Below are 115,343 nucleotides of genomic sequence, written 5' to 3'. Positions count from 1 at the left end.
TCCAGCAGCGTCTGCGGCAAAAGAAGTTAACGTTCCAGATATCGGCGGCGACGAAGTTGAAGTAACTGAAATCATGGTTGCTGTTGGTGACACAGTGGAAGAAGAGCAATCTCTGATCACTGTAGAAGGCGACAAAGCTTCTATGGAAGTTCCTGCACCATTTGCTGGTACAGTTAAAGAAATCAAGATTGCAGCTGGCGACAAAGTGTCTACTGGCTCACTAATCATGGTATTCGAAGTGGCGGGCGCAGCACCTGCTCCGGTAGCGGCTCCAGCTCAAGCAGCAGCACCTGCAGCGGCAACTCCTAAAGCAGAAGCTCCAGCGGCAGCAGCTCCAGCAGCGACTGGCGATTTCAAAGAGAACGATGAGTACGCTCACGCGTCTCCAGTTGTTCGTCGTCTAGCTCGTGAGTTTGGCGTAAACCTTTCTAAGGTTAAAGGTTCTGGTCGTAAGAGCCGTATCCTGAAAGAAGACGTTCAGAACTACGTGAAAGAAGCGCTTAAGCGTCTTGAGTCTGGTGCAGCAGCATCTGGCAAAGGCGACGGTGCAGCTCTTGGTCTACTACCATGGCCAAAAGTGGACTTCAGCAAGTTCGGTGAGACAGAAGTACAACCGCTATCTCGCATTAAGAAGATCTCTGGTGCTAACCTACACCGTAACTGGGTAATGATCCCGCACGTTACACAGTGGGATAACGCAGACATCACGGCTCTTGAAGCATTCCGTAAAGAGCAAAACGCGATTGAAGCGAAGAAAGACACTGGCATGAAGATCACTCCACTAGTGTTCATCATGAAAGCGGCTGCTAAAGCACTTGAAGCGTTCCCAGCGTTCAACTCTTCTCTATCAGAAGACGGTGAGAGCCTAATTCTGAAGAAATACGTGAACATCGGTATCGCAGTAGATACGCCAAACGGTCTAGTTGTTCCTGTATTTAAAGACGTGAACAAGAAAGGCATCTACGAGCTATCTGAAGAGCTAATGGCTGTTTCTAAGAAAGCACGTGCAGGCAAGCTAACTGCTGCTGACATGCAAGGTGGCTGTTTCACTATCTCTAGCCTAGGCGGTATCGGCGGTACGGCGTTTACTCCAATCGTAAACGCGCCAGAAGTTGGTATCCTAGGTGTGTCTAAGTCAGAAATGAAACCTGTATGGAACGGTAAAGAGTTCGAACCGCGTCTACAACTTCCACTGTCTCTATCATACGACCACCGTGTGATCGATGGTGCTGAAGGTGCGCGCTTCATCACTTACCTAAATTCATGTCTATCTGACATTCGTCGTCTAGTTCTTTAATAGAAATTAGATGAATGAGAGGCGGCAATTTAGCCGCCTCTGCTAATAATAATTACCGGACAATTTGGTTATCTCCCTTATTCTCTACAGGGTTTTCACAATCGAATTGTTGTCTAGCTCACAGGCTAAATTGATTTACTTTTCACACCATTAACATCTCTGTAAACTGTTGGCGGTCTGAAAATAATTGTTTAAAACGAATAACTCTTAAACAGAAAAAATCGATACCCACTCAGCCTGTTAGGGATAATGACTACAAGAGGTCAAAATGAGCAAAGAAATTAAAGCCCAAGTTGTTGTACTTGGTTCTGGTCCTGCTGGTTACTCCGCTGCCTTCCGTTGTGCAGACTTAGGTCTTGAAACTGTACTTGTTGAACGTTACAGCACTCTAGGTGGTGTGTGTCTGAACGTGGGTTGTATCCCATCTAAAGCACTTCTACACGTTTCTAAAGTAATTGAAGAAGCGAAAGCGATGGCTGATCACGGCGTTGTGTTCGGCGAACCGCAAACAGACATCAACAAGATCCGTATCTGGAAAGAAAAAGTTGTTAACCAACTAACTGGCGGCCTAAGCGGCATGGCTAAGATGCGTAACGTAACAGTGGTAAACGGTTACGGTAAGTTCACTGGCCCTAACTCTATCCTTGTAGAAGGTGAAGGCGAGTCAACAGTGGTTAACTTTGACAACGCAATCGTTGCGGCTGGTTCTCGTCCAATCAAACTGCCATTTATCCCGCATGAAGACCCACGTATTTGGGACTCTACTGACGCTCTTGAACTGAAAGAAGTGCCAGAAAAACTGCTTATCATGGGCGGTGGTATCATCGGTCTAGAAATGGGTACGGTTTACCACTCTCTAGGTTCTAAAGTTGAAGTCGTTGAGATGTTTGACCAGGTAATCCCTGCAGCAGACAAAGATATCGTTAAGGTTTACACCAAGCGTATCAAAGACAAGTTCAAGCTAATGCTAGAAACGAAAGTAACAGCAGTTGAAGCGAAAGAAGACGGTATCTACGTTTCAATGGAAGGCAAAAAAGCACCTGCTGAAGCAGAGCGCTACGATGCGGTTCTAGTTGCTATCGGTCGTGTACCAAACGGCAAACTTATCGACGGTGAAAAAGCGGGTCTAGAAATCGACGAGCGCGGCTTTATCAATGTTGATAAGCAAATGCGTACTAACGTTCCTCACATCTTCGCGATCGGTGATATCGTTGGTCAGCCAATGCTTGCTCACAAAGGTGTGCATGAAGGCCACGTAGCGGCTGAAGTTATCTCTGGTAAGAAGCACTACTTTGACCCTAAAGTTATCCCTTCAATCGCGTACACTGAGCCAGAAGTGGCTTGGGTTGGTAAGACAGAGAAAGAAGCGAAAGCAGAAGGCATCAAGTACGAAGTGGCGACATTCCCATGGGCTGCATCAGGTCGTGCAATCGCATCTGACTGTTCAGATGGTATGACTAAGCTAATCTTCGACAAAGAAACTCATCGCGTAATTGGTGGTGCTATCGTTGGTACTAACGGTGGTGAACTACTAGGCGAAATCGGTCTGGCGATCGAGATGGGCTGTGATGCAGAAGATATCGCTCTGACTATTCACGCTCACCCAACTCTACACGAGTCTGTAGGTCTAGCTGCTGAAGTATTTGAAGGTTCAATCACTGACCTGCCAAACAAAAAAGCAGTTAAGAAGAAGTAAGTTCTCTTACTGAAAGAATAATAAAAACCGCTGAATATCAGCGGTTTTTTTGTATTTGAATGTTCGAAGCGGCCAAACATAAAAAAGCCCACCATGTGGTGGGCTTGTTCGTGTTCAAATCTGAGCTTTAGTGTTCGCGATTGTAGATGCAAAGCATATCTAGGTAAGCGCTCACGAGCTCTTTCAACTCGGCTTCACCTTTGAAGCGGTTTGCTTGTACGAACAGCGAGTAACAAATACCGTGGAATAGATTTGCCAAGTGTTCTGAATCGTGTTGATCACACACTTCACCGCGTTCAATCGCTTTAATGAACATGTTTTGAACCAGTAATTGGTTAGTGCGGTTGGTAGACACAAATAGAGGCCAAACTTCATCACGAGTTGATGCGCTCCACTCGAACCAAACTTTCAGCCAGTGACAATCTTGGCTTACAAGCTCGATCATCGCATTGGTGATGTTTGCGATGTTTTCACGAGCGTGTATGTCTAGGTCGATATTGTCCGAAAGGAAATTCGAGAACTGACGGACAACATGGTTGAGAACTTCATCAACCAAATCCTCGCGAGTTGGGAAGTAGTTAAAAACGGTTGCAACAGACACTTGCGCAATTTCAGCAATATCTGCGTGACCACCACGGCCAATACCACGGCGTGCAAATACTTCTAACGCGATTTCCATGAGTTGTTGCTTACGTTTAAGAGGAGAAAGCCTAGTTCTAGGTCTCTTTGCAATTGAGTCCATATCCATTTTCCTTGCCATTTGAGTTGTTGTTGGGGGTAACCCCCTAATTGATTATTTTAATAATTGCTTTAAGCAGTGATGAGTGTAATGGTGCATATGCACAAGGTCAACATCTGATGGATAATTTATAGACAGTAATGTCATTATTATTGATAAGTTTTGCTGTAAACTTTCGAAAATTTGGCAGCGCTCCCAAGAATTTTCCGCAAAAGGATGTGACTTTCAACCCACTCTTCGTGGTGATACACTACACGCCGTAAGATTAGGTGATCGTTTGCGTGCGACCTACCTCAACCCACAAACTAAATTGAGCACAGTATGAAACATACAATAGAAGTCATGATTTCTGAGCAAGAAGTTCAGGAACGAATTCGTGAATTAGGCAAACAAATTACAGAGCGTTACCAAGGCAGTGAAGACCTAGTTTTGGTTGGCTTGTTGCGTGGTTCTTTTGTATTTATGGCCGACCTAGCGCGTGCTATTGAACTGACTCATCAAGTTGATTTTATGACGGCATCAAGCTACGGCAACACGATGGAAAGCTCACGCGATGTACGCATCTTGAAAGATTTGGATGATGACATTAAAGGCAAAGACGTTTTGCTTGTTGAAGACATCATTGATACAGGTAACACGCTAAATAAAATTCGCGAAATCCTATCGCTACGTGAACCTAAATCTATCGCGATTTGTACGCTACTAGACAAGCCATCTCGCCGTGAAGTAAATGTGCCAGTTGATTGGATTGGTTTCGAGATCCCTGACGAGTTCGTTGTTGGTGTTGGTATCGATTACGCTCAAAAATACCGTCACCTACCATTCATCGGTAAAGTGGTTCCTCAAGAATAATTGAGTTCACTATTCGAAATACAAAAAAACGCCCATATAAATGGGCGTTTTTTATTTATTCAGATTTTATGGCTTAGCGACACAGAAGCTTATTGTCAGGGTTTAAAATCGTCGACAGTGCTTTCTGGTACGATGCTTCAACGGTCTCTTTAGAATTAGAGCGAATACCTAAATATTCAAGGCGACCATCTTCAATTCCGTATACGACACCATGAATTTCGACATCTTGCCCGCGCTCCCACGCGTTTTGCATGATGGTTGAATTGCCTAGGTTATAAACTTGTTCTGCAACGTTAATTTCACCAAGCTTATCGGCACGATCTTCAACAGGCATTTGATCTAAGTAAGAACGATGCTTGAAGTAAAGATCTCTGATGTGCAGTAGCCAGTTATTGATAAGCCCGAGTTGAGGGTTATCTATCGCTGCGTTAACACCGCCGCAACCGTAGTGACCACACACAATAATGTGCTTCACCTTGAGTACATCAACGGCGTATTGAACAACGGAAAGGCAATTGAGGTCTGTGTGAATGACTTGGTTTGCAACATTGCGGTGAACAAATAATTCACCGGAGTAAAGGCCGGTTAATCGTTCTGCGGGTACTCGACTATCGGAGCAGCCAATCCAAAGAAAATCAGGCTTTTGGCCTTCGGCGAGCTTAGCGAAATATTCAGGACGATCAGATTTGATTTCTTCCGACCATTTTGAATTATTCTCAAATAACTGTTTAATTTCCGGCATCTTGCAAACTACTTCCCTTAAATGACAAAAGCACTCATCGCAATTGAAACATATCAAGCGATCAGCGTTGTAACTATACACAATGTTACAATTTCGATCCCGTTAAATATGCGTCAGACAGGACTCATCTGACGTGTTCTTGGAAATAAATTCGTACAATTCAGACCGCTTATTAGATAACGAATTAAGCCATAATTTATTTATGGTTTAATTTTTCACATTCCTCGTTAAAGTAATGACATTTTACTTATTTAATTTTGAAATTAATGCAGGGAGCTAAACGGTGTTCGGTAGTCGTTTTAAAGATATCAATTTCAAAGGGGATATATTTGGCGGGGTGACCACGGCCATTATTTCTCTCCCTTTGGCGTTGGCGTTCGGGGTTGCTTCGGGGGCGGGCGCAGAAGCTGGCCTTTGGGGCGCCATAATGGTGGGCTTGTTTGCCTCCTTGTTTGGTGGCTCAAATACACTTATCTCAGAACCCACGGGTCCGATGACGGTGATCATGACAGCCGTATTGACCAGTATGATGGCGAAGTACCCTGAAACAGGTATGGCGATGACGTTTACTGTTGTCATGATGGCGGGTGCATTTCAGATCTTGCTTGGAACGCTGAAGATGGGTAAATACGTTACCTTAATGCCTTACAGCGTGATCTCCGGCTTTATGTCGGGTATTGGTGTCATACTTATCATTCTTCAATTGTCGCCACTCCTGGGGCACGCTGCGCCTACGGGAGGAGTGCTAGGAACATTATCTGCGCTGCCTGAAACCATTTCTAATCTAAAATTTAACGAGCTTTTCCTTGGCTTGCTGACATTAGGCATTCTGTTCTTTTTCCCAAAGAAGTATCGCAAATATGTACCCGCCCAGTTGGTGGCACTGGTCGCAGTGACCTTATTGTCGGTGATGTTGTTTGATACGGAAGATATCCGCCGTATCGGGGAAATTCCGGCTGGCCTGCCATCTTTGGTCGCGCCACATATCGACCCCGATATGTTCGTTGAAATGGTCATCGATGCATTGGTGTTAGGTACGCTCGGTTGTATTGATACCTTGTTAACGGCGGTTATCGGTGACTCACTTACCCGTAAAGAGCACGATTCCGACAAAGAGCTTCGTGGTCAGGGCTTAGCGAATATGATTTCAGGTTTATTCGGTGCACTTCCAGGAGCGGGTGCGACGATGGGCACGGTGACAAACATCCAAGTTGGCGCTCGCTCTCCATTATCTGGTGTGGTACGAGCCTTAGTACTGGCTCTGGTTGTTTTGGTGGCTGGTGGATTAACCGAACCTATCCCAATGGCTGTGCTAGCAGGCATCGCGGTGTACGTTGGCTTTAACATCTTAGACTGGAGCTTTATTCAGCGCGCGCATAAGGTCAGTTTTTCTGGCATGGCGATCATGTATGGCGTGATGCTACTGACGGTGTTTGTTGATCTCATTGTGGCCGTTGGTTTGGGTGTGTTTGTTTCAAACATCATGATTATTGAGCGCTTGAGTCGCGAACAAGCTCGTCAGGTAAAAGCCATCAGTGATGCCGACGAAGACGATGTGCCACTGACGGACAGTGAACGAGGATTGTTAGATCTCGCCAATGGGCGAGTGTTGTTCTTCTATCTCTCTGGCCCAATGATTTTCAGTGTGTCTAAGGCCATTTCTCGTCAACACACCAGTATTTCTGATTACGACGTGATGATCTTGGATTTGACCGATGTTCCTATGCTGGATGTTACGGTGGGCCTAGCACTCGAAAACGCCATTAAAGACGCGTTAGATGCTCGCTGTGAAGTGTACTTGTTGTGTCCGAATCAGCGTACTCGCGAGCAACTCGAGAAGTTTCATGTCATCGACCTAGTGCCGGACAACAATATGTATCAGTTCCGCTACGAAGCCTTGAATGCGGCTGTCGCGCATGTTGAATCGGATCAATACCAGCGAATGACAGCTTAATTTTTACGTTCTGTATGAAAGCGCTGCTCAGTCTGTTTAGCAGCGCTTTTTTTGTTTCCCCTTAACCCCCTCAATTGAAAACCTTGAAAATTACAAGGTTGATATTTCCAATATTGTCGAAAGGTTTAATTGTAATCATCGTTATTCGACGATAAACTAATGAAACTTTCTCCAGCTTCCTACTAAGCTTCAGGTGATGCTTATCTTGGAACTGGTCATCCCAATTCACTAACAGATGGCAATCATTACGCTATGTACGCATTAGAAATTGAACAATTACGTAAAACGTATGCGGGCGGCTTTGAAGCGTTAAAAGGCATCAGTCTACAAGTTAAAAAAGGTGACTTTTACGCGCTTCTTGGACCTAACGGTGCAGGAAAATCAACCACGATCGGCATCATCTCTTCTTTGGTTAATAAGACTTCTGGAGTAGCAAAAGTTTTTGGTTATGACATTGATACTGATTTAGAACTTGCCAAGCAAAACCTTGGTTTAGTGCCTCAAGAATTCAACTTCAACCAATTTGAAACGGTTGAGCAGATCGTCATTCAACAAGCGGGTTACTATGGTGTTTCTAAAATTCTGGCAAAAGATCGAGCCGAAAAATACCTGAAGAAGCTCGATTTATGGGAGAAGCGCAAAGAGCGTGCCCGTAACTTATCGGGTGGTATGAAGCGTCGTTTGATGATTGCTCGCGCGCTCATGCACGAACCAAAACTGCTGATTTTGGATGAGCCGACGGCTGGGGTGGACATTGAGCTGCGTCGTTCAATGTGGGATTTCCTCAAAGAAATCAATCAGCAGCAAGGGATCACTATCATTCTTACTACGCACTATTTAGAAGAAGCGGAAATGCTGTGTCGCAACATAGGCATTATCAATCGCGGCGAGTTGATTGAAAACACCACCATGAAAGCGTTGCTCAGCAAACTCAGCGTAGAAACCTTTATTCTAGATATCGAGACTGACGGCGAAGTGCCTGAGTTGAATGGTGTCAATCGTCAAAGCTTAATCGATGGCTCATTAGAAATTGAGTTAGATAAAAGCCAAGGTCTCAATGCGGTGTTTGCTCAATTAACGGAACATGGCGTGAAAGTGCTGTCGATGCGCAATAAAGCCAACCGATTAGAAGAACTGTTTGTCAGCATTGTCAGAGAGGGGAGCAAGTAAATGTACCAACTGTATTGGACGGCATTTCGTAGTTTGCTGGGTAAAGAGGTGACGCGCTTCTCGCGTATTTGGGTACAAACTTTGGTGCCTCCAGCGATTACGATGACGCTGTACTTCATCATCTTCGGTAATCTGATCGGTTCTCGAATTGGTGAAATGAGCGGATTTAGCTACATGGAATACATCGTGCCGGGTTTGATCATGATGTCGGTGATCACCAACTCATATTCAAATGTCGCATCTTCATTCTTTAGTGCAAAACTGCAAAAGAACATCGAAGAGTTGTTGGTTGCACCTGTGCCAAACTACGTCATCATCGCAGGTTATGTCATGGGTGGTGTAACCCGTGGCTTGCTGGTTGGTGCTATTGTGACGTGCGTGTCGCTGCTGTTTGTGGATCTACAGGTTGAGCACTGGGGCATTATTGTGGCGACGGTATTTATGACGTCGGTGGTGTTTGCTCTTGGTGGATTGATCAATGCGGTTTACGCAAAGACGTTTGATGACATCTCAATCATTCCTACGTTTGTATTAACGCCGCTTACCTATCTTGGCGGTGTGTTTTATTCGATTAGCCTGTTGCCTGAGTTTTGGCAAGGTGTATCGAAAATCAACCCAATTGTTTACATGGTGAATGCATTCCGTTACGGATTTTTAGGCGTATCGGATGTTGGTATCGTGACTTCATTTAGTGTACTTGGTGTGTTTGTTGTGGTGCTGTACGCCATTGCCCACTACTTGGTAACAAAAGGGATTGGGCTACGAAGCTAAGCCATGCTCATAAAGAAAAGAGCAGCGATTTACGCTGCTCTTTTGCATGCACAACAATACATACCCATACAATCTTCCGGTTTTTATCATGATAGGTTTCAATCATTTGTAATAAATGAGTGATCCTATGAATATTGTCCCGCCGCCGATTTTTTCCTATCAGTTACTCAAGCCCAAATATTGGTCTGTTTGGCTGGCATTTGGAGCTCTAGCAATCATTGTTAATGTACTGCCGTATGTGGTTTTACGAATCTTAGGTAGAAGCATCGGTTGCGTTGCGATGCAGTTAATGAAGCGCCGATACAAGATCGCTTTGCGTAATCTTCAGCTATGTTTTCCTGACTATACAGATTGGCAATGCAAGGATGTGGTACGAAAAAACTTTCAATACACGGGAATGGCGCTCATCGAAACTGGTATCGCTTGGTTTTGGCCTGACTGGCGAATTAATCGCATAACTTCTATTGTTGGCAAAGATCGTCTGCTCACAGAGGAAAAGAACGGTCGCGGTGTATTAGTGGTGTGTAGTCACCATTTGAACTTGGAAATAACCGCTCGTATCTTTAGCCAATTTGCCAAAGGCTATGGTGTTTATCGACCAAACTCAAACCCTGCTTATGAATTTATTCAACATCGAGGCCGAACTCGTTTTGGGCATCAAATGATCGATCGAAAAGACGTGAAATCAATGCTCAAAGTTTTGAAAAATGGCCATCGACTTTGGTATTTACCTGATCATGATTATGGTGCCAGCCATTCTGTTTTTGCACCGTTTTTTGCCGTTGAACAAGCTGCGAGCACAGTGGGGTCTAGTGTGCTTATTGACGCAACAAAGTGCGCGGTCATATCAGGTGTCACAGTGAGCAGGAATCATCACTACACGTTGTATATTGGGAAGGATCTCAGTGAGTATTTTGAAAAGCGTAATGCGATGAAAGCGGCAAGTATCTTGAACCAAGAACTCGAAAAAATGATAAGACGCGATATTCCTGCGTGGATGTGGTTGCACAAACGGTTTAAAACACGTCCTGAAGGATTTGATTGCGTCTATTCGTAGAACATAAAAAAGGTCGACACAAGGTCGACCTTTTTCTTTTGAGCGTTTGGCTTATTCAGCGTTTGCTGTGGTGCCATCATTAGATTCTGCTTCATCTTTCGATTCTACAACCATATCAACGGTTTGGTTGTCGATAAGACGAGCTTGACCTAAGAATGCCGACATCAGAATGACAGCTTGCGTCGTTTCTGGTGTGATCACTTGCAGAGTACGAGCATCACGAATGAAGATCTCATCAGGATGAAGACCGGCAGCGCGTAGCTGATCATTTGCATCTTCAATGATGGATGCGTAATCATCGCGGCCACCACGAATGGCACTGCTGATCCAACGCATTGTACGAGCAAGTACTGGAGCACGTTGACGTTCATCCAATGTCAGCAGGCCATTACGTGAACTCATTGCTAAGCCGTCCATCTCTCGTACGGTTGGTACACCAATGATTTCAATATCCATTGCTAGGTCATCAACCATCTTGCGGATAACAGCAAGTTGTTGGAAGTCCTTCTCGCCGAAGCATGCTACATCCGGTTGTACGATGTTAAATAGCTTATTCACAATGGTCGTCACGCCACGGAAGTGACCTGGGCGAGACGCGCCTTCTAGAATTGTTGAGAGGCCAGGAACATCGACGAAGGTTTGCTTATCCAGACCTTCTGGGTAGATGATTTCTGGAGTTGGCGTGAATACCACATCGACGCCTTCTGCCGTCAACTTGCTTAAGTCTTCTTCAAGCGTACGCGGGTAGTTATTTAAATCGTCTGCACGATCAAATTGCATCGGGTTTACAAAGATGCTTACGACAACGATATCAGCGTATTCGCGCGCTTTACGCACTAAAGTTAAGTGACCTTCGTGAAGGTTGCCCATTGTAGGGACGAAGGCAATTTTACGACCTTCACGTTTAAAGGTTTTAAGGTGTTCACGAACTGCTGAGATTTCCGCAAAAGTTTGCATGCTTTTATCCTCTAGGCAATGGTATGAGCGTCGTCTGGGAATACACCGTTTGCTACATCTTCAATGTATTTTGCAACGGCTTTGCGCATATCACCTGTTTCAGCAAGGAAGTTTTTGGAGAATTTAGGCATGTAGTTGGCAGAGATGCCGAACATATCATGCATTACAAGAATCTGACCATCCGTTACGTTACCCGCACCGATACCGATAACTGGTACGTCGAGTACTTTAGTAATGCGTTCTGCCAGTTCAGCAGGCACACATTCTAGTAGGACGATTTGAGCGCCTGCTTCTTGTAGCGCTAACGCATCTTTTACCATGCGATCCGCTTTTTCTTGATCGCGACCTTGGATTTTGTAACCACCAAAAATGTTAACAGACTGAGGGGTTAAACCAAGGTGAGCACAGACTGGCACTGCGCGTTCAGTAAGCATCTTAACGGTATCAACTAGCCAGTCGCCGCCTTCGATTTTTACCATGTTTGCGCCTGCGCGCATCAATTTTGCCGCGTTCTCACACGCTTGCTCTGGTGTTGCGTAGCTCATGAATGGCATATCGGCCATTAGCAAGCAATTCGGGCTGCCAGCACGCACACAGCGAGTGTGGTACACGATGTCGTCTACCGTTACTGGTAGCGTATCGTTTTCACCTTGCAATACCATACCAAGTGAATCACCAACTAAAAGAACGGGCATTTCTTGGCTTTCAAAAAGTTGTGCAAAGCTCGCATCGTAAGCGGTTGAAGTAGCAAATTTACGACCTTCTTGCTTCCACTTGATAAGGTCGTTGATGGTCATCTTTTTCATTGTTTTATCCTTACTAGGAGCTGGCTATGACTGCCAAATTCTGAGGCCGTTTCTATCTACTTGTTCCAGTAGTTCAGAGACCTCGGTCCCATCAGGGAGTTGTAAACTTGGTGCAATTTCCGCAAGAGGGTAGAGTACGAATTCGCGCTCTCGCATTCCGTAATGAGGAACAATAAGTCTTTCGGAATTAATCACCTCATTGCCGTAAAGAACGATATCAAGATCCAAGGTTCTTGGTCCCCAACGTTCGTCTTTTCGGACACGCCCTTGCTCTTGCTCAATTGCTTGAGTGCAATCAAGTAGCTCAAGAGGCGTCAAATTTGTTTTGATCGCCACAACCGCATTGATGTAATCCGGCTGATTTTGTGGCCCCATAGGCGTGCTGCTGTATAGCGAAGACGCTTGTACAAACTCAGAGTTTGGTAACGTTTTTAGAGCCTCAATCGCTTGCTGAGCTTGGCTGACAGGATCAGCCAAGTTACTGCCTACCGCAATGTACGCTGTGATCATGATTTCGGCTTACTCTTTTTCTTGCGAAAGGTTTTGCGGCGACGTTGGCCCGATTTTGGTGCTTGACCATCTAGGTCTGCGGCCATCGCTTGGCGCATTTCTCGGCCTGCATTTTGGAAAGTTTCCCACCACTTAGCAAGCTTCAGAGTGTCGCCACCCTCAATTTCACCGCGCATTTCAAGAAAATCAAAGCCAGCTCTAAATTTGTTGAGTTCCATTAGGCGGAACGCACGTTTGCCATTGCGTCGTGGAAGGCGCAATTGCAGCTGCCAAATCTCACGGATGGTCGCAGTATGGCGACGTGGAATTGCGATGGTGCGAACTTGATCATCAAGAATGATGTTGCTCGCTTCCATGATCGCGTCGTAATGACACAAGTTATGCTGATCCATGAGTTTGTCTGCTAGTGCACACAGCGGGTACCACAGCATCGCAGCAAACATAAATGCTGGGTTAATGCGCTTGCCATCTTCAATACGCATGTCTGTGGAATCCAACACAAGATCGAGCATTTGTTCAGTATGCGACGAGTAGTCTTCTGTGAAGTGCTCCGAAATGGCTGGGAACAGCTGTTGGAATAAGTTGTATTCACGTAGCAGGTGGTATGTCTCTAGACCATGGCCTGACTGCAAGAGTTTGAGTGACTCTTCGAAAAGACGAGCGGAAGGAATTTCACGCAGTAGCGGCGCCATCTCTTCGATTGGTGCTGCGGTGTCTTCTTCAATATCAAAGTCCAGTTTCACGGCAAAGCGAACCGCACGCAGCATGCGCACTGGGTCTTCACGGTAGCGTGTTTCTGGATCGCCAATCAGACGAATCAGACGATCTTCTAAATCTTCGATACCGCGCGCGTAGTCGTGGATCGAGTAATCAGCGATGTTGTAGTACATCGAGTTGATCGTAAAGTCACGGCGCTCAGCGTCTTCATCAATGGTGCCGTACACGTTATCGCGTAGCAGCATACCTTCTTTGGATTGCTGAGAGATGTTTTTGTTCTTTTGCTCTTGATGGTGACCGCGGAATGTCGCCACTTCGATGATGTCTCGGCCAAACATAATGTGTGCCAGACGGAAGCGTCGGCCAATCAAGCGGCAGTTTCTAAATAGCTGCTTGATCTGTTCTGGCGTTGCGTTGGTCGCAATATCAAAGTCTTTCGGTTTTTGTCCAAGCAGTAAGTCTCGAACCCCGCCACCCACAAGAAAAGCATCGAAACCAGCACCGTTTAGTCGGTACAGCACTTTCAGTGCGTTGTCACTGATCTGCTTACGCGAAATGTTGTGCTCTTCACGAGTTATTACATTGAGAGCGAGCTCTGGAACTGTGGCAGGTTCGCTTGGTGTATAGTCGTTTGTATTCATGTGCATCTGGCAATAACTGGGTTTAATCCAATCTTGCTTTGGTTAGTTATCTGCGCCTCTAGGGCTGATTTTGCGGCTAATGATAGCCTACACAGTGCCATTTGAGAATCGCGGTGTGATCTCGATCTCTGATGGCAGTTGTTCTAAGCGCCAATTTTCGCAGCCCCAACGAAGAATTTCGTTCATGCTGGCGGCTTTTATTTCTTCAGGCACATCAAAGCCTAAAAACGTCATGGCATGCAATAAAGCTGGCTTAGGGTTTTCGATATCAATAGCTGTCGCGTGATTTTGTTTCGACAATTTGTTGCCGTTGTCATCCATCGCCAATGGTAAATGCAAGTAGCTAACTTCAGGTTGTCCAAGGATTTGGTACAAACTGATTTGGCGTCCTGTTGGTTCAATCAGGTCTGCACCTCGAACCACTTCAGTAACCCCTTGGTCGATGTCGTCCAATACTACCGCAAGATTATAAGCAAATAATCCATCTCGACGTTTAATAATGAAATCTTCATTAACCAATTGCTCTGGAATCTCAATCATTCCATGTTTCTGATCGAGGAAGCGGGCGACGGGTTTGGTCATTTTTAGGCGAATCGCGCCTTCTTTCAAGTTTTTATCTCGGCAAGTTCCCGGATAAAAGCCACCGTGCTCTTTAATTTGCTTGCGAGTGCATTGGCAATAATAGGCGTCACCGTTGTCGAGCCAAGCGTCGATCTGTGCTTGGTAAAGGTCATGACGCTCGCTTTGATACACCACTTCTCCATCCCAATGCAACTGGTAAGCTTTAAGCGCTTCTAGAATCAGTTGCGAAGCGCCGGGCATTTCTCTTGGTGGATCAAGATCTTCAATGCGTACTAACCAAATTCCGTTGTTTGCTTTGGCTTGAAAATAACTGCCAAGCGCAGCAATCAATGAGCCAAAGTGTAATGGGCCAGAAGGGGATGGGGCAAATCGACCTACGTAGCGTGCCATGGGTGTATCTCGAATTTATTAGATGTACAGTTTAGTCATCGTAAGTAACGCTTCAGCTAGGTTTTGTAAACACGAAGTGGCAATAGCGTTTTGCCTGTGGTGAGTGTTTGTGGTTCTGAGCGCTTACGGGACTGATATTAGCCAAAACAAAAAGGGAGCCTTAGCTCCCTTCAGTAATCAAATGCGTGGTGATTAACCTTGCATCTGCTTCTCTTTGATTTCTGCAAGTGTTTTACAGTCAATACAAAGGTCTGCAGTTGGACGTGCTTCAAGGCGACGAACGCCAATCTCAACGCCACAAGACTCACAGAAACCAAAATCATCTTCTTTGATTTTGTCTAATGTTTTTTCAATCTTCTTGATCAAACGGCGCTCACGGTCACGATTACGCAGTTCTAGGCTGAACTCTTCCTCTTGAGAGGCGCGGTCAACTGGATCTGGGAAGTTTGCTGCTTCGTCCTGCATGTGGTGAACGGTACGATCTACTTCAGCTCGTAGTTGGTCACGCCAAGCTGTTAAGATTTTCGTAAAGTGTTCAACCTGCGCTGGTGACATGTATTCTTCACCAGGCTTCTCCTGATATGGCTCCACGCCGGCAATGGCTAGGATGCCGATCGTTTTCTTCTTTGCTTCTGGCATACAGCATCTCCTACTTACACCTAGTCAACTGCTACGCAGTCAATTTAAGGCGGGTATCTATAGCAAAAAGAGGCGGTGCAAGCAAACACTGAATCGCAAAGTTGTCGTCAATGTGAAGACGACATCATTTTTTCTCTTAATTGATAAAATCAATAGCGGAAATTAGCTTCATTTCAGTATTGCTCAGTTCGGCTTTATAGCAGAGAACTTCTACTCCGGCGTCTTGTGCTTGTTTGAGTAATAGTGAATATTTCGCGTCTATATGGTGTGCCGCGGATACTTTTTCAATACCTGAATGTAAAACAGTGAATAAAAGTATGGCTCTACTTCCATTTTGTGCCATTTCTGTGAGCTCTCTCAGGTGCTTTTGACCACGAGTCGTGACGGCATCTGGGAAGTATCCTTGTCCAGCAGAGCCTGTCTCATCAAGAAGAGTGACGCTTTTCACTTCTATATAGCACTTTGGCTTGTCGCTTGCGCTGAGCAAGATATCAATTCGACTATTTTCATTGCCATATTTCACTTCAGTTTGAAGTGTGTCATATCCGCAAAGCTCTGAAATGACATTATTTTCAATAGCCTCAACGGCTAATTGGTTGGCGCGGGCAGTATTGATACAAATACGATGCCCTTGCGCGGTTTCACTTAGCTCCCAGCTGTTGGGGTATTTGCGTTTTGGGTTGTCGGACGTTGAAAACCAAACTTTATTACCGGGTGTCGCGCAACCTGTCATCGCACCGGTGTTCGCACAGTGGATGGTGCGCAGCTCACCATTATCAAATTCGATATCAGCAAGGAAGCGTTTGTAGCGTTTAAGTAGAGTGGCTGACTCTAAAGCGGGTTTGAATTGCATTTGCTTATTTAGACGGGAATGTTTTTATGTACAATGTTGCCACCATTACACCACAAGGTATTTCCTTTGTCACAATTGCCGATTGAAGCCGTGATGCCCCAGCTACTTACGGCGGTCAAACATCAACATCAGGTTATTTTAAAAGCCGCGCCTGGTGCGGGTAAATCGACGTACTTCCCTTTACAACTTATCCAGAACCAAGTGGTGACTGGGAAAGTCATCATGCTTGAACCAAGACGATTAGCTGCGCGCAATATCGCGAGATATTTGGCCGATCAACTGGGCGAGCAAGTTGGCCAGCGAGTGGGATATCGCGTTCGTGGCGAGACAAAGGTAAGTGCTTCTACTCAGTTAGAAATTGTGACTGAAGGAGTCATGACTCGCATGATCCAAAATGACCCTGAGCTAGATGGTGTCGATTTGCTGATTTTTGATGAGTTCCATGAACGCAGTATTCATGCCGATACGGCTTTGGCGCTTAGCTTGGAAGTTCAAGAAGCATTGCGAGACGATCTTAAGCTGGTGGTGATGTCGGCAACGTTGGATCAAGAAGCGTTGCAATCTTTACTGCCGGAAGCTTGTTATATTGAATCAGAAGGGCGCAGCTTTGCTGTGGAAACTCGCTATGTTCCGCTTACTGCCAACGATCATCTTTCAACGGTAATGGCAAAAAATATAGAGAGTTTGATGAATAAAGAGTCAGGCTCTCTGCTTGCGTTTCTTCCCGGTGTGGCGGCCATTAAGCAAGTGCAAGAGCGTTTATCGCACTTACCGGACGATGTTGAAGTATGCCCGTTGTATGGTCAGTTGAGCTTTACTGAGCAACAGAAAGCCATCTCTCCTGCAGAAAAAGGTAAGCGCAAAGTCGTATTGGCAACCAACATTGCGGAAACCTCTCTGACAATTGAAGGCATTCGCCTTGTGGTGGATTCTGGTTTGGAGCGCGTTGCGCGTTTTGACTTGAAAAATGGCCTTACACGATTGGAGCAAACGCGTATTGCTCAATCGTCAGCCATCCAGCGAGCTGGTCGTGCTGGGCGAATTGAAGAGGGGATTTGCGTTCGCCTCTATTCAGAAAGCCAACTCAAGCAACAGCCACAAGTGCCACAACCTGAGATTTTGCATTCCGATCTTGCGAGCTTGGTAATGGAGCTGGCGTTTTGGGGGACGACCGATATTCATGAGCTAAAATGGCTCGATATTCCTTCTGCTGCCGCGCTGCAACAAGCTAAGCAGTTGTTGTTTTCATTAGGGCTTATTACCGAGCAAGGACAACTGACTGCGGAAGGAAAGCAGGCTCATGACTTGGGCGTAGAACCTCGCGCGGCAGCGATGTTAATTAAATCGCAATCCCACAGCGATAAGATGGTAAATGTCGCTTTGGCGGCGGTCGCCCTAATTGAAGAGCCAGAGCGTAATGTAACGAATATCGCACATAGCTTGCATCGTTGGTTGTCCGGTTCTCATCCGAAAAAATCGTTGTTATTGAAGCGCGCACAATCTCTTGCGCATAAACTCGATACCACGTTTAGCCTTCGAGAAGTGGGTGAAGATGCATTGCCGTTGGTGTTGAGCTTGGCGTTTCCCGACAGGATCGCTCAGCAACGCGCCAATCAATTTGGTCGCTTTGCACTAGCGAATGGTCATGGTGCAGAATGTCGTCCTGACGATATGTTAGGCGGCTGTGAGTACTTGGTCGCGATTGATCTGATGCGGTCTCATTCCAATTCGAGCCAAATACATTTAGCGTGTGAATTGGACGTCAATATATTGCAAACGACTTTTGATTCGCTATTTTCTACTGAAGAAGTAGTGGATTGGGATGAAAAGAAAGGGCGTTTAGTGGCCGAGAAACAACGAAAACTCGGTCAATTGGTGATTGAAAGGGTGTCATTACCTAATCCGGGTAAAGAAAAAATGACACAAGCTTTACTCACTTATGTCCGCCGTCAGGGCTTAAGCAGTCTAAACTGGACGCCGGCAGCGGAAAGCCTGCTTGAACGTATTCGCTGTGCGGTGGATTGGTTACCTGAGCAAGCATGGCCAATGTTTGATGAAGCCAGTTTGTTGGATTCATTAGACGAATGGTTAGAACCGTACATGACGTCGGTCGCTTCGGTGAAAGATCTGAGCAAGATAAACTTGGTCGAAGCGCTTAATGCTCGATTAGGCTGGCCACTCAATCAACACTTGGATGAATGGTTGCCAGAACATTATCAGTTACCGACTGGGACTAAAAAGCGCATTCGTTATCAACATGGGCATGAGCCCGTATTGTCAGTGCGAATGCAAGAAGTGTTTGGGGAAAGTACGTCGCCAACGGTGGCCATTGGCCGCAAGCGTTTGGTGCTTGAACTACTTTCTCCCGCACAACGTCCATTGCAAGTGACGTCAGACTTGGCGGCTTTCTGGAATGGAAGCTACAAAGACGTTCAAAAAGAGATGAAAGGGCGCTACCCAAAACACGTTTGGCCAGATGACCCGGCAAACCACGTAGCGACAACGAAAACGAAAAGACAATTGAATAATGACTGACAGTAAGAAGCCAAGCGCTAAGAAAGCGCCTGCGAAGAAAAGTACAGCCAGCAAAGGCACCACAAAACGCCCTCGTCGCACGCCGAGTAAAAAGCCAACCAACGAGAAACGTTCTTGGCTCAAAGTGTTGTGGTCTTTTAGCTGGAAAGCCGGCGTTGCTCTTGCCGCGGTGTTGCTGTTTGTTGGTATTTACCTAGATAGTGTGGTTAAAGAACGCTTTGATGGGCAGCTATTCGAATTGCCTACCGTTGTGTACGCGCGCATTTTGAACCTCAATCCAGGTGAAAACATCACCATTCAAGAACTTCGCAACGAATTAGATGTACTGAACTACCGCAAGGTAAGCCAGCCTCGTTACCCTGGTGAGTATTCTTCTTCTTCGACTCGCGTTGAACTGATTCGCCGTCCTTTTGAATTTGCTGATGGCCCAGAACCGGATCGCCACGTCATGCTGCACTTCTCAGACAGTGGTTTACAGCGTATTCAATCTTTAGAGTCAAAAGGCGATCTAGGCTACTTGCGCCTTGAGCCAAAGATGCTGGGGATGCTTGAAAAAGATCGTGATGAGCAACGTCTGTTCTTACGTCGTGACCAATTCCCTGAAATTTTAGTTGATGCCTTGTTGGCGACAGAAGACCGAGACTTCTATCAGCATGATGGTGTTTCACCATTGGCTATTGCCCGTGCTTTAGTGGCGAATATCAAAGCGGGTCGCACCGTTCAAGGTGGCAGTACCTTAACGCAGCAGCTAGCGAAAAACTTATTTCTAACCCGTGATAAAACGCTGTGGCGTAAGGTGCGCGAAGCTTATATTGCGCTTATTCTTGATTACCGTTACAGCAAAGACCGCATTTTAGAAGCCTACCTCAATGAAGTGTATTTGGGTCAAAGCGGCGGCGAAGCGATCCACGGTTTTGGCTTAGCATCACGCTACTACTTTGGGCAGCCAATCCAAGAGTTGCGAATTGATCAACTTGCGATGCTGGTGGGCATGGTGAAAGGACCGTCGTACTACAATCCTGTTCGCTATCCTGAGCGCACTAAAGAGCGTCGAGACTTGGTGCTTCGATTGCTGATGCAACAAAACATGCTCACATCGCAGCAATATGAACAAGCTGTGAGTCGACCTCTGGATACACAAAGCAAACCACGTATTGCGAGCCGTCAGCCTGCATACTTCCAGCAATTGAATATCGAGCTGAAAGAGAAGGTCGGTGATCGCTTCAAGGCTGAAACTGGTCTGCGCGTGTTTACGTCTCTCGATCCTGTCTCTCAAAGTAAAATGGAGCAGGCGATCGCGAAGAAAATACCGGATTTAGCGAAGCGAGGCGGTAAAGAACTCGAAGCTGCTGCCGTGGCTGTTGATCGCCACAGTGGTGAAATTCGTGCCATGGTTGGTGGTAAACGCGTGGGTTATGAAGGCTTTAACCGTGCGCTTAATGCTAGTCGTCCAATTGGTTCGTTGGTCAAGCCGGCAATTTACCTGACCGCGCTTGAACAGCCAGACAAATACAATTTGGGGACGACGCTGCACGACACGCCTCTAAGTTTGAAAGGTAGCAAAGGCTCGGTATGGACTCCGCGTAACTACGACCGTAAATATCGTGGTGATGTGCCACTTTACCTTGCGCTTGCGAAGTCATTGAATGTACCAACGGTAAGGTTGGGGATGGAGCTTGGTATTCCTGAAGTATCTGGCACACTTGAACGCTTAGGCGTCAACAAAGATGAGATTCGTCCTGTGCCTTCTATGTTCTTGGGCTCGTTTTCATTGACGCCATTTGAAGTGGCGCAAATGTACCAAACACTGACTAACTCGGGTAAACGCGCTAAGCTGACCGCGCTTCGTTCCGTCATCGATATGGACGGTAACGTGCTTTATCAATCGTTGCCTCGTTCCTCTCGCGCGGTTGATGAACAAGCGGCTTGGCTAACGACTTACGCGATGAAACAAGGTGTCGCACAAGGTACAGGTCGCTATCTTCAAAGCCAATTCGCTTGGGCTGCATTGGCGGGCAAAACGGGCACCAGTAACGATACTCGTGATAGCTGGTTTGTTGGGATTGATGGCCGTGAAGTGACGACCATTTGGCTAGGCCGTGATGATAACAAGCCAATCAACCTTACGGGGTCAAGCGGTGCATTGCGTGTTTACGCGGAATACTTGGCGCAGCGAATTCCTGAGCGTTTGGAGTTGCCTTGGCCTAAAGAAGTGACGACGCTTGGCTTTAAACCGACCTCCAACGGTGGTTTAGAGATGAATTGCCGCAGCGATTACAAACTTCCAGTATGGGATAAAACGGGTCAAATCAAACAACAGTGTGAGAAAAAATCTAACTGGTTGAATAGTTTGTTTGATTGGTAGGATCTCCAAATCAACAACATGGACTTGTTTCACTGGTCAATTCTTAGTACATATTAGTGATCAAGTATTCAGTAAAGGAAGAAGTGGATGTTCAAAACGCTGTCATCAAGCCCGATGTCGCGCTATTTCGCGTTGTGGGTAAGTTTGTTTTTGATAGCCACTCCTTCTGTTGCTCAAGTCAAAAATGAGGATACTCCGACTCGTCCTAAAGTCGCGGTTGTTCTCGCTGGTGGCGGCGCAAAAGGCGCTGCCCACATTGGTGTACTCAAGGCGCTAGAAGAAATGCACATTCCTGTCGATATCATCACAGGGACAAGCATGGGAGCTTATGTTGGCGGTTTGTACGCGACAGGCATGAGCGCCGATGAAATCGAAAGTTTTATCTATTCTGTTGATTGGAACAGTGGTTATCGTGATCGCGTCGATCGCAGTCAGCGTCGTGTTCGTGACAAAGAATATGAAGACCGCTATCAAATCACGACCGACCTTGGTTTGCGGTTCGGCGAGGTTCGTGCTCCAACTGGTGTGGTTCAAGGGCAAAACATGTTGCGTGTCTTGCGCGAGACCACAGGCAACCTCGGACGTTTTGAGTCCTTTGATGAGCTTGCCATTCCTTACCGTTCCGTCGCGACAGATATTTTAGAACTGGACGAAGTGGTGATCGGCAACGGTTATTTAGTTGATGCCATGATGGCCAGTATGTCTGTACCCGGCGCACTCCCTCCGTATAAGTTAAATGGCCACATGCTTGTTGACGGTGGCGTGGTCAACAACATGCCAGTGGATGTTGCGCGTGCGATGGGCGCGGATGTGGTTATCGCGGTAGACATCAGTACCGACTACAAAACCGAAGATGATTTTACTGGGCTGTTTACCGTTGCAGACCAACTCTCCAACTATCTGGTGCGTCGCAGTACCCAGCAGCAAGTCGAAACCCTGCAAGAACACGATGTTTATATTCGTCCCAATGTCGGCCAAATGGAAACCGTCGAGTTCGACAAAATGCCTTGGGCTTTTCAATCTGGTTATGACATCACCAAAGAAATGGAGTCGAAGCTAGCGGGACTGCGTTTATCAAACGCGGAGTATCAAAAGTACATCGACCATAAGCAGGAAGTTCGCAAAAAGCTCGTTTATGGTGACGATCGCGTAGTGGATGAGATTGTGATTGTAAACAATACCCACTATAGCGATGTTTTGTTGACCAACCGTTTGGAACTGGAAACTGGCCGTAAAATCGAAACGGCTGAAATCGAAAAAGCGGTAGAAAACCTCTATGCATTGGACCGATTTGAGTTAATTACTTATCACTTTGAAGAAGTCGATGGTTCGAATTTATTGGTGTTTGACGTTAACGAAAAATCTTGGGGCCCAAACTACCTCAACTTCCGTTTCTTCCTTGAAGATGACTTTGATACCGACAGCCAATACGGCATAGGGATGTCGACTAACTTTACCAACTTAAACTCGCACGGTGCTGAAATGGCACTCAACGTTGAGATGGGCACAGATAAGCTCATTGAGGCGGAGCTGTATTCTCCGGTTCTGTCGAGCCAAGAGTTTTTTGTGGCTGGTAAGGTGGCGTACAGCAGTGAAGGGCGAAACTTGCCGGTCAGTGATGATGACTCGAGTTTAAGTTCGGTGAACGATTTTTTGCCAGTGTCTTATACCGAGTTTGTTTCCGAGATAGCGATTGGCATTCAGCCTACGTTGTGGCAAGAGTTGAGATTGGGCGGTCGATACTCTTCGGGTAGCATCGAGTTATCGACATTGGCGTCTGTAGGCAATCTAGATTTTGAGCGAAGAGGCTTGTTTGCCAATTACCGCTTAGACACCCTCGATGATTTTGCTTTTCCTACGCGAGGTTTGTTGGTCGACCTAGAATATTTGGTTTCTCACGATACCAGCCCTGAAGAGATAGGTCAGTCCAAGCCTAAAGATATTGTGGAAGATACAGTGTATGAAATTGACGCTCGATTTAAGGGGGCAATGAGCTATCAGCGTCATACTTTAGTCGGACAAGCAGAATACAGCTTTGTGCAAAGTAAAAACTCGTCGATAACGCTGGACCCTCGTGAGTTAGGGGGCTTTTTGCATTTGTCAGGCATACCGAGAAACAGCTTGATTGGGCAAAACTTATTCTTCAGCAGTTTGGTATATCGCTACAAATGGTTCGACAATGATTTTGGATTGTTTGAAGCGCCAGTTTATGTAGGCGCGTCGCTAGAACATGGCGGTACATGGTCAGACAACGATCTGAAATTGAATGAAGCACCATTGTATAACGCCGCATCAATTTTCTTTGGTGTGGACTCGCCAATTGGACCTATTATGTTGGCATACGGTCGTACGGAGCAGGATATGGAAGCTGTGTATTTGATCGTAGGAACGTCGTTTAAATAATCGGGTTGTAGAAAGCAAAACCTTGGCATATTTGGTCAAAATTAGCAGGACTTTAGTCGTAAGTTGCTATGTTGGTCAAAATGATAAGATTTTAATTTAAGGTTAAATTTGCTATTCTTTTGCCCACAGTTTGGCCTCTACGGCGCTGTTTCTCAATCAGAATTGAATGAAAACAAGGGCAATGGAGAGCCAAGTTTCCAAGGATGTTCACTCCTTTACTTTAACAATAGTAATAATAGAGGAGGAACCGCAATGAGAGGAAAAAGTCGTGCTTGAAGCCTACCGTAAACACGTCGAAGAGCGTGCTGCCGAAGGAGTTGTTCCTAAACCGCTAGACGCAGAGCAAGTTGCTGGACTTGTAGAACTTCTGAAAAATCCCCCGCAAGGTGAAGAAGAGTTCATTCTTGACCTACTAGAAAACCGTATTCCACCAGGTGTAGATGAAGCCGCTTATGTTAAAGCTGGTTTCCTGACTGCAGTAGCAAAAGGTGAAGTGTCTTCACCGCTTGTAAGCCGAGAAAAAGCGGCTGAGCTACTGGGTACAATGCAAGGCGGTTACAACATTGCACCGTTAGTTGAGCTACTAGACGATGAAGCCTTGGCTGAAATCGCTGTGAAAGCTCTGTCTCATACGCTACTGATGTTTGATGCTTTCTATGATGTAGAAGAGAAAGCAAAAGCAGGCAATGCTCATGCACAAAAAGTGCTTCAATCTTGGGCGGATGCTGAATGGTTCCTATCTAAGCCTAAGCTTGAAGAAAAAATCACGCTGACTGTCTTTAAAGTGACAGGTGAAACGAACACGGATGATCTTTCTCCAGCTCCTGATGCATGGTCTCGCCCTGATATTCCAGTACACGCGCTTGCGATGCTGAAAAACGAACGTGAGGGTATTAACCCTGACCAGCCAGGCACCATCGGTCCAATCAAACAAATCGAAGAGCTAAAATCAAAAGGTCACCAGCTAGTGTATGTTGGTGATGTTGTTGGTACTGGTTCTTCTCGTAAATCTGCAACTAACTCAGTGCTATGGTTCATGGGCGATGATATCCCTTACGTACCTAACAAACGCGCTGGTGGTTACGTGCTTGGCGGTAAAATTGCACCTATCTTCTTCAACACAATGGAAGATGCGGGCGCGCTGCCTATCGAAGTTGATGTAACGAAGTTGAATATGGGCGACGTTATCGACGTTTACCCATACGAAGGCAAAGTATGTAACCACGAAACAGGTGAAGTACTTGCTGAGTTTTCTCTAAAAACAGACGTGCTGATTGATGAAGTACGTGCAGGCGGTCGTATCCCACTGATCATCGGTCGTGGTTTAACAGATAAAGCGCGCCAAGCTCTAGGTCTTGAGTCTTCTGATGTATTCCGTAAACCTGGTGAAGTCGCTGATTCTGGCAAGGGTTACACGCTTGCACAGAAAATGGTTGGTAAAGCATGTGGTGTAGCAGGTGTTCGTCCGGGCACTTACTGTGAGCCTAAGATGACAACCGTAGGTTCTCAAGATACAACGGGTCCTATGACACGTGATGAGCTTAAAGACCTTGCGTGTCTTGGCTTCTCAGCAGACCTAGTTATGCAGTCGTTCTGTCACACATCTGCGTACCCTAAACCAGTTGACGTGAATACTCACCATACACTTCCTGATTTCATCATGAACCGTGGCGGTGTTTCTCTACGTCCAGGCGATGGCATTATCCACTCGTGGCTAAACCGTATGCTACTGCCAGATACTGTCGGTACTGGTGGCGACTCGCATACTCGTTTCCCGTTAGGTATTTCATTCCCAGCAGGTTCTGGTCTGGTTGCATTCGCAGCGGCAACAGGCGTCATGCCATTGGATATGCCTGAATCAATTTTGGTTCGCTTTAAAGGCAAGATGCAACCGGGCATCACACTTCGTGACCTAGTTCACGCCATCCCTTACTACGCGATTCAACAAGGTCTACTGACTGTTGAAAAAGCCGGTAAAGTGAATGAATTCTCTGGTCGTATCCTTGAGATTGAAGGTCTAGAAACATTAACGGTTGAGCAAGCATTCGAACTGTCTGATGCGTCAGCTGAGCGTTCTGCTGCGGGTTGTACCGTTAAGTTATCTCAAGAATCAATCGAAGAGTACTTAAACTCGAACATCGTGATGCTTAAGTGGATGATCTCGGAAGGCTACGGTGACCGCCGTACAATCGAGCGTCGTATCACTGCGATGGAAGAGTGGTTGGCGAAACCTGAATTGATGTCAGCGGACTCAGATGCGGAATACGCGCATGTGATTGAAATCGACATGGCCGAAATCCACGAGCCAGTACTGTGTGCACCAAACGATCCAGATGATGCTCGTTTGCTATCTGAAGTACAAGGCACTGCGATTGATGAAGTGTTCATCGGTTCTTGTATGACGAACATTGGTCACTTCCGTGCTGCAGGTAAATTGCTTGATAAGTTCAATGGTCAGTTAGCGACGCGCCTTTGGGTAGCGCCTCCAACGAAGATGGATAAAGACCAACTGACAGAAGAAGGCTACTACGGCATCTTCGGACGTGCAGGGGTTCGTATTGAAACTCCAGGATGTTCACTATGTATGGGTAACCAAGCTCGCGTTGCTGACAAATCGACAGTCATGTCTACGTCTACGCGTAACTTCCCGAACCGTCTAGGTACTGGCGCGAATGTTTACCTATCTTCTGCGGAGTTAGCGGCAGTAGGTGCAATCCTAGGTAAGATTCCAACCAAAGAAGAATACCTAGAATACGCGAAGCAAATCGACGCAACGGCAACAGATACTTACCGCTACTTGAACTTCCATAAAATGGAACTGTACACCAAGAAAGCTGATGAAGTTATCTTCCAAGAGCCAGCATAAGCAAAGCTAAACGACGAAAAGCACCTCACTTGAGGTGCTTTTTTTATGGACGTAATTCGTTATACTCCGCACCAAATTGATACGAAAAGGCAACCTCGATGGAATTTGAATTCATCCGTAATACGTTGATGGGCGAGTACTACGTAAAATGCAGCATGGGGCATGAGATCGTAGGGCGCTGGTTACAAGAAGAAATCGGGAAAGATCCAGCGAAGATTGCTCAAGTAGAAGCTTTAATTGATAAGGCGTTTTCTCTTCCTTCTCAAGAGCATACTTTAACAGGCACTGAGATCAGCTTGATGATTCAAGGGGATGAAGTTCTGGTGCAGGAGAACGCTCTATCGCACGATTACGATGTAGAGATGGACAGTGAGTTCGATTTCTATGATGCAGAGAGTACAGCAAGCTGCGGCATTGAAGACTTTGTTGCACTGATTGATCAATGGAAAGACTTTTTGAACATTTAATGCACAGTTTTGGGTAATCCCATCGGGATTGCTTTATATTTGTGAAAAAGGCGCACCATATCGGTGCGCCTTTTTTGTTTATAAACCTGTAAATTACTATAAGTGCATTTAATTCAATAACTTAAAAACTTGGCACGTAGATTGGATTATTAGAAGTGTTTCAGGATGAAAGCTTCGGAGAGAATTGCATGAAAATAATCAACGCCATTATTAAGCCGTTTAAGTTAGACGATGTTCGCGAAGCATTGGCTGATGTCGGTATCGAAGGGATGACAGTATCAGAGGTGAAAGGCTTTGGTCGCCAGAAGGGCCACACTGAGTTGTACCGCGGCGCGGAATACCAAGTGGACTTTCTACCGAAGGTCAAAATAGAAATTGCGACACATGCAGACAATGTTGATCGCGTTGTAGAGGCGATCACAAAAGCGGCGCAGACCGGAAAAATTGGCGACGGTAAGATTTTTGTGTACGACCTGAACCAAGCGGTGCGCATCCGTACGGGTGAAATGGACGCAGAAGCACTTTAAGTATTCAAGGGATTGGAGACACTATTATGGAATTAGCAACAACAGTAACCGAGTTACGTTACGCACTCGACACCTTTTTCTTCCTCATTTCCGGTGCGTTGGTAATGTGGATGGCAGCAGGTTTTGCCATGTTAGAAGCGGGTCTAGTGCGTTCTAAGAACACAACTGAGATTCTAACCAAAAACTTTTGTTTGTACGCGATAGCGTGTACCACTTACCTTGTTATTGGTTACAACATTATGTACGTCGATAACGGAGAAGGCGGTTGGTTACCATCGTTCGGTGGGTTGATTGGAACCCAGGGTGAAGGCGCAGACCATTCTCTTGAATCCGACTTTTTCTTCCAAGTGGTATTTGTTGCAACAGCAATGTCTGTTGTTTCGGGGGCCGTTGCAGAGCGCATGAAGCTTTGGTCATTCTTGCTGTTCTCAGCTGTTTTGACCGCGTTTATTTACCCAATGGAAGGCTACTGGACATGGGGCGGTGGCTTCCTATCTGAAGCTGGCTTTAGCGACTTCGCGGGTTCAGGTATTGTTCATATGGCAGGTGCGTCTGCGGCGCTAGCTGGCGTGTTACTGCTTGGTGCTCGTAAAGGTAAATACGGTAAAAACGGTGAAATCTACCCAATTCCTGGCTCGAACATGCCATTAGCAACACTGGGTACGTTTATTCTTTGGTTCGGCTGGTTTGGCTTTAATGGCGGTTCTCAATTGATGGTTTCAGACTTTGAAAACGCAACGGCGGTTGGTCAAATCTTCCTTAACACGAACGCCGCTGCGGCTGCGGGATCGATTGCTGCATTGTTTGTGTGTAAAACCACTTGGGGTAAAGCAGATTTAACCATGATCCTTAACGGTGCGCTGGCTGGTTTGGTAGCTATCACGGCAGACCCACTATCACCATCACCTTTGTATGCTGTAGCAATCGGTGCGGTATCGGGTGCGCTAGTGGTATTTAGCATCATCGGCCTCGATAAACTGAAGATTGACGATCCTGTAGGTGCAATTTCAGTTCATGGTGTTTGTGGTTTCTTCGGTCTAATGGTTGTTCCTCTAAGCAACGGTGAAGCAACGTTTGGTGCGCAGCTTCTTGGTGCCGCAGTGATCTTTGCTTGGGTATTTGGTGCAAGCCTAGTGGTTTGGGCGATTCTTAAAGCTACGGTTGGTATTCGAGTTACGGAAGAGGAAGAAATGGAAGGTATGGACATGCACGATTGTGGTGTTGGTGCTTACCCTGAATTCGTAACTGTGAAGTAAATATGCCTTGTAATAAATAGTTACATTCTCGGTATGTAAAAACCTGCTCCGATGAGCAGGTTTTTTTATTTTGGTCGTTGTTTTCTTATTGAACATACATATAATAACGCAACTGATAAACGTTATCATTAGCATGGTAAAGGATTAAACAATGAAAAAACTGCTAACTCTTTCAGCACTGACTTGCGCAACTCTAGCTCCAACAGCAATGGCAGCTGAAGAAGTGAACGTCTACTCTTACCGTCAACCTTTTCTAGTTGAACCAATGTTCAACGAGTTCACTAAAGAAACTGGCATCAAAGTAAACGTTAAATTTGCGAAGGAAGGTCTAGCAGAGAAACTAGCTCAGGAAGGCGAATACAGCCCAGCGGACGTTGTCCTGACTACTGATATCAGCCGTCTGGCAGAACTGACAAACAAAGGTCTAGTTCAGAAAGTTGATAGCAAGATCATTGAAGAAAATGTACCAGCTCAGTACCAAGACAAAGAGAATGAGTGGTTTGCACTTACGCTACGTACTCGCAGTGTTTACTCTTCTCGCGACCGTGTTGGCAAACTAGGTGCGGACTTTAACTATGCTGATCTAGCCAAACCAGAATACAAAGGTAAGATTTGTACTCGCAGCGGCAAGCACCCATACAACGTATCTCTTGTTTCTTCGATGATCGCTCACTACGGCGAAGCAGAAACGAAAGAATGGTTGGAAGGCGTAAAAGCGAACCTTGCTCGTAAACCTCAAGGTAACGACCGTGCACAAGTAAAAGCGATCAAAGAAGGTCTATGTGATGTTTCTTTGGGTAACAGCTACTACCTAGGCAAAATGGTTAACGACAAAGAGCAAAAAGCTTGGGCTGATGCGGTTTACATCAACTTCCCGAATCAAGAAACAACAGGCACGCACGTGAACATCTCTGGTATGGCGATGGCGAAATACGCTCCAAACCGAGATAACGCGCTTAAGCTAATGGAGTTCTTGACTGGCGAAACCGCTCAGAAGATGTACGCAGAAGTGAACTACGAGTACCCAGTAAAAGAAGGCGTTAAGCGTTCTGAACTTGTGGAATCTTGGGGCGACTTTAAAGCAGACACGCTTTCTCTAGATGATATCGCTTCTCACCATGAAGCAGCGATTAAGCTACTAGATGAAGTGAAATTTGACCTTTAATTCCTTGTGGGGGTATAACTATACCCCCATTTGATTAAAGGATATGAGATGTATTTGCACCAGCATTTGTATTTCATAAAGCCTTGCAGTAATTAGGCAATGAAAGATAGACATTCTCTATGGAAAACCAGTAGTGGAGCGATAACTCTGTTACTGGTTTTGCCGATCTTAGCGATCTTCTACACCGCAATTGGTGAAACGGATAACCTGTTTACACATTTGATGTCGACGGTGATGCCAACCTATATCTATAACACCGTCGTCTTAACGATTGGGGTTATGGGCCTGTCTCTTATTTTCGGTATTCCAAGCGCTTGGTTGATGGCAATGTGTAAGTTGCCAACGGAAAAGTGGTTACAGTGGGCGCTTGTATTGCCATTGGCAATGCCGGGTTACATTATTGGTTACATATTTACGGATTGGTTCGACTTTGCTGGCCCAATTCAAATATTCCTGCGTGATGTCACCGGGTGGGGACCTGGCGAATATTGGTTCCCTGATATTCGAACCTTGCCGGGGGCGACCTTTGTCCTGTCTCTGGTGTTATACCCTTACGTGTATCTACTGTGCCGCGCGGCGTTTATGGAACAGAATGTTTCACTGTTGCAAAGTGCCCGCTTGCTGAAATGCTCACCTTGGGAGAGCTTTTGGCGTATTTCGATGCCTTTGGTGCGACCTTCTATTGCCGTGGGTTTGTCGCTGGTGGCGATGGAAACCATTGGGGACTTCGGCACCGTCAGCTATTTCGCCGTTAACACATTAACGACAGCGGTTTACGATACGTGGCTTGGTTATTCTAACCTTAACGCGGCCGCTAAAATTTCCGCAATTATGCTGTTGATTGTTGTGCTGTTACTCAGTACAGAACGCTATAGCCGGAGAAAGCAGAAATTATTCCAAAGCCAATTCAACAGCCATGAAGATTTTCGTTACGAGTTAAGCGGCTGGAAAAAATGTTCGGCACTGGTGTGGTGTTGGGGACTGGTTGCTGTGGCGTTCATTTTGCCATTACTTCAGTTGATCGATTACTCCATTACTTACTTTGAGCAAAGCTGGACACCAGAATTCCGTGAGTATGCGTGGAACAGTCTTGTTGTGTCTGTCATTGCTGCGATCATCGGCGTGGCTGTTGCTCTTATTGTTAACTTTACCCACCGAGTCAATGGCAAACGTGAAAGCCTTGCTTTTATGCGTCTTTCCTCAATGGGCTACGCAGTACCTGGAACGGTATTGGCGATCGGCGTGATGGTTGCCGTGCTGTTTATGGACTATCGCGTAAACGATATTGCGAAGGCGATGGAATGGGGTAGACCGGGGCTGATTTTCTCAGGCTCAATGTTTGCGTTGATCTTTGCGATGGTGGTGCGTTTCTCTGCTGTTGCGATTGGTAGTATCGAAAGTAATCTAAATAAAATTTCTCCATCGTTAGATATGGCGTCACGCACTATGGGATGTACGCCAAATACGATGCTGTGGCGAGTGCACTTTCCACTGGTAAAACGTGGTGCTCTGATTGCGGCATTGTTGGTGTTTATTGAGTCGATGAAAGAGCTCAATGCCTCTCTGCTTCTGCGTCCATTCAATTTTGAAACACTGGCAACATACGTATATAACTTTGCCTCGGATGAGCATTTAGAATTGGCAGCTCTGCCTGCTGTATTGTTGGTTCTTGTTGGGTTGATCCCGCTTGTTGTTGTTAACCGTTCACTGGAGCAAAATCACTGATGAGCTGCGCACTATCAATTAAAAACCTAACTTGCCAATACGATGCTCAAACCGTTTTAGAGTCTTTGTCGCTTGAAGTTGAACAGGGGCAAATCGTTTGTCTTTTAGGGGCGAGTGGTTGTGGCAAAACGACATTGTTGAAAGCGATTGCTGGTTTGCTGCCTCTTACTTCTGGTCAAATGAGCTTAAATTGTCAGACGATTGATGATGGTGAAAATTGGTTGCCGCCAGAAGAGCGCAATATCGGAATGATCTTCCAAGATTATGCACTATTTCCTCATCTGACAGTTGCGCAAAATATAGCCTTTGGTTTGAAGCATCAAGCTGCAAAGGAAAAGCGCGCGAAAGTCGATGAAATGCTAGAACTCGTGCACCTTCAAGGTTACGCCGAACGTTATCCACATCAGCTTTCTGGTGGACAACAACAGCGCGTTGCGATTGCCCGTTCTTTGGCTTACAGCCCTGATTTACTGCTTTTGGATGAACCGTTTTCCAATATTGATACTCAGGTTCGTCACGAGTTAATCAGCGAGATCCGTAAGATTTTTAAGGCGCAAGGCGTTACAGCGATTTTCGTGACTCACAGTCGTGAAGAAGCATTTGCGTTTGCCGACAAAATGGCGGTGATGAACCACGGTGTTATTGAGCAATACGGCACGGCTTCAGAACTCTACTACCAACCTTCGAGCAAGTTTGTTGCAGACTTCTTAGGTGGTGGTAGCTACCTAGCCGCAACGCGCATTTCAGATACGGAATACGAAACCCATATTGGTGTAGTTGAGGCGAGTGCACAACAAGAGATTCAAATGCAATCTGCTTGTTCATTACTACTGCGACCACAACATGTCCAAATTCAATCGGATGAAGACAGTGCGGTCACTGTGCTTGAGCAGCACTTCATGGGTGATCATTGTCGTTATGTGATTGATGCTAATGGTGATCGTCTACTGGCTATCGCATCACAGCCGCTTCATATCGGTGAGCGCGTTGCTGTGAAGATCGAAACTCAAGGCGTGCTAGCGTTCGCTTAATGCCTCTGCATACGGGATTACGAATCCACTCTCGATTTGTAGATACAAAAAAGCCCGGCAGTGATGCCGGGCAAGTGCTCTTCTCCTGTTGATGAGCGCCTTTTCAGTCAGCGTCGACTCTCATCATTGTGCTCGAAGCGGGCACAAGGTCAGTTATAGAGACAAGAAGTCTTTAAACTGTTGAAGAACACGTTCTGCAGTGTCCTTATCTTGCATTTCTGCAAAAATACGTAGTAATGGCTCAGTACCAGAGAAGCGCGCGATGATCCAACCGCCGTTCTTGAAGTAGACTTTCGCGCCATCTTCGTAGCTGACTTTTTCAATATTGAACTCAAACTCAGGCAGTTGTTTTTCAACATATATCTTGTTGAATAGGACTTCTTTTTGCGCTGGTTTGAATTTGCAATCACCTTCTGCCATGTACGCGTAGCCGTACTTGCCATAGATTTCATCCAGTAGCTCAGACAGCTTTTTGCCCGTTACCGAGATCATTTCAACCAGTAAGCTTGATGCGAACACACCATCTTTACCTTTGATATGACCGCGAATAGTTAAACCACCAGAGCTTTCTCCACCAATCAGTGAGTCATCTGCTTCCATTTGCGAGCTGATGTGTTTGAAGCCAACTGGAACCTCAAAACATTTCTCACCGTGATCTTCGGCGATTTTGTCTAGTAGGTGCGTTGTCGCGATGTTACGTACGACTGAGCCTTTCCAACCTTTGTATTTCAATAGGTAGTAATACAGAAGAATCAGCACTTCATTTGGATGAATGAAGTTGCCTTTCTCATCGATGATACCAAGACGGTCTGCATCGCCGTCAGTCCCAATACCGATGTCGTAGCCTTCTTGCTCGACAAGGTGCATCAAGCGGTACAGGGTCGCAGCACTTGGAGAAGGCATTAAACCGCCGAAGTCTGGGTTTTTTCCGTCGTTGATCACGTCTACTTCACAGCGGCCGTTGATTAGGACGGTTTGCAGTGCGTTTTTCGCGACGCCAAACATCGGGTCAATCAGCACACGAAGGTTGGCTTTTTTGATTGCTTCAATGTCGATAAAGTCGATGATTGAATCAACAAACTCGTTCATTGGGTTGATGATTTCAATCAACTTGTCTTCAACCGCTTGATCAAAATCGACACTTTTCACATCTTGTGCGGTAAGTGTAGAAATTTGAGTTTCAATTTTCTCGGTAATGATTTCATCTGCATCACGACCACCTTCAATGAAGACTTTTATGCCATTGTAATCGGCAGGGTTATGCGATGCGGTGATGCACGCTGAGTATGCACAGCCCATCTCTTTTGCTTTGAACATCACGATTGGCGTTGGAACAAACTTATCGATAAAGCTAACTACAATGCCATTTGCCGCTAAAACTTCGGCAAACCAACGGCCAGCTTTATCAGATAGAAAACGTCGGTCATAGCCAATGACAAAGCCACGATCTGCCACTGATTCTCTGTTAGTGATGTTTGCTACTGCCTGAGCAACCAAACGAACATTATCTTTAGTGAATTCTTCACCGATGAATGCGCGCCAACCGCCTGTACCAAATTTGATCATGATTCGAACCTCAATAAGGGCGGCAATACACCGCGCCTTAAAATTTTGCTAGCGAACCCAATGCACAAGCTAAAGAGCAAAAGTGCATTGGGGCATTTTTCAGCGATTAACCTAGTGTTACGATCACTTCGTTCACGGAGCCTTCCGCTTGAACTGGTACTGATGCGCCAGTGATAGCTTCGCCGTTCAGAGTGATAGATTTCACGCCTTTGCTGACTGAATCAGGGTTAACAACTTTGATGTTGTAAGTCGCGCCTAGCCACTGACGAGTGACTTCAAATCCAGGCCAGTTAGTTGGAATACATGGATCGATAGTGAGACCATCAAAACCTGTGCGCACACCAAGGATAAAGTTGGTCACTGCGAAGTAAGCCCAACCAGATGTGCCAGTTAGCCATGGGTGGTTTGCACGACCGTGATCTTGGTGGTCTCGACCCATAATGAACTGCACGTAGGAGTACGGTTCTGCGATACGTTTTTCGATTATGTCGTTTTGGTTGTATGGGTTGAGTGCATCGTAGAACTTCATCGCACGGTCACCGCGCCCCAATTTTGCTTCAGCAACCCAAGCCCATGGGTTTGGATGTGAGAAGATCGCACCGTTTTCTTTTACGCCTTGGTAAACGCGCGTTACAAAGCCGATATCATCATTTGGTGTTGCGAATGATGGTGAGTTCAGATGTAGGCCGTATTCAGAGAATAGATTCTCGTCGACTGCGTCCATTGCCTTTTCACCGCGCTCTTGAGATACCGCACCAGACAGCACCGCAAGAGTGTTTGACTCAAGGTGTACACGACCTTCTTTTTGTTGCGCTGTGCCAATCTTGTCGCCGTTTTTCGTTAGACCACGGATATACCAGCCGCCTTCTTCGTCCCAAAGGTGTGTTTCACACGCTTCACGCACGTTTGCTGCCATCTCGGTGTATTTCTCAACGTCAGCTTCTTTGCCTAGGTATTTTGCAAGGTCGATGAACTCTTGTAGCGCCCAGAAGTGTAGGAAAGACACCATTGAAGACTCGCCGCCACCTAGGTTTAGACAGTCGTTCCAGTCGGCACGTAGACCTTTACAGATGCCCGTTTGACCCACGTATTCAGCTGAGAAGTCTAGCGCAGCTTTCATGTGGTCATACACGGTTGCATCACCGCCATCCGCGTAAGGAATCACTTCGTCGAAGAAGCTGTGCTCACCGGTTTCCATCACGTATTTACAGATGGTTGGTACTAGCCATAGGTGATCATCAGAGCAAGTGTCTTCAATACCGTGGATCTTATCTTCATCGGACGGAGTAGGAACAACCGTTGGAGACTTAGATGGTTTAACATCTGCTTTTTCAGGATCGAACCAATCAGGATCGAATAGGTGTAGGCCGTAACCCGCTTTTACTTGACCACGCAGTAGATCAACGATGCGCTTACGAGTCATTTTCGGGTTCGCGTGAGGAACGGAAATTGCGTCTTGCGCCGTATCGCGGTAACCAAGACCAGTACGACCACCCACTTCGATGAACGAAGCAAAGCGAGACCAAACCACACATGTTTCTGCTTGGTATAGCGTCCAAGCATTGATCATGGTGTCTAGGCCTTCGTTTGGCGATTTCACTTGGAACTTGCCACAACGCTCATCCCAGTGTGCTTTGATGCCAGCAAATGCATTGTCGACTTCTGCAAGGTCTTGGTACTTAGCACGTAGACGCTCACCGTTGCCTTTACCGATACCTAGAATGTAAGCAAAGCGAACTTCTTCTCCTGGTTGGATAGTAAATTGCTTGTGCAGAGAGCCACAGTGGTTGTAACACGTTTGTGCGGTGTTAAAACACTTACCTTGTTCTACTGCTAGTGGGTTTGCTTCGTCGCGGTATAGACCTAGGAAGCTATCACGTTGACCGTCGTATGAATCTGGATCAAACGTTGACGCTAGGTAGTAGAAGCCTTCGAAATCGTTAGTGTTGTAGTACAGGTCGTATTCAATCACGCCTTCGTTGTATGACGTACCAGCAGAGTAGAGAGACATCTGGTGGTTTTGGTTATCTGATTGAATGTGGCTGAACGAGAACTCAACAAATGAGAATGCACTGATCGTACGCGGTTTGTCAGAGGTGTTCTTGATGACCACATCCCAAATTTCTGCATCTTCGCCTTTTGGTACAAAGAGCGTTTTGGTTGCGCTAATGCCGCTGTATTCACACTTGAATTTAGAGTACGACAAACCATGACGAACTTCGTAGTTCGCTTCGTCTAGGCTTTTGGCAACTGGTTGCCAAGAGATTGACCAGTAATCTCCCGTCTCATCATCACGTAGGTAAACGTAGTGTCCTGGGCGATCGAATGTCGCATTTGGACGGAACTTAGTAACACGGTTGTATTCTGGAGAGTTGTAGAACGAATAGCCACCTGCGTTATGCGAGATAACGGTACAGAATTTTTCTGTACCTAGGTAGTTGGTCCAAGGAGCAGGTACATCAGGGCGAGTAATGACGTATTCACGATTCTCGTTATCGAAATAGCCGTATTTCATTTGTGTCTTTCCTTTTTACAAAGCTGCGTCTGCAGCCAAAATTTAAAAACTCTTCAAGCGTGATGCTTCTACATCAGCTCTGTATTACTTCCACGGTTTACGGTAATTCACTCCCTGCAAATCAAGCAGCGGTAGGTGTCCTTTCAAACGTGATAAATAGTCGGTCCAGTCTCGGTGTTGTTTGTCTGTCCAACATGCTTCTGCCATTGCGGTTAAGCGCGGGAAGACCATGTAGTCCATACGAGACTGGTTGTTGATGATTTCACACCACAATGCGGTTTGAATGCCCCAAATGCGTTTACGTATTGGATCGTCGGCTGGCACTTCAGCGAGTGGTTCATAGTTGTAAGCTTTTTCTAGCGGCAACGGGTTAGCCCAATCCACGCCCGGTTCTTCTGGTGCGTAATCTTGGGTCATATCTAGGTAGGTGGTTTGCGCTGGTTGTAGCACCACATCAAAACCTTGGCGCGCGCAGTTCAACGCCGCTTCTTCGCTTAACCACGAATAGATCACTGTGTCTTTGCTGACTTTGTCGCCATGCTGTGCTTCTTCCCAACCCAGCATGCGCTTGCCAAGTTTGCGCAGTTTGTCTTCGGCATGACGCAAGAAGTGCCCTTGTAACTCTTTGTAGTCGCTGTAACCCAGTTGTTCCATTAGTGCTTGGCATGCAGGGCTTTTTGACCATACGCCGTTAGGTACTTCATCCGCACCGATATGAACATAAGGGGCAGGGAACAACGCGGAGACTTCTTCCAATACTTTATCGATAAACTCATAGCTCCCCGGCAGAGCTGGGTTAATGACGTTGTCGTTGTAATGCTGAATGCTGCGGTATTCGGTGGTGTCTTCTGCTTCTACCAATAGGTGTGGTAACGACTTAATGGCAGCTCGGCAGTGGCCTGGCACATCGATTTCAGGGATAACAGTGATGCCTCGTTTCGAAGCAAAGGCAACCACGTCTTTGATGTCTTCTTGAGTGTAAAAACCGCCGTAACGCTCAGCAAGGTGCGTGTACTGTGGCTCATTGGTTTCATCCAACCCACGCCATGCGCCAATATCGGTTAGTTGAGGCAATGATTTGATCTCAATTCGCCAACCTTCATCATCGGTAAGGTGCCAATGGAATGTATTGAACTTGTAGTGAGCCAACTGGTTGATCAAACGTTTGACTTGCTCAACGGAGTGAAAATGGCGAGCACAATCTAGCATCATACCGCGGTAACGAAAACGTGGTCGGTCTTTGATTGAACAGCAAACCACTTCCATTGAGGCTGGTTGATCGCCAACTTTGATCAGTTGCAACAACGTTGCACAAGCATGGGTAAAACCAGACGAAGAGCCAGCTTCAATTTTGATCGACTCTTCTGCTACCTTCAGTTTGTAAGCGCCTTCATCCAAGGTTGGGTTGCCTTTGAAGATGATCTGACTGCCATTGTCTGATGCGAACTCAAATTGATGAATGCGCTTAAGCTCTTCAAGTAACCACTCTTTAGCTGAATTGGCTAAGTTTGAATAAACCGCAACGCCAGCTTGATGATTAAAGCTAAAGCAGTGATCGCTGACTTCTATATGGTTTGGTTTTGGCAATAAAGGCTGCGCATGCGTCAAGCTGGAAGGGATCTCACTACGTTCACGGTACGGCGAAGCCAATACGATCGGCGTGACATCGACTTGAGCTCGCTGCAGGTTGCCGTTGACTTCAAAGTTGACCAAGGCTTCATTGAATCCATCAGAATAGTAACGGAATGGGTTCGAACCAATACTGAACTCGCAGTAAAAATGATGGTTAGCTGCCAGCACCAACCCTTCTGGTTTGAGGGTGCAGTAGCTGCCAATTTGCTTGAGCTGACCATTCGAAATACTATCCGGCAGGATGTAGCGATCAAAAGCAAAAATCAGGCTCCAATTGTGGAGATCTTGATCGCTCAAGTTATGGAAAGTCAGTCCGAAACGGCAGTTTTGCTTTTGTTCTGATAGGACGACGAGATCAACACGATATTCCATATCTACTCCTACGCCGCACTGAGCGAGTAAAGGTTATGTTCAGGTTTACCTGCAAACATAATTGCGCCTTCAATCGCGTCAAACTGTGGCTCAACAACCCATTGCTGAACTGGTGGCGAAAGCCAACGTAAAATACGTTCAGCAATGCTGCCCATTAAACAAATACGCGTTGCGCCGCGCTTGTTTAATGCCACGAGAAACATTTCTATATCAGCTGCAGTTTGCTTCAGCATCTCAATTGCTAGTGCATCACCTTGTTCTGCATGTTGGAAAATCGCAGGAGAAAACTGGCCATAATCACGAGGAAGCGCTTGTTTAGACCAAGCCACCACGTTATCAACGTCATTTTCGAAATGCGCCATGACGTGTTGTGCTAGAGGCGTTTTCTCCCTGATGCCATCTTCTGCTAACAAAACTTGTTGAACTAGGCGAAGCCCCATCACTGCGCCGCCACCTTGATCCGAAATAGGGAATTCGCGACCACCGACAACGTGCTGCTCCAATCCTTTAAGGTAGATGCCACAAGAGCCCGTTCCTGCGATCATGATTGCGCCATCTTCGCCATTGTGTGCACCAACGCACGCGCCGTAAGCATCAGTATTAAGAGTCATACTGGCAAACGGATGAGGAAGAGACATAAAGGCTTGCCAAGATGCTTTGTGCTCAGCACCAGCAAGGGCTAAGCCGACATGCATCGATGCGAAATCTTGTTGTGTCAGACCGCCTTGCTCGGCAGCCGAAGTGATGGATTCAAGAATCGAAGCCATTGCAATTTCAGCACCTAGCATGATGTTGGCGCTGCCGCTTTTGGCCTCGCCAAGAAAATTACCTTGTGAATCTTTAATCCTGGCTCGACATGACGTGCCGCCACCATCGATACCAACAAAATACATCCCCATGATTATTGTTCCTTAATATTTTTAGAGGTTGCCAACTGAGAAATATGCTGAGCTTGACTCATTATCGCGAGTAAGTACCAAGCGCCATGCGGGATCCATTGTTCGCCCCAGCGCCAGTTTTGTAGCATGTCGTCTTTTTGTGCTGGTGGGTTAAATGCGATGTCTTCCTCGTCTTCAAAGCCGCCAGTGATTCCGTTACATACACCGCCTTTAGCGTTGAAGAAACCATATTGAGGAAGGTAATCAGGGTTGTTACGACCGTGGCCATCAAGCATGCACATGTCGTACGGGTTTAAGCCTACAATCCAGTTCAATGCATCTTGAGCAAACACGGAAAGTTGTTGCTGTATTTCTTGCGATGCTATATGCGGTTGAGCAAGGTATGCCATGGTCGCGAGTGAGCCCAATCGAGCATTCTCGCCTTGCCACCAATAGCCGGATTCATTGTTGTGTGCGACAAAAAATGCATCGCGTTTTGACTCATTTACGCCTTTAACATACTGGCGAGGGTAACCGAATGGGTTGGTCACTTTATTCGATATTTTGATCTCAAACTCACACGCTTGGTTAACGATGCGTTTTACCGATTCTGTCTGTACGGAGTCGTCTTCAATTGCTAGGTATTCGCATAGGGCAATAACTGGTAGACCTGCTTCGGCAGCGTGAAAGTATGGACGACTGCCGTCTTGGTTTGCTGACCAAAAGTGTTGAATCAGCTCGTCGCTCATTTGGCGGGCAACTAAGCGTTGTGCCCACAAACGGCTCTCTTCCAAGTAGCGAGTTTCTTTGGTGGCTTTAAACAGTTCTACACTAGCTAGTAGCGCACAGTATTCGTCGATAATGTTTTCTTCACCATCATTGAGGTACTGCGTATTGTGCTCTTTTAAGTGCCAGTAACCATTTTCAGCAGCGTTGCGGTATTTTTGTTGATCGTATTCGCCGTGAACACCTAAACGCGACGCCGCGGCCAGCGCTGCGATGGTTACACCGCCACCTTGTCGAAAGCCTGCTTGGTAGTCGTCAAATTTGTGACCAAGTTGCGTTTCGTAGGCACAAATTTCTCGTTGCGCGGTATCTTTGCTCCACTTATCAAAGACCGTCATGTAGAAGAAGCCTTTTTCGTTTTGCATACGAACAAGGAAGTCTGCACCGAACAGGGCTTCTTCAATAAGACGTGTACGTGTGAAGGCTGCAATGTCTTCGCTTCCTTCAAGCAATGAAAGCCCTTTTAGGATGTTCCAAATCACCATTGGAGTTTGTTGAGGGTTCAAATAATTAGCGTATGAAAGATGACTTAAGTACTTACTAACGTCTCCAGATGCGTCGTACCAGCCACCGTGAACATCAACTGTTTGATTGGCGTTGAGCACTGGCACTTGTCGATCTTGTTGATCGAAAACCCCACCGCAACGTTGTGATTTGAAGTAGTGGATCACATCTGACAGGGTTTGATTTAACAGAATATGTTCGCCAACAGTGAAATAAGAAGAACGCGAATCTTCCACTTGCAGGAAATAGTCGCCTGAATCTGTGAAAGATGAAAAGTCGATGAGGTAGAAATAGCCCTGATGCCAGTTCGCCACTTTACCTTGTTCTTCAACCGCAAAAGTTGCCACTGTTTGCTCGCTAGTGGCACAAATCAATTGAGCAGTGTAAGAAGACAAGTGTGGTTGTTCGGTCTGGATAATGGCTTTTTTGGGGCCCAGACGTTCATAACCAATGTGGTTAGTCAGTAGCAGCATTCAATGTCTCCGGGAAACGATAAAAACAGGAATGGGCCAGGCTGAACCTGACCCTCGTCATGATTAATCTTCAAATAAGTAACAGCGGACAAAGTGGTTGTCGGACAGTTGAGTTACGCCCGGTAGTCGTTCGCGACATTTGTCGGTAGCGTGTACACAACGTCCTGCAAATGGACAGCCGACAGATTCTGGTGTCCAAAGTGGGATTTCCCCTTTGTTGCCTTTCAGCTTCTCGTGAATAGACTTCGATGGATCTGGAACCGCAGATACCAACAGTTGAGTATATGGGTGTTGAGGATCGTGAATGATTTCTTCAGTATCGCCCCATTCAACCATGTGACCTACGTACATGACCGCGAGATCTTCAGCTATGTAACGCGCTGTTGCGATGTCGTGAGTGATGTAAAGCAGAGACATTTGTTTCTCGAACTTCATCTCTTCCATCAAGTTCAGAACTCCGGCACGGATTGATACATCGAGCATCGATGTTGGCTCATCCGCCAATACCACTTCTGCACCTACTGCGATGTTACGAGCTAGGTTTACACGTTGACGCTGGCCGCCAGATAGCTGGTGCGGGAACTTTTGCGCCGTTTCTTTTGGTGGAATAAGACCAACTTGTTCAAGTAGGTCGTACACACGCTCTTCCAGTTCTTTCTTGTTGCCCGGTGCTACTTTCTTATGAATCAGCAGCGGGCGCGCAATATGGTGGAAGATATTGTGCGTTGGGTTTAGCGAGCCAAATGGGTCTTGCCACACCATTTGTACGCCTTCACGATACGCCATCAAGTCTTGTCTTGAGGTGATGTCTTGAATATCACGCCCTTTGTACTCAATGATGCCGTCAGTAGGTGCGTACATTTTTGCAATCATTTTAGCGGTGGTCGATTTACCTGAACCAGATTCGCCCACTACTGACAAACCGCGGCTTTTGTACATTTTGAAAGATACGTCGTTGATAGCACGCATCTTTGACTGCTTGATTGAGTTACTGTTTAACGGGAAGTCCTTAACGACGTTTTTACCCTCAACCAGCAGTTCGCCGAGTTGTTTGCTCATAATTCTCTCCAGTGTAATTTTGTTCTTAGCTAGCGTGACTTCTGGTTTTAAACCTTGGCTTGAGCAATCGTATCGCCGTACAAGTGGCAGTTTGAATAACGACCAGGTTCAATTTGACGCAGCTGAGTCGGTACTCGTGTACAAGCTTCGTGGACTCGGTCACAGCGAGCTTGGAAGCGGCAGCCTTGAGGAATCTCTAATAGGTTCAAAGGGTTGCCTGGAATACCAGTCAATTTGGTCTTAGGACCAGTTAGTGGAGGGAAAGAGCTACCCAAACCTTTGGTGTAAGGGTGGTAAGGACTTTCCAGAATTTGTTTCGAAGGTGCGACTTCAATCAATTCACCTGAATACATGATGCCTATACGGTCAGAAAACTCGACCATCAGCGACAAGTCATGAGTAATGAACAGAATTGAGAAGCCAAACTCTTCTTTAAGCGCGTAAATCTTTTGCAGAATTTCACGTTGGACCACCACGTCTAGTGCCGTAGTTGGTTCATCCATGATGATCATCTTCGGATTCAGAGCCAGAGCAATAGCGATAACCAAACGCTGACGCATACCACCAGAGAACTGGTGAGGGTAATCGCTCAAGCGGCTAGGGTGAATATCAACAATTTCCAATAGGCCTTCAGCGCGAACTCTTGCTTGAGCTCGAGTGAGTCCTGTGTGGCGCATGATTACGTCACAGAACTGTTCTTCCATAGTGAGAACTGGGTTCAGCGCGTTCATCGCACTTTGGAATACCATCGACATTTCACTCCAACGGAATGATTGCATGCGTTGATCACTGTATTGGAGGATGTCTTCGCCATTGAAGATAACTTCACCTCCTGTGATAAACGCTGGCGGCTTATGTAAGCGCATGAGCGAGAAAGCAACGGTTGATTTACCACAGCCTGATTCACCAGCCAGACCAAAGACTTCGCCCGGTGCAATATCAAAGCTTACGTTGTTACAGGCGCGGACATCGCCCGCATCTGTAATGTAGTCTACGCATAGGTTACGGATAGAAATTAGTGGTGCAGTCATGATTATTTATCTCCGCTCCATAGTGCATTTTGCGGTGCCAATTCAGGCTCACGCTCTTTCTTGTCTTTTGCTGCTAGTTTTTTCCAGCGTTTCATGCCTTTGTGAGAACGAAGCTGAGGGTTCGCAATTTCGTCAACGGCAAAGTTCAACAGAGCAAGACCAGTAACCAGTAGTGTTAGTGCAATACAAGGTGCGAGTACTTCCCACCATGCGCCAATCAACATTGCTGAAGATGTTTGTACGTTGTACAGCATGATGCCCCAGCTGATGGTGTTTGCGTCGCCAAGACCCAAGAACGAGATAACGGCTTCGGTGTTGATTGCCAGCATTACTGAACCGATGAAGCTTGCACCTACGATAGGAATTAGGTTTGGCAGAATTTCAACGAAGATGATGCGGAATGGAGATTCACCCAAAACTTCGGCTGCTTTAACGAACTCTTTCTCACGCAGTGCCATGGTTTGCGAGCGAACAACACGAGCGCCCCAAGCCCAGGAAGTACCTGCAATAATTAAGGCAATGGTGAGAGGACCTGCCTCGCCAATGAATGCCGCCAATACAAACAGTAATGGATATTGAGGAATTACCAGCATGATGTTCATTGCTGCACTCAATACGTCATCCACTTTACCGCCGAAGTAACCTGCCGAGATACCAATGACCGTAGCTAGGAAACACACGATGATGCCTGCACCAAAGCCTACCCCTAGTGATACGCGAGCACCGTAAGCCACTTGTGACCAGATGTCGCGGCCCATACGGCTAGTACCTAATACGTGATCTGCTTTTTTAGACATAATCAGCGTGCGACGATCGTCTGCTAGGTTCTTAGCCACCCATCCATCAGGGTTACTTTGCGCTTGTTTCACAACAAAGCTTGGGTACTCATGAGGGTTACCAGTACGCTTGTCTGGTGCGTGTTTTGTAATTAATGGTGCTGCCACTGCAACGAAGATGAAGATCGTGATAATGGCTAAACCAATACGTGCGAACGAGTTGCCTAAAATCAGTTTGAATAAGTTTTTCATGATTATTTGCCTCCCTTGCGTAGGCGAGGGTCTAGAATCATGTACAGCATGTCAGCCATTAAGTTGAAGCACAGCATGAACATCGTCATGATAATTAGCTGACCTTGAAGTACTTGGTAGTCACGAGCGTGGATAGCGTTCAGTAGAACAGTACCTAGGCCTGGGTAGTTAAAGATCATTTCGATAATCAACTGACCACCGATAGCCATACCTAGAGACATTGAAAGTGCAGTCACACTTGGAAGTAAAGCGTTACGAGCGGCGTAGTTAAATACCACACGGTTTTCGCTTAGACCCTTACCTTTAGCCATAGTGATGTAGTCTTCAGCTAGAAGGTTGATCATGTTGTTACGCATGTTTACTAGGAAGCCACCGATTTGAACAATCGTTGCACAAAATAGAGGCAGTACCGCGTGGTAACCAACGTCTTTAATGAATGCCCAGCTTGACCAATCTGGCACGGTGCCTGGTGTATAAGCGTAGCCAGATGGGAACCATTTCAAGCCAATTGAAAAGGTAAACAGCGCTAGCATTGCGATAACCATTTGTGGGATAGCTTGGATGATCAGTGTGCCTGGTGTTACGAAGGCATCGTAACGACTACCACGTTTCCAAGCGGCGAAGATGCCAAGAACTGATGCGATTGAGAAAGAAAGTACAACCGCTGTACCAGCTAGGAACAGAGACCAGCCAAATGCACTGCCAAGTAGAGAGTTTACTGAAAGCGGATAGAACTGAATTGAAGTACCTAGCTCCCAGCTTAGAATGTTTTTAATGTAGGACAGGTATTGGATGTAAATAGGACCATCAACGAAACCTAGCAATTCTTTCATTGCTGCGATTCGCTCTGGCGTTACCTGTACTGAAGCGTTTGCAAACATCATGGTAACTGGGTCACCAGGCATTGCTCGCGGAATAATAAAGTTTAACGTCGCCGCAACTAAGAGCGCGACAAGATAGAACGACAAACGTCTTAAAAAATAACCCATAACTCACACCTTACTCACCCAGATTTTTTCCCTGTTTCTGGTTTCAGGTCGCCCCTAGCGAAATTTAGAGCGAAAAATCCCCTGACGACGAGCGCCACATATTGGTTTCGTTATTAGGGGATTTTTATAGGCGGCACACGGGATGTGTGCCGCGAGAAATGAACTTCTACTTATTTAACTGGTTTTAGGTCCAGTACGTGAAGTAGACGCTCTGGGATACCAGCCCAAATGTTTGGACGGCCCTTAGGATTTTCTTCGTTCCACCAACCTGTGAAGCGAGTTGTGTTGTATTGGTACATGTAAGCGCCAGACAACACAGGGATAGTAACTTGATCCTGAGCGATGATTTGCTGGATACCATGAGCGATTTCTAGCTGCTCTTGCTTATCAGCTGTTTTGTAGAAGCTGTTAAGTAGGCTGTCTAGCTTGTCGTTCTTGTAGAAGTGCATCGCGAAACGAGGCATACCATCGCCAGATTGTAGCTTCGAGTTGTAACCGCTATCCCAGTACAAGTGTGGATCTGCACCGTGGAAGTAGTTGGTGTAAGCAACGTCGTAAGTACCTTCTAGCATTGCTTGGTTGTACACAGAGAAGTCTGGAGTACGAGCACGTGCTTTAATACCAACTTCAGCTAGTTGCTCAACCGCTAGTTGTACTGTGTTGTTGAAGTCCGTCCAACCGTTTGGCGATTGAATTAGAAGCTCAAAAGACTTACCTGATGGTGTGTCTACGAAGCCATCTTTGTTCACGTCTTTGAAGCCAGCTTTCGCTAGAAGTTTCTTAGCACCTTCAACGTTGTACGTGTTGTAGCCTTTGTACTTGTTGTGAGTTGCTTCGTCAGACCAAGCTTCGAATGCGTAGCCAAGGCCAGATGCGAAGTCGTTCACTGTACCGCCTCCGTAGAATGCGATGTCGATGATAGTTTGACGGTCAAGCGCCATAGAGAACGCGCGACGGAAGTCAACGTTTGTTAGTGCTTCGTTCTTAGCCGCGTCTGGGTTTTTGAAGTTCACAACGAACGCTTGAGTACCTGCTGGCGGGTACCAGTAGTGGTGGTTCGGGCTTGCTGCTGCGTAAGTACGGTCAATGTCAGGAACGAATGAAGAAGTCCAGTCCATCTCGCCGTTAACAATCTTACCTAGGAATTGGTCGTTGTTTGCGATTTGAGGTACACGTAGACAGTCAACATCTAGGTTGTCAGCATCCCAGTAGTTCGGGTTTTGACATTGGATGTACAATTGTGGAGTGAACGTATCGATCACTGTGAATGGACCTGAACCTACAGGATTTTCGTTAGTAAACGTTGCTGGATCTTTCACTTTGCTCCATACGTGCTTAGGTACAACTGGTACTTTAGCAATTTCGTAAGGAACGTTAGAGTTTGCTTCGCTTAGACGGAATTTAACTTGGTAGTCGTTAACTTTCTCAACACCAGTAACCCAAGAGTTGATGCCTGACTGGTCTAGCTCAGGTTTTTCTTTTACTAGGTTGAAAGAGTAAACAACGTCGTCAGCAGTGAATGCTTGACCATCAGACCATTTCACGCCTTTACGAATATCGAAAGTTACGCTCATTAGGTCGTCAGCCATTTTGAAGTTTTCAGCTAGACGGAATACCGGAGTGTTACCGTGCATTTCGTTGAAAACAACTAGTGGCTCGTAGATGAAGTCGGTTGTTGTGTGCAAGTTAGTTGCACCCAAGAAAGGGTTAAAGTTACGAACGAAAGTTGTAAACTCTTTAGGGTGGATAGTCAGTTCACTGCGTTCAGCCGCAGTAGCTACCGATGCAAAACCTGTAGTAGCTGTTGCAATAATTGCTGTTGCTAGTGCTGTTTTTTTAATATTGGCAAGCATAGCTGTTCCTTACTATTTGCTTTCATTTCACTAAATGGAATTGAATGTCATCAATTGATAAACACTCTCCAAGACCTACCTCTTCGTTTTTCGTTACTTACGCTTTTCACATTAAGTCTCGTTAAGAGTGGCCTGTAGGCCTTAGGCAGGAGTAAGAAAACACCTTATCCATAAAATAATCAAACTCGATTCCCGTTAAAAACGTTAAAAACACACCCGTCCACGTCATAAACGTCATTTTGTTTGCTTTTAGCTCGTTCTTGGTTGAAAAATGAACATTGATATGTGTCGCAGTTTATATCCGTGTTTTGTTTGTGTGTTAGTGGATGCTAACGTTGGGGTTTGAGTATTTAAAGGGTTCTTTCTGTCTATCTAAGGTTCGGAGATCTAGCTCACATGCGCTGAAAGCGTTAATTAATCAGGTGAAATTTAATCTGCCGTTCTGTTGTGATTGACTTCGCAATCTCTGTCAATTGTTGGTCAATTTCCGTTTGGAATATGAAAAATCGTCTTTTTTACCAGCGAAATTAAGGGGGTGATTATGCTTTTTTTACAAGAAAAATGAAGTCTAATTTCCCATTTATCAAAGAAGAATGGCGGATTGATAAATAGTGCAATACAACACTTTTTAACTACGGTGTTTTTTCGTTTAAAGAAGAGGAGAGTTACGTCGAAGCTGCTAGGAAATGAGCTCAATTAAGAAGAGTGCTTGAGGCCGTCGCTAAGATTAATGGTGTTTGTGAAAATGTCAGCTCGTACTAGTTCGTTGAGTGCATAGGAGCATACATTCACCGTTTACATGTCATGCATTTTGTTTTTTGAGAGGGGAGAGTGCGTACCACCCATAGGTAGAAAATAATAGGTATAAAAAGCCCCGCATTGAGCGAGGCTTGTATTTTATGAGAGGTTTAGCTAGTGAGCAGTCTTTGCAATTTATCGCGCTGTGCTTCGATGTAAGCACGTTCAGGGCTCTGTTCTTTACAGTGTTCAAGAATAAACTCAATCGAACTCAGAACCGTTCTCCAGCGCGGTGTTTTAGGCAGAGTTTCGATACGCATGTATTTATCGAGCGTTCGGGTTTGCAGTGTGCTTCGGTCGAGGTAGACGCGCCACAGCCCACTTTGTTCGGCAAACGCAAATTTACTTTCACCCGTAACAGACTCCCAATAGTCCAATGCATGCGTCATGGCATCGACCAACACTTCACGCATCAAATCTTGCTTATCTTTTTTGTTGCCCAAAGCCTTATCAGCCAAACGAGTAAACTCTCCGCCAAGCTCTTTGAGTTTCTGCAACTGGTCTCTATCACCATCGAATGCATAACTTGAGAGTACTTCTACCGCAGTTTCTAGGTTATGAATACGCGCGGCGTTAGCTCCACCACCGACATTAAAGATGTACATCACATCTAAGCCGGAGCCTTCTGGCAGTTTTAGAATGTCGGCTTCAATGTTTTGACGAATATCCTCAATGTAGATATCAATCTTGCCGCAATAATGAGGCTGCTTCACCGTCAAATATTTTGGTGCGATCAGTTCGTCAGCTGACGAGCGTTTAAGTTGCTCTAAACTGCGTTTGAATAGCTTACAAGCCGCTTCGTTGGCAAAACGAATACGCTGATCTTCTCGCAGACAAATAATAGCTTCCGGAGCAGATTCTAGCTGTTCTAACAAACGACCTTGAGTTTCAAGAAGGCTTGCTTCGACGACAGCACGCTGTCTAAGCTCTGACTCCAGCACTTTGTTTTCCATATGGCGCATTTCCGCTTTACTTGCTGTTAAATGCGCTTGGATACGTGCCGCCAACTCTTGTTTGTTGAATGGCTTCGATAAGTAGTCATTCGCGCCTGCTTCAAAGCCTCTCACACGGTCTTCTGTTTGGCTGAGAGCGGTGAGCATAATGATAGGTAGCTCAGCATGATCATAGGTTTCACGTAGTTCACTACATACTTGGTAGCCGCTCATGCCGGGCATCATAATGTCGAGTAACAGCAGTTCTGGCTTTTCTTGTTCAACCAGCGCCAGCGTTTCTGGGCCATCTGAAACGGTACGAACGCGGTATCCTTCTAGGCGCAAGAAGCTTTCCAGTACTCGCAAGTTAACTGGTTCATCATCTGCGACGTAAAGCAGTGGGCCATCAGGGTTCTCTGGTAGCGATAAGTCGTCGCCATTTTCCAAATTACTCTCAGGAATTTGAAAGTGCCCGCGCGCCACCAAGGTTTGAGTTGCTTGGATTTCTTCTTCGCTGGCCAATGGCAGTGTGAAACTAAACGTGGTGCCGACCATCGGCTGACTGCTCACGTAAAGTGAACCGCCCATCAACTCAATCAGTTGGCGGCTAATCGATAGTCCCAGTCCCGCACCTTGACGATAGCGACTTGCATCTTGACCAGCTTGAATTAAAGGCTCAAAAATATGCTCAAGATGTTCTGCTGGAATCCCCTGACCAGTATCGACCACTTGCACGCGGACGTGATCGTCGACAATGGTAGCGGAAATGACGATCTTACCTTCTGAGGTGTATTTAATGGCATTGCCAATCAAGTTATACAGCACTTGTTCGAGGCGTTGAGGATCGGCCGAAACGGCTTTAAGGTCGGCTGGTACTTGGTTGATGATGCGAATGGTCTTATTGCCTAGCAGGTGATTAGAAAGCTCAAGCACCAAGCGTGTTGCACTAGCTAAGCTTACTGCTGATTTTTGTATATCCATGCTGCCATAGCGCATTTTGTGGTAATCCAATAAATCGTCTACGAGGTTAGCTAAGCGTTGACCACTTTTGATAATGATATCAAGTTGGTATTTTTGACTGGCGGGAATGACTCCATTTGCTCCTGACACAAGGGTTTCTGCTATCCCAACCATGCCATGTAGCGGTGTACGCAATTCGTGCGAGGTTGTTGCGAGGAACTCATCTTTCAGTTTATCAGCCAGTTGCAACTCATCATTTTGCTTTTGAATCAGCTTGATGTTGCTTTCAAGTTCTTCGTTTTGCTGTTTAATGGTTTGGATTTTTTCTCGAATCGAGCGCTGCATACGTTCGAAGCTGATAGCCAAGCGACCGATTTCATCTTTACGTTCGGTATTGAATGTCGTTTCGTCGAGGTCGCCAGCGGATACTTTCTCCGCTGCCCAAGTCAGTTTCAGCAGTGGTGATGTAATGAAGTTGGACAAATAATGCGATGCAATCACCACAAGAATGATCGCGATTAGCATGGCGATAACGAAGAGCTTTTCCAGTTGATGAATGCGTGAAAACGCCTCTTTTTCTGGAAGTTGAACCACGAGCGCCCATGTAATGCCGCGTGTTTGAATTGGGGCAAATGCAGCGATAATTTCTTCGCCAAGTCCATTGGTGTAGGTGCCAACGTCGGTTTGTCCCGCTAAAGCTTTATCGATGACTTCAAGACTGTTTTGAATACTGTCTTGCTTGGTATTAATCGTACGTGGTTGCTGATCGCTGCCGACCAGTAGAGTGTTGATGGACGATTCACGGTTTTTATCTGCGATCAGCTTGGTAATGCCGTTGTTTGGTAAACGGAACATAGCATAGCTGTGCAAATAGCCTTGCTGAACGATAGGTGCACCAAGCCAAGCGACTTGTCGACCATGTTCCAGTTCAAAATCAGAAATAATGACGGGCGTATAATCTTCATTCACTTTGCGGCGTTCGTTGACGTCATCAGCTAGACGTTTAAAGGTTTTACCTAATGCCGAGTCTTTGTAGCGCCCCGTTAGTAGGTTAGTACCGTAGTTGTCGTCTTTGTTGATGGAGTAAGTCACGTTGCCGTTAATATCGACCAGCAAAATATCATTAAAATCTGAGCGTTTGAGTAGCTCCAGATATGCCCAGTGATAACGTTTGTGGAGTAAGCGATAACGTTCACTGCCGACATAATTTGAGGACTCCGGCAAAATCGATGTTTTGATTTGGTCACCGCTGCCTTCGATATAACGTTGCTGAGCATTTTCACGTGCTTCTTCAATATCATTGCCTAAACGGCTAAATGCATTGACGAGGCCGTAAAAACGACCACCACTGGCATACGCGAGCTCAGAGCGTACAAATCCCATGACTTCGGTTTCTTGCGCTTCGAAGTAGTCGAGGATCTGTTGTTGTTTGGTATCACGAACAGAAAGCAGATGTGAAGTGCTCTGTTCTTGCAGATCTTTACTATGGGATTGCAGGAAAAAAATCGCAGTGATGGTAAGAGGCGTAATGCTGAGGACAAGAAACGCAGTCATCAGCGTACTCTGAAGGCGCTTAAATTTCTGTTTTTTGTAGAATTTAAACATGGATAAGATTACAACTCGTAAAGGGCTCGCACGGGTTGAAGGTGCTCGCCTAGGTTCTCGTTAAAAACGGATAAGAAGTTAAATTCGATAGAATTAACAAAATTAACGAGTTTTTTTTCTTTGACAAGAAAGTTAGTTGCAAAGCGTGCAGAGTCACGCAGTTTTTCTTACAAATGGGGCGATTTTAGGAAAGAAGCGCGCAGGTTCTTGCCTGCGCGGCTCACAATTACGATTTTTTCGCGTAGTAGATAGAGAACTTATTGGTCTTATTTAGCGTCTCGCAATTATTGAATGCGTTCTCAATAATTGGTGGGTATTTCAGGAAGCTGTTCGCAACAATGATCATCTCACCATGTTTTGAAAGATGTTGTGGCGCGTGACCTAACAGAGTTTCAGCCGCGTTGTAATTGGTGTCTAAACCGCTGTGGAATGGTGGGTTGCTGATGATAAATCGGTAGTCTTCGGCCGTATCTGAGTAAATGTCAGACGCAAACACGCGACCAGACAAACCGTTGGCTTCAAGCGTTGCTTGGCTTGAGGTGATGGCATACGCGTTGATATCACACATCTCAATCGCAATTTCTGGGTTTGCTTTCGCCATGAACGCACCTAAAACACCGGCACCACAACCAAAATCGAGCACTTTGCCTGACAAGTTAGGTAAGGTTTCCAGTAGTAGACGGCTGCCTAAGTCAAATTCACCATGACTGAATACGCCCGGTAAACTTTTTACTGTAAGTGACTGCTCACCAAGGGTTACCGTGTAAGACTTAAACCAATCTTCTTGATTGAATGGCTTTGGCTCATTTAAGCAATTACCCCAGTAGAAAGAGCAGCGGCGAGCTGAGTCGTATTTGTTCACAGGGCCATATTCTTTGAACATCTTTTCAATGCTCTTTACACCGGAACGGTTTTCACCGACAACCACAATCTCCGTGTTCACGCCCAGTTTAGCCATAAGCATGGCAAGCAAATATTCGGCTTCTGCTTTCGCTTTTGGCCAATACAGCAGGAGCATGTCGGCTTGAGTATCCACATCAAATTCAGAACCAAAATGGGTTTTTATTTTGTCTGAGTGACGGATTTGACGGAAATAGCTGTAGTTTGAAGTAAAGACTTCGACCGATTCACAGTGTGCGGTCAGTTCCAGAGGGAACATATCTTCGACTTCACCTGCAACTAAAACATGTTTTCCGTTGAAGTACTCTAGCTGACGCTGAGCGATTTGGCTTGGAGCGATATAGGCAGACATAAATTTGGTTCATCAGAAATAATTAGGGCCAGATTTTCGCACAATCTGGCCCAAGCTTGAAGTTGTTGCTTACTATTCAGTAGCGGCTAGCTGTTGTCTTGTTGGTTGAGGAAGTCTTTGAATTCCTCTTCATAGATATTAAACAGCACCATGGTGACTGCAAAAATCAGCGGGCCATAAATCAAACCAATCAAACCAAATAAGTGCAGACCACCTAATAATGAGAAGAAAATCATTAAGGTATTCATGCCTGCGCTGCCTTGCATCAACAATGGACGCAGCAAGTTATCAATCGAACCGACGATGACTACACTCCATGCGGTTAGGAAGATTGCCCACGTCATATCACCGGTGAGGAACAAGTACGCGGCGGCTGGTATCCAGATTAACGCCGTACCGACAACTGGAATGAAGGAAGCAAAGCCCATCATGGTGCCCCAGAATAGGCCAGGGAAGCCAGCTAGCCACATACCGATACCGCCCGCTAAGCCTTGCGCGATAGCCGTTAAAAAGGAGCCCATGACTGCGGACTTCGAAACTTGTTCTATCTCGGTCAAGATTCTATCTTCTTGGCTACGAGAGAGTGGCAGAATATGTCGAATTGCCGAAATGATTTTGTCGTGGTCACGTAATAGGAAGAAAAGCACAAACAGCATCAGGAAAAAATCCATCAAGAAGTTTGTTGCGTCACCCAGAATTTTCGCACTGATCGCGACAAGGTTTGAACCAAAAGAGGTAGCAAATTGCCCGATTTTTTCAGCGATGGCTTTGGGCTCGATTTTATCGAAAGGTAAGTACTCATTAACAATGGATAGACCTTTGATGACCCAAGGATGTTGGAAGATGTCTTGAATGCCACCATTGGTGACCCATTTGTACGTATTCTGAGAAAAAACGGAGCCTTGTTGAACAATTGCAGCAAACACAAACAGTAGTGGAATGACAATAATGAAAGTCAAAACTACGCACGTGAGCAGCGATGCCGAATTTTTGTGTTTTGGCATTTTACGCTCAAACCACTCATGCACAGGAAACATAAGCAGTGAGATAATGAAAGCCATTACGATCGAATTGATGTAAGGCTCGACCAATAAATAGCAAGCAAAAGCAGCGGCGAGTAGAGCGATCATTAATACACGATGACTCGACGTGATTTTTACGTTGTTTGGCATGAGATAAATCCAACTTACGGATGACGTTTACAATGGCTCGCGTTGATATCAGCGCGAAACCTTTATTACTTTGCACCGGCTTTCCTTTCAGCCTTATGACACAGCTGAATTGGGAAGGGGTAAATGACCTTGTTATAATGACTACAAATCAGATGGTTATCAATCAAGAGATGAAAAATGGGTTGTTGTAACGGCGATAAGAAATGTAAATCTGAGAAGAAAACCAAACGTATTCCGTGGTTTGGCATTGTTCTAGGCGTGTTAGCTGTCTTGGTAATTTTGAACTGGCAATAAAAAAGGACCTTCCGGTCCTTTTCTTATAACTTGCGTATAGCGCTTATTTTGCTTCTGCCGCAATGATTGCAAAACAGCGATCCGCCGCTTCTAGTGTCGCGTCGATCTCTTTTGAACCGTGCGCTAGAGACGTAAAGCTTGCTTCGAATGCTGATGGCGCTAGGTATACGCCGTGATCTAGCATTAAGTGGAAGAAACGCTTGAATCGTTCGATGTCGCACTTAGTTACGTCTTCGTAGCAAGTTACTGTTTCTTGGTCAGTGAAGAAGAAGCCGAACATGCCGCCCACTTGGTTAACAACTAGTGGGATACCGTGTTTTTCTGCTAGAGACTTAAAGCCATCTGCCAGTTGCTTAGTTTTAGAAGCTAGGCGTTTTTCATTGCCTTCTTCTTTTAGAAGGTTCAAACAGGCAAAACCTGCAGCCATTGCCACTGGGTTACCAGAAAGCGTACCAGCTTGGTAAACAGGGCCTGTAGGCGCAACGTATTGCATCACTTCTTTACGGCCACCGAAAGCACCCACTGGCATACCGCCGCCGATTACTTTACCTAGCGTGGTTAGATCTGGTTTGATGTTGTAGTGTGCTTGTGCGCCGCCAAGTGCAACACGGAAGCCGGTCATTACTTCATCAAAAATCAGCAGTGCGCCTTCTTGATCACAGATTTTACGCAGGCCTTCGTGGAAGCCTTCTACTGGTGGGATACAGTTCATGTTGCCCGCCACTGGCTCAACGATGATACATGCGATTTCACCTTTGTTCGCTGCAAACAGTTCGCGTACAGAATCTAGATCGTTAAATGTTGCTGTTAGCGTGTGCTTAGCAAAGTCTGCAGGAACACCTGGAGAGCTTGGTTGGCCTAGAGTTAGTGCTCCAGAGCCTGCTTTTACTAGCAAACTGTCTGCGTGACCGTGGTAACAGCCTTCAAACTTCATGATCTTGTCACGACCAGTAAAGCCACGAGCGAGACGAATCGCACTCATGGTTGCTTCTGTACCAGAGCTTACCATACGGATTTGTTCCATTGATGGTACGAGTTCAGACACTAGCTCTGCCATCGCGATTTCCATCTCTGTTGGTGCGCCAAAGCTCAGGCCACGTTGTGCAGCGTCGATAACCGCTTCACGAATAACAGCGTGGTTGTGGCCAAGAATCATTGGACCCCAAGAGCCAACGTAATCGATGTACGCTTTACCATCGGCATCAAAAATCAGTGCACCGTCTGCTCGTTCGATAAATAGCGGAGAACCGCCAACGCCATTGAATGCACGAACTGGTGAATTTACACCGCCAGGAATGGTTTGCTGAGCTTTTTGATACAGCTCTGATGATTTGGTCATGGGGTTATCCTCTTTTGATTGCTCGGACCAAGTGGGGCGCATTGTACCTAGCTATAATCAAGTTAGAAACGTTTTGCTTAATTTATGTGTTGTTTCGCAGTGTAATCTTACATATCAGCGACCAATCTAAAGAATCGGCGGCGAATACTTGAACGAGTTTGTCAGGTATTGGATAATCGTCCTCAATTAGCACAAATTTGACGTCTTGCTCCAGGCTTGACGCATTACACGAGTGAGAGAGGTCTTCGTGAGCGAAGTAAACGTACCATTATCTTTTTCTGATGCTGCAGCATCTCGCGTTAAGGCACTGATTGCAGAAGAAGAAAACCCAGCATTGAAATTGCGCGTATACATTACTGGTGGCGGTTGTAGCGGCTTCCAATACGGCTTTACTTTCGATGAGAACGTAAATGACGGCGATACAACCATCGAAAACAGTGGCGTGACACTGGTTGTTGACCCAATGAGCCTGCAATACCTGATTGGCGGCATTGTGGATTACACCGAAGGGTTGGAAGGCGCTCGCTTCTTCGTTAACAATCCGAATGCAACAACCACATGTGGTTGTGGTGCATCATTTAGCGTGTAATTGACACGATGACAGGCAGCCAATTGGCTGCCTGAGTTTTACGTAGCAGGATGTCACGTAAACACGCTCTCAGCGCTCCGCAGGAGAGAATAATAAAAAGGACTTTGTATGTCTGGAACTTCGTTTGGGCGACGTTTTGTCGAACGTCCGTGGCTAGTATCTCTCATCCTTATTTTGCTACTTGTTGCTTGGTTGGCTGCAGGGCAGCTCAAAGCACAAGGTGACCACACCTCATCCCCATCTCTCCAATCTGAAAACACGCCCTTAGCTAAGGTGATGTTTGATACTTTCACCGCAAAACCTACCAGTAAAACGATAGAACTTTATGGCCGAACCGCACCCAATCGCCAAGCTCGTCTTGGTGCAGAAGTGGCCGGCAAAATTGTCAGTCTCAACATTAATAAAGGGCAACTTGTTAAGCAAGGACAAGTGATTGCTAACATTGATAAGCGGGATTTGGACAGTCAGCTCAAACGCGCTCAGGCCATGCTGCGAGTGAAAGAAAAGGAGTTTAATGCCGCAAAATCGCTCAAAAGCAGGGGGTTACAAGGCGAGGTGGCCTTTGCGACTGCGGAAGCCGCGTTAGTCGATGCAAGAGCAAACCTCAATAATGTCCAAACCGCTCTCAAGAATACCGAAGTTAAAGCGCCCTTTGATGGCATTGTTGATCATCATTTTGTCGAAGTGGGTGACTTTGTCGGTGTGGGCGATCCAATAGCGACAGTGATTGATTTAGAGACTCTGGTCATTGAGGCCGACGTTAGCGAGCGCCATATCCAGTATCTTAAAGAAGGTCTTCAAGCGGATGTCAGAACGATCAATGGTCAGCATCACTTGGGGACTTTACGTTATATTGGTCGCGTTTCCTCCGTATCGACCAATACGTTTCCGATTGAAATCGAAATAGATAATCGTAATTCGCTCATCCCTGCGGGGATCAGTGCGGAAGTGCAGCTCCCTTTGAATGAAGTGCTAGCGATTAAAATTACCGCTGCAATGTTGGCGTTAGATGAAGAAGGGAATTTAGGTGTCAAAACACTGGAAGATGAACACGTTAAGTTTGTTCCTATCCAGTTAGTCAAAGCAGAAGAAGATGGCGTTTGGTTATCTGGGCTTGGCGAGCAAGCGGACATCATTGTATTAGGACAGGGGTTTGTTCGTGATGGCGATACCGTGATTGCGAATAAAGTCGGTGATGTCGCTGCCGATGCGGCCGAAAAATAGGGAGGCAGCATGTTTAGCATAATTGACGCTGCGTTATCCCGATCAAGAACGATGTTGACCTTGTTGGTGATGATCCTCATCGCAGGGGTCATTACTTACGTCACTATCCCAAAAGAATCTAGCCCCGATATCACTATTCCTATCATTTACGTCTCTGTGGGGCATCAAGGCATTTCTCCAACTGATGCTGAGCGTTTACTGGTTCGTCCTATCGAACAAGAACTGCGCTCAATTGAAGGGGTTAAAGAGATGACATCGGTTGCCTCCGAAGGCCACGCCTCAGTCACTTTGGAGTTTAGCGTCGGCGTGGATCTCGATAAAGCGATGGCGGATGTTCGCGACGCGGTCGATCTGGCGAAACCTAAGCTACCAGCAGACAGTGATGAACCGACGGTCAATGAAGTTACTTTTGCTTCAGAGGAGCCAGTTTTAACCGTTGTGCTTTATGGCACGGTGCCAGAGAGAACCATTGTTCAAATCGCACGAACGTTGCGTGACAGATTAGAAAGCTTCCGTCAGATCTTGGAAGTCGATATTGCTGGTGATCGTGAAGATATTGTCGAGATCGTCGTCGATCCGCTTTTAATGGAAAGCTATGGATTGGATCAGGCCGATATCTATAACTTGATCGCACTAAACAACCGAGTGGTTGCGGCTGGTTTTGTCGATACTGGATATGGGCGCTTTTCGGTCAAAGTTCCGTCGGTGTTTGATTCTCTGAAAGATGTTCTCGAATTGCCTATCAAAGTGAATGGCAAAGAAGTGATCACCTTTGGTGATGTGGCCACAGTTCGCCGAGCGTTTCGTGACCCGGAAAGCTTTGCCCGCTTGGATGGTGAGCCTGCCATTGTGCTTGACGTGAAAAAGCGTGCTGGCGAGAACATTATTGAAACCGTCGCGTTAGTTAAAGAGGTGATTGCTCAAGGGCAACTGCGTGCAGAGTGGCCAAGTAATTTGCAGGTTAAATACACTTGGGATCAGTCGGATGATGTCAAGCTGATGCTTAGTGATCTGCAAAACAACATTCTCTCGGCAATCATTTTGGTGGTCATCGTTATTATCGCGATCTTGGGGGTAAGAACGGCATTGTTGGTTGGGATCTCTATTCCAGGCTCTTTCTTAACGGGGCTGTTAGTCCTCTCTGTTTTTGGTCTTACCGTAAACATCGTGGTGCTGTTTGCCTTAATCATGGCGGTCGGCATGCTGGTAGATGGTGCAATCGTCGTCACTGAGTTTGCCGATCGGAGAATGCAAGAAGGCACGCCGCGTAAAGAGGCATACCGAGACGCAGCTAAACGCATGGCATGGCCGATCACCGCCTCTACCGCGACTACGTTGGCGGCATTTGCTCCGCTTCTTTTTTGGCCGGATATTACCGGTGAGTTTATGAAGTACTTACCGTTAACGCTAATCGCGACGTTAGCGGCGTCATTGGTGATGGCTTTGCTATTTGTGCCTGTTATTGGCGGCATTATTGGTAAACCTCAGGTTATCAATCCTAAAGCCCAACAAGAAATGGTGGAGCTACACAACGGGAACTTTGAGAAAGCGACAGGAATTACCAAGCTTTATTACAAAACTTTGTTTGTGGCGATTCAACATCCTTGGAAAGTGCTGCTGAGCGCGGTATTGCTGGCGGGTGGTGTTGGATTTACTTACAGTAAAGCGGGGTTAGGGGCGGAGTTTTTCCCTGAAGTCGATCCGCCATTTTTCACCGTAAAAGTACGCTCTTACGGGGATCTTTCCATTAATGAGAAAGACATCGTAATGCGAGAAATTGAAAAGGTCATGCTGGGTCATGATGAGTTTGAAAGTGTCTACACTCGCACTGGATCGAGCGATAATGGTGACGAAATCGGTCAGATTCAAATAACTCCTGTGGATTGGCAATATCGTCGTAAAGTCAAAACGATCATTGAAGAGCTAAAAGCTACCACCGACCAATTTTATGGCGTTGAGTTAGAGTACAAATTCCCGGATGCCGGCCCTCCGGTTGAACATGATTTGGTGATTGAAGTTTCTTCTCGAAGTAGGAGTATAGGCGAACTAGATGACGCCGCGAAGCTAGTTAGGCTTTGGGCAGATAGCAACCCAGCACTGACTAATTTGAGTGATACTACCAATAAAGAGGGGATTGACTGGCAAATTGACATTCGACGCGACGACGCTTCTCGTTTTGCTGCCGATGCAACTTTGGTGGGAAATACAGTTCAATTTGTCACGAATGGTCTGAAAATAGGGGACTATTTACCTGACGATGCGGATGAAGAAGTCGATATTTTGGTGCGCTACCCACAAGAGAAGCGAGATATTGGTCGATTCGATCAGCTAAGAGTGAAAACCGCTGCAGGTTTAGTGCCCATAACCAACTTTGCTCAAATTAAGCCAGACCACAAGCAAGATACTATCCGTCGTGTTGACGGTCATCGAGTTATCAACATTAAAGCGGATATGGTGGAAGGCTACAATTTGGCGCTTGAGTTACCTAAGATTGCGGCTGAAATGGAACAGCTCGGTTTACCGGAAGGCGTTGAATATAAGATTCGGGGTCAAAATGAGGAGCAGGAAAACTCATCAGCATTCTTGCAAAACGCTTTTGTTGTGGCTCTTGGCGTCATGGCACTCATTCTCATCACGCAGTTCAACAGCTTTTATCAGGCATTTTTGATTTTGAGTGCGGTGCTGTTTTCAACGGTCGGGGTTTTTGCTGGGTTGCTTATTTTCCAAAAACCATTCGGCATCATCATGTCTGGCATTGGTGTGATTGCCTTGGCTGGTATCGTAGTTAATAACAACATTGTACTGATTGATACTTATAACCAAATGCGAAAAAGAGGACTGGACAAAGCAGAGGCTATCCTGCGGACCGGTGTGCAACGTTTGAGACCGGTGCTATTAACCACAATTACGACCATTTTAGGGTTGTTACCGATGGTTCTAGAAATGAACATCGATTTAGTTAATCAAAAAGTCGAATTTGGTGCGCCGAGTACGCAATGGTGGTCTCAGTTAGCGACGGCAGTAGCGGGGGGATTGGCATTTGCTACGGTGTTGACGTTGGTGCTTACGCCTTGTTTGCTTATGTTGGGAAGAGATCATCTTGCTAAGCCCGAACCTGATGAAAGCGAAGAGGCAGCGTAATGCTGCCTCTTTTTACTTTTCCGTTTATCTCATTGCCAGTAACTTACTGTAACGATCCAGCTTGTCCATACTGACTTTTGCATTCGCCATGAAGGTTTGTCTTGCTTTACCTGTTAAAGATTTGGATTGCGGCAAATTCACTGTTCTTGGGTTTTTGTGCACGCCATTTACTAGGAACTCATAATGTAAGTGAGGTCCTGTCACACGACCTGTTCCACCAAGCGTACCGATAGTTTGACCTTGTTTAACACGTTGACCCGTTTTGACTGTGCGCTTCGTTAAGTGCAGATACTTGGTAATGTAAGTGTTGCTGTGCTTGATGAACACGTAGTTCCCGTTGAACTTGTTGTAAGCCGATTTTTGCACCACACCATCACCAGCGGCCCAAATTGGCGTACCAACAGGTGCTGCGTAGTCAGTGCCTCGGTGAGGACGTACTCGCCCCGTCACTGGGTGAAGACGACGTGGGTTAAAGTTTGAAGTCACGCGACGGAAATCCAGCGGAGCGCGCAAGAAGGCTTTTTTCATCGCTCGGCCATTTTCGTCGTAATATTTGCCCGTTTTTTCATCTAAAATAGCCGTAAACGTATCGCCCTGGTTTTTGAATATCGCAGCGATGATTTTTCCGCGACCAATGACTTCACCTTCTACAACTTCTTCTTGATACAGCACTCGGAAAGAGTCGTTTTTGCGAATATCGAGTGCGAAGTCGATATCCCAGCCAAAAATTCCTGCTAGCTCCATGATTTGGTTGCCATTCAAGCCAGACGAAATTCCTGCGTTCCAGAAGTTGGATTTGATGGTTGCCTCGGCGTAGTTAAATTGGTAATCGACCTCTTTTTTATCGACCTCAGAAACGTATTTGCCGTCTTGCAGTTTGATGCGAAAGGTTTCAAATGCGCTTAGCGTACGGCGCAGTTGAACCAAGTCGTTTTTCTCATCAAAACCAAATTGCAATTTATCGCCCGGACGAAGACGAGTTAACTGCTGTTCAATTTCTTTATCGGAGGACACTAACTCGTGCAGTAGACGAGCAGAGAGTCCCACTCGATTAAATAGAATGGCGGCGCTCTCGCCATTTTTTACTTTGTAAGTTTCCCAGCGCAAAACCGAAGACATCTGAGAAGAGCCATTTAATGTCGTCAATTCAAGTGAGATCGGCACAGGATAGTGTTGACCAACTTTTAATCGGCTTTGTTGCGGGTTGAGGTCTTGCGGATCGGGCAGAAAGAACAGTGCAATGATGATCAGAGCACTAAAAAAACCGATCAATACTTTGTGCAAGAGTGGAAGTCGGACAAAAATCGAATGCATGAGGTACTTGATTGCTAAATTAAACGGAAAAAGTGACAACTACCTAGTCTAACGTGTTTCAAAATGCATCGCTATTCAAGTAATATGTTCAGCTATTATATTTTTGCCAAATCTGTGGGAGTGAACAAGAATGGCGAGCATTGAAGCTGCACTAGCCGAGATTAAGCGCGGTGTTGAAGAGCTGATTCCAGAAGAAGAGCTAATCGCAAAACTAAAAGAAGGTCGTCCTCTACGTATTAAATTGGGCGCCGATCCAACAGCACCTGATATTCACCTAGGCCATACGGTTATTTTCAATAAGCTTCGCTTGTTCCAAGAACTAGGTCATGAAGTGACGTTCCTAATCGGTGACTTCACTGCAATGGTTGGTGACCCAACAGGTAAAAACACAACTCGTCCACCGTTAAGCCGCGAAGACGTATTGCGTAACGCTGAAACGTACAAAGAACAGGTGTTCAAAATTCTAGATCCTGCGAAGACTAAAATTCAGTTTAACTCTGAGTGGCTGTCTGAGCTGGGCGCAGAAGGTATGATTCGTCTTGCTGCAAACCAAACCGTTGCTCGTATGCTAGAACGTGACGACTTTAAAAAGCGTTACGCAGGCGGCCAACCAATTGCTATCCATGAGTTCATGTACCCACTTCTGCAAGGTTGGGACTCAGTTGCGATGGAAACGGACGTTGAATTAGGCGGTACAGACCAGAAGTTCAACCTTCTAATGGGTCGTGAACTGCAAAAATCTCACGGTCAAAAGCCTCAAGTTGTACTTATGATGCCGCTTCTTGTTGGTCTAGACGGCGAGAAGAAGATGTCTAAGTCTGCGGGTAACTACATTGGTATCAGCGAAGCGCCAAGCGAAATGTTTGGTAAGATCATGTCGATCTCTGATGACTTAATGTGGAGCTATTACGAGCTGCTATCGTTCCGTCCTCTAGAGGAAATCGAACAGTTTAAAGCGGATGTTCAAGCGGGTAAAAACCCACGTGATATCAAAGTGCTACTTGCTAAAGAGATCATTGCGCGTTTCCACAGTGAAGCCGATGCAGATGCGGCAGAGCAAGAGTTTGTGAACCGTTTCGCTAAGAACCAAATCCCTGACGAAATGCCAGAATTTGACTTTGATGCTGGCACTCCAGTAGCGAATCTTCTAAAAGATGCTGGTCTGTGTGCGTCAACGTCTGAAGCGATGCGCATGGTAAAACAAGGTGCAGCGAAGGTTGAAGGCGAGAAAGTTGCCGACGCTAAGTTTGCGCCAGAAGCTGGTACTTACGTATTCCAAGTTGGTAAACGTAAATTTGCACGTATTACGATTAAGTAATCCATAATTTTTACGTATGGAAGCGCCCAATGGGCGCTTTTTTTTGTTCCTAAAATTGGCAAAAAAAGAACAAAGCCCACCTGTAAATATGGATTAACTTTGCTACTATACTTGCGCTGCTAATCAGGGCAGCGATATCGGAGATTTACATGAACAATACCGACCATCCTCCCAGTCGTTGGGTGAGTAAGATTAAGGGAGCGAAATAACCCGCTTCGGTATTGGCGATCTCCGTCTTACCCGAGTGGTGAGGCATCTTTTCTAATTTTCTTCTCGTTATTTCCTTCATACATTCTGAATAGACAGTGCTTTTGCATTGGTGAATTCTCGTGTTTGTGTCATCTATCGGCATAAAGGCGTGATGAGCTTGTGCTTGTGTTGTCGATGGTCGTTACCAATGCCAATCGGGAGATTCGCCATGACGGTAATGAACAACACTTTTATTGAAACAACACCAAACTTTTCTGAAGTAGAAATTGGTGCAGCTCGCAATGCGTTTTTGAAATACGATCAAGAGCAGCAACTTCATTTGCTCACCATCATGCCAATAGATGAAGCGGTGGGGATTTTGAAGCACTGTTCTGTAGGGTATGTGAACAGTTTGATGTCTCAGCTTGAGCATGCGGGTCATGATAAGCGTGCGCGTCACTATGCGCACCAATTGGGTTTGCATGTGTCGGAAGTTGATACTCCTGACGGTTACTTATCAACAGGCGTACTAGAGCATGTAAAGCAGCGAATCGGCTGGATTATTGCTCTCGCTTTATTGGGGATCGTTTCTGGGCTGATTATTGCTCAGTATGAAGATACATTGAGCCAACTGGTTTTACTTGCAGTGTACATGCCGGTGATTGCGGCGGCTGGTGGTAATACGGGCACTCAAGCGGCCACATTGGTCATTCGTGCATTGGCCACAGGTGAGCTTAAAAAGCGTCAGTGGTTAGCAGTACTTTGGAAAGAAAGTCGCGTAGCGCTGTGTCTCGCATTAGCGATCGCAATAGTTATGGTTGGACGCATTATGCTTTTTAGTGCCGGCCAATCTACGGGGGGCTTTGAACTGACAGACATCGCACTTGCAATCGCCGTTGCTTTGTTTATTCAAGTCTCAATTTCCACAACGCTTGGCGGTTTGTTGCCAATAATTGCCCGTGCTTGCAAGCTAGACCCAGCCGTATTGGTGAGCCCTGTGCTTGCATCAATCGTTGATATATCAGGTATGTGGATTTACTTTACTGTGGTGAATTACTTCTTAGGTATCGCCTGACTAAAATTCACGATGTCACGGTAAAATAACTGCTCAAAATGCGTAATAGGGGCGATGACAGGTTTGTTATCGTCCCTTTTTTCTGGAAAGTAGTCTGAGACAAACTGGACGAAAATAGTATTCGGCTGGCCATTTTTATCTAAACCATAACCCGCCATGTTGTAGGTTCCGTACAATGAACCACTCTTGGCAATCAGTTGACCTTTGATTGGGGCATTCCGCATGCTTTGGCGGTATTGCAGCGTACCCGATTCGCCTGATTTAGGCATGATGGCAATCAGCTTCAGTGTTTTTTCGTTTTTCCAGATATAACGTAGGATTTCCGCCATTTTGGTCGCAGAAATACGGTTGTTTCTTGAAAGGCCCGATCCATCTTCCAAGCGTGCGTTACGGATATCGATGCCAGTGTTGGCGAAAATGATCTGTTTGATCGCTTCTGTACCATTGGTAAAACTTCCGGGTTGAACAAAAAATTTCGCACCCAATGTTTTCGTTAATGTGTCTGCGATCAAATTGTCAGAATGCTTGAGCATGTCATCAAGTAAATCGGATAGCGGCTTTGATTGATGTAATGCCATCAATTTACGTTGTTTCTGTGGCGCTGAACCAATCTTAATTTTGCCTTTGAGCTCAATACCTAATTGCTTGAGTAACGTACTGATATTTTGACTGGTATAACGTTCAGGATCTTGAACCGCAAATTTGAGAGGCAGCGGCTTTTCTCGTTCGACTAAGCATCCTTTTAATTCGTAGCGATTGTCTGGGTGAGCAAGCAGGTCTAAATCGCAATGGCGGCTCTTTTGAATCGTCTTAGAAACGGTTTCGACCGAACTTTTAACACGAATAGGTTGATGTTCAGGCACATAGACTCGAGTCCCGCCATCTTTTTGCGTATAGATAGAAGCTTGGACGCAGTTGTTGTTGAGTGTAATGCTAGAAGCCGGAGCGCTGTAGCAAACCCCCAAAATGTCCCACGGCCAACCCACCGCTCGGTCATACCCTGTAAAGGCACTGTTGTCTAACCACAAGTCACCGTTAATGCGCGTTAAACCATTTTTTTTCGCCAATGACAGCAACGCTTTCAAATCTTGTGTTTGTAGGGTGGGATCTCCGACAAAGTAGATAACGGCATCGGAATTCGAGGTTTCAAGCTTTGTTCGAAATGCAAAGCTGTCCCCTAACTCTAATTTAGCAGCTAAGGCTGTGACAATTTTTAATGTGCTCGCTGGTGGAAATAGTTGGTCTGTTGGACGGATACCATCGAGCGTGGAACTTTCGTTTAGTTTTTCTGCAACTAAGCTGATACGGGCGCCCTCTGGCAATACCTCTTGATGAGGATACGCATAAGACAATAGCGGAAAAATAAGAGAAGAAATGAGTAGAGGCCAACGTAAACGCATAGTGTGATTTTCTAGGGTTAGTTATGTGATTGAGTATACGCAAGTCCACTCAATATGCTAGGCGCATCCAAGAATGCTTTGTTCATCATTAATATTGAGACAAAGTGGTTAGAAGAACGCGCTATTAAGATGAAAAATGAAAGATAAAAAAATGCCCGCAATAAGCGGGCACTGAGTATTCAAGTCTAAAGACTGGAATTAGAAGTCGTAACGTAGACCTAGAGCTAGCTCGTCTTCTGCATCAGCTTTAGATGCTGTAGTGTTGCCACCAACTTTACCTAGTTTATCGCCAGAGTCGATTAGGTTGAAGTTGTATGAAACGTAACCACGGAAGTTAGGCTTGAAGTAGTAAGATGCATCAACAGCGAAGTTGTTAGCAGAAGTTTCGTTGTTAGTTTCTGCGTTGTTGTACGTTGTTGTGAATACTGTTTGACCTAGAGTGTAAGCACCAGCTAGTTCGTAACCAGTGTAGTCACCTTCAGTTTTCGCTTTTTCACCGTCAGTGAAGATACCAGCGAAGTATAGGTCACCCATAGTGTAAGATGCAGCTAGCATGTATTCGTTAGCTTCGTCTTGGTCTGCGTAACCAGCACCTAGCTCAAGACCTGTGTCTGCTACTGCGTAGATTGCAGATAGAGAGTAGCCGTCTTGTTTGTTGTCTGTGTATTCACCGTTTACTTCTTCACGGTCAGCAAAGCGGTAGCTAGCTTTAACGTTTAGGTTTTCGAATTGACCTTTGTAAGACATCATGTTGTCTGAACGGTCTGCCACTGCTAGTTTGTCAGCAGCTGAGTTACCGTGGTAAGCCATGATATCTGTGAAATCAGTGATAACGCCTAGTGCACCTTCGTTTTTACCGTAAGTGAACTCACCCCATGCACCGCCAAGACCAGCGTATGCGTAACGAGTGTCTAGGTTGCTGTTTCCATCCACACCGCCGTTTTCAGCTGTAGTAAACTCACCTTCCCAGAAACCAACACCGTATAGGTTGTCGTTGATTGCTTGAGTACCAAGGAAGTTTAGACGGATACGAGAGTTGTCTTGAGCGTCGCCATCTTTCATAGATAGACGTGCTTCAGCGCGGCCGCCCATTTCTAGAGAAGTGCCGTCTTGGTTGTAAAGTTCAGCTGCGTTAACGCCAGTTGCCATAGCTGCTGCAGATACAGAAAGAGCAATTAGAGTCTTTTTCATCTTATTTGTCCTAGTTAGCTGTCCATAATCATTGTTGTATGGGGGAGAGATGACCTCTCACAAGTTATTGGTCTATATTTGGCTTCATCTGCTGCGAGAGTTTTCCGCAACTGTAAGCCTTTGATGTAACAACTTGCTGGACATGTTTTACTGCTAAAGTTTCATGATGAGTTAGTAAAATGATATAAATCATGCTGATGAACACTGTTCGATTGTAACTGATTGTTTATTAAGTGGTTGGTTTTAATGAATTAATGCTTCAATGACATTGGTCTGACATTGATTAGTTTTTATGTTTTTTGATGTTTTTAGTGTAATGAACAGTGTTGTTTTTCAATAAATTGCGATAATGATTGGATCTAAAATTGATTCGGTTCGTTATGCTGCAAAGGCATAGCAATGTTGAATTTCGAATTAAGATGATTTCGCTCAGGAGTTTGTTTACACTAGTTGAAAATACATCTTTAACCGCACTACCTAGTCCTACGACTGGGTGGGCTTTTTATTGTCCAAAGACCCATTTGGGCTTGAGGTTACATAATGGAAAAAGTTCCAATGACACTACGTGGCGAACAAATGCTACGTACAGAACTAGAACGTCTACTTAAGCTACGTCCTCAAATTTCAGAAGCGATTGCTGAAGCACGAGAACTAGGTGATTTGAAGGAAAATGCTGAATATCATGCCGCTCGAGAAGAGCAGGGTATTTGTGAAGCGCAAATCCGTGACATTGAATATAAGCTATCTGTTGCGCAAGTAATTGATGTAACTAAAATGGAAAACACTGGCAAGGTTATCTTTGGTTCAACGGTGACTTTGATTGATGTCGATACCGATGAAGAAAAGACATATCAGATTGTTGGTGACGATGAAGCTGATATTAAAGCTGGCCGTATTTCAGTGAGCTCTCCAATTGCTCGTGGCTTGATCGGCAAGATGGAAGGCGACGAGGTTGCTATCCAGACTCCTGGTGGAGCGAAAGATTTCGAAATTGACCGAGTTGAATACATCTAAGTGGCATCTTGAATGCCCACTATTTGTTAAATGCAAAAAAGGTCGCCAATGGCGACCTTTTTCTTCAACAACGTAAGTGAATTACTTACGAGGAATTTCGATTTTACGCTCTTCAGACTGGCGGTATAGCACAAGCACTTTACCAATTGTCTGAACTTTTTCAGCGCCTGTCTCACGTACGATAGCGTCAATGATTAGCTGTTTTGTTTCACGATCTTCTGAAGCAACTTTTACTTTGATCAGTTCGTGATGGTTTAGAGCGATTTCAATTTCTGCTAGCACGGCTTCTGTAAGTCCATTTGCGCCCATTAGCACAACAGGTTTTAAACTGTGAGCCAGGCCTTTTAGGTGCTGCTTTTGTTTGGTGCTTAGGTTCATTACGCGGCCAATTTTCTTTAAAATAAGGGTTGAAAAAAGCTATTTTAACGCCATCTATTGCTGAAGACTATAATTTATTGAGTAATAGGTTGTGCCTATTAAAACAATAGCTCCTATTTGCGCCTTGTTGGGATTAAAATGAGTAAACAAAAACATTCGGCTAGTTCTGGTCGTTGGTTGAAAGAACACTTTGATGATAAATACGCGAATGAAGCCCGTAAAAAAGGATATCGTTCACGTGCGTACTTCAAGATTGATGAAATCCAAACAAAAGATAAGTTGTTAAAACCTGGCATGACAGTGGTCGATTTAGGTGCTGCTCCGGGTGGATGGTCTCAATATGCTGCTAAAATAGTAGGAGATAGTGGTCAGATTATTGCTTGTGATTTACTTCCTATGGATCCAATAGCTGGTGTAAGTTTCTTGCAAGGTGACTTCCGAGACGATGCCGTGTTAGAGGCGTTGCTTGATAGAATTCAACCATCAATGGTTGATGTTGTAATGTCTGATATGGCGCCGAACATTGCAGGTAACAACTCTGTCGATCAACCACGCGCAATGTATTTAGTTGAATTGGCTTTAGATATGTGTCGACAAGTTCTAGCGCCTAATGGTAGCTTTGTCGTAAAGGTTTTCCAGGGTGAAGGCTTCGATCAATACGTGAAAGAAGTCCGAGACATGTTTAAAGTCGTAAAAATCAGAAAACCAGACTCATCGCGAGCGCGCTCCCGAGAAGTCTTTGTTGTAGCCACTGGTTACAAAGGTTAACTATTTTGCTCTTTCGGGAGCGTGTTAACACTATAGCTACAGTGAGTGAACTGTAGTACCCTACCTTTAATTACAATTAGTTATCGAGAGGCTTACACCTTGAGTGACATGGCAAAAAATTTAATTCTGTGGCTTGTTATCGCTGTCGTATTGATGTCGGTATTCCAGAGCTTTGGCCCTGGAGAAAGCAATGGCAGAACCGTGGATTACACCACGTTTGTACAGGAAGTTGGCCAAGGCCAGATTCAAGAAGCAACTTTTAAAGACGGTGAAATTAGCTTTGTTCGTCGTGGCGGCGGTGCCAAAATGGTCACTTACATGCCTGTGTATGATCAGAAGCTTCTAGATGACCTAATTAACCAAAACGTGAAAGTGCAAGGAACGCCTCCTGAAGAGCAAAGCTTGCTTGGCACAATTTTCATTTCTTGGTTTCCAATGATCTTACTGATTGGTGTGTGGATTTTCTTCATGCGTCAAATGCAAGGCGGCGGCGGTAAAGGCGCTATGTCTTTCGGTAAGAGTAAAGCTCGAATGATGAGCGAAGAACAAATCAAAACCACTTTCGCTGATGTTGCAGGCTGTGACGAAGCAAAAGAAGACGTAAAAGAACTTGTTGATTACCTACGTGATCCAAGCCGTTTCCAAAAACTGGGTGGTAAGATTCCAACTGGTGTTTTAATGGTTGGTCCTCCAGGTACGGGTAAAACGTTACTTGCAAAAGCTATCGCAGGTGAGGCAAAAGTACCGTTCTTTACTATTTCAGGTTCCGATTTCGTAGAAATGTTCGTTGGTGTTGGTGCATCTCGTGTACGTGACATGTTCGAGCAAGCGAAGAAAGCCGCGCCTTGTATTATCTTTATCGATGAAATCGATGCTGTAGGTCGTCAGCGTGGTGCTGGTGTAGGTGGTGGTCACGATGAACGTGAGCAAACACTGAACCAAATGCTAGTAGAAATGGATGGTTTTGAGGGCAACGAAGGTATTATCGTTATTGCTGCGACCAACCGCCCAGACGTATTAGACCCTGCATTGCTACGTCCGGGTCGTTTTGACCGTCAAGTAGTTGTAGGTCTTCCTGATGTACGCGGTCGTGAACAGATTCTAAAAGTACACATGCGCAAAGTGCCATTAGCTGGTGACGTAGAGCCTTCTCTAATCGCTCGTGGTACGCCAGGTTTCTCTGGTGCTGACCTAGCAAACTTAGTTAACGAAGCTGCGCTATTTGCTGCACGTGGCAATAAACGCAATGTCTCTATGGTTGAGTTTGAGCTAGCGAAAGACAAAATCATGATGGGTGCAGAGCGCCGTTCTATGGTGATGTCAGAAGAGACCAAAGAGTCAACGGCGTACCATGAAGCTGGTCACGCGATTGTTGGCCGTTTAGTACCTGAGCATGATCCTGTGTACAAAGTGTCTATCATTCCACGTGGTCGTGCACTTGGTGTAACGATGTACTTGCCAGAACAAGACCGCGTAAGTATGTCTCGTCAGCACTTAGAATCTATGATTTCAAGCCTGTATGGCGGTCGTCTTGCTGAAGAACTAATTTACGGTCCTGAAAAAGTATCGACAGGTGCTTCCAACGACATTGAACGTGCGACAGATATTGCTCGTAAGATGGTGACACAATGGGGCTTCTCTGAAAAACTTGGCCCTCTACTTTATGCAGAAGATGAAGGTGAAGTATTCCTTGGTCGTAGCGTAACGCAGACTAAACACATGTCTGATGATACCGCTAAGCTGATCGATGATGAGGTTCGTCAAATCATCGACCGCAACTACGACCGTGCGAAAAAGATTTTGGAAGACAACATGGACATCATGCATGCGATGAAAGATGCGCTAATGAAGTATGAAACCATTGATGCTCGCCAAATTGATGATCTCATGGAACGTAAAGCGGAAATTCGTGAGCCAGCAGGCTGGGGTGATAACCCAATGAATAAGCCAAAGGATGACGATAAGCCTCAAGCAACGCCTGAAGTGAAAGAGGAAGAGAAAGCAACGGATTCTGCGAATGCCGCAGAGCAAGTTACTTCTCAAGATTCTGCTTCAAGTGAAGTTCCAGAAAAGAAAGACTCTGAATAAAGAGTGTTGATAATAATAAACCCCGAGTTAGCTCGGGGTTTTTGTATTTATTATGATTATTACAGCAAATAACAAATCTCTCGACCTTTCTCGTCCACATGTAATGGCGATTCTTAATGTTACCCCTGATTCATTTTCTGATGGTGGTAAATTCAATTCTCTCGAACTTGCTCTTGCTCAGGTCGAAAAAATGATTACAGCAGGGGTTAGCATCATTGATGTCGGTGGTGAGTCCACACGCCCTGGTGCGCCAGATGTCTCTCTAGAAGAAGAGCTGCAACGCGTTGTTCCTGTTGTTAAGGCCATCCGAGAAAAATACGATGTATGGATCTCTGTCGATACCAGTAAAGCAGAAGTAATGCGTCAGGCTATCGCTGTTGGTGCGGATCTAATTAACGATATCCGTGCGTTACAAGAGCCTGGTGCACTTCAAGTTGCGGCTGCATCAAAACTACCTGTTTGCTTAATGCATATGAAGGGGCAACCTAGAACTATGCAGGAAAGCCCTCAGTACGAGAACTTGATGGATGACGTCGCTCAGTTTCTGGAAGAGCGCATAGCTGCTTGTGAAGCTGTAGGTATCAATAAGTCTCAACTTATCCTCGATCCTGGTTTTGGCTTTGGCAAAACCATTGAACACAATTATCATATGCTCGCTCATCTCGAGAAGTTTCATGAGTTTGGTCTGCCTATCTTGGCGGGCATGTCTCGTAAATCAATGATTTTCAAGCTGCTTGATAAGCCAGCAGCAGATTGCACTAACGCCAGTGTGGTTTGTGCCACGATTGCTGCCATGAAAGGCGCGCAGATCATTCGTGTTCATGATTTTGAAGAAACTATTGAAGCAATGAAAATTGTCGAAATGACGCAAAACAATATTTAAAAATAATAAAGGTAAGTTTATGTCGAATAAAAGACGTTACTTTGGTACGGACGGTGTACGTGGTAAAGTTGGACAGTACCCAATCACTCCAGACTTCGTACTTAAGCTTGGCTGGGCTGCTGGTCGTGTACTAGCAAAACAAGGCACAAAGAAAGTTATTATTGGTAAAGATACTCGTATCTCTGGCTACATGCTTGAATCTGCACTAGAAGCAGGTCTTGCTGCCGCAGGTCTGAAAGCAACCTTTACAGGTCCAATGCCGACACCTGCTGTCGCCTACTTAACGCAAACTTTCCGCGCAGAAGCGGGCATTGTGATTTCTGCATCGCATAACCCATATTACGACAACGGTATTAAATTCTTCTCATCTGAGGGCACAAAATTGCCTGATGATATCGAGCTTGCTATCGAAGCTGAATTGGACAAAGACATTGAATGTGTTGAGTCTTCTGAATTGGGCAAAGCGACTCGTTTAAATGATGCTGCAGGTCGTTACATCGAGTTCTGTAAAAGCACATTCCCATCGACACTCAGTCTCTCTAACTTAAAGATCGTCGTTGATTGCGCTCATGGTGCTACCTACCATATTGCTCCAAATGTCTTCAAAGAACTTGGTGCAGATGTAATCGCGATGGGTGTTGAGCCAAATGGTATCAACATCAATGAAGAAGTCGGTGCTACAGACGTTCGCGCGCTACAAAAACGCGTTGTAGAAGAGCAAGCTCATCTTGGTCTTGCATTTGATGGTGACGGCGACCGTATCATCATGGTTGACCATTTAGGTAATAAAGTCGATGGTGACCAAATTGCTTACATCATCGCACGTGATGCTCTGCGTCGTGGTGAACTAAAAGGTGGCGTGGTTGGTACATTGATGACTAACCTAGGTATGGAAAATGGCCTGAAGCAATTAGGTATTCCATTTGTTCGTGCTGCTGTCGGTGACCGCTATGTAATGGAGCAATTGCTGGCTAAAGGCTGGAAGATCGGTGCCGAAAACTCTGGTCACGTTATCTTGCTAGATAAAGTAACAACGGGAGACGCGATTGTTGCAGCTCTACAAGTGCTTGCTTCTGTTGTTGGTAGTGACATGTCACTGCACGACTTGTCGCAAGGCATGACGCTTTACCCACAAGTTTTAGAAAATGTACGTTTCGCTGGTGAAAACAACCCTCTAGAAGCGCAAGCAGTATTGGCTGCTGTAGAAGAAGTTGAAGCTGAACTAGGCGATAAAGGTCGCGTTTTACTACGTAAATCAGGTACAGAGCCTTTGATTCGCGTAATGGTAGAAGGTGAAGATGCCGAGCTTGTTCAAAGCTCAGCGCTTAAGATTGCGGATGCAGTAAAAGCAAGTTGTTAATCATTGCTTTAACGTATTTAAAGAAAGAAAAGGGCAAGTTTTGCCCTTTTTTTGAGCGCTTAACCCGCCAGCATTGATTTTTTACTAATTTTCCCTTGTCAGCGTTACTTGCTTTCGCTAGTATTGCTCCGCCTCCCGTTAGGAGGTCGCTAGCCTTGTTCATTAACGATGTTTCGATATTGAACGGCGCTGGCTCAACAATTTGGAACATAGGTGGAAAAAATGTTTTCAGTTCTACTTGTGATTTACCTGTTGGCAGCGCTTGGTGTGATTGGCCTTGTGTTGATTCAACAAGGTAAAGGCGCAGATATGGGAGCCTCGTTCGGTGCTGGTGCTTCAAACACAGTGTTTGGTGCTAGTGGCTCAGGTAATTTCTTAACCCGAACAACTGCTATTTTAGCAACCGTATTTTTTGTCGTTAGCTTGCTACTTGGTCGTATGTCTACACACAAGACCGAGTCTCAATGGGTAGACCCAACATTAGGTCAACCAGTAGTTGAACAAGTTAAAGACGCAGCGAGTGAAGTTCCAGCACCTACTGGTGATGAAATTCCTCAATAAGCTGTAAGGTTTTGTGCCGAGATGGTGAAATTGGTAGACACGCTAGCATGAGGTGCTAGTGCCTTAGGTGTGAGGGTTCGAGTCCCTCTCTCGGCACCATGTATTTACAAACTTGTAAATCACTTGTTTGCGAGTATAATGCTCAGCAAGTCGGACGCGGGGTGGAGCAGCTTGGTAGCTCGTCGGGCTCATAACCCGAAGGTCGTCGGTTCAAATCCGGCCCCCGCAACCAATCTCCTTCTTTGAATAAAGAAGTGGCAGATTGGCAAGTTTGCGTAGTGCTAACCACACTACGAGTTAAGAAAAGTAATTTTGACTATTCTTAACGTATCAGGGTCCAGCAGCATAAAACCCCGACTATCGGGGTTTTTTGTTATCTGAGTTTTTTAAATGACTCAGGTCACTGCTTGGTTTTTTGATTGGGCTCTGAGCCCTTTTTTTGTTTCTGGAGTGGTTTAAATGACTGGTTTAGAAAGACAACTTACTGAAATGCTTGAAGCGCCAGTAGAGGCATCAGGCTATGAGTTAGTTGGATTAGAATTCATTCGTGCTGGCGCGCACTCAACGTTACGCATCTACATCGACCATGAAAATGGTATTAACGTGGACGACTGTGCAGAAGTTAGCCACCAAGTAAGTGCAGTGTTAGACGTTGAAGATCCAATTTCTGTTGCTTACAGCCTAGAAGTGTCTTCTCCAGGTTTAGAAAGACCACTATTCAAAGCAGCACATTACGAGCAATTTATTGGTCACGAGGTCAGCATCGTTTTGAAAATGGCTGTAGCAAACCGTCGTAAGTGGAAAGGTATTATCCACGGCGTGGATGGCGAAACAGTGACAGTTACTGTTGAAGGTCAGCAAGAAGAGTTTGCTTTAAGTAACATTTCAAAAGCTAACCTGATCCCTAAATTTTAGGTCCCTAAAAAAGTTTAAGCTTAGAGGCTAAATACAATGAGTAAAGAAATTTTAGCGGTAGCAGAAGCGGTATCGAACGAAAAAGCGGTACCTCGTGAGCGTATCTTTGAAGCTCTTGAGATTGCTCTAGCAACTTCTACAAAGAAAAAGTACGAAATCGAAATCGACGTTCGTGTTGCTATTGACCGTAAAACTGGTGAGTTTGTAACTTACCGTCGTTGGTTGGTTGTTGACCAAGTAGAAAGCCCAACGAAAGAGATCTCTCTAGAAGCTGCTCAATATGAAGATGATTCAGTTGAGCTAGGCGATTACGTAGAAGATGAAATCGAATCAGTAACGTTTGACCGTATTACGACTCAAACGGCTAAGCAAGTTATTGTACAAAAAGTTCGTGAAGCTGAACGTGCACAAATCGTTGAGCAGTTTATCGACAACGAAGGTGATCTAATCACTGGTGTTGTTAAGAAGGTAAACCGCGACACAATCGTTCTTGACTTAGGTAACAACGCAGAAGCTGTAATCCTACGTGATGACCAACTTCCTCGTGAAAACTTCCGTCCAGGTGACCGTGTACGTGGTCTTCTGTACAAAGTTGCTCCAGAAGCGCGTGGTTTCCAATTGTTTATCACTCGTTCTAAGCCTGAAATGCTTGAAGAACTATTCCGTGTAGAAGTTCCTGAGATCGCTGAAGAAATCATCGAACTGAAAGGCGCTGCTCGTGATCCTGGTTCTCGCGCTAAGATCGCAGTGAAAACAAATGACAAACGTATTGACCCTGTTGGTGCGTGTGTTGGTATGCGTGGCGCACGTGTACAAGCTGTTTCTGGTGAGCTTGGTGGTGAGCGTATCGATATCGTGCTTTGGGATGATAACCCAGCGCAATTCGTTATCAACGCAATGGCTCCAGCAGACGTAGCTTCTATCATCGTGGATGAAGATGCACACTCAATGGACATTGCAGTTGAAGCCGACAACCTAGCACAGGCTATCGGTCGTAACGGTCAGAACGTACGTTTAGCATCTCAGCTAACGGGTTGGGAACTAAACGTAATGACAGTTGCAGATCTTCAGAAGAAACACGCTGAAGAATCACAAGCGTCTATCGAAAACTTCATGAAGTACCTAGACATCGAAGAAGACTTTGCTCAGCTGCTTGTTGAAGAAGGCTTCTCTACTCTAGAAGAAATCGCATACGTTCCAGTTAACGAGCTTCTAGAAATCGACGGCCTAAACGAAGAGCTTGTAGAAGAGCTACGTGGTCGTGCGAAAGACGCGCTAACAACAATTGCATTAGCACAAGAAGAATCTTTTGAAGGTCTAGAACCTGCAGACGATCTACTAGGTCTTGAAGGTCTAGAGCGCGAAATGGCATTCAAACTGGCAGCTAAAGGTGTAGCGACACTGGAAGATCTAGCTGACCAAGGCATTGACGATTTAGAAGGTATCGAAGGCCTGACCGAAGAACGTGCAGGCGAGCTAATTATGGCCGCACGTAACATCTGTTGGTTCGGCGAAGAAGCATAATTTCGGCAAGGAGGAAAGCGGCATGACACAATTAACAGTTAAAGCACTGAGTGATGAGATTGGTACGCCAGTCGACCGCTTGATTGAACAACTTGCTGACGCTGGCATGAAAAAGGCGAGCTCTGACAATGTAACTGATGAAGAGAAGCAAAAGCTTCTCTCTCATCTAAAGAAAGAACACGGTGATAAATCTGGTGATGCAGAGCCGACTCGCCTAACGCTTCAGCGTAAAACTCGTAGTACACTTAGTGTGAATGCGGGTGGTGGTAAGAGTAAGAATGTTCAGGTTGAGGTGCGCAAAAAACGTACATACGTGAAGCGTAGCACAATTGAAGATGAAGCTAAGCGTGAAGCAGAAGAAGTAGCAAAACGTGAAGCAGAAGAAGCAGCAAAACGCTTAGCAGAGGAAACTGCTAAGCGTGAAGCTGAAGAAGCTGCAAAACGTGAAGCTGAAGATGCTGTAAAACGTGAAGCGGAAGAAAAAGCGAAACGCGAAGCTGAAGAAAAAGCGAAGCGCGACGCAGATACGAATGCACAACGTAATGCTGAAGAAAAAGCAAAACGTGATGCTGAAGAGAAAATTAAGCAAGAAGCAGCGCGAAAAGAGGCCGACGAGCTTAAACGTCGTCAGGAAGAAGAAGCTAAGCGTAAGGCTGAAGAGGAAAGTCAGCGCAAGCTTGAGGAAGCTCGCGAATTGGCTGAAAAGAATAAAGAGCGTTGGTCTGCTGCAGAAGAGAAAAAGGGTGATATGGAAGATACAGATTACCATGTAACGACTTCACAATACGCACGTGAAGCCGAAGATGAAGCAGATCGCAAAGAAGAAGCCGGTCGTCGTAATAAGAAGAAGAAAAAACCTTCGACTAAAGACGAGCAGGCACGCAATAGCGGTCGTAGCCAACGTGGCGGTAAAGGCGGCCGTAAAGGTAAGCTAGCTAAACCAACATCAATGCAGCACGGCTTTGATAAGTCGGCGACTGTTGCTAAGCAAGATGTTGTGATTGGCGAAACAATTGTTCTTTCAGAACTTGCTAACAAGATGTCGGTTAAAGCGACAGAAGTTATCAAAGTGATGATGAAGATGGGCGCTATGGCGACTATCAACCAAGTGATCGACCAAGAAACAGCACAGCTTGTTGCTGAAGAAATGGGTCACAAAGTTGTTCTTCGTAAAGAGAACGAACTGGAAGAAGCAGTACTATCTGACCGCGATACTAATGCCGAATCAGTACCTCGTGCTCCAGTTGTTACTATCATGGGTCACGTTGACCACGGTAAAACGTCAACACTTGACTACATCCGTCGTACACACGTTGCTTCAGGCGAAGCGGGTGGTATTACACAGCACATCGGTGCTTACCACGTTGAAACTGAAAACGGTATGATCACGTTCCTTGATACTCCTGGACACGCGGCGTTTACTGCTATGCGTGCTCGTGGTGCTCAAGCGACAGATATCGTTGTTCTTGTAGTTGCAGCAGATGATGGCGTAATGCCACAAACAGTAGAAGCGATCCAACACGCGAAAGCGGCAGGTGTTCCTTTGATTGTTGCTGTGAACAAGATCGATAAAGAAGATGCGAACCCAGACAACGTTAAGAATGAGCTAGCTCAATACGACGTAATCCCTGAAGAATGGGGCGGTGAGAACATGTTCGTTCACATCTCTGCAAAACAGGGTACAAACATTGATGGCCTTCTAGAAGCAATCCTTCTTCAATCTGAAGTTCTAGAACTTACAGCTGTGAAAGAAGGTATGGCGTCTGGTGTGGTAGTTGAATCTCGTCTTGATAAAGGTCGTGGTCCAGTTGCTACAGTACTAGTTCAATCTGGTACGCTACATAAAGGCGACATCGTACTTTGTGGTCAAGAGTACGGCCGTGTTCGTGCAATGCGCGACGAACTAGGTCAAGAAATCACAGAAGCAGGTCCATCTATTCCTGTAGAGATCCTTGGTCTTTCAGGTGTGCCAGCTTCAGGTGACGAAGCTACTGTAGTACGTGATGAACGTAAAGCGCGTGAAGTTGCTAACTACCGTGCTGGTAAGTTCCGTGAAGTGAAACTTGCTCGTCAGCAGAAATCTAAACTAGAGAACATGTTCTCTAACATGACTGCCGGTGAAGTTGCCGAACTTAACGTTGTTCTTAAAGCTGACGTTCAAGGTTCTGTAGAAGCTATCGCAGACTCACTATTGAAACTATCGACTGACGAAGTGAAAGTGAACATCGTTGGTTCTGGTGTTGGTGGTATTACTGAGACTGACGTAGTACTAGCAGAAGCTTCAAACGCAATCATTCTTGGCTTTAACGTACGTGCTGATGCATCTGCTCGTCGTGCAGTTGAAGCCGCAGCAGTTGACCTACGTTACTACTCAATCATTTACCAATTGATTGACGAAGTGAAACAGGCAATGGGCGGTATGCTTGCTCCAGAATTCAAGCAAGAGATCATTGGTCTTGCTGAAGTTCGTGACGTGTTTAAGTCACCGAAACTGGGCGCAATCGCTGGCTGTATGGTTACTGAAGGTCTAATTAAGCGCAACAACCCTATCCGTGTTCTACGTGATAACGTTGTTATTTACGAAGGTGAACTAGAGTCACTACGTCGCTTTAAAGATGACGTTCAAGAAGTTAAGAATGGCTACGAATGTGGTATCGGCGTTAAGAACTACAATGACGTTCGCGTTGGTGACCAAATCGAAGTATTCGAAATCGTTGAAATTCAACGTACTCTAGACTAATTGACTAAAATTACTCATATTATCTTTGATAGATAAGTAGTAATTGGTTGTTGAATACACCATGGGGGGCTGGCTTTGACCAACCCCCCATTCTTTCTATATAAGAGAAAAGATATGTCAAAAGAATTTAGCCGCACGCAGCGTGTTGCACAGCAGCTGCAAAAAGAATTAGCAATGATCCTTCAACGTGAAGTTCGTGACTCTCGCCTTGGCATGGTGACGATCTCAGACGTAGAAGTCTCTCGTGACCTTGCTTACGCAAAAGTGTTCGTGACTTTCCTATGTGTAGGTGAGCAAACACCAGAATCATGCCTAGCGGCACTACGTGAGCATGAAGTTCACATTCGCATGATGCTTGGTAAGCGTATTCGTCTGCGTCTAACTCCAGAAATCCGCTTCTACTACGACAACACGCTCGTAGAAGGTATGCGTATGTCTAACCTAGTAACCGAAGTGGTTAACTCAGACAAGCAGAAGCAAAAGAACTCTGGCCGTGAGGACGAAGAATAATGGCTCGTCGTCGTAAAGGTCGTCCAATTAATGGTGTTATCTTGTTGGATAAACCAACAGGTATCTCTTCCAATGATGCACTGCAAAAAGTAAAGCGAATCTACTTTGCTGAGAAAGCGGGTCACACTGGTGCGTTGGACCCTCTAGCGACGGGTATGTTGCCGATCTGTTTAGGTGAAGCAACCAAGTTTTCTCAGTTCCTACTGGATTCAGACAAACGCTATCGCGTGATCGCGAAACTTGGCGAACGTACTAACACTTCAGACTCTGATGGTGAAGTGGTTGAAACGCGTCCAGTAGATGTGACTCTCGAGAAACTAGAAGCGTGTATTGAGAAGTTCCGTGGCGAATCTGACCAAGTGCCTTCGATGTTTTCTGCTTTGAAATACCAAGGCAAACCTCTGTACGAGTACGCTCGTAAAGGTATCGAAGTTCCACGTGAGTCTCGTAAAATTACGGTATACGAAATCATTCTTCACCGTTTTGAAGGTGATGAAGTTGAGATGGAGGTGCACTGTTCAAAAGGCACTTACATTCGTACTATCGTCGATGACTTGGGCGAAATGCTCGGTTGTGGTGCTCACGTAACGATGCTGCGCCGCACAGCTGTAGCCAAGTACCCTTACGAGAAAATGGTGACTCTTGAGCAGCTTAATGAGCTACTTGAGCAAGCTCATCGTGAAGAAATCGCTCCTCGCGAGTTGCTCGATCCACTGCTTATGCCAATGGACACTGCAGTTGAAGACTTACCAGAAGTAAACCTAATTCCTGAATTAGCGGATATGGTTCAGCATGGCCAACCGGTTCAAGTATTAGGTGCACCAGAGAAGGGGCCTCTGCGCCTGACTATGGGCGAAGAGCGTTTGTTTATCGGCGTTGGTGAAATGAACGATGATGGTAAGATCGCACCAAAACGTTTAGTCGTTTTCCGCGACGAAGAGTAATCTCTATCTCACTTGAAAAATACCGGCATTTAAGCCGGTATTTTTATATTGCGCCTATAAGCAAACTTCCTTATAATTCGCGCTTCTCGTGTCGGCTGAATCAGAGATTGGCTGGCACAAACATTAACTTACTCTTATTAGGAGAGAATTATGTCTCTGAATGCAGAAACTAAAGCAGCAATCGTTGCAGAATACGCACAATCTGAAGGCGACACTGGTTCACCAGAAGTTCAAGTAGCTCTACTTACAGCTTCTATCAACCACCTACAAGGTCACTTCAAAGCTCACAAAGGCGATCACCACAGCCGTCGTGGTCTTCTACGTATGGTTTCTCGCCGTCGTAAGCTTCTAGATTACCTAAAAGGTAAAGATCTAGCTCGCTACCAAGACCTAATCAAGCGTCTAGGCCTACGTCGCTAATCAGCGACTGCATAGCAGTTTGTCAAAAAAGGGGCTTTATGCCCCTTTTTTGTTGCCCCTAATTTATTTTTTGACTGCTATAGCTTAGCCAAATCATCCTTAAGCCGTTATAATACTGGTGGCTTAATCTTTTGATACCGTTCTAGCTGAGTGATTAGTCGCTGTTTAGTCTGGTATATTAGATTTTTATTAAACTCATAGCATTACAGTCAACCTCGTCGACCAAAAGGTCGCGGCTATTAAAAAGAAATTTAGGTAAGTTTCTTTTCACTAGTCGCGATTCGTAATGCCTTGAGTGTTTATTAACACACCTAAGCGGCTATTTATCGGTGCGCTTAGAAACAAGGAATAACAATGTTCGAAAAACCAGTTGTTAAAACGTTCCAGTACGGTAACCACACGGTTACTCTAGAAACTGGCGTTATCGCACGTCAAGCTACAGCAGCAGTTATGGTTACAATGGACGATACAGCAGTATTCGTTTCAGTTGTTGGTAAAAAAGAAGCAGTAGCGGGTCAAGATTTCTTCCCACTAACTGTAAACTACCAAGAGCGTACTTACGCTGCAGGTAAGATCCCAGGTGGCTTCTTCAAACGTGAAGGTCGTCCATCTGAAGGCGAAACGCTAACAGCTCGTCTAATTGACCGTCCAATCCGTCCACTATTCCCGGACGCGTTCAAAAATGAAGTGCAAGTTATTGCAACGGTTGTATCTGTAAACCCAGACGTTCAACCAGATATCCCAACAATGATTGGTACATCTGCGGCTCTTGCTATCTCTGGTATTCCATTCAATGGTCCTATCGGTGCAGCACGTGTTGGTCACATCGATGGTCAGCTAGTTCTTAACCCTAGCCAAACTGAGCTAAACGCATCGCGTCTAGATCTAGTGGTTGCAGGTACAGAGTCTGCGGTACTAATGGTTGAGTCAGAAGCTGACAACCTAACTGAAGAAGAAATGCTAGCAGCAGTTGTATTCGGTCACGATCAACAACAAGTTGTAATCAACGCTATCAACGAGTTCAAAGCTGAAGTTGCGACTCCAGCTTGGGATTGGGTTGCTCCAGAAGAAAATACAGCACTTAAGACTAAGATTGCTGAACTTGCTGAAGCTAAGCTTGTTGAGGCTTACCAAATCACTGAGAAAATGGCTCGTTACGACCGCATCCATGAGATTGCAGCAGAAGTAAACGAAGCACTACTTGCTCAAGATCCTGAAGCGGATACTAAAGAAATCCACACAATCTTCCACGATCTAGAGAAGACTGTTGTACGTCGTAGCATCATCGCGGGTAACCCTCGTATCGATGGTCGTGAGAAAGACATGGTTCGTGCGCTAGACGTACGCACTGGTGTTCTTCCACGTACACACGGCTCTGCACTGTTCACTCGTGGTGAAACTCAGGCCCTAGTTACTGCGACTCTAGGTACTCAACGTGATGCACAAATCATCGATGAGCTAACTGGTGAGCGTAAAGATCACTTCCTACTACACTACAACTTCCCTCCATACTGTGTGGGTGAGACTGGTTTCGTAGGTTCTCCTAAGCGTCGTGAAATCGGCCACGGTAAACTGGCTAAGCGTGGTATTGCAGCTGTAATGCCATCTGTTGACGAGTTCCCATACACAGTTCGCGTTGTATCAGAAATCACGGAATCTAACGGTTCATCTTCAATGGCTTCTGTATGTGGTACATCTCTAGCACTTATGGATGCTGGTGTGCCAATCAAAGCATCTGTTGCGGGTATCGCGATGGGTCTTGTGAAAGAAGGCGATGACTTTGTTGTTCTTTCTGACATCCTTGGCGACGAAGACCACCTAGGTGACATGGACTTTAAAGTAGCAGGTACTAGCACTGGTGTTACTGCACTTCAAATGGACATCAAGATCGAAGGTATCACTAAAGAGATCATGCAAATTGCGCTTAACCAAGCACAAGGCGCACGTAAGCACATCCTATCTGTAATGGATGAAGCGCTTGCTGGTGCTCGTGACGATATCTCTGAGTTCGCTCCGCGTATCCACACAATGAAGATCAGCGCAGAGAAGATCAAAGACGTTATCGGTAAAGGTGGTGCAGTTATCCGTGCTCTAACTGAAGAGACTGGTACAACTATCGAAATCGAAGACGACGGTACAATCAAGATTGCAGCAACTGAAGGTGCAGCAGCGAAAGAAGCTATCCGCCGTATCGAAGAGATCACTGCTGAAGTTGAAGTAGGCCGTATCTACACTGGTAAAGTGGCTCGTCTAGCTGACTTTGGTGCGTTTGTAACGGTTCTACCAGGTAAAGATGGTCTAGTGCACATTTCTCAAATCGCTGAAAAACGCGTTGAGAAAGTGTCTGACTACCTAACTGAAGGTCAAGAAGTTCAAGTTAAAGTTCTTGAAATCGACCGTCAAGGCCGTGTTCGTCTAAGCATGAAAGAAGCGGTAGAGAAGCCTGCTGAAGAAGCAGCGGCAGAAGCACCAGCAGCGAAAGAAGAGTAATCTGAAACTCGCCTTTCGGTCTTTTATTAGCTTAAGAGCCTGAAAGCATGCTATAAAGGGGAGCATTTTCGCTCCCTTTTTTTTGGCCTGTTTCGAGGAGTTTGACCTCAAATGAGGTTATTTATCCTATAGTGCATTAAGGAAACAGACCCAAGGCGGTCCAAACAGGAGTATCAATTAGTGAAATGGTTTCAAACCGCAAGTTTATGTGTTGCTATCGCGCTGACCGGTTGTGCAAATACTTCTCAGCATTCAGCTCTGAAGTGGCTTTATCCACCAATGGCTGTGCCTTTACAACCGAGCGTTCAACAAGAAGTTCAAATTGCGCGTTTATCACAACTACTGCAGCGCCCTGATCTCAGCGATGAAGTGCGTGCCAAAATGCACTATGAACGTGGTAATTACTACGACAGTGTTGGCTTGCGTGACCTTGCTCGTTTGGATTTCAACCAATCATTGCAGTTGAACCCAGCTCAGCCAGATATATTTAATCTTCTCGGCGTTTACTTTACTCAGGTTGGAGAGTTTGATGCGGCATACGAAGCATTTGATTCAACACTCGAACTTGCACCAGATAACTCTTACGCAGAGCGTAATCGGGCGATAGCGCTATACTACGGCGGTCGTATTGATTTGGCCTTGGAAGATATGACCAAGCATTATCAAGAGATGCCAAGCGATCCATTTCGCGCATTGTGGTTATACATCATTGAAGCGGATCAAAACCCTGAGCAAGCAAAAGCAAACCTTCAGCAGCGTTACCAACAAGATCGCAGTGAAGAATGGGGTTGGGTGTTAGTCGCTCTTATGCTACGCGATGTTTCTGATGAAGCGGCTCTTGCTGCGATTATGGATGGGACGCGAGAAAACTATCGCCTTGCTCAGCGATTGACTGAAACCTATTTTTATCTCGGTAAACGTCATCAATTGGAAGGTGACATCGCCAGCGCGATTTCGTTGTATAAGCTCGCCATTTCGTTGAATGTGTACGAGTACGTTGAGCATCGTTACTCTTTCTTGGAGTTAGCACAAATTTATGACCAACTTCAGCAAGATAGGTTGGCCAAGCTAAAAGCCGCCGAGCAACAAGAACAGCAATAATGATAAAGCCGCTTCCATAAGCGGCTTTTTTACGCTTGATGATTGAGATAACTCGCTTTAGAATAGTTAGCCTTGCTAACTAATTGGTGAATCTTTATGGCTTTAGAAGAGAGTTTGATCGATTTGGAGCGTTTTTGCGCCAAAGCTTGGCGTGTTTACGCTAAAGAAGATCCATTGTCTCATCTTAGCTTTAACGAATTTGATTACTTACGCGTAATTCAGGTGTTTCCTGAAGGCGTTCGTATTACTGATCTTGCCGACGAGTTACAGGTAACCAAACCTTCTGCCTCCAATATGGTGGTGCGTTTAGAAAAGAAAGGGTTAGTGAAGCGTATTGCTTGCAATGAAGATGCTCGCGCAAAGCGTGTCTTATTGACGGAAGAGGTCGCTGAAAAAATGTCTTTAGAACAAATTGTTTATAAGGATATTTCGGATCAAATGATGCTAAAGCTAAACGAACAAGAAGCCAAACAATTGCAGTCGCTACTCAATAAAGCGCTTGGAAATTAATTCAAAAATTCATTTATTTAACTATTTAGTTAGCTTTGCTAACTATTGGTGAGAATCATGCAAAACTCCATTTATAAACAGTTTTGGAAATATACCATTCCAACTGTCGCAGCCATGTTGGTCAATGGGCTGTACCAAGTCGTCGACGGTATTTTTATTGGCCGTTACGTTGGCGCTGACGGATTGGCGGGCATCAATGTTGCTTGGCCAGTGATTGGTAGCATTCTGGGAATAGGGATGATGGTTGGTGTGGGAACGGGAGCCCTGACTTCCATCAAGCAAGGAGAGCAAGATCAACAAGGTGCGAAACGGGTCTTAACCACAGGCTTGCTATTTTTGTTGGCCTTGATGCCTATTGTCGCAACGATTCTGTTTTTCTTTGCTGATGACTTTATTCGTTGGCAAGGCGCTCAGGGGCGAGTGTATGAGTTGGGCTTGCAATATCTCCAGATACTAATCGTCGCGTGTATTTTTTCACTTGGCTCTATTGCGGTTCCATTCTTGCTACGTAACGACAACAGCCCTAACTTAGCCACAATTTTGATGGTGATAGGTGCAATCATTAACATTGTGTTGGACTATGTTTTCATTGCTTGGATGAATTGGGAGCTAACAGGAGCGGCTATTGCGACCGCATTGGCACAGATGGTTGTCACCGTGCTAGGTGTGGGCTACTTCTTCTCTTCTAAAGCGAAGTTACGTCTAACATTTAGAGAGTTGAAAGTGCAATTGGATGCTATTCCTAAAATTGTGCTTATCGGGACATCCAGCTTTTTTATGTACGCTTATGGATCTACGATGGTAGCTCTGCACAACGCGTTATTCGCACAATACGGCAGCCCGCTTTTGATCGGCGCTTACGCCATTTTAGGTTATATTGTGACGGTATATTACCTCGTGGCGGAAGGCATTGCCAATGGTATGCAGCCTTTGGTGAGCTACAACCATGGCGCACGAAATCAAGATAACATTCGTAAGTTGCTACAAATTGCTATGGGGGCATCGGTTTTAGGTGGTGTTGTGTTCGTGGTATTGATGAACCTTTTCCCTTACCAGCTCGTATCCGTCTTTAATGACGCGGATCAGCAGCTTATCGAAAGTGCTGTGGTGGGAATTCGTCTCCACATGTTCGCACTGTTTCTGGATGGTTTCTTAGTGGTAGCAGGGGCTTACTATCAATCGGTCAACAAAGGCAGTAAGGCGATGTTTGTGACGGTAGGTAATATGCTTATTCAACTGCCGTTCTTGTTCATCATGCCAAAACTGTTGGGTGTGACAGGCATTTGGATTGCATTCCCGCTATCCAACATTGCGTTAAGTCTGGTTGTGATGAGTATGCTTTGGCGTGATATCAAAAAGTTGATGGTGGATAGGCCAGTAGAACCGAGCATCCAAGCGTCTTAAGTTGGTAGCAGAAAAGCGAGGCTAGTGCCTCGCTTTTTACTTTGTCGGAAGAGTTAAATGTTCTTCACTTCTAAGCCAGCCAATTGATGCCAGTAACCGTTGCATTGGCGGCTTGATAGTTTGTCTGGGTCTGAGCCTTGCTCGTTAGAACGGAAGCGATCCAATTCTGAGAAGGTACTTACGCCTAATGGACTCAAGCGAACGACATCAACGAGTCCTTGCATGCTTGGTAGATCGTTGATCAGGTTGTAACAGTAGCCCGATTGCGTTTGGATGCCATTCAAGTTGAAGACTTCTTGTCCCTCTTGGCTACTTACTTGGATACCGGTTGGGTATTTGATGCAGCAAGTTACGCAATCATCCTTCGCTTTATTTTCTGCACGCGCCGTGAAGCAGCGAGCCGAGTAGGCTAATGGCAAATAGCCGTGGCTAAAGACTTCGACTTCGAATTTGTTGCGAATCCCTAAGTCTTCACATTGTGTCAGAGTATCGCTTAGCCATTCACGAGATAGCTCAACCGGCATACACCAACGAGTCATCCCTTGTTTTAAAAACAGGTTCAAGGTGTGTGCGTTGTAAGTGTTAATTGCTGGGCCAACAACAAATGGGACTTTGTGTTCAGACGCCAGTTGAACCGCGGACACGTCATTTGCTTCAATCGCAAAGTCACCATTATCGATATACTTCTTCATGATATTGACTTCGCTTGGTGCTTCCAACAATGCCATGGTGGAAAGCACCACTTGCTTACCGGATGCCGACAGGTCTTTGGCAATATCGAACCAATGAGCAGGTTTCATCTCGCGACGTTTTGAACAAACGGTTTCACCCAAGTAGATAATGTCTGCCGAGCTTTCTTTCGCTTGTAAGTAAAATGCTTCGATATCTTGTTTTGGCCAGAAGTACAGCAGTGGGCCAAGTGCGTATTTCATTGAATTTTCCATCTTAACCTCTACTGCCATTTACGGTGGTATGCACCCAGCGTGGTTTGCGTACCTTCAGAAACGTTCGCCAGTGCGGCATCCCAAGCTGTTTCGACTTGGTAAGCTTCTGGGTTTGCTTGGTAACGATCAATTGCTGCGCGCCAAGTGCGAGTAACTTGCTCGACATAGGCAGGGCTGCGTTGACGGCCTTCAATTTTTACCGACGCTACGTTTGCTGCAAACAGTTCAGGAAGCATAGAGAGAGTATTTAAACTGGTTGGTTCTTCCAGCGCGTGGTAACGTTTTTTCTCGCCTTCAATTTCAGCTTCAAAGCGGCCTTTACAAAGCGTTGGATAGCCTGCGTTTTCACCCGCGCAGTAACGGTCGATCAAAATGTTGTTTAATCGAGACTCCAAGCCTTGTTCAGTTTCTTGCCAGCGCACGTATTTCGCTGGAGAGCAGGCTCCGACCGTATTTGGTGATTCACCCGTCATGTAAGACGACAAGTAACAACGACCTTCAGACATGATGCACAGACTGCCAAACGCAAATACTTCCAGCTCGACATCACTGGTGATGTTACGCGACAGTTGTTTCACCTGATGAATGGACAACACACGAGGCAATACCACACGTTTAACGTTGAAGTTTTGCTTGTAGAAATCAATTGCAGCTACGTTGGTAGCAGAAGCTTGCACGGAAAGGTGTAGCTCAAGCTCAGGGTATTTGCGAGCAGCGTACTCAAGAACAGCAATGTCAGCGACAATCAGTGCATCTACGCCCAATGCCGCTGCGTTATCGACGGCGTTCGTCCAGCGTTCAAAACCGTTTGGATGAGCAAAGGTATTGAGTGCAACGTGGATCTTTTTGTTGTGGTCATGCACATATTGCACGGCCTTTTCTAGTTTTTTACCGTTGAAGTTCAAACCAGCAAAGTGACGCGCGTTGGTATCGTCTTTGAAGCCGATGTACACGGCATCTGCACCGCAATCAATCGCGGTTTTTAGCGCAGGCAGGTTACCCGCAGGACACAAGAGTTCCATATGCTCACAATCATAGAGAAGGAAAAGGTGCCCGCATTTTATGAAGAATTATGAATAGCTAATTTGACCTAAGTTAGGTTTAGCTCAATAAACTCAATATTTACCCCTTGAGAGTAGGGGTAAAGGTTTGATTTGACGAAGTAGGGGGGATCAGTTTTTGTGGCGGCGGTTTTGCACAAACAACTCTTCGATTTCATGTTTTGGCTGAGGTCGGTAGAAATGAAAACCTTGAATCGAGTTGCATTGAAGGTTGGAAAGCAAAGTAGCTTGCTGATGCGTTTCTACGCCTTCTGCAACGACCGTTAATTCCAAAGATTTGCCCAAGTTGATGATGTTCTCGATGACGGTCACCTGTTTTGGCAGGGCATCAATGTCATTAATGAACGCACGGTCGATTTTTAGTTCATCAATCGGGAAACGAGCTAAATAAGACAGCGACGAGTACCCAGTACCAAAGTCGTCGATCGACAAAGCAAAGCCCAGCTTTTTAATCGCATTCAGCATTTGCAGCGTATGTTCGCTGTCACTCATCACCGCGCTTTCCGTTAGCTCAAACGTGATGCAACTTGGATCAAGTTCGGTTGTGCGCAGCAGCTTCTCCATAAAGTCGATCAACTGAGGGTTGCCAAACTGTTCTGGAGACAGGTTGATCGCGACGCGACCCGGCAAAATGCCTTGTTGCTTCCAGCGTTTTACGGTGTTGAATACATCACGCATCACCACGCGGCCCAGATGCTCAATCAAACCTGCTCGTTCCGCCACAGGAATAAATGATCCTGGGCTAATGTAGCCCTCAACCGGATGTTTCCAACGTACTAAAGCCTCTGCGCCATTGATACTGAAATCACGGGCGTTCACTTTGGGCTGATACCAAACTTCGAGACCATTTTGCTGCAGGGCTTTTTGCAGTTCGATTTCGAGCCACAAACGCATACGCGCTTCTTTGTTCATTTGGTCATTGAATTTGATCAGACGGTTTCGCCCGCGATCTTTGGCTTCGTACATCGCGGTATCGGCGTTTTGTAGCAAGATACGAGCATCCTGCCCATCTTCCGGATAGCGGACGCTACCAATTGAGCAGGCAAGACGTTTACTGAAATGGTGCAGATCAAAAGGTTGGTTTATCAAAGAAATAATGCGATCTGATAACACTTCTGCCATGCGTGAGTTTTCTGGCTCAGGAAGAATGATGCCGAACTCATCACCGCCAAGATGGCCGATGATCGCTTGGTTTGGCAGCAGTCGTTTTAAACGCGCAGAAACTTCTTGGATGACTTTGTCACCGATGTGATGACCCAGCGAGTCATTAATGTTCTTAAAGTTATCGATATCGAGGTAAAACACCAATAGCGGTGTTTGGCTTTTGATCAGTTGTTCTAGGCGCTTGGTGAAACCAAATCGGTTATACAGTTTGGTTAAAGAGTCGATATGAGAATCTTCACTGGAGGCCGACGACAAGTGTTTTGGTGTGTCATCCGCATCTTGGATAAGAATAATTTGAGATTCACTGCCTAGAATTGCCGTCGAGTCCGCATGCAATTGGACTCTGCGCTCAAATCCGCAACGCGCGCTAGTCAGGCAAACAAACGGTTTGTCCGAAATAAGCGTGCTGAGTCGGTGACTGAAAACTTTTTTGGTGTTTTCGTCGATGAACAGACGAGAGAGCTCTTCACCGAGCAGCTCGTGAGGGGAGTTAAGCCCAAGCAAACGAGCCGAGGCAGGGTTTGCTGAGATGATGGTGTCATCTTCAATCAGCAGCAGGCCATCGGGCAATAGTTGGGTCAGCTTGGCAAATTTGTTTTCGGCTTCTTCCAGAGAGCGGACAAGTATTTGCTTTTCGGAGGTGTCGACGGCGTGAAACACCACGAAACGTACCTCGTTACCTTCATACACTGGTGACAAACTAAAGTGAAGGCTGGTCTCTAAATCGGTTTCATCTAAGGTAATTTCAGCTTCGACATGCACGCCTTTGAATGCGCGTTGGTAGTAAGGTGCCAGCTTCTTATAAAACTGCTCACCTAGCACCTGGCAATCGTTTAACCCGATGATTTCTTCATGATTTAAGCCTGCAATATCGCAATAGCGGTCACTCACCATTCGATAATTGTGTTTTTTATCAAGAATGGCAAAAAAGAAAGGGCTATTTGAGGTTAGCGTGGCAAACCAATGTTGTAATTGCTGGGAAGGCATTAGGGTATTACCGATCTCCAATGAGCCAGATTAATTCGTCCGTGTAATCAAAAGCGCTACCCTGGCGAACATGCCGCCGTGCTTCTCAAGCCTGCATAGTGAGTCATTTTTAAGTGGTTGACTCGGCTTTATTCTGTGACTTGATATCACGAGGATACGCTCGGATAACTATAACTTTGAAAATACGGTTATTAAAGCGTTTATCAAGCTGTTCGCATCAATAATACACGTAAGGTCAAAAAACGACACGTTAGTGGACAATAAACCACCAACTGAAAACAAACAGTTTATTGATACATAACAGGTATCGCGGTGGTGCGATTGCGTAATATGAGCGACCTAATGACAAAGTAACGGATAATGAACGTGTTAAACAAGATTCGCAGTCAACTAGTAAAGAACGCAGCCAACATTTTGCGTTCTCCAGTCCAGTTATTACCACAAACAGTTCAACAAAAAGCCTTGCTTGAAGGGCTGAAAATGGTATTCAAAGAAGCGTTAGAAGATGGCGACTTTGAATTCCTTGAAGACAAGTGGTTAAAAGTTGCGATTAAAGACTTGAACTTAGCATGGTACATCAGCTATCAAGATGAAAAATTAGTCGTCGCTGAAAAACCAGTTCAGGAAGATGTGAGTTTTAGTGGTAATCTAAACGACCTAGTACTGATTGCTGGTCGTAAAGAAGACCCTGATACACTGTTCTTCCAACGTCGCCTCTCAATTGAAGGTGACACTGAGCTTGGCTTAGAAGTGAAAAACTTGATGGACAGTGTCGACTTAGAGCAGTTACCAAAAGCAATGCAAGTAGCGCTGAACCAACTGGCTGACTTTGTCCAAAAAGGGGTTCAAGAGCCTGCACAACAACCCGGAGTAGCGAATGCTTATTCGAACTGAAGCCCCTGCGGACATTCTGACCATTGACCGCCTATTGAAACATGCGTTTCCAACCGATGCAGAAGCCAACTTGGTGATGCGTTTACGTGAAAACGGCAAGCTGACCTTGTCGCTGGTGGCGTGTACGGATGAAGGTGAGGTAATTGGCCATGCTTTATTTAGCCCAGTTACATTAAATGGTGAAGATTTGTCGTGGCAAGGGCTTGCACCATTGGCTGTTCATGAGGACTATCGCCGTCAAGGCATTGGTGCTGAACTCATTAAAGAAGGTTTCGAATCTTTGCGTGATTTCGGTTATCCAGTCTGTGTCGTGTTGGGTGAACCTAACTACTATGCACGACAAGGTTTCAATGCTGGTGAAGAGATGGGCTTTGAATGCGCTTGGGAAGTGCCTGAAGGTGCGTTTCGAGTAGCTGAACTCGTCGAGGGCCAATGTGCAGGACGTTCTGGACGCATTGATTACGCGCCTGAGTTCTCAGAGCTTTAAATACTGAAACAGCCCGCTGAAATAGCGGGCTGTTTGCTTTTCATCAGTCAATCGACAAGCATGACGTTTATTGAGCGTTTTTGGTTCTCTTTTTACCCCAGATTTCGACTTTTGCTTTTCTGCTGACACCCAGCACGTCGAGCTTCATGTTTCCCCAACTGCTGTATTTCATTTCAAGGTGCTTAAGTTTCGCGTCCTCCGCTCCTGGTAGTGTCCAAGCTCGCGTTGACATTCCGTTGGTGAGCGTGCCCATTGATGTGAGTTTTTTCTCGCTGCCGTCGGTCATGGTGACTTTGATGTCTTTTAAATCGACGGTGCCTTGAATGCACTTTATTTTGATTTTACTGAAGTTACGGTTTTTGAGCAGACTATTTGGCGTAACGGTGTCTGTCTCCGTTTGGAAGTTGACGGTATTGGTTGCGATCAGCTCCCAGTCATCATTATTGCTGCTCGCAAATGTGGAAAAACTGATGGTCGCTACCATCATCACAGTAAAGAGTGATTGGAAAAGCTTCATAACACCTCTGACTTTTTGATAGGATTGCCTCGTTCAAACAGGTGACGAAAAATGTCAATTAACGAGAAACAGTATTTACACGAAATGGGAATCACCTCGTGGGAGTTGATTCATCCAGAAAGGTTGGCAGGCTATCAACCGCCAACTATAGATTTGCCAAGTTCTTGCAAACTTCTGCTGGTCTCACCCATCTGTCCTACGAATGAGACAGCGATACTGTTCGAGAAGATACTTAAAAGTATGAAATTAACGCTTGAACAAGCCATGCATATCGAGCCTGAGCGCCTTGCAATGCTTGGTGAACATCAGTTGGAGTGGGTATGGTTTGCAGGCTGTGAAAGTAACAGTATGGAAAATGCTAAGCAGCTAACCTCGCCGTTATTGCAAGACATTGATGGCAACAATGAACAAAAACGCGCACTTTGGCAGCAAATTTGTTCTTACTCGTAACGTTTGTAAAAGATCGAATACCAAGCTCTATTGTGGCGCGGTATTTCGACCTAATAGGTTAAATCATGACGATTGAAATTCTCCCAATGTACAGTGAGCATGTGGAGCAAGTTTGGCAAATTGAACAGCAAGCGCATTCTCACCCATGGGCAGAGTCGTTAGTGCGCGATTTGTCGAGTCGCGGTGCGTGCCATCACGTGATGGTCGAAGACGGCTCGGTAGTTGGCTACTTTTATGCACAAAATATTGTGGGTGAAGTTACGTTACTCAATATTGCGGTTGCCCCTGCTCTACAAGGAAAAGGCTACGGTCAAAAGTTATTGGATGCCTTTCTGAATCACTGTGAGCTAGCCAAAGCAGACAGCGCGTGGCTAGAAGTAAGAGAAAGTAACCATCCTGCGATTCATATTTATGAGCAAGCTGGTTTTAACGAAGTGGATCGTCGTTATGATTATTATCCAGCCAAAACAGGCAATGGAAAAGAAGACGCGATCATCATGAGTTATCTCTTCTTTAACTAGACGCACTACTCGGGAAGTTGCCCCTAAAGCAATAATAGGCGAGAATACCGCGCAAAATTGAATCTACAAAAAGCGTGTTTGCTTTTCAGCAGGCATTCAGACATCAAAGAAGACCAGTTTCATGTCAAATACACCTTTTCTAAGCGAAGTTTCTAAACGTAGAACGTTTGCTATTATTTCTCACCCGGATGCGGGTAAAACAACCATTACCGAAAAAGTCCTTTTATTCGGAAACGCGATCCAAAAAGCAGGTACTGTAAAAGGTCGTGGTAATGCACAGCACGCAAAATCTGACTGGATGGAAATGGAAAAGGAACGTGGTATCTCGGTAACCACTTCTGTGATGCAGTTCCCGTACAACAATTGCCTAGTAAACCTGCTTGATACTCCAGGACACGAAGACTTCTCAGAAGATACTTACCGTACTCTAACGGCAGTTGACTCGTGTTTGATGGTTATCGATGCGGCGAAAGGTGTCGAGGATCGTACTCGTAAGCTAATGGAAGTAACACGTCTACGTGATACGCCAATCGTAACTTTCATGAACAAACTTGACCGTGACGTTCGTGATCCAATGGAAGTATTGGACGAAGTAGAAAACGAATTGGGTATGATGTGTGCACCGATCACTTGGCCGATCGGCTGTGGTAAAGAATTTAAAGGTGTTTACCACATTCACCGTGACGAAACGATCCTTTATGAATCTGGCCACGGTCATGAAATTCAAGAAGTTCGTATCATCAAAGGTTTGGATAACCCAGAACTTGATGAAAAAGTTGGTGAAAGCCTAGCGGCAAGCGTTCGTGAAGAGCTTGAGCTTGTAATGGGTGCATGTCCTGAGTTTGATAAAGAACTGTTCCTAACGGGTGAACTGACACCAGTTTATTTCGGTACCGCACTGGGTAACTTTGGTGTTGACCATATGCTAGACGGTCTGACTGAATGGGCGCCAGCACCGAAAACGCGTCAAGCGGTTGAGCGTGATGTTGAAGCGACAGAAGACAAGTTCTCTGGCTTCGTATTCAAGATCCAAGCAAACATGGACCCTAAACACCGTGACCGTATCGCATTCATGCGCATCGTATCGGGTACTTACACTCAAGGCATGAAGATGAACCACGTTCGTCTAGGCAAACAAGTAAGTATCTCTGATGCGGTAACCTTCATGGCTGGTGACCGTTCACGAGCAGAACACGCTTACGCGGGTGACATCATTGGTCTGCATAACCACGGCACTATTCAAATTGGTGATACTTTCACGCAAGGAGAGTCTCTGAAGTTCTCTGGTATTCCAAACTTTGCGCCTGAATTGTTCCGTCGTATTCGTTTGAAAGATCCATTGAAGCAGAAGCAGCTACTAAAAGGCTTGGTTCAGCTTTCTGAAGAAGGTGCGGTACAGGTATTCCGTCCACTGCAAAACAACGATCTGATCGTTGGTGCGGTAGGTGTGCTTCAGTTTGACGTGGTTGTGGCTCGCTTGAAGTCAGAATACAACGTTGAAGCAATCTACGAAGGCGTTAACGTAGCGACAGCTCGTTGGGTTGAGTGTGGCGATGCGAAGAAACTGGATGAGTTCCAGCGTAAGAACCAAGCGAACTTAGCATTGGATGGTGGTGACAACCTAACGTACATTGCCCCAACTATGGTTAACTTGAACCTTGCAAAAGAACGCTTCCCAGACGTTGAATTCCGTGCGACTCGCGAGCACTAATCAACCGCCGCGTTAAAGCAACTAGATTTTAAAACGCCCTTGGCTATAGACTTAGTCAAGGGCGTTTTTATATAAGGAAGAAAAATGAACTGGTTCAAACGTGGGTTAAAGCGTTACGACGATTGGTGTAAACAAATGGGATTAACGCCCGATCAAAAACGCAGCTGCGTCCCATATCGAAAAGATCCTGCCCATCAAAACGAAGAGAAGGGCGAAGCTATGTCTTTTTCTGACTCTCCGTCTGCTGGCGTCGATAAAAAGTCTCAAGATGAAGTTCTTTGATACGCACTGCCACTTTGATTTTGATGTGTTTCAAGATGACTTTGCGCATCAACTTGAGCTTGCTCAAACGCAAGGCGTCGCAAGAATTCTGATTCCTTCCGTCGGCCCGCAAAATTGGGCTCGTATTCAAACGTTGGCAGAGCAACACGCCAATTTGTATTACGCGCTCGGTTTTCATCCGTATTTTCTAGAAGATAACGTTGAGCAACACCTTTCAGAACTAGAACGCTATCTCAACCAAAAATCGCCACAGTGTGTGGCAATCGGAGAGTGCGGACTAGACTTTGCAGTTAACGTAGATCCTGAGCTACAAGAAAGGGCGCTTGAAACTCAATTTGAGCTGGCAAGGCGTTTCAATCTTCCTGTCATTTTGCACAGCCGGAAAGCACACAATCGACTCATTCAAATGGTCAAAGCGGCGAAGTTACCTCGTGGTGGCGTTTTGCACGCGTTTGCTGGTAGTTATCAGCAGGGAATGGAGTGGGTCAGATTAGGTTTTTTCATCGGTGTTGGTGGAACCATTACCTATCCGAGAGCCCATAAAACTCGCGACGCGATTCAAAGATTACCACTCGAAAATCTGGTTATAGAAACGGATGCTCCAGATATGCCTATACTTGGTTATCAAGGGGAGCCGAATCACCCTGCCAAACTCATTCATGTATTCAATGAGCTCGCAGAGTTGCATAGTGTGCGAAAGCAATCGATTGCCACTCAGCTGTGGGAAAATAGCAATTTTGCTTTCTCTATCTGTGAATAAAATCTAAAGATGTAGTCTGAAATAGAAAACGTTTCCCTGCTTATTGTGAGATAACTCACAAAGGTGGGTGAATCAATGATGAATCTTATAAGAAAGTGTGAGGGTGGCATTACTTTAATTGATTCTGCGTGAGTATAATTGCCCCCGCTTTATAGCTCCATTTTGTAACACGCCAATAAATAACTTATAAGGAAGTCATAAACTATGAGCCTGTTTATGAGCCTAGTCGGTATGGTAGTGCTTCTTGCTATTGCATTTGCATTTTCTAATAACCGTAAAGCTATCAATCTAAGAACTGTGGGTGGCGCATTCGCTATCCAATTCGCATTAGGTGCATTCGTACTTTATGTACCTTGGGGCCGTGATCTACTGAACGGTTTCTCTACTGGTGTTTCTAACGTTATCAACTACGGTAACAATGGTTCATCGTTCCTATTCGGTGGTCTTGTTTCTGACAAGATGTTCGAAGTATTCGGCGGCGGCGGTTTCATCTTCGCTTTCCGTGTTCTTCCTACACTGATCTTCTTCTCAGCACTGATTTCAGTTCTTTACTACGTTGGCGTAATGCAGTGGGTTATCAAGATTCTTGGTGGTGCACTTCAAAAAGCGCTTGGTACTTCTCGTGCGGAATCAATGTCAGCAGCAGCTAACATCTTCGTAGGTCAAACTGAAGCACCTCTAGTAGTTCGTCCATTCGTTCCAAAAATGACTCAATCTGAGCTATTCGCGGTAATGTGTGGTGGTCTAGCTTCTGTAGCTGGTGGTGTACTAGCAGGTTACGCATCTATGGGTGTTCCTCTAGAGTACCTAGTAGCAGCATCATTCATGGCGGCACCAGGTGGTCTACTGTTCGCTAAGATTCTTCACCCAGAGACTGATCAGCCTCACGAAGATATCGAAGAAGCAATGGACGGTGGCGACGACAAACCAGCTAACGTAATCGACGCAGCAGCGGGCGGTGCGGCTTCTGGTCTACAACTTGCGCTAAACGTAGGTGCAATGCTAATCGCATTCGTTGGTCTGATTGCTCTAGTTAACGGTATGCTAGGTGGCATCGGTGGTTGGTTCGGTATGCCTGAGCTAACTCTAGAACTAATCCTAGGTTACGCATTCTCTCCACTAGCATTCCTAATCGGTGTTCCATGGAACGAAGCTGTTGTTGCTGGTTCATTCATCGGTCAGAAACTAGTTATCAATGAATTCGTTGCTTACTTGAACTTCACACCTTACCTAGGTGACAGCGCTCAAGTAGTAGCAGCAACTGGTGAAGTAATGTCTGAGAAGACAACCGCTATCATCTCATTCGCACTATGTGGCTTCGCGAACCTTTCTTCTATCGCGATCCTACTTGGTGGTCTAGGTAGCCTTGCACCAAACCGTCGTTCAGATATCGCTCGCATGGGTATCAAAGCAGTTCTTGCAGGTACGTTGTCTAACCTTATGGCAGCGACAATTGCAGGCTTCTGCCTAAGCCTTGCAGCATTTTAATTAGAATCGGTTCTTAATATATAGACGCCGTTTTAAACCATGCCCTGTAGCAAGAGATTGCTGCGGGGCATTTTTCGTTTTTCAGGACCAAAATTTTTACGCTGAGTAAACCCAAGACATTGGTTTACGCAGCGAATGGAATAGCGGCTTGGAAATTTTGAGATACAAACCGTTTGCGCTCTATTTGGTGCTACAGTTTTGCGGTGAATATCTATAATGTAGTAATCACGAGATCATGGTTACGATAACCACTTAATCATAGAGTGAATATTACATACTCGATGGGCAAATGAATTGCCCTGCAATATCAGATCTAATAGGCGTTTCGCTGTGTGATGTGATATTAAAGACACCGCAATCATAGATTGTTGTGCCATAGGCCAAACTGGTACTGTGCGGTGACAAGGATAGCAATTGGCATATGAATTTTTCGCTGTATATGCCGAGTCTTCAGGGAACCAAGTCCGTTCATAAATAGACTGTTTAGCCAATTTCTCACACTATCTCGACTTGTTGATTATAGTTAGAGAAGTGATGTGAGGCTGAGTAGTGAATTTTTTGAATATTGATCGGAGATAGAAATGAGCGATTTAAAAGCAGCAGCGCTACGTGCACTAAAACTTATGGACCTAACTACGCTGAATGATGATGACACTGATGCAAAAGTGATCTCACTATGTCATGACGCGAAAACAGCAGTAGGCAACACAGCTGCAATCTGTATTTACCCTCGCTTTATTCCTATTGCTAAGAAGACACTTCGTGAGCAAGGTACGCCAGAAGTTCGCATTGCAACAGTAACGAACTTCCCACACGGTAACGACGATATCGACATCGCAGTTGCTGAAACAAAAGCGGCTGTTGCTTACGGTGCAGACGAAGTTGACGTAGTTTTCCCATACCGCGCGCTAATGGCGGGTGATGAGAAAGTAGGCTTCGAACTAGTTAAGCAATGTAAAGAAGCTTGTGGTGACATTCTTCTTAAAGTGATCATCGAAACTGGTGAACTAAAAGAAGAAGCACTAATCAAGAAAGCATCTCAAATCTGTATTGAAGCAGGTGCTGACTTCATTAAAACTTCAACTGGTAAAGTGCCAGTAAACGCAACACCAGAATACGCTCGCATGATGCTTGAAGTTATTCGCGACATGGGTGTTGCAGAAACTGTTGGTTTCAAACCAGCAGGTGGTGTGCGCACTGCTGAAGACGCAGCGGCATACCTAGCAATGGCTGACGAAATCCTAGGTGACAACTGGGTTGATGCTCGTCACTACCGTTTTGGTGCGTCTAGCCTGCTAACCAACCTACTAAATACATTAGAAGTATCGGACGACGTCGCTGATCCAACAGCGTACTAATTCCAATAATACGTCTGAACGGTAGCACCTAAACGGGTGCTACCAAACCTCTTCTATCCTACTACAACCATGGCTCAAAAGAGCTTGGGAGGCACTAATGTATTTACCACAAGAAATCATTCGTAAAAAACGTGACGGCGAAGTCCTAACAGCCGACGAAATCAACTTCTTTATTCAAGGCGTAGCGAACAACACGGTATCTGAAGGTCAGATTGCGGCGTTTGCTATGACGATTTTCTTTAATGAAATGACCATGGATGAGCGCATCGCCCTAACGTGTGCAATGCGTGACTCAGGTATGGTTATCGACTGGAGCCACATGAACTTCGGTGGTCCAATTGTCGACAAACACTCAACCGGTGGTGTAGGTGACGTAACTTCTCTGATGCTTGGCCCTATGGTGGCAGCATGTGGCGGTTTCGTACCTATGATCTCTGGTCGTGGCCTTGGCCACACAGGCGGCACGCTAGATAAACTTGAAGCGATTCCTGGCTACAACATCACACCAACGAACGAAGTTTTTGGTCAAGTAACCAAAGATGCGGGTGTGGCGATCATCGGTCAAACGGGTGATCTTGCTCCGGCAGATAAGCGCGTGTACGCGACTCGTGATATCACGGCTACCGTAGACAACATCTCTCTGATCACGGCATCGATCCTGTCTAAGAAATTGGCAGCGGGTCTGGAATCTCTAGTGATGGACGTAAAAGTCGGTTCTGGCGCATTTATGCCAACTTACGAAGCGTCTGAAGAGCTAGCAAAATCTATCGTTGCTGTAGCAAATGGTGCAGGCACGAAGACTACCGCAATCCTTACGGACATGAACCAAGTACTGGCTTCTTCTGCGGGTAACGCGGTGGAAGTTCGTGAAGCGGTTCGTTTCCTAACAGGTGAATACCGCAACCCGCGTCTACTTGAAGTGACGATGGCATCATGTGCTGAAATGCTCGTGCTTGGCAAACTGGCTGAGAACACAGATGACGCACGCGCGAAACTGATGGAAGTGCTAGACAACGGTAAAGCAGCAGCTTGCTTCGGCAAAATGGTTGCGGGTCTTGGCGGTCCAGCTGACTTCGTAGAAAACTACGACAACTACCTAGAAAAAGCAGAAATCATCAAGCCAGTTTACGCGACAGAAACAGGCATTGTCTCTGCAATGGACACGCGTGCTATCGGCATGGCTGTGGTTTCTATGGGTGGCGGTCGCCGTGTTGCAACTGATGAAATCGACTACGCGGTAGGTTTTGATAACTTCATCCGATTGGGTGAAGTTGCTGATAGCGATAAACCTCTAGCAGTTATCCATGCTCGCAGTGAAGAGCAGTGGGAAGAAGCGGCAAAAGCACTACGCAGTGCAATCAAAGTGGGTGGTGAATACACGCCAACTCCAGAGGTTTACCGTCAAATTCGTGCAGAAGACATCTAAAAGATTAAGTAATTACATAAGGCCTACTCAACCATAATAATTCGCCGAGTGGGCCTAAGGAAAGAGCAATGAAAAGAGCATTTATTTTAGTACTAGACTCATTCGGTATCGGTGCAACTGCTGATGCAAAAGAATTTGGTGATGTAGGTTCAGACACTCTAGGTCATATTGCTGACCAGTGTGAAAAAGGCTTAGCAGATAACGACAAACGTCAAGGCGCACTTCGCCTTCCAAACCTATCTAAGCTTGGTTTGGCGATGGCACACAAAGAATCAACAGGTCGCTTTGCTCCTGGCCTAGAGGCTGAAGCAGAAATCATCGGTGCTTACGGCCACGCTGCTGAGCTTTCTTCTGGTAAAGACACTCCGTCTGGTCACTGGGAAATTGCTGGCGTACCAGTTCTGTTTGACTGGGGCTACTTCACAGATAAAGCAAACAGCTTCCCTAAAGAGCTGACTGACCGCATTCTTGAGCGTGCAGGTCTAGATGGCTTCCTAGGTAACTGCCACGCATCTGGTACTCAAGTTCTTGATGACCTTGGTGAAGAACACATGAAGACTGGCCAGCCAATCTTCTACACCTCTGCGGACTCTGTATTCCAAATCGCATGTCACGAAGAGACATTCGGTCTAGATCGTCTACTAGAGCTTTGCCAAATTGCTCGTGAAGAACTAGAAGATTACAACATCGGCCGTGTAATCGCGCGTCCATTCATCGGTCCTGGTAAAGGTCAATTTGAGCGTACGGGTAACCGTCGTGACCTATCTGTAGAGCCACCATCAGCAACGGTTCTACAAAAGTTAGTCGAAGAGAAACAAGGCAATGTGGTTTCTATCGGTAAGATTGCAGACATCTACGCAAACTGCGGTATCACCAAGAAAGTGAAAGCGACAGGTATTCCTGCATTGTTCGAAGCAACGCTAGAGCAAATCAAAGAAGCGGGTGATAACACCATCGTATTCACTAACTTTGTTGATTTCGACTCCGCTTACGGCCACCGCCGTGATGTAGCGGGTTACGCTGCGGCGCTTGAGTACTTTGATGGTCGCATCAACGAAGTGCTCGAACTGATGGGTGAAGATGACGTGCTAATCCTAACGGCTGACCACGGTTGTGACCCAACATGGCCAGGTACTGACCATACTCGTGAGCACATTCCAGTATTGGTTTACGGTCAAAAAGTGCCAGCTGGCTCTCTTGGCCGTCGCGAAACATTCGCAGATATCGGCCAAACATTGGCGAGCTACTTCGGTACTTCTCCAATGGATTACGGTAAGAATTTCCTATAATTAGGATATTAAAAACTAGGAGCTGAGTGCTCCTAGTTTTATGTTTGCAGTATGCAAGTACTGCTTGTCGGAAATGAGAATACTCTGGCTTACATCGCCTTAAGCGCGGAGCGCTAGAGAAAGGTTAAGGAAAAGAAAAATGGCAACTCCACATATCAATGCTGAAATGGGTGCATTCGCAGACGTAGTACTGATGCCAGGTGACCCGCTACGTGCAAAATACATCGCAGAAACCTTCCTTGAAGATGTTGTGCAAGTGTGTGATGTGCGCAATATGTTCGGTTACACAGGCACTTACAAAGGCCGTAAAATCTCTGTGATGGGCCACGGTATGGGTATCCCATCATGTTCGATTTACGCGACTGAGCTAATCAAAGACTTCGGTGTGAAGAAAATCATCCGTGTCGGTAGCTGTGGTGCGGTGAATGAAGACATCAAAGTACGTGATGTTGTGATCGGCATGGGCGCGTGTACGGATTCAAAAGTAAACCGCATTCGCTTTAAAGGCCATGACTTTGCGGCTATCGCAGACTACAAAATGGTTCGTGCAGCAGAAGATGCAGCAAAAGCACGTGGTATTGATGTGAAAGTCGGCAACCTATTCTCAGCGGAGCTTTTCTACACGCCAGATCCAGAAATGTTCGACGTAATGGACAAGTACGGCATTGTTGGTGTTGAAATGGAAGCGGCGGGTATTTACGGCGTAGCAGCAGAGTACGGCGCAAAAGCTCTGACAATCTGTACGGTTTCTGACCATATCAAAACTGGCGAGCAAACCACATCAGACGAGCGTCAAACAACATTTAACGACATGATGCTAATCGCGTTAGATTCAGTATTGCTAGGCGATGCAGAATAAGCGACAAAGATTCGTCTTCGCTTTCAAGAACTAAAAAAACAGCCCGCTCAAAGCGGGCTGTTTTTTTATTTGAAGTTGGCTGTTGGAATTACTTGGTCAGCAGCAAGTTTTCGGCTTTTTTACGGCGGATCGGCTGTCTACGTAAAATCATAATAAACAACATGCCACACACAAAACTCATCAAGACCATCATGTACATGTAACGATCACTCTTACGATAATGGTGATCAGAAATCGCCGTCACTCGGCCTGTCTCAAACGTCACACGTACAAAACCAATCACAGCACCATCAGCTAGGACAGGCTCGACCAATTGCTGGCGACCAATAGATGCGGTGGCTAGTGGGGTATCTAATCCTAGGACCTCACGGACAGACAGCGCCTCGTCACTCGATGCTAATCGCACACCTTGTGAGTCATAAATTGTGGCATCAAATACCAAACGGTCTTGCGCGAGCTGGTTGGTCAGCTTGAGCAATCGCTCTTGGTCTTTGGTTAATATCATTTCGCTGGCAGACAAAGATGCCTGCGAGATCAAAACCTTGGTGAGTGTTTCAAGCTGCTGCGCTTGAATCTTCTCGTTGCCCTTACTGATCACAACACTGTTTTTTATGGTGATGAATAACATCACGCACAGTAGGATTAGTGCCAGAATTCGCAGGGCATTCCTTACTGAGAACAAGGATTCACTCATGCTCTTTACTCATCCATTTAAAACAAAACAAAGACTTGCCTTTTTAGTTTGTTGAGGTAACGTTTTAGCAAAGTCATAAGGGATTATATACATGGACGCGTCAAAAAGCTTGCCTATCAGAAAACATACGACACTTTTAAACCGACTGCCCGAAACTCGATTTGCTACCCAGTTAGATAAAGCGAAAGCGAATTGGGTCGTTTTTGCTGAATATCTTTCCCCTCGCCACTTTGAAGATATCGACTTCTTTACTGGTTTCTATAACCCGGTGTTAGAAACATGGAAAGTCGGTCAGTATGAAGTAGCATTGATGGCGGGCGAATTAACATCTCAACACGAAACCATCTTAAAAAGCCTCAACATTGATTACGCTTCTCTGAATGAAGTGCCGGATCTCTCTTCGCCTGGCTTAGTGGTGTTCGATATGGATTCCACAGCGATTCAAATTGAATGTATTGATGAAATTGCCAAATTGGCTGGAGTAGGGGAAGAAGTCGCCGAAGTGACTGAACGTGCGATGCAAGGTGAGTTGGACTTTGAACAAAGCTTGCGTCAACGGGTTGGTAAACTAAAAGGCGCAGATGAAGCGATTTTAGAACAAGTGCGTTCTGAGCTTCCATTCATGCCAGACTTTGAAGCGTTGATTGCGACCTTTAAAGCGCTCGGTTGGAAAACCGCCATTGCATCTGGTGGGTTCACTTATTTCTCTGATTACATCAAAGAGAAAGTCGGTCTGGACTTCGCTCGTTCAAATCAGCTTGAGATCATTGACGGAAAGTTAACTGGGCAAGTGATTGGTGACGTGGTATCTGCGCAAACCAAGTCCGATATTTTGGTTGAACTGGCGGATGAATACGAAATTGAACAGCATAATACCGTTGCCGTTGGTGATGGTGCCAACGACTTAGTGATGATGTCCGCCGCAGGCCTTGGTATTGCCTACCACGCGAAACCTAAAGTAGAAGCGCAAGCACAAACCTCGGTGCGTTTTGCTGGGTTAGGTGGGGTGCTCTGTATTTTGTCTGGCGCGCTCGTGAAGCAGCAAAAAATCAGTTGGAAAGCGAAGCCTTAATAGAATCAGAAAGAAAAACACCGCCTATCTTGGCGGTGTTTTTTATTCCGTTAGTTCAAGTCGCACGACGACTTCTTCGGTTATGTCTTCAAACTCGCTGTAGCCAACCAAAGCCGTCAGCTCCTTTTCTAGTTTACTGGCTTGATGAACGCCAAACTGAGTAAGGTCACTCAAGTCCTGTCGTAGCAGTGACGTCATAGGATCAAAAATGGGTGCGGTAGACATTCGAAATACATAGAAATCGCCCATCATGCGCGCTTTTTTGATGAACTGAATTCGCTCTTTCACGCTATTAAATTCTTGGTGCAGTTTGGATTCGATAGCAGTGATCTTGTTGCCGATTTTCGCCGCACTAATGTAGATGTCTTGGTGTCTTGCTTGTGCTCCGTCGACACGCTTAATTGGTTCTGCGATCAGCGTGCTAGAGCGGCCTTTAAAAATTGGCTCTAAAGAGAATTTTTGATCGTGACCTAAGCGTGCAAACAACTCAATGTGTTTTGGCAACGGCAGGTTCACCCCAACCACCGGAGTTTTTAGTGCCGACGCTGTACTTTTGCTGATAAAGATAGGTGTGCTTAACGTCCTTGATAGCAAAACGCTGTGCAGTCTTTCCAGTAATGCATTGCTTGGTAACATCTCTTTTTGTGGGATCAGCTTATCTTGGTTGTGTTCAATGATGCTGTTGAAGAAAGCGATCACACGGATCGTTTTGCTGTTTTCATCAATAACCAATTGTACGCTGCAACCGTCAGGGCTGACTCGAATAACGCGATATGGAACGGCCATGAGAGGCAGCTTTTTATCGTAAAGTTGTAACTCACGAAAGTTAACTTGCACTTCTTGTCCCGAGCGTAACATCGTTGGCTCATCTAAACGAATCCCCAAGCCTCGCTTAGAAATATCAACGGTTGAACCTGCTGCTTTTAACTCACCCGAACTGAGTTCAAGTGGCGTTTTGAATCGATAGCGTGGTTCTTTACGGCGCGATTGAGCATCGAAATAGATACCTTTAGGGTTGCCAGTGATTTTTCGAGGATGACGAAAGGCATTTAACGTGTTGGCTGGCAAACGCGGTTTTTCTGTTAATAGGTAATCTTGCCCCGACTTTTCGTCAGCGATTTCTTGCAAAATGCCGATATGAGTCAGTGACTGAGAAGTTTCGGCTAACTCTGGAGAGAATAGTGCGAGATCTTCTTTCTCTTGCTCAGATAACTCAAAAATAGAAATTCGAAACGCACGCCAACTTTCTCGCTTAGCCCCTAAATGCCAAAACAGCTGGCGTTGTTCGCGAGTCGCTTCGGGTCTAAGCATCGAGTAGAAGTACGTTTTGTGTTCATGTTCATGAGTAAACGAGTACAAAACGTTACTGGTGCCTTTCACGCCTTGTTTGATCAAAGAAGCGACGCGTTGCTCGTTAAACAAGGAGCCAAACACTTGTTGATTTCTCTCATCGTGCCAGTACTGCCACAACTTTTGGTTGTTTGGTGTCAGCATCGCTAGCTTGAGTTCGTTACCATCAAAAAACAGTGGTAAGTTGCTCGTGTGTTTGAGTGCAATGTGCTCATAACCGCGTGTGCGTGCACGAATGATTTTATCTTGGTTGTCATGACGTGCGCGTTTGGCGGCACTGTTTAATGCTTCGTCGATGACGCGCGCAACGACATTGGTTTCCGTTAGACGAATGGTTCGTAGATAGCGCACTGCATCATTTTCATAGCAATCGTCCACGGCCAATACTCGATATGACAGTGGCTTTTCGATGCCCGCGACTTGCGACTTGCCTGCAAACTCGGTAAACGAAACTTGAATGATTTCACCAAGGTTGTATTTAAATGCGCTCGGGACTTTAAATTTTGCCCCAGAGCTCGACAAATCGATGCTTAATCCATGAAGGATTTGCCCTTTGGCGCGGCGAATTTCTACCTGCGACTGAACCTTCAAGCGCTTTTCTTGGCGTTTTAAGTCGTAACCGAGGTGAACCGGCTCTGCGAGAAAGGGGCTTTTAGGATCGGTTAATGAATGAGACTTTTCCTGCGTGGCGAGCTTGCTCATCACACGAAAGTTATTGCGCGTGTTGACCAGTGCTTCCCACATGCCTTCGGTGTAGGTGCCAAACTTTTTAATGTTCTTGTGATAAGCATTAAAAGCGACATCGTCCAACCAATGCGAAATGCCATCTAAAACATATTCACGACATTCGCCTTTGACGCGACCACGTAAATCAATGCTCTTCTTACATGGTGCCATAAGACGGTTCAGTTCCATCTTCACTAAGATTTTGGCCGACGGCGGCTCTTCCTCGGTCAATTGACCAAGGACAAAATCAAAGTCTTCAGAACCATAAACGGGAATGAGTCTTTCAGCGAGCGAGAGAATTTCAGATTGCTGCATTATTTCTGTTAGAGTATGTCGTTACTTTAATTTGTATCGACTAAGTAAAGTAAAACTTAAGTATATCAATAGTTCATTTCAGATTAGATCTGACTTGGCTGTGCTTGGTCACATTTGTAGAAAAAATCGAGGCATCATGGCGAAAGCAAAACGAGCGTATGTTTGTAATGATTGTGGCGCGGATTTTCCACGTTGGCAGGGACAATGTAATGCGTGTGGTGCATGGAATACGATCACAGAGGTGCGCATTGCTGCTTCGCCAACCGTTGCTCGCAATGAACGCTTAAGCGGTTATGCTGGTTCGGCGACAGAATCGAAAGTCCAAACCTTATCTGAAATCGATCTGCAAGAAGTGCCGCGATTCACTAGTGGTTTTAAAGAGCTCGATCGTGTGCTTGGTGGTGGTGTCGTACCTGGTGCGGCGATTCTGATAGGTGGTAACCCTGGAGCGGGTAAGTCGACGTTGCTTCTTCAAACTATGTGTACGTTATCAGGGCTGATGCCGACACTTTACGTTACGGGTGAGGAATCGCTTCAACAGGTTGCGATGCGCGCGTCTCGTCTTGGTCTGCCAAAAGAGCACCTGAAGATGCTATCAGAAACCAACGTCGATAAAATTTGCCAAATTGCAGAGAAAGAGCAGCCCAGAATTATGGTGATTGACTCGATTCAGGTTATGCACGTTTCTGATGTTCAATCGTCACCGGGCAGTGTTGCTCAGGTGCGAGAATCTGCGACGGCACTGACGCGATACGCAAAACAGAACAATGTTGCGGTATTTATTGTTGGTCACGTAACGAAAGATGGTACTCTTGCCGGCCCTAAAGTCCTTGAGCACATTATTGACTGTTCTGTCTTGCTTGATGGCGGAACAGATAGTCGTTTCCGTACACTGCGCAGCCACAAAAACCGTTTTGGTGCGGTAAATGAATTAGGCGTGTTTGCGATGACGGGGCAGGGACTGAAAGAAGTAAGTAACCCATCGGCGATTTTCCTTTCTCGTGGCGAAGAAGAGACGTCAGGATCTTCGGTCATGGTTGTGTGGGAAGGTACACGTCCTCTATTAGTAGAGATTCAAGCGCTGGTGGACTACTCGCAATTGGCAAACCCTCGTCGCGTAGCGGTTGGTTTGGAGCAGAATCGTCTCTCCTTATTATTAGCCGTACTGCATAAGCACGGTGGTCTGCAAATGGCCGATCAAGACGTGTTTGTGAATGTAGTCGGCGGCGTTAAGGTAACAGAAACCAGTGCGGATCTTGCTTTAGTGATGGCGTTACTATCAAGCTTTCGCGATCGTCCGTTGCCAAAAGATGTGGTGGTATTTGGCGAAGTTGGTTTGGCTGGCGAGATTCGTCCGGTACCGAGTGGCCAAGAGCGTTTGAACGAGGCATTTAAGCACGGCTTCAAAAAGGCAATTGTCCCGGCTGCTAATATGCCAAAAGGTGGCATTCCGGGGATGCAAATCCACGGCGTTAAGAAGTTGTCAGAGGCTATTGAGGCTTTTGACGAGCTGTAATGCTGAAAAAGAATGGTATTTGTGGGCTCACAAACTGTTCATTCCGTCCTGAATATAGAACGAACAAAGTACATAAATCGCTATGTTTGACTATCCTTTGAGGACGGAAAATTCACGTTAAAATTTTTTTTCTTCCATCTGCACGCAAGGGTATCAGTATTGACAGAATGTGATATACTCTGCGCGCACTTTATACCTTATTAACAGAGTAAGACAATGACTGATTTATCAAAATACAGAAACATTGGTATTTTTGCTCACGTAGACGCGGGTAAAACTACCTCTACAGAGCGTATCCTAAAGCTAACTGGTAAGATCCATAAGATCGGTGACACTCACGACGGTTCAACTACTACTGACTTCATGGAGCAGGAAGCTGAACGTGGTATCACTATCCAGTCTGCAGCAACAACTTGTTTCTGGAACGATCACCGTCTAAACATCATCGATACTCCTGGACACGTTGACTTCACTATCGAAGTTTACCGTTCTCTAAAAGTACTTGACGGTGGTATCGGTGTATTCTGTGGTTCTGGTGGTGTTGAGCCTCAGTCAGAAACTAACTGGCGTTACGCTGACGAATCACACGTATCTCGTCTGATCTTCGTTAACAAACTAGACCGTATGGGCGCAGACTTCTACAAAGTTGTAGACCAAGTACAAAACGTTCTAGGTGCAACTCCTCTAGTAATGACTCTACCTATCGGTATCGAAGAAGATTTCGTAGGTGTTGTAGACGTACTAAGCCAACAAGCTTACGTATGGGACGAGTCTGGCCAGCCAGAGAACTACGAAGTTCAAGAAATCCCAGCAGACATGGTAGACAAAGCAGCTGAATACCGTGAAATGCTAATCGAAACTGCTCTAGAGCAAGACGAAGATCTAATGATGGCTTACCTAGAAGAAGGCGAAGAGCCATCTGTAGAAGACATCAAACGTTGTATCCGTAAAGGTACACGTGACCTAGCATTCTTCCCAACTTACTGTGGTTCAGCGTACAAGAACAAAGGTATGCAACTTATTCTTGACGCGGTAGTAGATTACCTACCATCGCCAACAGAAGTTGATCCACAGCCTCTAACTGATCCTGACACAGGTGAAGCGACTGGTGAAGTTGCAACTGTATCTGCAGACGAGCCACTAAAAGCGCTTGCGTTCAAAATCATGGACGACCGTTTCGGTGCTCTAACCTTCATCCGTATCTACTCTGGTAAGATGAAGAAAGGCGACACAGTTCTTAACTCTGCAACTGGTAAAACAGAGCGTATCGGCCGTATGGTTGAGATGCACGCAGACGAGCGTAACGAGATCGATTCAGCACAAGCTGGTGACATCATCGCTGTAGTTGGTATGAAGAACGTTCAAACTGGTCACACTCTATGTGATCCTAAACACGAATGTACTCTAGAACCAATGATCTTCCCTGAACCAGTAATCTCTATCGCTGTTAAGCCTAAAGATAAAGGCGGTTCTGAGAAGATGGGTATCGCTATTGGTAAGATGGTTGCAGAAGATCCATCATTCCAAGTTGAGACTGACGAAGAGTCTGGCGAAACTATCCTAAAAGGTATGGGTGAACTTCACCTAGATATCAAAGTTGATATCCTAAAACGTACTTACGGCGTTGAGCTAGAAGTAGGTGCTCCTCAGGTTGCTTACCGTGAAACTATCACTCAAGCAATCGAAGACAGCTACACTCACAAGAAACAGTCTGGTGGTTCTGGTCAGTTCGCGAAAATCGACTACCGTATCAAACCAGGTGAAGTTGGTTCAGGCTTCACGTTCAAATCAACAGTTGTTGGTGGTAACGTACCTAAAGAATTCTGGCCTGCAGTTGAGAAAGGCTTCGCTGGCATGATGGAAACTGGTGTTCTAGCTGGCTTCCCTACTCTAGACGTAGAAGTTGAACTTTACGACGGTGGTTTCCACGCAGTTGACTCTTCAGCTATCGCTTACGAAATCGCTGCTAAAGGCGCATTCCGTCAGTCTATGCCTAAAGCTGGCGCGCAACTTCTTGAGCCAATCATGAAAGTTGACGTGTTCACTCCAGAAGATCACGTTGGTGACGTAATCGGTGACCTTAACCGTCGTCGTGGTATGATCAAAGACCAACAAGCTGGTACTACTGGCGTACGTATCAAGGGTGATGTACCTCTATCAGAAATGTTCGGTTACATCGGTACTCTACGTACAATGACATCTGGTCGTGGTCAGTTCTCTATGGAGTTCTCACACTACTCACCATGTCCAAACAACGTTGCTGAGCAAGTAATTGCTGACGTTAAAGAGCGTAACGCTAAGAAGTAATTCTTAAGTTAACTCTATGATTTTAAAGCCCCGCCTCGTGCGGGGCTTTTTATATCTATGGCCGAAAGTTGTTTGAAGAGTCATCAACGTTCATCTTTTAAGTTTGCTTTACTTTGACGCTGAGATGCTGGCTAACATTCATCACCGAACTTGGTCGTTCTCTTGCTGTTTAGCAAAACTCCTTTTGAAGTAAGACGTGCTTATTTATCGAGCTCGATAATTTCAAAATCTTGTGTCACTGACTTTTCAAATGTGTCTATCTCTTCTTTTAACCACTGGGCAAATAGTTGTGCTTTTGGTCGCTTCAAGTAACCCTTGGGTGCACATAGGTAGTACGCAAATCTAGGCTTTATCGCGATGTCGCCAATACGAACCAGTTTACCCGTCCGAAAATATTGATACGCCAAGCTGTGTTTGACGAGCGCTACACCTTGTAGGGATAACGCAGCTTCCAACACTAAGTGCGAGCCACTGTATTTTAAAGCGGGCTTTGCCGCTGAGTGTCCAAGTCTTGCTAACCACATGTTCCAGTCGAGATCGGGCCAAACATCTTCGATGAGCTCTGCTTTGCTTAAATCTTCGATGCTATAGATGCCATGTTCTTTCTGATACATCGGATGACATGCTGGGTAAAAGGCTTCGTCCATCAGCCATTGCGATTCTAAATTTGGGTATCTTCCTAATCCGTAGCGAACGCACAAATCTATCTGACTATCTTGAAAAGAGACAAGATCATTTGTTGGCTCTAGTAATAGGGCAATATCAGGATGACGTTGACGAAAGGCGGTGATTTTAGGCACCAACCAATGGTGGGCAAAGGAGGGCAGTGTGGATATTGAAAGGTGGTTCGGGTTTGGATCCTGGTTGACAAGACGTACGCCTTGTTGCAAATGGGCAAACCCTCTTTCTGCCTGAGTAAATAGCAGTTCCCCTTCTGGCGTCAGCACAATTTTTCTGTGTTGACGAACAAACAAGTCCGTCCCTAAAAACTCCTCAAGCTGACGAATTTGTTGGCTGATGGCTGCGGGGGTAACAAATAGATTCTTGGCTGCGGTTTTAAAACTGCCTTCTTTTGCTGCGATGAAAAAATAGTACAAGCCCTGTAATGGTGGCATTCGATCTTTCACATTAGTTTTCCTTAACTCAATGGCAGATTCTATCGTTTGAGGATATCAGCGTAGTCTCCGATTATTAACTGGTCAATATTGTAATAGGAAGCCGAAACATGGAAAACGTGACGCAAACTTGTGAACAAGTGATCCCAGTCAGTCGTCAGACTTGGTTACAGTTAATTTATTCTAAACTGGTTGTTTGGCGAAGGAACTATCGGACGCGCCGACACTTGAAGGACTTACCTGAACATTTGTGGGATGACATCGGATTAGAAGCGAATGAGATTCGTGATGAAGTCAGCAAACCATTTTGGAGAGAGTAGTTTGAAGCAAGAATAAAGAGCACTCCCCAATGGCTTTGAGGAGTACTTTGCTTGGTTACAAGTCTTCTTCCCACAAGACTAATTCATCTTTCGGCCAGTTGTGGCCAAGCTCGTGGTATTTTTGTTCCAATACATGACGTTTGATTTTAAGTGTTGGTGTCAACACACCATTTTCAATACTCCATGGCTCTTTGATCATCAATACGCCTTTGATCTGCTCATGAGAGGCCAACTCTTGATTCATGCGCGCAATGACTTTTCTTGTCGTACGAGCATAACGCTCCTTGTCGAAATGAGGAAAATCATGCGGCACCACGAGAAGAATAGGGCCAGGTAAACCTAAGCCAATCAGGCACATCATTTCTACACGGCTGTACTCGAAGAGTTTTTTCTCAATCGGTACTGGAGAGACAAATTTGCCCTTGGCGGTTTTGAACGTGTCTTTTTTGCGACCTTGAATGGTGAGGTAGCCATCTTTATCAATTGCGCCAATGTCGCCGGTGTGCAGCCAACCGTCTGAATCAAAAGATTCTTGAGTTGCGATGTCATTTTTGTAGTAGCCAGAGAACAATCCCTTACCGCGTACCATGATTTCGCTGTCATCGGCAATTTTTAACTCAATGCCGGGGCCTGCGTTACCCACGGTACCAATTTTATCGGCCCTAAATGGGTAGTTTATGGTGCTGTAAGCGAAGGATTCCGTCATCCCCCATGCTTCGGTGATGTTTAGGCCAACGCTGTGGTACCAATCTAATAGTGCGGGTGATACCGGAGCAGAACCACAACCCAAAACTCGCGCTTGATCTAACCCCAGCCCTTCGGCGAGCTTTTTCTTAATCAGCGAATTTACGAACGGTATTTTTAGTAAGAAATTCAATTTTTTCTGTGGAAGTTTGTCTTGAATGCGTTGCTGGAACAGAGTCCATAATCTCGGTACAGAAATGAACAAGGTTGGGCGGTGCATTTTCACGTCTTCGATAAAAGTATCGAGCGACTCTGGGAAAGCCGTTGGTACGCCACCCATGATGGATGAACCAAAAATATAAACGCGTTCAGTAATATGTGCCAATGGTAGGTAGGAAAAGAGTCGGTCGTTAGCTTGAATGCCGATGTGGTTGATCAGCTGTTGTACCGACCAACTAAACGCTCCGTAAGTCAGCATTGCGCCTTTTGGCAAACCTGATGTGCCGGAGGTATACACCAATGACATCAACTTATCGTCGTAGTGTTGTGGACGCTCTTCACTTGGCACGGCATCCACAATCAATGCGTTGAACTGGTATTGGCATTGTGGTGCTGAATCATACGGCAGCGCGATGCTGATAAGCTCTGGTATGGCATCAATGACTTGCTGAGTTGCTGCTGGGTCATCAAGCTTCCCCCCGATCAGCGCCTTACTTTCACTGTGAGTTACACAGTATTCAATCGTGTCGGCCCCTGCGGTAGGGAAAATAGGTACGCTTACGTAATCCCCTAGCATCATGGCCAAATCGCAGATAAACCACTCTGCACAGTTTTTCGATACCAGTGCGACTTTATCGCCAGGCTGAATACCCAGCCCACGTAGTGCGCTGACGAGCTTGAGAGCCTGATCGGCGACTTCTGCGTAAGTAAACTCGACAAACTGTCGGTTAATGATTTGTTTTAGGTAGACCTCATTCGGGCGCTCCGCTGCCCATTTAAGAATCATTTCATTTGGTGGTGGGAGAGCGCAACCAGCAGTGCTATTTATTTTCGGCTGATTCATGTTTGGTGACTCCATGTCTTCTCGTTGTATTTATAATTGTTAATGTATTGTTAACTTTAGCATGTTGAATTACGACACGGGAACGCATTTTGATGAATTCTGTGGGAAAGTTAGCGTTAGATCGGCAAAAAACGCTGTGATTTGAGCTTAAAACTGTTGGCGATAATTCGCCGGAGAAAGCCCCGTTTTCTTTTTAAAGATACGAGAAAAGTACGAGACATCGCGATAACCACATTGGTAAGCGATATACGCGATTTTCATGGATTCGTTCTCGATCAGCATTTTTTTGGCTAATGAAATGCGTTTCGCAGTCACATAGTCACGAAAACACATACCAACTTTGCGGTGAAACACCTTTGAGAAGTAAGTCGGAGAGTAATGGCACAGTGCCGCGGCTTCTTCTTCTCTTAGGTCTTTATGAACATTGTTGGCGATATAATTGACGACATCTGAGAAATTGGACTTACCATTGCGGGAAAAAATATTGTCCGCAGAAATTTGAGCGTCATCGACTTTGGCGTGTAAAAAGTATTTGAGCTTAGCTTGAGAAAGCCACACTGGTAGCGTATTTTCATTGAGCTCATAACACTCAGCGGTGATGTGACTTGGCGGTAAGCAACACTCGGTATTTTCTTTTGTGACAACAATCAGTTTCTTATCAAGGTTTTCACAAAGGGTAGCAATGCTTTTGGCATGGTCGGTTGGGTCATGGGTGATGTAGTAAAAGAAGTAGCAAAACTCTTTATCACTCAATACTGATATGTCGTTGCTGCAATCTAGCAAATCAAAATGCTGCTCAAACTCTGCCTTAAATTCTTCAGGCAGAGTGTGTAACGGCTCTCCAATCCTATAAGCTTTTGTCACTCTTTCCATATGACATCCTTTCAGCTTGAGTCGAAACAACGTTGTCCATGCGGTGTAAGTCGAGTCTCATTCCTTGAAATCAATAACTCACCCTTTCGTTTAAGCTTAGGTCTATTAATTCATACTGCAAGTGTGAGATATGTCGCATATGGTGTGGTTTTGTGTCTCATTTTTGATACATTTTGACGCTAAACACAAGGTGGGCAAAAAAGTACTAGTCGTTGGCAAAAAAGTCCTAACTCCCCATTTTTTCGGTGACTAAGGTTTAATCATGATTCAGGTGGATATGCACTTGCATCATTAACAAGCGAGAAAAT

The 115,343-nt window shown here is 45.6% G+C and carries 90 protein-coding genes and 2 tRNA genes (1 of these 92 cut by a window edge); 56 read left to right on the top strand and 36 right to left on the bottom strand.

Going from position 1 to position 115,343, the window contains the following annotated elements; all coding sequences use genetic code 11:
- Together aceF and lpdA are read left to right on the top strand one after the other, a co-directional pair.
- Positions 1 to 1,297: the 3' portion of a pyruvate dehydrogenase complex dihydrolipoyllysine-residue acetyltransferase gene (gene aceF / locus NL646_RS14380; protein WP_253664357.1), read on the top strand. Its footprint begins 590 nt before the window's first position; 1,297 of the gene's 1,887 nt are visible here — the last part of the coding sequence; its start codon lies off the left edge, out of view; the stop codon is at positions 1,295 to 1,297.
- Positions 1,298 to 1,565: 268 nt separating this feature from the next.
- Positions 1,566 to 2,993: a dihydrolipoyl dehydrogenase gene (gene lpdA, locus NL646_RS14375; RefSeq protein ID WP_005479684.1), complete on the top strand. Its 1,428-nt coding sequence runs from the start codon at positions 1,566 to 1,568 to the stop codon at positions 2,991 to 2,993.
- A 127-nt stretch (positions 2,994 to 3,120) separates the two neighbouring features.
- On the opposite strand, the gene opaR is transcribed toward lpdA, so the two are convergent.
- Positions 3,121 to 3,735 (bottom strand): transcriptional regulator OpaR, encoded by a 615-nt coding sequence (gene opaR / locus NL646_RS14370; RefSeq protein WP_005479697.1) that lies wholly within the window; start codon positions 3,733 to 3,735, stop codon positions 3,121 to 3,123.
- 318 nt (positions 3,736 to 4,053) lie between these two features.
- Between opaR and hpt the strand changes: the two genes are divergently transcribed.
- Complete coding sequence (gene hpt, locus NL646_RS14365; protein WP_005479701.1) at positions 4,054 to 4,584, top strand: hypoxanthine phosphoribosyltransferase; 531 nt, start codon at positions 4,054 to 4,056, stop codon at positions 4,582 to 4,584.
- A 73-nt stretch (positions 4,585 to 4,657) separates the two neighbouring features.
- On the opposite strand, the gene can is transcribed toward hpt, so the two are convergent.
- Complete coding sequence (gene can, locus NL646_RS14360; protein WP_005462578.1) at positions 4,658 to 5,326, bottom strand: carbonate dehydratase; 669 nt, start codon at positions 5,324 to 5,326, stop codon at positions 4,658 to 4,660.
- 283 nt (positions 5,327 to 5,609) lie between these two features.
- On the opposite strand from can, the gene NL646_RS14355 reads away from it, so the two are divergent.
- The 4 genes from NL646_RS14355 (at position 5,610) to NL646_RS14340 (ending at position 10,278) form a co-directional block, all read left to right on the top strand.
- Positions 5,610 to 7,280, top strand: coding sequence for a SulP family inorganic anion transporter (locus NL646_RS14355; RefSeq protein ID WP_253664356.1), 1,671 nt, complete (start codon positions 5,610 to 5,612; stop codon positions 7,278 to 7,280).
- Between the two features lie 252 nt (positions 7,281 to 7,532).
- Positions 7,533 to 8,450, top strand: coding sequence for an ABC transporter ATP-binding protein (locus tag NL646_RS14350; RefSeq protein ID WP_021450010.1), 918 nt, complete (start codon positions 7,533 to 7,535; stop codon positions 8,448 to 8,450).
- Entirely contained in the window at positions 8,451 to 9,221 is a 771-nt protein-coding gene (locus NL646_RS14345; RefSeq protein ID WP_005479696.1) for an ABC transporter permease, read from the top strand.
- 127 nt (positions 9,222 to 9,348) lie between these two features.
- Entirely contained in the window at positions 9,349 to 10,278 is a 930-nt protein-coding gene (locus NL646_RS14340) for a Kdo(2)-lipid IV(A) acyltransferase (protein ID WP_253664355.1), read from the top strand.
- 51 nt (positions 10,279 to 10,329) lie between these two features.
- Here NL646_RS14340 and panC read toward each other — a convergent pair whose 3' ends face one another.
- The 7 genes from panC to sfsA form a co-directional block, all read right to left on the bottom strand.
- The gene (gene panC, locus NL646_RS14335) at positions 10,330 to 11,235 is read right to left on the bottom strand and encodes a pantoate--beta-alanine ligase (protein ID WP_005494000.1); all 906 of its coding nucleotides are present in this window, start codon (positions 11,233 to 11,235) and stop codon (positions 10,330 to 10,332) included.
- An 11-nt stretch (positions 11,236 to 11,246) separates the two neighbouring features.
- Positions 11,247 to 12,041: a 3-methyl-2-oxobutanoate hydroxymethyltransferase gene (gene panB / locus NL646_RS14330; RefSeq protein ID WP_005454450.1), complete on the bottom strand. Its 795-nt coding sequence runs from the start codon at positions 12,039 to 12,041 to the stop codon at positions 11,247 to 11,249.
- 24 nt (positions 12,042 to 12,065) lie between these two features.
- The gene (gene folK, locus NL646_RS14325) at positions 12,066 to 12,551 is read right to left on the bottom strand and encodes a 2-amino-4-hydroxy-6-hydroxymethyldihydropteridine diphosphokinase (RefSeq protein WP_005494002.1); all 486 of its coding nucleotides are present in this window, start codon (positions 12,549 to 12,551) and stop codon (positions 12,066 to 12,068) included.
- The gene (gene pcnB / locus NL646_RS14320; protein WP_015297242.1) at positions 12,548 to 13,915 is read right to left on the bottom strand and encodes a polynucleotide adenylyltransferase PcnB; all 1,368 of its coding nucleotides are present in this window, start codon (positions 13,913 to 13,915) and stop codon (positions 12,548 to 12,550) included. Before pcnB ends, folK begins: the two co-directional genes overlap by 4 nt.
- 81 nt (positions 13,916 to 13,996) lie before the next feature.
- Positions 13,997 to 14,881, bottom strand: a complete 885-nt coding sequence (gluQRS, locus tag NL646_RS14315; protein ID WP_021450009.1) for a tRNA glutamyl-Q(34) synthetase GluQRS — start codon at positions 14,879 to 14,881, stop codon at positions 13,997 to 13,999.
- 192 nt (positions 14,882 to 15,073) lie between these two features.
- The gene (gene dksA, locus NL646_RS14310) at positions 15,074 to 15,520 is read right to left on the bottom strand and encodes an RNA polymerase-binding protein DksA (protein ID WP_005490361.1); all 447 of its coding nucleotides are present in this window, start codon (positions 15,518 to 15,520) and stop codon (positions 15,074 to 15,076) included.
- Between the two features lie 136 nt (positions 15,521 to 15,656).
- Positions 15,657 to 16,373, bottom strand: coding sequence for a DNA/RNA nuclease SfsA (gene sfsA, locus NL646_RS14305; protein ID WP_017447689.1), 717 nt, complete (start codon positions 16,371 to 16,373; stop codon positions 15,657 to 15,659).
- Between the two features lie 66 nt (positions 16,374 to 16,439).
- Between sfsA and hrpB the strand changes: the two genes are divergently transcribed.
- The 10 genes from hrpB to NL646_RS14255 all read left to right on the top strand — a co-directional run bounded on the left by hrpB (position 16,440) and on the right by NL646_RS14255 (position 32,713).
- Positions 16,440 to 18,908, top strand: a complete 2,469-nt coding sequence (gene hrpB, locus NL646_RS14300; RefSeq protein WP_253664354.1) for an ATP-dependent helicase HrpB — start codon at positions 16,440 to 16,442, stop codon at positions 18,906 to 18,908.
- Positions 18,901 to 21,273: a penicillin-binding protein 1B gene (gene mrcB, locus NL646_RS14295; protein ID WP_005494015.1), complete on the top strand. Its 2,373-nt coding sequence runs from the start codon at positions 18,901 to 18,903 to the stop codon at positions 21,271 to 21,273. The genes hrpB and mrcB overlap by 8 nt, the downstream gene beginning before the upstream one ends.
- A gap of 87 nt (positions 21,274 to 21,360) precedes the next feature.
- Positions 21,361 to 23,676, top strand: coding sequence for a patatin-like phospholipase family protein (locus tag NL646_RS14290; RefSeq protein ID WP_025504003.1), 2,316 nt, complete (start codon positions 21,361 to 21,363; stop codon positions 23,674 to 23,676).
- Between the two features lie 268 nt (positions 23,677 to 23,944).
- Complete coding sequence (gene acnB, locus NL646_RS14285; RefSeq protein WP_253664353.1) at positions 23,945 to 26,542, top strand: bifunctional aconitate hydratase 2/2-methylisocitrate dehydratase; 2,598 nt, start codon at positions 23,945 to 23,947, stop codon at positions 26,540 to 26,542.
- 98 nt (positions 26,543 to 26,640) lie between these two features.
- Complete coding sequence (locus NL646_RS14280; protein ID WP_025541514.1) at positions 26,641 to 27,009, top strand: YacL family protein; 369 nt, start codon at positions 26,641 to 26,643, stop codon at positions 27,007 to 27,009.
- A 188-nt stretch (positions 27,010 to 27,197) separates the two neighbouring features.
- The gene (locus NL646_RS14275) at positions 27,198 to 27,536 is read left to right on the top strand and encodes a P-II family nitrogen regulator (RefSeq protein ID WP_005386570.1); all 339 of its coding nucleotides are present in this window, start codon (positions 27,198 to 27,200) and stop codon (positions 27,534 to 27,536) included.
- Positions 27,537 to 27,562: 26 nt separating this feature from the next.
- Positions 27,563 to 28,792: an ammonium transporter gene (locus NL646_RS14270; RefSeq protein ID WP_005490371.1), complete on the top strand. Its 1,230-nt coding sequence runs from the start codon at positions 27,563 to 27,565 to the stop codon at positions 28,790 to 28,792.
- Between the two features lie 151 nt (positions 28,793 to 28,943).
- Positions 28,944 to 29,957, top strand: a complete 1,014-nt coding sequence (locus NL646_RS14265) for a Fe(3+) ABC transporter substrate-binding protein (protein ID WP_005479089.1) — start codon at positions 28,944 to 28,946, stop codon at positions 29,955 to 29,957.
- A 99-nt stretch (positions 29,958 to 30,056) separates the two neighbouring features.
- Positions 30,057 to 31,682, top strand: a complete 1,626-nt coding sequence (locus tag NL646_RS14260) for an iron ABC transporter permease (protein WP_253664352.1) — start codon at positions 30,057 to 30,059, stop codon at positions 31,680 to 31,682.
- Positions 31,682 to 32,713 carry an ABC transporter ATP-binding protein gene (locus tag NL646_RS14255; RefSeq protein WP_253664351.1) on the top strand — a complete coding sequence of 344 codons (1,032 nt, stop codon included), beginning with the start codon at positions 31,682 to 31,684 and terminating at the stop codon, positions 32,711 to 32,713. Before NL646_RS14260 ends, NL646_RS14255 begins: the two co-directional genes overlap by 1 nt.
- Positions 32,714 to 32,866: 153 nt before the next feature.
- Here NL646_RS14255 and NL646_RS14250 read toward each other — a convergent pair whose 3' ends face one another.
- The 14 genes from NL646_RS14250 to hemL form a co-directional block, all read right to left on the bottom strand.
- Positions 32,867 to 34,279: a phosphoglucomutase/phosphomannomutase family protein gene (locus tag NL646_RS14250; RefSeq protein WP_253664350.1), complete on the bottom strand. Its 1,413-nt coding sequence runs from the start codon at positions 34,277 to 34,279 to the stop codon at positions 32,867 to 32,869.
- Positions 34,280 to 34,385: 106 nt separating this feature from the next.
- The gene (locus tag NL646_RS14245) at positions 34,386 to 36,794 is read right to left on the bottom strand and encodes a N,N'-diacetylchitobiose phosphorylase (RefSeq protein WP_005494031.1); all 2,409 of its coding nucleotides are present in this window, start codon (positions 36,792 to 36,794) and stop codon (positions 34,386 to 34,388) included.
- An 84-nt stretch (positions 36,795 to 36,878) separates the two neighbouring features.
- Positions 36,879 to 38,798: a beta-N-acetylhexosaminidase gene (locus NL646_RS14240; RefSeq protein WP_005494033.1), complete on the bottom strand. Its 1,920-nt coding sequence runs from the start codon at positions 38,796 to 38,798 to the stop codon at positions 36,879 to 36,881.
- A gap of 8 nt (positions 38,799 to 38,806) precedes the next feature.
- Positions 38,807 to 39,697 (bottom strand): N-acetylglucosamine kinase, encoded by an 891-nt coding sequence (locus NL646_RS14235; RefSeq protein ID WP_023584006.1) that lies wholly within the window; start codon positions 39,695 to 39,697, stop codon positions 38,807 to 38,809.
- A 2-nt stretch (positions 39,698 to 39,699) separates the two neighbouring features.
- A complete protein-coding gene (locus NL646_RS14230) occupies positions 39,700 to 41,439 on the bottom strand; it encodes a glycoside hydrolase family 9 protein (protein WP_253664349.1) in 1,740 nt (579 codons plus the stop codon).
- A gap of 63 nt (positions 41,440 to 41,502) precedes the next feature.
- The gene (locus tag NL646_RS14225; RefSeq protein WP_005461254.1) at positions 41,503 to 42,498 is read right to left on the bottom strand and encodes an ABC transporter ATP-binding protein; all 996 of its coding nucleotides are present in this window, start codon (positions 42,496 to 42,498) and stop codon (positions 41,503 to 41,505) included.
- Positions 42,499 to 42,545: 47 nt separating this feature from the next.
- Positions 42,546 to 43,529 (bottom strand): ABC transporter ATP-binding protein, encoded by a 984-nt coding sequence (locus NL646_RS14220; RefSeq protein ID WP_005461267.1) that lies wholly within the window; start codon positions 43,527 to 43,529, stop codon positions 42,546 to 42,548.
- 2 nt (positions 43,530 to 43,531) lie between these two features.
- Entirely contained in the window at positions 43,532 to 44,557 is a 1,026-nt protein-coding gene (locus tag NL646_RS14215) for an ABC transporter permease (protein ID WP_005461261.1), read from the bottom strand.
- A gap of 2 nt (positions 44,558 to 44,559) precedes the next feature.
- The gene (locus NL646_RS14210) at positions 44,560 to 45,546 is read right to left on the bottom strand and encodes an ABC transporter permease (RefSeq protein ID WP_005461259.1); all 987 of its coding nucleotides are present in this window, start codon (positions 45,544 to 45,546) and stop codon (positions 44,560 to 44,562) included.
- 170 nt (positions 45,547 to 45,716) lie between these two features.
- Positions 45,717 to 47,399: an ABC transporter substrate-binding protein gene (locus tag NL646_RS14205; protein ID WP_005461274.1), complete on the bottom strand. Its 1,683-nt coding sequence runs from the start codon at positions 47,397 to 47,399 to the stop codon at positions 45,717 to 45,719.
- 908 nt (positions 47,400 to 48,307) lie between these two features.
- Positions 48,308 to 51,694, bottom strand: a complete 3,387-nt coding sequence (locus NL646_RS14200) for a response regulator (protein ID WP_253664348.1) — start codon at positions 51,692 to 51,694, stop codon at positions 48,308 to 48,310.
- A gap of 226 nt (positions 51,695 to 51,920) precedes the next feature.
- Positions 51,921 to 52,946, bottom strand: a complete 1,026-nt coding sequence (rsmC, locus tag NL646_RS14195; RefSeq protein ID WP_029832825.1) for a 16S rRNA (guanine(1207)-N(2))-methyltransferase RsmC — start codon at positions 52,944 to 52,946, stop codon at positions 51,921 to 51,923.
- An 86-nt stretch (positions 52,947 to 53,032) separates the two neighbouring features.
- Complete coding sequence (locus NL646_RS14190; RefSeq protein ID WP_029832824.1) at positions 53,033 to 54,118, bottom strand: AI-2E family transporter; 1,086 nt, start codon at positions 54,116 to 54,118, stop codon at positions 53,033 to 53,035.
- 337 nt (positions 54,119 to 54,455) lie between these two features.
- A complete protein-coding gene (gene hemL, locus NL646_RS14185; protein WP_024702437.1) occupies positions 54,456 to 55,751 on the bottom strand; it encodes a glutamate-1-semialdehyde 2,1-aminomutase in 1,296 nt (431 codons plus the stop codon).
- A gap of 247 nt (positions 55,752 to 55,998) precedes the next feature.
- On the opposite strand from hemL, the gene erpA reads away from it, so the two are divergent.
- From erpA to vmeK, 3 genes are all read left to right on the top strand, one after another.
- Positions 55,999 to 56,340 carry an iron-sulfur cluster insertion protein ErpA gene (gene erpA / locus NL646_RS14180; RefSeq protein ID WP_005461279.1) on the top strand — a complete coding sequence of 114 codons (342 nt, stop codon included), beginning with the start codon at positions 55,999 to 56,001 and terminating at the stop codon, positions 56,338 to 56,340.
- 108 nt (positions 56,341 to 56,448) lie between these two features.
- Positions 56,449 to 57,564 carry a multidrug efflux RND transporter periplasmic adaptor subunit VmeJ gene (gene vmeJ, locus NL646_RS14175; RefSeq protein WP_253664347.1) on the top strand — a complete coding sequence of 372 codons (1,116 nt, stop codon included), beginning with the start codon at positions 56,449 to 56,451 and terminating at the stop codon, positions 57,562 to 57,564.
- Positions 57,565 to 57,573: 9 nt separating this feature from the next.
- A complete protein-coding gene (vmeK, locus tag NL646_RS14170) occupies positions 57,574 to 60,705 on the top strand; it encodes a multidrug efflux RND transporter permease subunit VmeK (RefSeq protein ID WP_023584010.1) in 3,132 nt (1,043 codons plus the stop codon).
- A gap of 24 nt (positions 60,706 to 60,729) precedes the next feature.
- On the opposite strand, the gene NL646_RS14165 is transcribed toward vmeK, so the two are convergent.
- Positions 60,730 to 62,019 (bottom strand): peptidoglycan DD-metalloendopeptidase family protein, encoded by a 1,290-nt coding sequence (locus tag NL646_RS14165; protein ID WP_005490383.1) that lies wholly within the window; start codon positions 62,017 to 62,019, stop codon positions 60,730 to 60,732.
- A 130-nt stretch (positions 62,020 to 62,149) separates the two neighbouring features.
- On the opposite strand from NL646_RS14165, the gene tyrS reads away from it, so the two are divergent.
- Positions 62,150 to 63,337, top strand: coding sequence for a tyrosine--tRNA ligase (gene tyrS / locus NL646_RS14160; RefSeq protein WP_005479092.1), 1,188 nt, complete (start codon positions 62,150 to 62,152; stop codon positions 63,335 to 63,337).
- 418 nt (positions 63,338 to 63,755) lie between these two features.
- Positions 63,756 to 64,601: a magnesium transporter gene (locus NL646_RS14155; RefSeq protein ID WP_005494055.1), complete on the top strand. Its 846-nt coding sequence runs from the start codon at positions 63,756 to 63,758 to the stop codon at positions 64,599 to 64,601.
- On the opposite strand, the gene dacB is transcribed toward NL646_RS14155, so the two are convergent.
- Positions 64,580 to 66,001, bottom strand: coding sequence for a serine-type D-Ala-D-Ala carboxypeptidase (gene dacB, locus NL646_RS14150; protein ID WP_005494057.1), 1,422 nt, complete (start codon positions 65,999 to 66,001; stop codon positions 64,580 to 64,582). The genes NL646_RS14155 and dacB overlap by 22 nt on opposite strands.
- Positions 66,002 to 66,199: 198 nt before the next feature.
- Positions 66,200 to 67,192: a porin gene (locus NL646_RS14145; protein ID WP_017447707.1), complete on the bottom strand. Its 993-nt coding sequence runs from the start codon at positions 67,190 to 67,192 to the stop codon at positions 66,200 to 66,202.
- Positions 67,193 to 67,732: 540 nt separating this feature from the next.
- Between NL646_RS14145 and greA the strand changes: the two genes are divergently transcribed.
- On the top strand, positions 67,733 to 68,206 hold the full coding sequence (gene greA, locus NL646_RS14140) for a transcription elongation factor GreA (RefSeq protein WP_005485311.1): 474 nt from the start codon (positions 67,733 to 67,735) through the stop codon (positions 68,204 to 68,206).
- A gap of 81 nt (positions 68,207 to 68,287) precedes the next feature.
- On the opposite strand, the gene yhbY is transcribed toward greA, so the two are convergent.
- Positions 68,288 to 68,584 carry a ribosome assembly RNA-binding protein YhbY gene (gene yhbY / locus NL646_RS14135; RefSeq protein ID WP_005380066.1) on the bottom strand — a complete coding sequence of 99 codons (297 nt, stop codon included), beginning with the start codon at positions 68,582 to 68,584 and terminating at the stop codon, positions 68,288 to 68,290.
- 138 nt (positions 68,585 to 68,722) lie between these two features.
- Between yhbY and rlmE the strand changes: the two genes are divergently transcribed.
- From rlmE to vmrA, 17 genes are all read left to right on the top strand, one after another.
- The gene (gene rlmE, locus NL646_RS14130) at positions 68,723 to 69,352 is read left to right on the top strand and encodes a 23S rRNA (uridine(2552)-2'-O)-methyltransferase RlmE (RefSeq protein ID WP_005494062.1); all 630 of its coding nucleotides are present in this window, start codon (positions 68,723 to 68,725) and stop codon (positions 69,350 to 69,352) included.
- 108 nt (positions 69,353 to 69,460) lie between these two features.
- Positions 69,461 to 71,440, top strand: a complete 1,980-nt coding sequence (gene ftsH, locus NL646_RS14125) for an ATP-dependent zinc metalloprotease FtsH (protein WP_017447709.1) — start codon at positions 69,461 to 69,463, stop codon at positions 71,438 to 71,440.
- A gap of 52 nt (positions 71,441 to 71,492) precedes the next feature.
- Positions 71,493 to 72,323 carry a dihydropteroate synthase gene (gene folP / locus NL646_RS14120; protein ID WP_005481601.1) on the top strand — a complete coding sequence of 277 codons (831 nt, stop codon included), beginning with the start codon at positions 71,493 to 71,495 and terminating at the stop codon, positions 72,321 to 72,323.
- 19 nt (positions 72,324 to 72,342) lie between these two features.
- Positions 72,343 to 73,683, top strand: a complete 1,341-nt coding sequence (glmM, locus tag NL646_RS14115; RefSeq protein ID WP_005481562.1) for a phosphoglucosamine mutase — start codon at positions 72,343 to 72,345, stop codon at positions 73,681 to 73,683.
- A gap of 222 nt (positions 73,684 to 73,905) precedes the next feature.
- Entirely contained in the window at positions 73,906 to 74,244 is a 339-nt protein-coding gene (secG, locus tag NL646_RS14110) for a preprotein translocase subunit SecG (RefSeq protein ID WP_005481580.1), read from the top strand.
- A gap of 15 nt (positions 74,245 to 74,259) precedes the next feature.
- Positions 74,260 to 74,343 (top strand) — tRNA-Leu (locus NL646_RS14105).
- A gap of 56 nt (positions 74,344 to 74,399) precedes the next feature.
- A tRNA-Met gene (locus tag NL646_RS14100) sits at positions 74,400 to 74,476 on the top strand.
- A gap of 227 nt (positions 74,477 to 74,703) precedes the next feature.
- A complete protein-coding gene (gene rimP, locus NL646_RS14095) occupies positions 74,704 to 75,159 on the top strand; it encodes a ribosome maturation factor RimP (protein WP_005456065.1) in 456 nt (151 codons plus the stop codon).
- Positions 75,160 to 75,195: 36 nt separating this feature from the next.
- Positions 75,196 to 76,683, top strand: coding sequence for a transcription termination factor NusA (gene nusA, locus NL646_RS14090; RefSeq protein WP_005456069.1), 1,488 nt, complete (start codon positions 75,196 to 75,198; stop codon positions 76,681 to 76,683).
- Positions 76,684 to 76,705: 22 nt separating this feature from the next.
- On the top strand, positions 76,706 to 79,423 hold the full coding sequence (gene infB, locus NL646_RS14085) for a translation initiation factor IF-2 (protein ID WP_025509227.1): 2,718 nt from the start codon (positions 76,706 to 76,708) through the stop codon (positions 79,421 to 79,423).
- 114 nt (positions 79,424 to 79,537) lie between these two features.
- Complete coding sequence (gene rbfA / locus NL646_RS14080) at positions 79,538 to 79,933, top strand: 30S ribosome-binding factor RbfA (RefSeq protein WP_005456060.1); 396 nt, start codon at positions 79,538 to 79,540, stop codon at positions 79,931 to 79,933.
- The gene (truB, locus tag NL646_RS14075) at positions 79,933 to 80,877 is read left to right on the top strand and encodes a tRNA pseudouridine(55) synthase TruB (RefSeq protein ID WP_069533850.1); all 945 of its coding nucleotides are present in this window, start codon (positions 79,933 to 79,935) and stop codon (positions 80,875 to 80,877) included. Before rbfA ends, truB begins: the two co-directional genes overlap by 1 nt.
- A gap of 150 nt (positions 80,878 to 81,027) precedes the next feature.
- Entirely contained in the window at positions 81,028 to 81,297 is a 270-nt protein-coding gene (gene rpsO, locus NL646_RS14070) for a 30S ribosomal protein S15 (protein WP_005456110.1), read from the top strand.
- Between the two features lie 354 nt (positions 81,298 to 81,651).
- The gene (pnp, locus tag NL646_RS14065; RefSeq protein ID WP_005456067.1) at positions 81,652 to 83,787 is read left to right on the top strand and encodes a polyribonucleotide nucleotidyltransferase; all 2,136 of its coding nucleotides are present in this window, start codon (positions 81,652 to 81,654) and stop codon (positions 83,785 to 83,787) included.
- Between the two features lie 180 nt (positions 83,788 to 83,967).
- The gene (gene nlpI / locus NL646_RS14060; protein ID WP_005481586.1) at positions 83,968 to 84,888 is read left to right on the top strand and encodes a lipoprotein NlpI; all 921 of its coding nucleotides are present in this window, start codon (positions 83,968 to 83,970) and stop codon (positions 84,886 to 84,888) included.
- 96 nt (positions 84,889 to 84,984) lie between these two features.
- Positions 84,985 to 85,398 carry a MarR family winged helix-turn-helix transcriptional regulator gene (locus NL646_RS14055; protein WP_024702430.1) on the top strand — a complete coding sequence of 138 codons (414 nt, stop codon included), beginning with the start codon at positions 84,985 to 84,987 and terminating at the stop codon, positions 85,396 to 85,398.
- Positions 85,399 to 85,455: 57 nt separating this feature from the next.
- Positions 85,456 to 86,802, top strand: coding sequence for a sodium-coupled multidrug efflux MATE transporter VmrA (gene vmrA, locus NL646_RS14050; protein WP_021449991.1), 1,347 nt, complete (start codon positions 85,456 to 85,458; stop codon positions 86,800 to 86,802).
- Positions 86,803 to 86,855: 53 nt separating this feature from the next.
- On the opposite strand, the gene NL646_RS14045 is transcribed toward vmrA, so the two are convergent.
- The 3 genes from NL646_RS14045 to NL646_RS14035 form a co-directional block, all read right to left on the bottom strand.
- Positions 86,856 to 87,734: a U32 family peptidase gene (locus NL646_RS14045; protein WP_253664346.1), complete on the bottom strand. Its 879-nt coding sequence runs from the start codon at positions 87,732 to 87,734 to the stop codon at positions 86,856 to 86,858.
- Positions 87,735 to 87,754: 20 nt separating this feature from the next.
- Positions 87,755 to 88,768, bottom strand: coding sequence for a peptidase U32 family protein (locus tag NL646_RS14040; protein ID WP_069502781.1), 1,014 nt, complete (start codon positions 88,766 to 88,768; stop codon positions 87,755 to 87,757).
- A 150-nt stretch (positions 88,769 to 88,918) separates the two neighbouring features.
- Positions 88,919 to 90,958: a bifunctional diguanylate cyclase/phosphodiesterase gene (locus NL646_RS14035; protein WP_025505883.1), complete on the bottom strand. Its 2,040-nt coding sequence runs from the start codon at positions 90,956 to 90,958 to the stop codon at positions 88,919 to 88,921.
- Positions 90,959 to 91,324: 366 nt separating this feature from the next.
- On the opposite strand from NL646_RS14035, the gene NL646_RS14030 reads away from it, so the two are divergent.
- Both NL646_RS14030 and NL646_RS14025 read left to right on the top strand, forming a co-directional pair.
- On the top strand, positions 91,325 to 91,852 hold the full coding sequence (locus NL646_RS14030) for an SCP2 domain-containing protein (RefSeq protein WP_005490392.1): 528 nt from the start codon (positions 91,325 to 91,327) through the stop codon (positions 91,850 to 91,852).
- The gene (locus tag NL646_RS14025; protein WP_017447717.1) at positions 91,836 to 92,339 is read left to right on the top strand and encodes a GNAT family N-acetyltransferase; all 504 of its coding nucleotides are present in this window, start codon (positions 91,836 to 91,838) and stop codon (positions 92,337 to 92,339) included. The genes NL646_RS14030 and NL646_RS14025 overlap by 17 nt, the downstream gene beginning before the upstream one ends.
- A gap of 67 nt (positions 92,340 to 92,406) precedes the next feature.
- On the opposite strand, the gene NL646_RS14020 is transcribed toward NL646_RS14025, so the two are convergent.
- Positions 92,407 to 92,856 (bottom strand): hypothetical protein, encoded by a 450-nt coding sequence (locus NL646_RS14020; protein WP_253664345.1) that lies wholly within the window; start codon positions 92,854 to 92,856, stop codon positions 92,407 to 92,409.
- Positions 92,857 to 92,907: 51 nt separating this feature from the next.
- Here NL646_RS14020 and NL646_RS14015 point away from each other — a divergent pair, with 51 nt between their 5' ends.
- The 10 genes from NL646_RS14015 (at position 92,908) to deoD (ending at position 103,000) form a co-directional block, all read left to right on the top strand.
- Positions 92,908 to 93,306 (top strand): DNA polymerase III subunit psi, encoded by a 399-nt coding sequence (locus NL646_RS14015; protein ID WP_005456107.1) that lies wholly within the window; start codon positions 92,908 to 92,910, stop codon positions 93,304 to 93,306.
- A gap of 65 nt (positions 93,307 to 93,371) precedes the next feature.
- Complete coding sequence (gene rimI, locus NL646_RS14010) at positions 93,372 to 93,827, top strand: ribosomal protein S18-alanine N-acetyltransferase (RefSeq protein WP_253664344.1); 456 nt, start codon at positions 93,372 to 93,374, stop codon at positions 93,825 to 93,827.
- Positions 93,828 to 93,948: 121 nt separating this feature from the next.
- A complete protein-coding gene (gene prfC / locus NL646_RS14005; protein ID WP_140093528.1) occupies positions 93,949 to 95,538 on the top strand; it encodes a peptide chain release factor 3 in 1,590 nt (529 codons plus the stop codon).
- Between the two features lie 84 nt (positions 95,539 to 95,622).
- Entirely contained in the window at positions 95,623 to 95,820 is a 198-nt protein-coding gene (locus NL646_RS14000) for a DUF5363 family protein (protein WP_015297218.1), read from the top strand.
- Positions 95,807 to 96,580, top strand: a complete 774-nt coding sequence (locus NL646_RS13995; RefSeq protein ID WP_023584076.1) for a TatD family hydrolase — start codon at positions 95,807 to 95,809, stop codon at positions 96,578 to 96,580. Before NL646_RS14000 ends, NL646_RS13995 begins: the two co-directional genes overlap by 14 nt.
- A gap of 204 nt (positions 96,581 to 96,784) precedes the next feature.
- Positions 96,785 to 98,068 (top strand): NupC/NupG family nucleoside CNT transporter, encoded by a 1,284-nt coding sequence (locus NL646_RS13990; protein ID WP_005456066.1) that lies wholly within the window; start codon positions 96,785 to 96,787, stop codon positions 98,066 to 98,068.
- Positions 98,069 to 98,649: 581 nt separating this feature from the next.
- On the top strand, positions 98,650 to 99,426 hold the full coding sequence (gene deoC / locus NL646_RS13985; protein WP_005456105.1) for a deoxyribose-phosphate aldolase: 777 nt from the start codon (positions 98,650 to 98,652) through the stop codon (positions 99,424 to 99,426).
- A 97-nt stretch (positions 99,427 to 99,523) separates the two neighbouring features.
- On the top strand, positions 99,524 to 100,852 hold the full coding sequence (deoA, locus tag NL646_RS13980) for a thymidine phosphorylase (protein WP_005494080.1): 1,329 nt from the start codon (positions 99,524 to 99,526) through the stop codon (positions 100,850 to 100,852).
- A gap of 68 nt (positions 100,853 to 100,920) precedes the next feature.
- Complete coding sequence (locus NL646_RS13975; protein WP_025441477.1) at positions 100,921 to 102,141, top strand: phosphopentomutase; 1,221 nt, start codon at positions 100,921 to 100,923, stop codon at positions 102,139 to 102,141.
- Between the two features lie 139 nt (positions 102,142 to 102,280).
- The gene (deoD, locus tag NL646_RS13970) at positions 102,281 to 103,000 is read left to right on the top strand and encodes a purine-nucleoside phosphorylase (protein WP_005456104.1); all 720 of its coding nucleotides are present in this window, start codon (positions 102,281 to 102,283) and stop codon (positions 102,998 to 103,000) included.
- Positions 103,001 to 103,088: 88 nt separating this feature from the next.
- Here deoD and NL646_RS13965 read toward each other — a convergent pair whose 3' ends face one another.
- Positions 103,089 to 103,694 (bottom strand): YtjB family periplasmic protein, encoded by a 606-nt coding sequence (locus tag NL646_RS13965; RefSeq protein ID WP_005481596.1) that lies wholly within the window; start codon positions 103,692 to 103,694, stop codon positions 103,089 to 103,091.
- A 91-nt stretch (positions 103,695 to 103,785) separates the two neighbouring features.
- On the opposite strand from NL646_RS13965, the gene serB reads away from it, so the two are divergent.
- On the top strand, positions 103,786 to 104,766 hold the full coding sequence (gene serB, locus NL646_RS13960; protein WP_140169616.1) for a phosphoserine phosphatase: 981 nt from the start codon (positions 103,786 to 103,788) through the stop codon (positions 104,764 to 104,766).
- Positions 104,767 to 104,808: 42 nt separating this feature from the next.
- On the opposite strand, the gene NL646_RS13955 is transcribed toward serB, so the two are convergent.
- The gene (locus NL646_RS13955; RefSeq protein WP_021449985.1) at positions 104,809 to 107,157 is read right to left on the bottom strand and encodes a PilZ domain-containing protein; all 2,349 of its coding nucleotides are present in this window, start codon (positions 107,155 to 107,157) and stop codon (positions 104,809 to 104,811) included.
- Positions 107,158 to 107,293: 136 nt separating this feature from the next.
- Between NL646_RS13955 and radA the strand changes: the two genes are divergently transcribed.
- Together radA and fusA are read left to right on the top strand one after the other, a co-directional pair.
- A complete protein-coding gene (radA, locus tag NL646_RS13950; RefSeq protein ID WP_005456064.1) occupies positions 107,294 to 108,673 on the top strand; it encodes a DNA repair protein RadA in 1,380 nt (459 codons plus the stop codon).
- A 216-nt stretch (positions 108,674 to 108,889) separates the two neighbouring features.
- Positions 108,890 to 110,980: an elongation factor G gene (fusA, locus tag NL646_RS13945; RefSeq protein ID WP_005456593.1), complete on the top strand. Its 2,091-nt coding sequence runs from the start codon at positions 108,890 to 108,892 to the stop codon at positions 110,978 to 110,980.
- Positions 110,981 to 111,180: 200 nt separating this feature from the next.
- On the opposite strand, the gene NL646_RS13940 is transcribed toward fusA, so the two are convergent.
- Positions 111,181 to 112,107 carry a LysR substrate-binding domain-containing protein gene (locus NL646_RS13940; protein WP_005494094.1) on the bottom strand — a complete coding sequence of 309 codons (927 nt, stop codon included), beginning with the start codon at positions 112,105 to 112,107 and terminating at the stop codon, positions 111,181 to 111,183.
- Between the two features lie 98 nt (positions 112,108 to 112,205).
- Here NL646_RS13940 and NL646_RS13935 point away from each other — a divergent pair, with 98 nt between their 5' ends.
- Positions 112,206 to 112,415, top strand: coding sequence for a DUF1127 domain-containing protein (locus NL646_RS13935; protein ID WP_005456575.1), 210 nt, complete (start codon positions 112,206 to 112,208; stop codon positions 112,413 to 112,415).
- Positions 112,416 to 112,470: 55 nt separating this feature from the next.
- Here the strand turns inward: NL646_RS13935 and NL646_RS13930 are convergent, their stop codons facing one another.
- Together NL646_RS13930 and NL646_RS13925 are read right to left on the bottom strand one after the other, a co-directional pair.
- Positions 112,471 to 114,162, bottom strand: a complete 1,692-nt coding sequence (locus tag NL646_RS13930; protein ID WP_180710118.1) for an AMP-binding protein — start codon at positions 114,160 to 114,162, stop codon at positions 112,471 to 112,473.
- Positions 114,163 to 114,309: 147 nt separating this feature from the next.
- The gene (locus tag NL646_RS13925; protein WP_253664343.1) at positions 114,310 to 115,035 is read right to left on the bottom strand and encodes an AraC family transcriptional regulator; all 726 of its coding nucleotides are present in this window, start codon (positions 115,033 to 115,035) and stop codon (positions 114,310 to 114,312) included.
- Positions 115,036 to 115,343: the final 308 nt, after the last annotated feature.

The organism is Vibrio sp. Y20_XG_PY13, from assembly GCF_024181925.1.
GTDB classification, from domain to species: domain Bacteria; phylum Pseudomonadota; class Gammaproteobacteria; order Enterobacterales; family Vibrionaceae; genus Vibrio; species Vibrio parahaemolyticus.
Note: the sequence above shows the minus strand (reverse complement) of the source record. Positions and strands in the feature narration are given on the sequence as shown.

Excerpts from the sequence above, each read along its gene's own strand:
- radA (WP_005456064.1), top strand. The coding sequence starts at position 107,294 with ATGGCGAAAGCAAAACGAGCGTATGTTTGTAATGATTGTGGCGCGGAT.
- dksA (WP_005490361.1), bottom strand. The coding sequence starts at position 15,520 with ATGCCAGAAGCAAAGAAGAAAACGATCGGCATCCTAGCCATTGCCGGC.
- NL646_RS14260 (WP_253664352.1), top strand. The coding sequence starts at position 30,057 with ATGAAAGATAGACATTCTCTATGGAAAACCAGTAGTGGAGCGATAACT.
- NL646_RS14015 (WP_005456107.1), top strand. The coding sequence starts at position 92,908 with ATGTCAATTAACGAGAAACAGTATTTACACGAAATGGGAATCACCTCG.
- NL646_RS14225 (WP_005461254.1), bottom strand. The coding sequence starts at position 42,498 with ATGAGCAAACAACTCGGCGAACTGCTGGTTGAGGGTAAAAACGTCGTT.
- mrcB (WP_005494015.1), top strand. The coding sequence starts at position 18,901 with ATGACTGACAGTAAGAAGCCAAGCGCTAAGAAAGCGCCTGCGAAGAAA.
- rsmC (WP_029832825.1), bottom strand. The coding sequence starts at position 52,946 with ATGTCTGCCTATATCGCTCCAAGCCAAATCGCTCAGCGTCAGCTAGAG.
- NL646_RS13930 (WP_180710118.1), bottom strand. The coding sequence starts at position 114,162 with ATGAATCAGCCGAAAATAAATAGCACTGCTGGTTGCGCTCTCCCACCA.
- NL646_RS13975 (WP_025441477.1), top strand. The coding sequence starts at position 100,921 with ATGAAAAGAGCATTTATTTTAGTACTAGACTCATTCGGTATCGGTGCA.
- NL646_RS13935 (WP_005456575.1), top strand. The coding sequence starts at position 112,206 with ATGGAAAACGTGACGCAAACTTGTGAACAAGTGATCCCAGTCAGTCGT.
- hpt (WP_005479701.1), top strand. The coding sequence starts at position 4,054 with ATGAAACATACAATAGAAGTCATGATTTCTGAGCAAGAAGTTCAGGAA.
- NL646_RS14275 (WP_005386570.1), top strand. The coding sequence starts at position 27,198 with ATGAAAATAATCAACGCCATTATTAAGCCGTTTAAGTTAGACGATGTT.
- NL646_RS14255 (WP_253664351.1), top strand. The coding sequence starts at position 31,682 with ATGAGCTGCGCACTATCAATTAAAAACCTAACTTGCCAATACGATGCT.
- vmeK (WP_023584010.1), top strand. The coding sequence starts at position 57,574 with ATGTTTAGCATAATTGACGCTGCGTTATCCCGATCAAGAACGATGTTG.
- infB (WP_025509227.1), top strand. The coding sequence starts at position 76,706 with ATGACACAATTAACAGTTAAAGCACTGAGTGATGAGATTGGTACGCCA.
- yhbY (WP_005380066.1), bottom strand. The coding sequence starts at position 68,584 with ATGAACCTAAGCACCAAACAAAAGCAGCACCTAAAAGGCCTGGCTCAC.
- NL646_RS14235 (WP_023584006.1), bottom strand. The coding sequence starts at position 39,697 with ATGGGGATGTATTTTGTTGGTATCGATGGTGGCGGCACGTCATGTCGA.
- deoA (WP_005494080.1), top strand. The coding sequence starts at position 99,524 with ATGTATTTACCACAAGAAATCATTCGTAAAAAACGTGACGGCGAAGTC.
- serB (WP_140169616.1), top strand. The coding sequence starts at position 103,786 with ATGGACGCGTCAAAAAGCTTGCCTATCAGAAAACATACGACACTTTTA.
- rbfA (WP_005456060.1), top strand. The coding sequence starts at position 79,538 with ATGTCAAAAGAATTTAGCCGCACGCAGCGTGTTGCACAGCAGCTGCAA.
- nusA (WP_005456069.1), top strand. The coding sequence starts at position 75,196 with ATGAGTAAAGAAATTTTAGCGGTAGCAGAAGCGGTATCGAACGAAAAA.
- fusA (WP_005456593.1), top strand. The coding sequence starts at position 108,890 with ATGACTGATTTATCAAAATACAGAAACATTGGTATTTTTGCTCACGTA.
- panB (WP_005454450.1), bottom strand. The coding sequence starts at position 12,041 with ATGAAAAAGATGACCATCAACGACCTTATCAAGTGGAAGCAAGAAGGT.
- NL646_RS14200 (WP_253664348.1), bottom strand. The coding sequence starts at position 51,694 with ATGTTTAAATTCTACAAAAAACAGAAATTTAAGCGCCTTCAGAGTACG.
- deoC (WP_005456105.1), top strand. The coding sequence starts at position 98,650 with ATGAGCGATTTAAAAGCAGCAGCGCTACGTGCACTAAAACTTATGGAC.
- rpsO (WP_005456110.1), top strand. The coding sequence starts at position 81,028 with ATGTCTCTGAATGCAGAAACTAAAGCAGCAATCGTTGCAGAATACGCA.
- truB (WP_069533850.1), top strand. The coding sequence starts at position 79,933 with ATGGCTCGTCGTCGTAAAGGTCGTCCAATTAATGGTGTTATCTTGTTG.
- NL646_RS14230 (WP_253664349.1), bottom strand. The coding sequence starts at position 41,439 with ATGCTGCTACTGACTAACCACATTGGTTATGAACGTCTGGGCCCCAAA.
- rimI (WP_253664344.1), top strand. The coding sequence starts at position 93,372 with ATGACGATTGAAATTCTCCCAATGTACAGTGAGCATGTGGAGCAAGTT.
- folP (WP_005481601.1), top strand. The coding sequence starts at position 71,493 with ATGATTATTACAGCAAATAACAAATCTCTCGACCTTTCTCGTCCACAT.
- pnp (WP_005456067.1), top strand. The coding sequence starts at position 81,652 with ATGTTCGAAAAACCAGTTGTTAAAACGTTCCAGTACGGTAACCACACG.
- can (WP_005462578.1), bottom strand. The coding sequence starts at position 5,326 with ATGCCGGAAATTAAACAGTTATTTGAGAATAATTCAAAATGGTCGGAA.
- NL646_RS14270 (WP_005490371.1), top strand. The coding sequence starts at position 27,563 with ATGGAATTAGCAACAACAGTAACCGAGTTACGTTACGCACTCGACACC.
- NL646_RS14035 (WP_025505883.1), bottom strand. The coding sequence starts at position 90,958 with ATGCCTTCCCAGCAATTACAACATTGGTTTGCCACGCTAACCTCAAAT.
- NL646_RS13990 (WP_005456066.1), top strand. The coding sequence starts at position 96,785 with ATGAGCCTGTTTATGAGCCTAGTCGGTATGGTAGTGCTTCTTGCTATT.
- vmrA (WP_021449991.1), top strand. The coding sequence starts at position 85,456 with ATGCAAAACTCCATTTATAAACAGTTTTGGAAATATACCATTCCAACT.
- NL646_RS13925 (WP_253664343.1), bottom strand. The coding sequence starts at position 115,035 with ATGGAAAGAGTGACAAAAGCTTATAGGATTGGAGAGCCGTTACACACT.
- panC (WP_005494000.1), bottom strand. The coding sequence starts at position 11,235 with ATGCAAACTTTTGCGGAAATCTCAGCAGTTCGTGAACACCTTAAAACC.
- tyrS (WP_005479092.1), top strand. The coding sequence starts at position 62,150 with ATGGCGAGCATTGAAGCTGCACTAGCCGAGATTAAGCGCGGTGTTGAA.
- hemL (WP_024702437.1), bottom strand. The coding sequence starts at position 55,751 with ATGACCAAATCATCAGAGCTGTATCAAAAAGCTCAGCAAACCATTCCT.
- lpdA (WP_005479684.1), top strand. The coding sequence starts at position 1,566 with ATGAGCAAAGAAATTAAAGCCCAAGTTGTTGTACTTGGTTCTGGTCCT.
- deoD (WP_005456104.1), top strand. The coding sequence starts at position 102,281 with ATGGCAACTCCACATATCAATGCTGAAATGGGTGCATTCGCAGACGTA.
- prfC (WP_140093528.1), top strand. The coding sequence starts at position 93,949 with ATGTCAAATACACCTTTTCTAAGCGAAGTTTCTAAACGTAGAACGTTT.
- NL646_RS14040 (WP_069502781.1), bottom strand. The coding sequence starts at position 88,768 with ATGGAACTCTTGTGTCCTGCGGGTAACCTGCCTGCGCTAAAAACCGCG.
- NL646_RS14210 (WP_005461259.1), bottom strand. The coding sequence starts at position 45,546 with ATGGGTTATTTTTTAAGACGTTTGTCGTTCTATCTTGTCGCGCTCTTA.
- rimP (WP_005456065.1), top strand. The coding sequence starts at position 74,704 with ATGACTGGTTTAGAAAGACAACTTACTGAAATGCTTGAAGCGCCAGTA.
- NL646_RS14155 (WP_005494055.1), top strand. The coding sequence starts at position 63,756 with ATGACGGTAATGAACAACACTTTTATTGAAACAACACCAAACTTTTCT.
- NL646_RS14055 (WP_024702430.1), top strand. The coding sequence starts at position 84,985 with ATGGCTTTAGAAGAGAGTTTGATCGATTTGGAGCGTTTTTGCGCCAAA.
- rlmE (WP_005494062.1), top strand. The coding sequence starts at position 68,723 with ATGAGTAAACAAAAACATTCGGCTAGTTCTGGTCGTTGGTTGAAAGAA.
- NL646_RS14280 (WP_025541514.1), top strand. The coding sequence starts at position 26,641 with ATGGAATTTGAATTCATCCGTAATACGTTGATGGGCGAGTACTACGTA.
- secG (WP_005481580.1), top strand. The coding sequence starts at position 73,906 with ATGTTTTCAGTTCTACTTGTGATTTACCTGTTGGCAGCGCTTGGTGTG.
- NL646_RS14165 (WP_005490383.1), bottom strand. The coding sequence starts at position 62,019 with ATGCATTCGATTTTTGTCCGACTTCCACTCTTGCACAAAGTATTGATC.
- NL646_RS14025 (WP_017447717.1), top strand. The coding sequence starts at position 91,836 with ATGCTTATTCGAACTGAAGCCCCTGCGGACATTCTGACCATTGACCGC.
- NL646_RS14240 (WP_005494033.1), bottom strand. The coding sequence starts at position 38,798 with ATGGAATATCGTGTTGATCTCGTCGTCCTATCAGAACAAAAGCAAAAC.
- NL646_RS14215 (WP_005461261.1), bottom strand. The coding sequence starts at position 44,557 with ATGAAAAACTTATTCAAACTGATTTTAGGCAACTCGTTCGCACGTATT.
- NL646_RS14265 (WP_005479089.1), top strand. The coding sequence starts at position 28,944 with ATGAAAAAACTGCTAACTCTTTCAGCACTGACTTGCGCAACTCTAGCT.
- pcnB (WP_015297242.1), bottom strand. The coding sequence starts at position 13,915 with ATGCACATGAATACAAACGACTATACACCAAGCGAACCTGCCACAGTT.
- NL646_RS14250 (WP_253664350.1), bottom strand. The coding sequence starts at position 34,279 with ATGATCAAATTTGGTACAGGCGGTTGGCGCGCATTCATCGGTGAAGAA.
- NL646_RS14345 (WP_005479696.1), top strand. The coding sequence starts at position 8,451 with ATGTACCAACTGTATTGGACGGCATTTCGTAGTTTGCTGGGTAAAGAG.
- NL646_RS14190 (WP_029832824.1), bottom strand. The coding sequence starts at position 54,118 with ATGCCAAACAACGTAAAAATCACGTCGAGTCATCGTGTATTAATGATC.
- sfsA (WP_017447689.1), bottom strand. The coding sequence starts at position 16,373 with ATGCAATTCAAACCCGCTTTAGAGTCAGCCACTCTACTTAAACGCTAC.
- vmeJ (WP_253664347.1), top strand. The coding sequence starts at position 56,449 with ATGTCTGGAACTTCGTTTGGGCGACGTTTTGTCGAACGTCCGTGGCTA.
- dacB (WP_005494057.1), bottom strand. The coding sequence starts at position 66,001 with ATGCGTTTACGTTGGCCTCTACTCATTTCTTCTCTTATTTTTCCGCTA.
- NL646_RS13955 (WP_021449985.1), bottom strand. The coding sequence starts at position 107,157 with ATGCAGCAATCTGAAATTCTCTCGCTCGCTGAAAGACTCATTCCCGTT.
- NL646_RS13995 (WP_023584076.1), top strand. The coding sequence starts at position 95,807 with ATGAAGTTCTTTGATACGCACTGCCACTTTGATTTTGATGTGTTTCAA.
- NL646_RS14045 (WP_253664346.1), bottom strand. The coding sequence starts at position 87,734 with ATGAAATACGCACTTGGCCCACTGCTGTACTTCTGGCCAAAACAAGAT.
- greA (WP_005485311.1), top strand. The coding sequence starts at position 67,733 with ATGGAAAAAGTTCCAATGACACTACGTGGCGAACAAATGCTACGTACA.
- ftsH (WP_017447709.1), top strand. The coding sequence starts at position 69,461 with ATGGCAAAAAATTTAATTCTGTGGCTTGTTATCGCTGTCGTATTGATG.
- NL646_RS14350 (WP_021450010.1), top strand. The coding sequence starts at position 7,533 with ATGTACGCATTAGAAATTGAACAATTACGTAAAACGTATGCGGGCGGC.
- NL646_RS14340 (WP_253664355.1), top strand. The coding sequence starts at position 9,349 with ATGAATATTGTCCCGCCGCCGATTTTTTCCTATCAGTTACTCAAGCCC.
- gluQRS (WP_021450009.1), bottom strand. The coding sequence starts at position 14,881 with ATGGCACGCTACGTAGGTCGATTTGCCCCATCCCCTTCTGGCCCATTA.
- NL646_RS14245 (WP_005494031.1), bottom strand. The coding sequence starts at position 36,794 with ATGAAATACGGCTATTTCGATAACGAGAATCGTGAATACGTCATTACT.
- NL646_RS14220 (WP_005461267.1), bottom strand. The coding sequence starts at position 43,529 with ATGACTGCACCACTAATTTCTATCCGTAACCTATGCGTAGACTACATT.
- NL646_RS14000 (WP_015297218.1), top strand. The coding sequence starts at position 95,623 with ATGAACTGGTTCAAACGTGGGTTAAAGCGTTACGACGATTGGTGTAAA.
- folK (WP_005494002.1), bottom strand. The coding sequence starts at position 12,551 with ATGATCACAGCGTACATTGCGGTAGGCAGTAACTTGGCTGATCCTGTC.
- NL646_RS14290 (WP_025504003.1), top strand. The coding sequence starts at position 21,361 with ATGTTCAAAACGCTGTCATCAAGCCCGATGTCGCGCTATTTCGCGTTG.
- NL646_RS13965 (WP_005481596.1), bottom strand. The coding sequence starts at position 103,694 with ATGAGTGAATCCTTGTTCTCAGTAAGGAATGCCCTGCGAATTCTGGCA.
- opaR (WP_005479697.1), bottom strand. The coding sequence starts at position 3,735 with ATGGACTCAATTGCAAAGAGACCTAGAACTAGGCTTTCTCCTCTTAAA.
- NL646_RS14205 (WP_005461274.1), bottom strand. The coding sequence starts at position 47,399 with ATGCTTGCCAATATTAAAAAAACAGCACTAGCAACAGCAATTATTGCA.
- NL646_RS14020 (WP_253664345.1), bottom strand. The coding sequence starts at position 92,856 with ATGAAGCTTTTCCAATCACTCTTTACTGTGATGATGGTAGCGACCATC.
- NL646_RS14145 (WP_017447707.1), bottom strand. The coding sequence starts at position 67,192 with ATGAAAAAGACTCTAATTGCTCTTTCTGTATCTGCAGCAGCTATGGCA.
- glmM (WP_005481562.1), top strand. The coding sequence starts at position 72,343 with ATGTCGAATAAAAGACGTTACTTTGGTACGGACGGTGTACGTGGTAAA.